Origin of the sequence: Mesorhizobium sp. CA15 (assembly GCF_020165215.1) — a bacterium.
Lineage (GTDB): Bacteria > Pseudomonadota > Alphaproteobacteria > Rhizobiales > Rhizobiaceae > Mesorhizobium.
On record NZ_JAIUHQ010000013.1, the window covers coordinates 52,507 to 156,308 of the forward strand.

Annotated in this window: 118 protein-coding genes, 2 tRNA genes and 1 pseudogene (1 of these 121 running past the window's edge); 53 read left to right on the forward strand and 68 right to left on the reverse strand. The window is 63.5% G+C overall.

The genetic code is table 11. The annotated features are described in order from the left end of the window. A protein-coding gene (locus tag LB515_RS20015) for a hypothetical protein (protein WP_224708729.1) crosses the window boundary here: on the forward strand, positions 1–433 show its 3' portion. The gene continues 8 nt to the left of window position 1, outside the view; only the last 433 of its 441 coding nucleotides appear in the window; its start codon lies beyond the left edge, outside the window; it ends in the stop codon at positions 431–433. 188 nt (positions 434–621) lie between these two features. Continuing rightward, positions 622–1,020, forward strand: a complete 399-nt coding sequence (locus LB515_RS20020; protein ID WP_224708730.1) for a DUF982 domain-containing protein — start codon at positions 622–624, stop codon at positions 1,018–1,020. Positions 1,021–1,223: 203 nt separating this feature from the next. On the opposite strand, the gene LB515_RS20025 is transcribed toward LB515_RS20020, so the two are convergent. The 8 genes from LB515_RS20025 to LB515_RS20060 all read right to left on the reverse strand — a co-directional run bounded on the left by LB515_RS20025 (position 1,224) and on the right by LB515_RS20060 (position 6,354). Beyond that, a complete protein-coding gene (locus LB515_RS20025; protein WP_095770103.1) occupies positions 1,224–1,373 on the reverse strand; it encodes a hypothetical protein in 150 nt (49 codons plus the stop codon). Between the two features lie 118 nt (positions 1,374–1,491). Then, the gene (locus tag LB515_RS20030; RefSeq protein ID WP_224708731.1) at positions 1,492–1,680 is read right to left on the reverse strand and encodes a hypothetical protein; all 189 of its coding nucleotides are present in this window, start codon (positions 1,678–1,680) and stop codon (positions 1,492–1,494) included. Positions 1,681–1,753: 73 nt separating this feature from the next. Next, a complete protein-coding gene (locus LB515_RS20035; protein ID WP_140846928.1) occupies positions 1,754–2,026 on the reverse strand; it encodes a DUF1488 domain-containing protein in 273 nt (90 codons plus the stop codon). Further along, entirely contained in the window at positions 2,023–2,352 is a 330-nt protein-coding gene (locus tag LB515_RS20040; RefSeq protein WP_224708732.1) for a hypothetical protein, read from the reverse strand. The genes LB515_RS20035 and LB515_RS20040 overlap by 4 nt, the downstream gene beginning before the upstream one ends. After that, a complete protein-coding gene (locus tag LB515_RS20045) occupies positions 2,349–2,585 on the reverse strand; it encodes a hypothetical protein (protein WP_224610457.1) in 237 nt (78 codons plus the stop codon). Before LB515_RS20045 ends, LB515_RS20040 begins: the two co-directional genes overlap by 4 nt. Before the next feature lie 63 nt (positions 2,586–2,648). Next, on the reverse strand, positions 2,649–3,005 hold the full coding sequence (locus tag LB515_RS20050) for a hypothetical protein (protein ID WP_224633244.1): 357 nt from the start codon (positions 3,003–3,005) through the stop codon (positions 2,649–2,651). An 813-nt stretch (positions 3,006–3,818) separates the two neighbouring features. Beyond that, a complete protein-coding gene (locus tag LB515_RS20055) occupies positions 3,819–5,390 on the reverse strand; it encodes an FAD-dependent oxidoreductase (protein WP_224607370.1) in 1,572 nt (523 codons plus the stop codon). 91 nt (positions 5,391–5,481) lie between these two features. After that, positions 5,482–6,354, reverse strand: a complete 873-nt coding sequence (locus tag LB515_RS20060; protein ID WP_224513233.1) for a ferritin-like domain-containing protein — start codon at positions 6,352–6,354, stop codon at positions 5,482–5,484. Between the two features lie 199 nt (positions 6,355–6,553). Here LB515_RS20060 and LB515_RS20065 point away from each other — a divergent pair, with 199 nt between their 5' ends. Further along, on the forward strand, positions 6,554–7,933 hold the full coding sequence (locus LB515_RS20065) for an FAD-binding oxidoreductase (RefSeq protein WP_224543970.1): 1,380 nt from the start codon (positions 6,554–6,556) through the stop codon (positions 7,931–7,933). A 92-nt stretch (positions 7,934–8,025) separates the two neighbouring features. Here the strand turns inward: LB515_RS20065 and LB515_RS20070 are convergent, their stop codons facing one another. From LB515_RS20070 to LB515_RS20080, 3 genes are all read right to left on the reverse strand, one after another. Beyond that, positions 8,026–8,883, reverse strand: a complete 858-nt coding sequence (locus LB515_RS20070) for a BA14K family protein (protein WP_224607365.1) — start codon at positions 8,881–8,883, stop codon at positions 8,026–8,028. A gap of 375 nt (positions 8,884–9,258) precedes the next feature. After that, a complete protein-coding gene (locus LB515_RS20075) occupies positions 9,259–10,362 on the reverse strand; it encodes a KamA family radical SAM protein (RefSeq protein ID WP_224708733.1) in 1,104 nt (367 codons plus the stop codon). Positions 10,363–10,604: 242 nt separating this feature from the next. Continuing rightward, positions 10,605–10,994 carry a VOC family protein gene (locus LB515_RS20080; protein ID WP_224708734.1) on the reverse strand — a complete coding sequence of 130 codons (390 nt, stop codon included), beginning with the start codon at positions 10,992–10,994 and terminating at the stop codon, positions 10,605–10,607. Positions 10,995–11,126: 132 nt separating this feature from the next. Here LB515_RS20080 and LB515_RS20085 point away from each other — a divergent pair, with 132 nt between their 5' ends. From LB515_RS20085 to LB515_RS20095, 3 genes are all read left to right on the forward strand, one after another. Further along, complete coding sequence (locus LB515_RS20085; RefSeq protein WP_224708735.1) at positions 11,127–11,933, forward strand: helix-turn-helix transcriptional regulator; 807 nt, start codon at positions 11,127–11,129, stop codon at positions 11,931–11,933. A gap of 116 nt (positions 11,934–12,049) precedes the next feature. Then, positions 12,050–13,711 carry an acyl-CoA synthetase gene (locus LB515_RS20090; protein WP_224708736.1) on the forward strand — a complete coding sequence of 554 codons (1,662 nt, stop codon included), beginning with the start codon at positions 12,050–12,052 and terminating at the stop codon, positions 13,709–13,711. 91 nt (positions 13,712–13,802) lie between these two features. Continuing rightward, positions 13,803–14,696 carry a hypothetical protein gene (locus LB515_RS20095; RefSeq protein ID WP_224708737.1) on the forward strand — a complete coding sequence of 298 codons (894 nt, stop codon included), beginning with the start codon at positions 13,803–13,805 and terminating at the stop codon, positions 14,694–14,696. A 107-nt stretch (positions 14,697–14,803) separates the two neighbouring features. Here the strand turns inward: LB515_RS20095 and LB515_RS20100 are convergent, their stop codons facing one another. The 5 genes from LB515_RS20100 to LB515_RS20120 all read right to left on the reverse strand — a co-directional run bounded on the left by LB515_RS20100 (position 14,804) and on the right by LB515_RS20120 (position 18,620). Continuing rightward, the gene (locus LB515_RS20100; protein WP_224708738.1) at positions 14,804–16,228 is read right to left on the reverse strand and encodes a hypothetical protein; all 1,425 of its coding nucleotides are present in this window, start codon (positions 16,226–16,228) and stop codon (positions 14,804–14,806) included. A gap of 441 nt (positions 16,229–16,669) precedes the next feature. Then, positions 16,670–17,179, reverse strand: coding sequence for an Hsp20/alpha crystallin family protein (locus LB515_RS20105; RefSeq protein WP_140698408.1), 510 nt, complete (start codon positions 17,177–17,179; stop codon positions 16,670–16,672). A gap of 88 nt (positions 17,180–17,267) precedes the next feature. Then, on the reverse strand, positions 17,268–17,744 hold the full coding sequence (locus LB515_RS20110; RefSeq protein WP_140635669.1) for an Hsp20 family protein: 477 nt from the start codon (positions 17,742–17,744) through the stop codon (positions 17,268–17,270). A gap of 242 nt (positions 17,745–17,986) precedes the next feature. After that, positions 17,987–18,259: an usg protein gene (locus LB515_RS20115; protein ID WP_224627704.1), complete on the reverse strand. Its 273-nt coding sequence runs from the start codon at positions 18,257–18,259 to the stop codon at positions 17,987–17,989. A gap of 13 nt (positions 18,260–18,272) precedes the next feature. Then, the gene (locus tag LB515_RS20120; RefSeq protein WP_224524793.1) at positions 18,273–18,620 is read right to left on the reverse strand and encodes a hypothetical protein; all 348 of its coding nucleotides are present in this window, start codon (positions 18,618–18,620) and stop codon (positions 18,273–18,275) included. Positions 18,621–18,950: 330 nt separating this feature from the next. Here LB515_RS20120 and groES point away from each other — a divergent pair, with 330 nt between their 5' ends. The 6 genes from groES to htpG all read left to right on the forward strand — a co-directional run bounded on the left by groES (position 18,951) and on the right by htpG (position 23,987). Next, complete coding sequence (gene groES / locus LB515_RS20125; RefSeq protein WP_224708739.1) at positions 18,951–19,265, forward strand: co-chaperone GroES; 315 nt, start codon at positions 18,951–18,953, stop codon at positions 19,263–19,265. Positions 19,266–19,326: 61 nt separating this feature from the next. Next, positions 19,327–20,955, forward strand: a complete 1,629-nt coding sequence (groL, locus tag LB515_RS20130; RefSeq protein ID WP_224708740.1) for a chaperonin GroEL — start codon at positions 19,327–19,329, stop codon at positions 20,953–20,955. Between the two features lie 73 nt (positions 20,956–21,028). Next, positions 21,029–21,244, forward strand: a complete 216-nt coding sequence (locus tag LB515_RS20135; RefSeq protein WP_224524799.1) for a hypothetical protein — start codon at positions 21,029–21,031, stop codon at positions 21,242–21,244. A gap of 60 nt (positions 21,245–21,304) precedes the next feature. Continuing rightward, positions 21,305–21,703 carry a helix-turn-helix domain-containing protein gene (locus LB515_RS20140; protein WP_140846984.1) on the forward strand — a complete coding sequence of 133 codons (399 nt, stop codon included), beginning with the start codon at positions 21,305–21,307 and terminating at the stop codon, positions 21,701–21,703. Beyond that, positions 21,684–21,986 carry a DUF982 domain-containing protein gene (locus LB515_RS20145; protein ID WP_224708741.1) on the forward strand — a complete coding sequence of 101 codons (303 nt, stop codon included), beginning with the start codon at positions 21,684–21,686 and terminating at the stop codon, positions 21,984–21,986. The genes LB515_RS20140 and LB515_RS20145 overlap by 20 nt, the downstream gene beginning before the upstream one ends. 60 nt (positions 21,987–22,046) lie before the next feature. Further along, positions 22,047–23,987: a molecular chaperone HtpG gene (gene htpG / locus LB515_RS20150; protein ID WP_224708742.1), complete on the forward strand. Its 1,941-nt coding sequence runs from the start codon at positions 22,047–22,049 to the stop codon at positions 23,985–23,987. A 9-nt stretch (positions 23,988–23,996) separates the two neighbouring features. On the opposite strand, the gene LB515_RS20155 is transcribed toward htpG, so the two are convergent. Continuing rightward, entirely contained in the window at positions 23,997–25,619 is a 1,623-nt protein-coding gene (locus tag LB515_RS20155; RefSeq protein WP_224708743.1) for an ABC-F family ATP-binding cassette domain-containing protein, read from the reverse strand. A gap of 219 nt (positions 25,620–25,838) precedes the next feature. On the opposite strand from LB515_RS20155, the gene LB515_RS20160 reads away from it, so the two are divergent. Next, positions 25,839–26,165: a GYD domain-containing protein gene (locus tag LB515_RS20160; protein ID WP_176477003.1), complete on the forward strand. Its 327-nt coding sequence runs from the start codon at positions 25,839–25,841 to the stop codon at positions 26,163–26,165. Positions 26,166–26,188: 23 nt separating this feature from the next. Here LB515_RS20160 and LB515_RS20165 read toward each other — a convergent pair whose 3' ends face one another. From LB515_RS20165 to LB515_RS20180, 4 genes are all read right to left on the reverse strand, one after another. Continuing rightward, on the reverse strand, positions 26,189–26,932 hold the full coding sequence (locus tag LB515_RS20165) for a 2OG-Fe(II) oxygenase (RefSeq protein ID WP_224708744.1): 744 nt from the start codon (positions 26,930–26,932) through the stop codon (positions 26,189–26,191). Positions 26,933–27,193: 261 nt separating this feature from the next. Next, positions 27,194–27,718, reverse strand: coding sequence for a hypothetical protein (locus LB515_RS20170; protein WP_224708745.1), 525 nt, complete (start codon positions 27,716–27,718; stop codon positions 27,194–27,196). A 5-nt stretch (positions 27,719–27,723) separates the two neighbouring features. Further along, positions 27,724–28,146, reverse strand: coding sequence for an OsmC family protein (locus tag LB515_RS20175; protein WP_224708746.1), 423 nt, complete (start codon positions 28,144–28,146; stop codon positions 27,724–27,726). Between the two features lie 231 nt (positions 28,147–28,377). After that, complete coding sequence (locus LB515_RS20180) at positions 28,378–29,910, reverse strand: acid phosphatase (protein ID WP_224708747.1); 1,533 nt, start codon at positions 29,908–29,910, stop codon at positions 28,378–28,380. A 220-nt stretch (positions 29,911–30,130) separates the two neighbouring features. On the opposite strand from LB515_RS20180, the gene LB515_RS20185 reads away from it, so the two are divergent. Both LB515_RS20185 and LB515_RS20190 read left to right on the forward strand, forming a co-directional pair. Continuing rightward, entirely contained in the window at positions 30,131–31,384 is a 1,254-nt protein-coding gene (locus LB515_RS20185; RefSeq protein ID WP_224708748.1) for a cytochrome-c peroxidase, read from the forward strand. A 138-nt stretch (positions 31,385–31,522) separates the two neighbouring features. After that, positions 31,523–31,774, forward strand: a complete 252-nt coding sequence (locus LB515_RS20190) for a hypothetical protein (RefSeq protein ID WP_224708749.1) — start codon at positions 31,523–31,525, stop codon at positions 31,772–31,774. Between the two features lie 54 nt (positions 31,775–31,828). On the opposite strand, the gene LB515_RS20195 is transcribed toward LB515_RS20190, so the two are convergent. Beyond that, complete coding sequence (locus LB515_RS20195; protein WP_224708750.1) at positions 31,829–32,416, reverse strand: dihydrofolate reductase family protein; 588 nt, start codon at positions 32,414–32,416, stop codon at positions 31,829–31,831. Between the two features lie 15 nt (positions 32,417–32,431). Beyond that, positions 32,432–33,319, reverse strand: coding sequence for an NmrA family NAD(P)-binding protein (locus LB515_RS20200; RefSeq protein ID WP_224708751.1), 888 nt, complete (start codon positions 33,317–33,319; stop codon positions 32,432–32,434). 98 nt (positions 33,320–33,417) lie between these two features. Here LB515_RS20200 and LB515_RS20205 point away from each other — a divergent pair, with 98 nt between their 5' ends. Next, entirely contained in the window at positions 33,418–33,834 is a 417-nt protein-coding gene (locus LB515_RS20205) for a winged helix-turn-helix transcriptional regulator (RefSeq protein WP_095767125.1), read from the forward strand. Positions 33,835–33,882: 48 nt separating this feature from the next. On the opposite strand, the gene LB515_RS20210 is transcribed toward LB515_RS20205, so the two are convergent. The 6 genes from LB515_RS20210 to LB515_RS20235 all read right to left on the reverse strand — a co-directional run bounded on the left by LB515_RS20210 (position 33,883) and on the right by LB515_RS20235 (position 38,672). Continuing rightward, on the reverse strand, positions 33,883–34,098 hold the full coding sequence (locus tag LB515_RS20210) for a hypothetical protein (protein ID WP_141245335.1): 216 nt from the start codon (positions 34,096–34,098) through the stop codon (positions 33,883–33,885). 539 nt (positions 34,099–34,637) lie between these two features. Then, the gene (locus tag LB515_RS20215) at positions 34,638–34,784 is read right to left on the reverse strand and encodes a hypothetical protein (protein ID WP_095767122.1); all 147 of its coding nucleotides are present in this window, start codon (positions 34,782–34,784) and stop codon (positions 34,638–34,640) included. A gap of 150 nt (positions 34,785–34,934) precedes the next feature. Further along, complete coding sequence (locus LB515_RS20220; protein WP_224708752.1) at positions 34,935–35,168, reverse strand: hypothetical protein; 234 nt, start codon at positions 35,166–35,168, stop codon at positions 34,935–34,937. A gap of 402 nt (positions 35,169–35,570) precedes the next feature. After that, positions 35,571–35,993, reverse strand: a complete 423-nt coding sequence (locus tag LB515_RS20225) for a hypothetical protein (RefSeq protein ID WP_095767120.1) — start codon at positions 35,991–35,993, stop codon at positions 35,571–35,573. 604 nt (positions 35,994–36,597) lie between these two features. After that, the gene (locus LB515_RS20230; protein ID WP_095767119.1) at positions 36,598–37,161 is read right to left on the reverse strand and encodes a cytochrome c; all 564 of its coding nucleotides are present in this window, start codon (positions 37,159–37,161) and stop codon (positions 36,598–36,600) included. Beyond that, positions 37,158–38,672 (reverse strand): multicopper oxidase family protein, encoded by a 1,515-nt coding sequence (locus LB515_RS20235; RefSeq protein ID WP_224708753.1) that lies wholly within the window; start codon positions 38,670–38,672, stop codon positions 37,158–37,160. Before LB515_RS20235 ends, LB515_RS20230 begins: the two co-directional genes overlap by 4 nt. 188 nt (positions 38,673–38,860) lie before the next feature. On the opposite strand from LB515_RS20235, the gene LB515_RS20240 reads away from it, so the two are divergent. The 4 genes from LB515_RS20240 to LB515_RS20255 all read left to right on the forward strand — a co-directional run bounded on the left by LB515_RS20240 (position 38,861) and on the right by LB515_RS20255 (position 45,037). Further along, positions 38,861–40,717 carry a DUF4396 domain-containing protein gene (locus LB515_RS20240; RefSeq protein WP_224708754.1) on the forward strand — a complete coding sequence of 619 codons (1,857 nt, stop codon included), beginning with the start codon at positions 38,861–38,863 and terminating at the stop codon, positions 40,715–40,717. 232 nt (positions 40,718–40,949) lie between these two features. After that, the gene (locus LB515_RS20245) at positions 40,950–41,414 is read left to right on the forward strand and encodes a DUF2231 domain-containing protein (RefSeq protein WP_224708755.1); all 465 of its coding nucleotides are present in this window, start codon (positions 40,950–40,952) and stop codon (positions 41,412–41,414) included. Positions 41,415–42,025: 611 nt separating this feature from the next. Next, positions 42,026–43,552, forward strand: coding sequence for a tlde1 domain-containing protein (locus LB515_RS20250; RefSeq protein WP_224708756.1), 1,527 nt, complete (start codon positions 42,026–42,028; stop codon positions 43,550–43,552). A gap of 243 nt (positions 43,553–43,795) precedes the next feature. After that, on the forward strand, positions 43,796–45,037 hold the full coding sequence (locus tag LB515_RS20255) for a glycosyltransferase (protein WP_224708757.1): 1,242 nt from the start codon (positions 43,796–43,798) through the stop codon (positions 45,035–45,037). Positions 45,038–45,039: 2 nt separating this feature from the next. On the opposite strand, the gene LB515_RS20260 is transcribed toward LB515_RS20255, so the two are convergent. Beyond that, a complete protein-coding gene (locus tag LB515_RS20260; protein WP_224708758.1) occupies positions 45,040–45,798 on the reverse strand; it encodes a DUF4239 domain-containing protein in 759 nt (252 codons plus the stop codon). A 201-nt stretch (positions 45,799–45,999) separates the two neighbouring features. Between LB515_RS20260 and LB515_RS20265 the strand changes: the two genes are divergently transcribed. Both LB515_RS20265 and LB515_RS20270 read left to right on the forward strand, forming a co-directional pair. Beyond that, positions 46,000–46,785, forward strand: a complete 786-nt coding sequence (locus LB515_RS20265) for a ThuA domain-containing protein (protein ID WP_224708759.1) — start codon at positions 46,000–46,002, stop codon at positions 46,783–46,785. Positions 46,786–46,888: 103 nt separating this feature from the next. After that, positions 46,889–47,947, forward strand: coding sequence for a Gfo/Idh/MocA family protein (locus tag LB515_RS20270; protein WP_224524842.1), 1,059 nt, complete (start codon positions 46,889–46,891; stop codon positions 47,945–47,947). Positions 47,948–48,086: 139 nt separating this feature from the next. Here the strand turns inward: LB515_RS20270 and LB515_RS20275 are convergent, their stop codons facing one another. From LB515_RS20275 to LB515_RS20285, 3 genes are all read right to left on the reverse strand, one after another. After that, positions 48,087–48,809 carry a 3-keto-5-aminohexanoate cleavage protein gene (locus LB515_RS20275; protein ID WP_224708760.1) on the reverse strand — a complete coding sequence of 241 codons (723 nt, stop codon included), beginning with the start codon at positions 48,807–48,809 and terminating at the stop codon, positions 48,087–48,089. Between the two features lie 168 nt (positions 48,810–48,977). After that, positions 48,978–49,910 (reverse strand): dimethylarginine dimethylaminohydrolase family protein, encoded by a 933-nt coding sequence (locus LB515_RS20280; protein WP_224524846.1) that lies wholly within the window; start codon positions 49,908–49,910, stop codon positions 48,978–48,980. A 30-nt stretch (positions 49,911–49,940) separates the two neighbouring features. Beyond that, on the reverse strand, positions 49,941–51,533 hold the full coding sequence (locus LB515_RS20285; protein WP_224708761.1) for an amidohydrolase: 1,593 nt from the start codon (positions 51,531–51,533) through the stop codon (positions 49,941–49,943). Between the two features lie 82 nt (positions 51,534–51,615). On the opposite strand from LB515_RS20285, the gene LB515_RS20290 reads away from it, so the two are divergent. The 5 genes from LB515_RS20290 to LB515_RS20310 all read left to right on the forward strand — a co-directional run bounded on the left by LB515_RS20290 (position 51,616) and on the right by LB515_RS20310 (position 56,590). After that, positions 51,616–52,512, forward strand: a complete 897-nt coding sequence (locus tag LB515_RS20290) for a LysR substrate-binding domain-containing protein (protein WP_095767109.1) — start codon at positions 51,616–51,618, stop codon at positions 52,510–52,512. A 129-nt stretch (positions 52,513–52,641) separates the two neighbouring features. Then, the gene (locus tag LB515_RS20295) at positions 52,642–53,736 is read left to right on the forward strand and encodes an ABC transporter ATP-binding protein (RefSeq protein ID WP_224708762.1); all 1,095 of its coding nucleotides are present in this window, start codon (positions 52,642–52,644) and stop codon (positions 53,734–53,736) included. Positions 53,737–53,807: 71 nt separating this feature from the next. Beyond that, entirely contained in the window at positions 53,808–54,923 is a 1,116-nt protein-coding gene (locus LB515_RS20300; RefSeq protein WP_224524851.1) for an ABC transporter substrate-binding protein, read from the forward strand. Positions 54,924–54,944: 21 nt separating this feature from the next. Next, positions 54,945–55,778 carry an ABC transporter permease gene (locus LB515_RS20305; RefSeq protein ID WP_224708763.1) on the forward strand — a complete coding sequence of 278 codons (834 nt, stop codon included), beginning with the start codon at positions 54,945–54,947 and terminating at the stop codon, positions 55,776–55,778. A gap of 5 nt (positions 55,779–55,783) precedes the next feature. Further along, complete coding sequence (locus LB515_RS20310) at positions 55,784–56,590, forward strand: ABC transporter permease (RefSeq protein WP_224708764.1); 807 nt, start codon at positions 55,784–55,786, stop codon at positions 56,588–56,590. 419 nt (positions 56,591–57,009) lie between these two features. Here the strand turns inward: LB515_RS20310 and LB515_RS20315 are convergent, their stop codons facing one another. Further along, positions 57,010–57,369 (reverse strand): ArsR/SmtB family transcription factor, encoded by a 360-nt coding sequence (locus LB515_RS20315; protein ID WP_095767198.1) that lies wholly within the window; start codon positions 57,367–57,369, stop codon positions 57,010–57,012. 430 nt (positions 57,370–57,799) lie between these two features. Between LB515_RS20315 and LB515_RS20320 the strand changes: the two genes are divergently transcribed. The 3 genes from LB515_RS20320 (at position 57,800) to LB515_RS20330 (ending at position 58,817) form a co-directional block, all read left to right on the forward strand. Beyond that, complete coding sequence (locus LB515_RS20320) at positions 57,800–57,994, forward strand: hypothetical protein (protein WP_095767104.1); 195 nt, start codon at positions 57,800–57,802, stop codon at positions 57,992–57,994. Between the two features lie 107 nt (positions 57,995–58,101). Further along, the gene (locus tag LB515_RS20325) at positions 58,102–58,347 is read left to right on the forward strand and encodes a DUF982 domain-containing protein (RefSeq protein WP_095767103.1); all 246 of its coding nucleotides are present in this window, start codon (positions 58,102–58,104) and stop codon (positions 58,345–58,347) included. 227 nt (positions 58,348–58,574) lie between these two features. Next, on the forward strand, positions 58,575–58,817 hold the full coding sequence (locus LB515_RS20330; RefSeq protein WP_095767102.1) for a DUF982 domain-containing protein: 243 nt from the start codon (positions 58,575–58,577) through the stop codon (positions 58,815–58,817). Between the two features lie 105 nt (positions 58,818–58,922). On the opposite strand, the gene LB515_RS20335 is transcribed toward LB515_RS20330, so the two are convergent. Continuing rightward, a complete protein-coding gene (locus tag LB515_RS20335; protein ID WP_224708765.1) occupies positions 58,923–59,882 on the reverse strand; it encodes a glycosyltransferase family 8 protein in 960 nt (319 codons plus the stop codon). A 20-nt stretch (positions 59,883–59,902) separates the two neighbouring features. Beyond that, positions 59,903–60,484, reverse strand: coding sequence for a CatB-related O-acetyltransferase (locus LB515_RS28340; RefSeq protein ID WP_411969158.1), 582 nt, complete (start codon positions 60,482–60,484; stop codon positions 59,903–59,905). Positions 60,485–60,653: 169 nt separating this feature from the next. Between LB515_RS28340 and LB515_RS20345 the strand changes: the two genes are divergently transcribed. Further along, positions 60,654–61,439 carry a hypothetical protein gene (locus LB515_RS20345; protein ID WP_224708766.1) on the forward strand — a complete coding sequence of 262 codons (786 nt, stop codon included), beginning with the start codon at positions 60,654–60,656 and terminating at the stop codon, positions 61,437–61,439. A gap of 15 nt (positions 61,440–61,454) precedes the next feature. On the opposite strand, the gene LB515_RS20350 is transcribed toward LB515_RS20345, so the two are convergent. Further along, on the reverse strand, positions 61,455–62,297 hold the full coding sequence (locus LB515_RS20350) for an FkbM family methyltransferase (protein ID WP_224708767.1): 843 nt from the start codon (positions 62,295–62,297) through the stop codon (positions 61,455–61,457). A gap of 141 nt (positions 62,298–62,438) precedes the next feature. Here LB515_RS20350 and LB515_RS20355 point away from each other — a divergent pair, with 141 nt between their 5' ends. Together LB515_RS20355 and LB515_RS20360 are read left to right on the forward strand one after the other, a co-directional pair. Continuing rightward, on the forward strand, positions 62,439–63,365 hold the full coding sequence (locus LB515_RS20355; protein WP_224708768.1) for a hypothetical protein: 927 nt from the start codon (positions 62,439–62,441) through the stop codon (positions 63,363–63,365). A 93-nt stretch (positions 63,366–63,458) separates the two neighbouring features. Beyond that, positions 63,459–63,647 (forward strand): hypothetical protein, encoded by a 189-nt coding sequence (locus LB515_RS20360; RefSeq protein WP_224708769.1) that lies wholly within the window; start codon positions 63,459–63,461, stop codon positions 63,645–63,647. A 24-nt stretch (positions 63,648–63,671) separates the two neighbouring features. Here the strand turns inward: LB515_RS20360 and LB515_RS20365 are convergent. Next, a tRNA-Arg gene (locus LB515_RS20365) sits at positions 63,672–63,748 on the reverse strand. A gap of 55 nt (positions 63,749–63,803) precedes the next feature. Continuing rightward, positions 63,804–64,109 carry an ETC complex I subunit gene (locus LB515_RS20370; protein WP_095767098.1) on the reverse strand — a complete coding sequence of 102 codons (306 nt, stop codon included), beginning with the start codon at positions 64,107–64,109 and terminating at the stop codon, positions 63,804–63,806. Positions 64,110–64,357: 248 nt separating this feature from the next. Here LB515_RS20370 and LB515_RS28345 point away from each other — a divergent pair. The 3 genes and pseudogenes from LB515_RS28345 to LB515_RS20385 all read left to right on the forward strand — a co-directional run. Beyond that, positions 64,358–64,918: pseudogene (locus tag LB515_RS28345) on the forward strand (NADPH-dependent FMN reductase); the annotation flags it as partial. A 36-nt stretch (positions 64,919–64,954) separates the two neighbouring features. After that, entirely contained in the window at positions 64,955–65,326 is a 372-nt protein-coding gene (locus LB515_RS28350; protein WP_224525197.1) for a nuclear transport factor 2 family protein, read from the forward strand. A 135-nt stretch (positions 65,327–65,461) separates the two neighbouring features. Next, the gene (locus LB515_RS20385; protein ID WP_224708793.1) at positions 65,462–66,637 is read left to right on the forward strand and encodes a flavin-containing monooxygenase; all 1,176 of its coding nucleotides are present in this window, start codon (positions 65,462–65,464) and stop codon (positions 66,635–66,637) included. A gap of 475 nt (positions 66,638–67,112) precedes the next feature. Here the strand turns inward: LB515_RS20385 and LB515_RS20390 are convergent, their stop codons facing one another. Beyond that, positions 67,113–67,289: a hypothetical protein gene (locus LB515_RS20390; protein ID WP_224708770.1), complete on the reverse strand. Its 177-nt coding sequence runs from the start codon at positions 67,287–67,289 to the stop codon at positions 67,113–67,115. 101 nt (positions 67,290–67,390) lie between these two features. Between LB515_RS20390 and LB515_RS20395 the strand changes: the two genes are divergently transcribed. The 3 genes from LB515_RS20395 to LB515_RS20405 all read left to right on the forward strand — a co-directional run bounded on the left by LB515_RS20395 (position 67,391) and on the right by LB515_RS20405 (position 69,983). Next, complete coding sequence (locus LB515_RS20395; RefSeq protein WP_224708771.1) at positions 67,391–68,683, forward strand: deaminase; 1,293 nt, start codon at positions 67,391–67,393, stop codon at positions 68,681–68,683. Between the two features lie 439 nt (positions 68,684–69,122). Then, a tRNA-Pro gene (locus tag LB515_RS20400) sits at positions 69,123–69,199 on the forward strand. Positions 69,200–69,260: 61 nt separating this feature from the next. Continuing rightward, entirely contained in the window at positions 69,261–69,983 is a 723-nt protein-coding gene (locus LB515_RS20405; RefSeq protein WP_141245331.1) for a hypothetical protein, read from the forward strand. Between the two features lie 16 nt (positions 69,984–69,999). Here LB515_RS20405 and LB515_RS20410 read toward each other — a convergent pair whose 3' ends face one another. Together LB515_RS20410 and LB515_RS20415 are read right to left on the reverse strand one after the other, a co-directional pair. Beyond that, complete coding sequence (locus LB515_RS20410; RefSeq protein WP_140846093.1) at positions 70,000–70,383, reverse strand: type II toxin-antitoxin system VapC family toxin; 384 nt, start codon at positions 70,381–70,383, stop codon at positions 70,000–70,002. Then, positions 70,380–70,637 carry a type II toxin-antitoxin system Phd/YefM family antitoxin gene (locus LB515_RS20415; protein WP_140846092.1) on the reverse strand — a complete coding sequence of 86 codons (258 nt, stop codon included), beginning with the start codon at positions 70,635–70,637 and terminating at the stop codon, positions 70,380–70,382. The genes LB515_RS20410 and LB515_RS20415 overlap by 4 nt, the downstream gene beginning before the upstream one ends. A gap of 334 nt (positions 70,638–70,971) precedes the next feature. On the opposite strand from LB515_RS20415, the gene LB515_RS20420 reads away from it, so the two are divergent. Beyond that, positions 70,972–71,235 carry a hypothetical protein gene (locus LB515_RS20420; RefSeq protein ID WP_224708772.1) on the forward strand — a complete coding sequence of 88 codons (264 nt, stop codon included), beginning with the start codon at positions 70,972–70,974 and terminating at the stop codon, positions 71,233–71,235. 21 nt (positions 71,236–71,256) lie between these two features. Here LB515_RS20420 and hdaA read toward each other — a convergent pair whose 3' ends face one another. The 3 genes from hdaA to LB515_RS20435 are packed head-to-tail and all read right to left on the reverse strand — an operon-like array spanning position 71,257 to position 73,739. Then, positions 71,257–71,961: a DnaA regulatory inactivator HdaA gene (gene hdaA, locus LB515_RS20425; RefSeq protein WP_095767092.1), complete on the reverse strand. Its 705-nt coding sequence runs from the start codon at positions 71,959–71,961 to the stop codon at positions 71,257–71,259. Position 71,962: 1 nt separating this feature from the next. Continuing rightward, positions 71,963–73,210 (reverse strand): AI-2E family transporter, encoded by a 1,248-nt coding sequence (locus LB515_RS20430; protein ID WP_224708773.1) that lies wholly within the window; start codon positions 73,208–73,210, stop codon positions 71,963–71,965. After that, a complete protein-coding gene (locus tag LB515_RS20435; protein WP_224708774.1) occupies positions 73,122–73,739 on the reverse strand; it encodes a CDP-alcohol phosphatidyltransferase family protein in 618 nt (205 codons plus the stop codon). Before LB515_RS20435 ends, LB515_RS20430 begins: the two co-directional genes overlap by 89 nt. Before the next feature lie 381 nt (positions 73,740–74,120). Between LB515_RS20435 and purM the strand changes: the two genes are divergently transcribed. Genes purM through LB515_RS20450 form a run of 3 tightly spaced genes read left to right on the forward strand, consistent with a single transcriptional unit; the run spans position 74,121 to position 76,428 of the window. Further along, complete coding sequence (purM, locus tag LB515_RS20440; RefSeq protein WP_095767195.1) at positions 74,121–75,200, forward strand: phosphoribosylformylglycinamidine cyclo-ligase; 1,080 nt, start codon at positions 74,121–74,123, stop codon at positions 75,198–75,200. Next, on the forward strand, positions 75,197–75,904 hold the full coding sequence (gene purN / locus LB515_RS20445; RefSeq protein ID WP_224708775.1) for a phosphoribosylglycinamide formyltransferase: 708 nt from the start codon (positions 75,197–75,199) through the stop codon (positions 75,902–75,904). Before purM ends, purN begins: the two co-directional genes overlap by 4 nt. Positions 75,905–75,912: 8 nt before the next feature. Then, positions 75,913–76,428, forward strand: a complete 516-nt coding sequence (locus tag LB515_RS20450) for a SixA phosphatase family protein (protein ID WP_140846086.1) — start codon at positions 75,913–75,915, stop codon at positions 76,426–76,428. Between the two features lie 70 nt (positions 76,429–76,498). Here LB515_RS20450 and LB515_RS20455 read toward each other — a convergent pair whose 3' ends face one another. The 3 genes from LB515_RS20455 to LB515_RS20465 all read right to left on the reverse strand — a co-directional run bounded on the left by LB515_RS20455 (position 76,499) and on the right by LB515_RS20465 (position 77,523). Next, a complete protein-coding gene (locus LB515_RS20455) occupies positions 76,499–76,747 on the reverse strand; it encodes a DUF680 domain-containing protein (protein ID WP_140846085.1) in 249 nt (82 codons plus the stop codon). Positions 76,748–77,020: 273 nt separating this feature from the next. Then, positions 77,021–77,227 (reverse strand): DUF680 domain-containing protein, encoded by a 207-nt coding sequence (locus tag LB515_RS20460; protein WP_095767086.1) that lies wholly within the window; start codon positions 77,225–77,227, stop codon positions 77,021–77,023. Between the two features lie 56 nt (positions 77,228–77,283). Further along, on the reverse strand, positions 77,284–77,523 hold the full coding sequence (locus LB515_RS20465) for a DUF680 domain-containing protein (RefSeq protein ID WP_095767085.1): 240 nt from the start codon (positions 77,521–77,523) through the stop codon (positions 77,284–77,286). A gap of 482 nt (positions 77,524–78,005) precedes the next feature. Between LB515_RS20465 and LB515_RS20470 the strand changes: the two genes are divergently transcribed. Next, positions 78,006–78,683, forward strand: coding sequence for a response regulator (locus LB515_RS20470; RefSeq protein ID WP_140635760.1), 678 nt, complete (start codon positions 78,006–78,008; stop codon positions 78,681–78,683). After that, a complete protein-coding gene (locus LB515_RS20475) occupies positions 78,680–80,047 on the forward strand; it encodes a sensor histidine kinase (protein ID WP_224708776.1) in 1,368 nt (455 codons plus the stop codon). The genes LB515_RS20470 and LB515_RS20475 overlap by 4 nt, the downstream gene beginning before the upstream one ends. Before the next feature lie 8 nt (positions 80,048–80,055). Here the strand turns inward: LB515_RS20475 and LB515_RS20480 are convergent, their stop codons facing one another. From LB515_RS20480 to LB515_RS20525, 10 genes are all read right to left on the reverse strand, one after another. Continuing rightward, positions 80,056–80,367 carry a type II toxin-antitoxin system RelE/ParE family toxin gene (locus tag LB515_RS20480; RefSeq protein ID WP_224610530.1) on the reverse strand — a complete coding sequence of 104 codons (312 nt, stop codon included), beginning with the start codon at positions 80,365–80,367 and terminating at the stop codon, positions 80,056–80,058. Beyond that, entirely contained in the window at positions 80,364–80,654 is a 291-nt protein-coding gene (locus LB515_RS20485) for a type II toxin-antitoxin system ParD family antitoxin (RefSeq protein ID WP_140846080.1), read from the reverse strand. The genes LB515_RS20480 and LB515_RS20485 overlap by 4 nt, the downstream gene beginning before the upstream one ends. 100 nt (positions 80,655–80,754) lie before the next feature. Continuing rightward, a complete protein-coding gene (locus tag LB515_RS20490) occupies positions 80,755–81,630 on the reverse strand; it encodes an ABC transporter permease (RefSeq protein WP_224708777.1) in 876 nt (291 codons plus the stop codon). A 13-nt stretch (positions 81,631–81,643) separates the two neighbouring features. After that, positions 81,644–82,498, reverse strand: coding sequence for an ABC transporter ATP-binding protein (locus tag LB515_RS20495; protein WP_224708778.1), 855 nt, complete (start codon positions 82,496–82,498; stop codon positions 81,644–81,646). Positions 82,499–82,657: 159 nt separating this feature from the next. Beyond that, on the reverse strand, positions 82,658–83,617 hold the full coding sequence (locus tag LB515_RS20500) for an ABC transporter substrate-binding protein (protein ID WP_224638422.1): 960 nt from the start codon (positions 83,615–83,617) through the stop codon (positions 82,658–82,660). 218 nt (positions 83,618–83,835) lie between these two features. Next, positions 83,836–84,612: a 4-hydroxy-tetrahydrodipicolinate reductase gene (gene dapB, locus LB515_RS20505; RefSeq protein ID WP_224708779.1), complete on the reverse strand. Its 777-nt coding sequence runs from the start codon at positions 84,610–84,612 to the stop codon at positions 83,836–83,838. A 62-nt stretch (positions 84,613–84,674) separates the two neighbouring features. Next, positions 84,675–85,478: an agmatinase gene (gene speB / locus LB515_RS20510; protein WP_224708780.1), complete on the reverse strand. Its 804-nt coding sequence runs from the start codon at positions 85,476–85,478 to the stop codon at positions 84,675–84,677. 88 nt (positions 85,479–85,566) lie between these two features. After that, positions 85,567–87,687, reverse strand: coding sequence for a molybdopterin-dependent oxidoreductase (locus LB515_RS20515; protein WP_224708781.1), 2,121 nt, complete (start codon positions 87,685–87,687; stop codon positions 85,567–85,569). A gap of 175 nt (positions 87,688–87,862) precedes the next feature. Next, complete coding sequence (locus tag LB515_RS20520; protein ID WP_140846073.1) at positions 87,863–88,057, reverse strand: hypothetical protein; 195 nt, start codon at positions 88,055–88,057, stop codon at positions 87,863–87,865. 119 nt (positions 88,058–88,176) lie between these two features. Next, entirely contained in the window at positions 88,177–90,054 is a 1,878-nt protein-coding gene (locus LB515_RS20525; RefSeq protein ID WP_224708782.1) for an ABC-F family ATP-binding cassette domain-containing protein, read from the reverse strand. A 136-nt stretch (positions 90,055–90,190) separates the two neighbouring features. On the opposite strand from LB515_RS20525, the gene LB515_RS20530 reads away from it, so the two are divergent. From LB515_RS20530 to LB515_RS20540, 3 genes are all read left to right on the forward strand, one after another. Continuing rightward, positions 90,191–90,427: a hypothetical protein gene (locus LB515_RS20530; RefSeq protein WP_224708783.1), complete on the forward strand. Its 237-nt coding sequence runs from the start codon at positions 90,191–90,193 to the stop codon at positions 90,425–90,427. Between the two features lie 201 nt (positions 90,428–90,628). After that, positions 90,629–91,339: a lysozyme inhibitor LprI family protein gene (locus LB515_RS20535; protein WP_224708784.1), complete on the forward strand. Its 711-nt coding sequence runs from the start codon at positions 90,629–90,631 to the stop codon at positions 91,337–91,339. Positions 91,340–91,629: 290 nt separating this feature from the next. Beyond that, positions 91,630–91,830 (forward strand): hypothetical protein, encoded by a 201-nt coding sequence (locus tag LB515_RS20540; RefSeq protein ID WP_095767070.1) that lies wholly within the window; start codon positions 91,630–91,632, stop codon positions 91,828–91,830. Positions 91,831–91,925: 95 nt separating this feature from the next. Here LB515_RS20540 and LB515_RS20545 read toward each other — a convergent pair whose 3' ends face one another. The 5 genes from LB515_RS20545 to LB515_RS20565 form a co-directional block, all read right to left on the reverse strand. Beyond that, positions 91,926–92,243, reverse strand: coding sequence for a hypothetical protein (locus LB515_RS20545; protein ID WP_224708785.1), 318 nt, complete (start codon positions 92,241–92,243; stop codon positions 91,926–91,928). 3 nt (positions 92,244–92,246) lie between these two features. Next, entirely contained in the window at positions 92,247–92,696 is a 450-nt protein-coding gene (locus LB515_RS20550) for a MucR family transcriptional regulator (RefSeq protein ID WP_095767194.1), read from the reverse strand. 356 nt (positions 92,697–93,052) lie between these two features. Beyond that, entirely contained in the window at positions 93,053–93,274 is a 222-nt protein-coding gene (locus tag LB515_RS20555) for a hypothetical protein (RefSeq protein WP_224544029.1), read from the reverse strand. Further along, the gene (locus tag LB515_RS20560; protein ID WP_224708786.1) at positions 93,255–94,364 is read right to left on the reverse strand and encodes a DMT family transporter; all 1,110 of its coding nucleotides are present in this window, start codon (positions 94,362–94,364) and stop codon (positions 93,255–93,257) included. Before LB515_RS20560 ends, LB515_RS20555 begins: the two co-directional genes overlap by 20 nt. Continuing rightward, positions 94,364–95,197, reverse strand: a complete 834-nt coding sequence (locus LB515_RS20565) for a hypothetical protein (protein ID WP_224708787.1) — start codon at positions 95,195–95,197, stop codon at positions 94,364–94,366. Before LB515_RS20565 ends, LB515_RS20560 begins: the two co-directional genes overlap by 1 nt. A gap of 113 nt (positions 95,198–95,310) precedes the next feature. Here LB515_RS20565 and LB515_RS20570 point away from each other — a divergent pair, with 113 nt between their 5' ends. Further along, a complete protein-coding gene (locus LB515_RS20570; RefSeq protein WP_224524912.1) occupies positions 95,311–96,279 on the forward strand; it encodes a LysR substrate-binding domain-containing protein in 969 nt (322 codons plus the stop codon). Between the two features lie 262 nt (positions 96,280–96,541). Here the strand turns inward: LB515_RS20570 and LB515_RS20575 are convergent, their stop codons facing one another. Then, positions 96,542–96,724: a hypothetical protein gene (locus LB515_RS20575; RefSeq protein ID WP_140846066.1), complete on the reverse strand. Its 183-nt coding sequence runs from the start codon at positions 96,722–96,724 to the stop codon at positions 96,542–96,544. A gap of 133 nt (positions 96,725–96,857) precedes the next feature. On the opposite strand from LB515_RS20575, the gene LB515_RS20580 reads away from it, so the two are divergent. From LB515_RS20580 to LB515_RS20590, 3 genes are all read left to right on the forward strand, one after another. Then, positions 96,858–97,025 carry a hypothetical protein gene (locus tag LB515_RS20580; RefSeq protein WP_181165039.1) on the forward strand — a complete coding sequence of 56 codons (168 nt, stop codon included), beginning with the start codon at positions 96,858–96,860 and terminating at the stop codon, positions 97,023–97,025. A gap of 145 nt (positions 97,026–97,170) precedes the next feature. Further along, positions 97,171–99,252: an ATP-dependent helicase gene (locus LB515_RS20585; protein WP_224708788.1), complete on the forward strand. Its 2,082-nt coding sequence runs from the start codon at positions 97,171–97,173 to the stop codon at positions 99,250–99,252. Between the two features lie 183 nt (positions 99,253–99,435). Then, positions 99,436–99,738 (forward strand): DUF982 domain-containing protein, encoded by a 303-nt coding sequence (locus LB515_RS20590; RefSeq protein WP_224544031.1) that lies wholly within the window; start codon positions 99,436–99,438, stop codon positions 99,736–99,738. Positions 99,739–99,801: 63 nt separating this feature from the next. Here LB515_RS20590 and LB515_RS20595 read toward each other — a convergent pair whose 3' ends face one another. Then, a complete protein-coding gene (locus LB515_RS20595) occupies positions 99,802–100,617 on the reverse strand; it encodes a sterol desaturase family protein (RefSeq protein WP_224708789.1) in 816 nt (271 codons plus the stop codon). Positions 100,618–100,857: 240 nt separating this feature from the next. On the opposite strand from LB515_RS20595, the gene LB515_RS20600 reads away from it, so the two are divergent. Further along, complete coding sequence (locus tag LB515_RS20600) at positions 100,858–101,277, forward strand: hypothetical protein (RefSeq protein ID WP_224708790.1); 420 nt, start codon at positions 100,858–100,860, stop codon at positions 101,275–101,277. A gap of 8 nt (positions 101,278–101,285) precedes the next feature. Here LB515_RS20600 and LB515_RS20605 read toward each other — a convergent pair whose 3' ends face one another. The 3 genes from LB515_RS20605 to LB515_RS20615 all read right to left on the reverse strand — a co-directional run. Then, entirely contained in the window at positions 101,286–102,071 is a 786-nt protein-coding gene (locus tag LB515_RS20605; protein WP_224708791.1) for a GGDEF domain-containing protein, read from the reverse strand. A 393-nt stretch (positions 102,072–102,464) separates the two neighbouring features. After that, positions 102,465–103,394 (reverse strand): hypothetical protein, encoded by a 930-nt coding sequence (locus LB515_RS20610; protein WP_224708794.1) that lies wholly within the window; start codon positions 103,392–103,394, stop codon positions 102,465–102,467. Between the two features lie 207 nt (positions 103,395–103,601). After that, positions 103,602–103,802, reverse strand: a 201-nt coding sequence (locus tag LB515_RS20615; protein ID WP_318012638.1) for a DinB family protein, incomplete at its 5' end; no start/stop codon positions are given.

Sequence of the window (103,802 nt, forward strand, 5' to 3'; positions counted from 1 at the left end):
TGACCGGCTAGACAGCAAGCGAGCAGGCAAGACAGGTGCCGCAATGGCAGTCCTGATGGTGCTTGCAGGATGCATGACGCACCAGCCGAGCGGAATAGACGCATACCAGACGAGCAGCACAGACCAATGGCTGACGACCGCCGACGCTGACAAGGTCGTCAGCGCGATGAGCGCCAAGGGAATGATGCCGGCGACCATCGACTGCCGGTTCGACAACACCGCGCCAGGCCAGGTGGCCTACCGCTCGAAATTCACTTGGAAGCAGGCGCCTGCCAACACGCGCTACCACTGGGAAGTCGGCGACCCGACCTACCTCGCAAGCAAGGAGGTCGCATCCAACAGGGCGGGTCTGAGGCGGGTGTTCGCGAAGACCGCGCGGGACCCGGCGACGGGACAGAAAGTCGGCTGCTCGATCTGGGCGAGCAGCAGATAGAGAAGCGAATTGCTGATCGGCGATCGGACCTCTGCACAAGTCGCGGTCGGCAGCTCAACGGCTCTCATTTGCTGCGGTTTTGCTGGCCAGACAGGAAACAAAGGCGCACGATACGATCTCGCTGGTGCGGCGAGGACAGTCCGGCTTGATCTCTTGCTGAGTAGGTCGGGCTGTCCAGGAGCCTCTCCTTGGTCTTGCATGCGAACGAAGCTTTTGCTTGCGGCTGGTTTCCCGCCGACTGCCTAGATCTCGCGTCATTCAAGCTGCTTCCCGTTCGCCCGTCCGATAGTCCCACAAACAGTGCTTGCCATGTTGCGCGCCGCAGCCTAAGCGCAGTGATGGCAAATGAAAAATTCGACCAGTCGGTGACGATCATCGTTGATCCGGCCGGCGGACGGGAGGCAATCGGCGATGCCGCCGCCTGCCTGGACTTCCTGCTTCGAAGATGGCGCGGCAAGCGAAGCGACAAGTACCGCGCAGCCATTCAGGCCTGCACGGATGTAAACAGCGGGCGCCGACCGGCTTCATTCGCGCGCAAGGCGTTCATAGCAGCCGCCCGCGAGGCGGCCATTCTTGTGACGCCTTAAGGCTGCTCGCGCGGTCTGAAATTCTTACTTTCGATGTCGATGATCTCGCCGCAATTTTCACACTCCATCTGGGTGTGAGCGCGTATCCAGCCAACACGCGTTTTCGCCTGGTGATGGCACCGCGGGCACTCCACATCGATTTCGAAGTGATCGGACTCTCGTTGTGTCATTGCGGTTCCAAGGCCGGCCTGCCTAACGCGACATTATCCGTTATCAGTGCTCCCCTCCCGCTCGTCTTCCGGATCCACCACTTTCTCTTTCGCCACCTTGGCCGCGAGCTTCGCCTCTTTCTTTGCCGCCTTCGCCTGATCGCGTTTGCTGCGCTCGTATCGGTAGTTGGGTTTCATCGCCATGGTGTTTTTTCCGGTTTAGGCAATTTGCGCCTTGGGATTTGGACATGCCCAGGAGCGGGAAAGACAGTTCGCGAGACATAAGGCCCAAGCAAGAGGCACTTGTCAGGCGGCCATCATGTCAAATCAGGCGATTGCGTTCTGCGATCTGACGTGCCCGCCGCAAGGTGCCGTCAGTGTCGGCGAGCTTGCGCCTTGCTGCCTCGTCCTTCCTGACCGTCAGCCGCGCGGACATGATGCTTGAGGGACTGACGATCGGCTTGATCGCGGCGGGCGGCGCCTCGGGGGTTTTCATGGAACGCATCGGCATTGTCCTTTCTTGTAGCAGCCAGGGCTAAGGCTATTCGCGGCTGCGGGTTTTCCCTGCGACATCGGCTTCCTGCCTATCGGAAGCCGGAAGCCGTGAGCGTGTAGGAGTTTCGGCGCTCGCGCGCATATGCTTTGCTGGCGGCATCCTGGATGGAACTGCGCAAGGCGTCGAATGCCGAAAGATATGCCATCTCGGCCGTTTCCTTGCCCCCAGCATCGCCAAATGTCCCAAGGACCTCGACCTCGACGAAGAAGCGGACCTGGAACATACCATCATGGCCAATGAAGCAGACGGCGCGGCGCGTTTGATCGAAACTCCGGCTGGGATTTGGAAAGGCGAGCGTCATGAGTTGCCCACCCGTGTTTCAGGGTGTTCAGCTGGTGCCTGCCGGGTTCTATTCCATTCCTTTCGAGCCTCGACGTTGCGACGGTTGAGATTCAGCATGCTCGTCGTCGCATGCGCACGCGTCAGCCCGACCATCGGAGCGCCGTCGACATGCGCCGGAATCCCGGTGAAGACATGGTAGACGGTCCAGGAATGATCCGCTTCGACGCGGCGGCCGTATTGATGATCCCTGAAGGCGTGACCCGACAAGCCTCTGTTGTTTGGGGAACAGCCGGATACGGCCTTGTGGCCCGCCTCGGTCTCGCCCTTGGCAATGGACCTGTTCATACCTGTCTTTCCTCGCCTTCCTGCGCGGCGATAATCTCCGAATAAAGCGCCGCGCCGTCAGCTTCGGAGATCGTGACCGCATCCGGCCACTGCGGCATGTTCAGCGTCCTCGCCAAAAGCCGCGCGATCTCGATTGCATCGTCGAGATCGGTTGCCAGCACCGTCTCGCGGCCGATGACGGCATGCGCGTCATCGCTGACGCGCGTGCGATAGAATTCGATCACGACCTTCATCGAGACCCGCCGCGCGGCATCGATCCCTTCGCGCCGAGGCCGGCGCCTTGATTGAACGGGCTCTCAGGCCTGGTCGGAATTCTTCCCTGCTTCGGCGTCCTCATTTCGCGATTGGAGCGTTGCCGTCCCTTGGCCATGTCCGAACGTCCTTTCGATCAGCATCAGGCCGGGATCCGAGGCCGGGGTTCCGGCCGATTCCAGCCTATCCTCGGTCACCACGCGCTCATGCGGTTCGGTGTCGCTGCGGATGCGGTATTGCGGCGAGTTTTCTTTTGGCGGCAGCGTGCCGGTGACGTGGTAGACTTCCGCGGTCAATGTCCGGAAATCTCCCTTCAGACGCACCGCTTGTCCGATGTCGAACAAGCGCGGCGGGGCGCCGTGCCGTATCGGCCGTGTGTTGCGCTGCATAAGGCTTGTCATGATGGTCTCCGGTCGTCTTCGAGCGCCGCCTCGAGAGAGGCCGGTTGATCGATGCTTTTACCGTGCGAACCCCATTGGGCGGAGGATCGCCGGCAGGTGAATGAAAGAGGCCGCGTTGCGTCGCGGGAAAGACCCTTCCGGGCCTCCTCGTCGAGATCGGTAGATACTCTGCGGTCGCGGCGCGTCTGAAGCGCGGCAGCACCAAGGAGAGCCGAAGCAGACGACGACGATGGACGCGATGCGAATGGCCACGATTGCAGCTTTCCCGTGAAAACATGCTAGGATGGACTTCCGCGTTATTCAGTCGAACCGCTGGAACGATTTGCGGTGCTGCCAGTACATCCGTGGTCAGCGCCCTGCGTCGTTCCAGGGTTCAAACGAGCAAGCTGCCGCGCCGGACCGGCGCAACGCTTCGCTGTCGAAAATTCGGAAAGGATTGGCGCGGCTCCGACGGGGCGAAAGCCAAACTCAACCAAATCAACACTTTTTGTATGCGCCTCAATTGCGCTCAAAGCAAGACTTACACGTCTATTATTTTTTTTCCGGGTAAATAGAAATCTCGGGTCCGAGCCTGAAACAGCGGTAAATCGATTTCTAGGCGCTCGCCTAAAATCTTCGGATTATTTCACCCAAACATTTTTGAGCTTCCCCGGAATTATTTTTTCACTCCTATCGGCCACAACCAAAGCCGTCTACACGACGACAGGCTTGGCCAGAAAAAAGCCACCGAAAATCCGGGCACATAGCGGCTATATGGTCGTCCGGCCACCGCTTCCTCCGAGGCGTTTGCGTTAAAGGGTGAACCGCTACAGGTCACTCTCCGGACGCCACCTTGGGCTCCGCGCGAGATCCGCGACCCTCCGGCCGGGCCAAGCCGCGGATGGCAGGGCCGTTGAGCACCGTACCGTCCGGCGCGAACTGCGAGCCATGGCAGGGGCAATCCCAGCATTGCTCGGTCGAATTCCAGTGCACGAGGCAGCCGAGATGCGTGCAACTGGCCGAATGCCGGTGCAGCTTGCCGTCGCGGTCGCGGCATACGGCGAACTTGCTCAAGCCGTCCTGAAGGATGCCGCCTTCGCCAGGCTTGAGGTCGTCGGCCGACTTGACCTCACCGGGCAGCAAGTAGCCGGCGAGGTTCTTCACTGTTGTAAGGTTCTCATTGACGTAGTGCGCGAGCGCGGCGGGCGGCTTCCGGTCGGGGGCGTAGACGGCTTCCCAGGGGTTTGATCCGTCCACGATCAGATCGCGGATCAGCAGTCCGGCCAATGCACCATGCGTCATGCCCTGGCCGGAATCGCCGGTGGCCATGAAGACGTTGCCGTTGCCGGGGCTTCGGCCGATGAAACCGCAATAATCGATCGTTTCGAGAACCTGACCGGACCACCGCGCTCTTTCTGCGCCAAGATCGGGTACCAATGCCCTGATCCATGCTTCAAGCGCGGCAAAGCGTGCCTCGCCGTCATCCGCTTCGCCCGATTTGTGATCGCGGCCGCCGGCGATGAGACAGTCCGTCTTGCCGGGGCCGGGATTGAGGCGGACGTAATAATAGGGATCGTCCATGTCCCAGTAGAGGGCATCCGGGAGGGTTCCCCTGGCGATCTCGAAAGCCATGGCATAGGTGCGGTAAGGCGCCATCTTGCTATGGATCTTGACCCATGTGTTGATCGGGGAATTGGTGGCAAACACCGCGTTCGAAGCCGTGACGGTGTAGTCGCCGTCGCATTTCAGGCAAATCTGCTCCCCCTCCTCGATCTCGATGACGGCGCTGTCGGCGAATGCCTTGCCGCCTCGCTTCTCGAAATCAGCCAGCAGGGCGCGCAAATATTTCAGCGGGTGGAAGGTGGCCTGTCCGGGGTAGCGCAGGATGGGCGCCGATTCATGACCCTTGAGAGGCACGCCTTTGCCATGTTCAGCCTCGGCGCCGATCTTAGCCGCAGCCGCATACTCCTTATTGCATTCTCTGGCGGCCTGCTTCTCGTCCATCCATGCGGCCGGGAAAAGGAAGCCGTCCAGCCGCCGGAAATCGCAGTCGATCTCCAGGCTGGCAACGTGCCGCTCGATGCGGTTGACGGCGGCTTGCTGGCTCTCCTGAAATCCGCGCGCCAGAGCCTCGCCGCGCATGTCGATCAGCGCGCTCAAGCCATCGTCGCAGATCGGCGCCAGATGGGCGGTCGTGCGCGATGTCATGCCTCCGAGCAACGGGCCGCGATCCACGAGCACCACCTTGCGCCCTGCCAGCGCCAGTTCATAGGCAATCGAAATCCCGGCGATGCCGGCTCCAACGACGGCCACGTCGCAATGCTCGTCTTGCTCGAGGCGGGGAGCGCCGGGCAAGCTGGCGTCGAGCATCCAAAACGATCTGGTCGCTTCGCTGCTGACGTTCATCGCGCGCCCCGTCGAGACGATATCGGATGGCCAGCGACCAATGCTGCGCAGCGCGGGTTGTAGGTCATCGTGACCGGCTCCATCCTCGCGGCTAGGTGCTCTTGAGCGTTCCGTTCATCCCGTTCGGGTAAAAGCCGCCCTTGCTGACACCCGATTGGTCGGTCAGATAAACAATGCGCAGCACCTCCTGCGGCGTCCTTGTGAAGGCAATCGCATCGGGCGTTGAAGGAACGAAGTTGGCCTTGCCGTCGACGCGAATGCCCTGGTCCTTGTCATCGGGCCCGTCGATCTTGTCGCGTGCGTCGGAAATCGCATTCGCCGCCTTCCAGGCCTTCTCGCCCATGCGATAGAGCGACGACCGCGCCATCCCCATGTGGTAGGCCTCGACCGCGAGAATTCCAGCCGCGGCTGCCAGGAATTCCTTGTTCTTCAGGACGGTTGCCGCACCGGCGTAGGCGGTGACGCCGACATCCTCGAACAGCATGCCGCCAAGCACGAAGTTCATCTGGTTGCCGAAGGGGTCGAAGTCGGCACCGAGCCCGGCCGCCTTGGCGACCGCGGCAAAGCCGGCATCAAAATCGATCGCCGGCCGGTCCACCGCATTCGACGCCAGGGTCTTGCGGTAGAACCTGACATGGGCAAGTTCATTTTCCGCGACTTCCCGCAAAAATTCAGCCAGTGCGGGTGTTTCGAAGGGAACCTTCTTGCCGCCGACGACGTCGCCGGGCTTGGAACCGGCATCTGAATCGTCGATGCCTTTTCCTGTGGTGCCCCGGAGGTAGTATTCGGCCTCCATATATTCCAGGTTCAGCGCGAACCGGAAAATGTCTTCGTCCTTTATGTCATCTTGTGCGAAAGCAGGCGAAACGGGGGCGACGCCGGTCGCTGAAGCGAGCGTCGCTCCAAGACCAATTTGCAATGCGCCGCGGCGAGAAACATGAAGTGAAGGGGTGGCATGGATCATAGCTTCCTCCCGAAGCCCGCCATGAACCGGTGTGGCCTCAAACGAGCGGGCCGTCCTGTCAACTCCGCCAAACGCGGAATGTTCCTGAACCGAGCCGGTATGGTTGTGGACCCGGGCGATTCGATGGGCGTGCCGGCGTGACTCCCGGGCTGCGGTTCCTCTATAGGACGAGCTTCACGTCCGACGCCGGATCCATTTCATGGCCCTCCTCCCCTCTCTCCGCGCCGCCCTCCCCAACGCCACCATCTGGGACGCCGCCGAGCTCGCCTCGCGCGATCCTGGCTTCGACACCCGCAATTTCGGCGCCTCGGCTCTGGTGCGTCCGCGCGATGTCGAAGAGGTCGCGGCGCTGGTGAAATTCTGTTCGGAGCGTGGCATCAGTCTTGTCGCGCAGGGCGGGCGCACCGGGCTGGCGGGCGGAGCAGCCACTTCCCAAGGGCAGGTGATCTGCGACCTTGGCGGGCTTAACAGAATAGAGGACATCGATCCGTTCACGCGCGTGGCGATCGTGCAGGCGGGCGTGACGCTGGGCGCGCTGCAGGAGGCGGCAGCCCAGCATGGGCTCGACCCGGGCATCGACCTTGCCGCGCGCGGCAGCGCCACGATCGGCGGCATGGTTTCCACCAACGCCGGCGGCATCATGGCCTTTCGCAACGGCACAATGCGCCACCGCGTGCTTGGCTTGGAGGCCGTGCTGCCGGACGGGCGGTTGTTTTGCGATCTCACCCGGGTGTTGAAAACCAGCGCAGGCTACGATCTGAAGCATCTCTTCATCGGCGCGGAAGGCACGCTCGGCATCGTCACCCGCGTGGCGCTGCGGCTCGATCCGGTGGCCGGGGCGAGTGCCACCGCGCTTGTCGGCGTGCCGAATGCGGCCAGCGCCCAGCACATCGTGCGGCATTTTTTGACCTCGACCAGCGCGAGGCTCACCGCCGCCGAGATCCTGTGGCGTAATTTTGCGTCCCTCATGCAGCGGTCGCTGAACTATGCCTCGGGCAGCCTGCCGCTCGATGCGCCCTGTCTGCTGGTGCTGGGCCTAGGCGCCGACTCGATCGAGGCGGCGAGAAGCGCGCTCGAGGGCGGGCTGGCGGCGATCTGGGAAGAGGTCGGCATCGTCGACGGGCTGGTCGCGAGCTCCGAGGGCCAAGCCGCAGCGATGTGGCGGCTGCGCGAGGAGACTGTTGAGATCGAGCGCGCGCACCCTATGGCGCCCTCGTTCGACGTCTCCGTGCCGGCCGGCGCGCTGGACGCCTATGTAGCGCGCATCGAGGCGGGGCTGAAGAAGCTCGACGCCTCATATGCGCCCTATGTCTACGGCCATCTCGCCGACGGCAATCTGCACATCTCCCTCAATTGCGAAGGGCCGGTTCCACATGAGCGGCATGAGGCGATCGAGGACGTGCTCTATGAGGGGCTGCGCGAGGCCGGCGGTTCGTTCTCAGCTGAGCATGGGGTGGGGCTGGAGAAACGCGAGGCCTATGAGCGGCATGCTAATCCGGTTAAGCGGGATTTGGCGAAGGCGATCAAAGAGTTGATCGATCCGGGCAATGTGATGAATCCGGGGAAGGTCGTGGGCTGAGTTTGGCGGGGGCGCTAGAGCGAACCTGCCTGTGTCGCAGCCCCTCTCCGGTCGCTTCGCGATCACCTCTTCGCTGTCGCGGGCCAGAAACACTACTCGCACTGGCGGCGCGGGCCGCCGTCGAAGGGCTGGTAGGTGTTGTCCTGCGGATCGTAGGAGCGGTAGCGGCTGAAGCAATCGTCGATATGGGCGGCCGAGATCTGCCGGCCCTGTGCCCGCACGGCCCCGGCCTCGGGCGAGATCTCTTCCGGCGGGCCGCCATAGGTGGTGACGTAGCCGTCGCCCGACGGGGCGTAACCTTCCATCTCGGCCTGGTCGTCGCTCGTCTGATCATCGGCCGCGGCGGGTTGCCGATCATCCGCTACCGCTTGACCACCCTGGCCTTGCCGATCGTTTGAGCCGGTCGAGGCGGTGCGGTCGCCCATCGGGTCGTAATAGGGTGAGATGCAAGGGCGCAGCTCGCCGCTGTAGGCGCGGTAGCTGTTTTCCGCCGGACGGTAGCTGCGATAGCGGGCCGAGCACCATTGCAGATGGGCCACGGGCAATTGCTGCTCGGCCTGCCGATCGGCCGGAGCCGGCTGGGAAGGCTGGGTCGCGTCAGGCTCGGCCGCGGGCTGGTTCGGCTGAGCGGTCGTGGGCTGCAACTGCTGCGGCTGCGCGGGTGCGGTCGGCGCCGCGAGCGTCGCCGTCTGCACTGCGCTGTCGGTCTTGGCCGGCTCGCCCCCTGGGGCGGGCGCGACGGCAGCCTGCTGGGCGGGAATGCGCTGAAGATTCTGCTTTTGCGGATCGACCGGCTGAGCGTCCTTGGTCCAGAGCTCGGAAACGCCGATCGCCGGGGTCGCCTGGCGCACTGGCTTGGCGGCGAGCAGCCAGGTGGCGAAGGCGAGCCCGCTGGCGAACACGGCAAGGGTCAGCACGAAGCCGCCGACAATTCCCAACAAAGCCTTCATGCCGAACTCCTTTAGTCCCCGCTGATAGAATGCGAGGCGCGGAATCCGGTTCCCACAGCAAGAGGGCGATGTTGCGACCCGGCGGTAACAAACGAAGGCCCCGCGTGCTCCGGGGAGGAGCACGCGGGGCTTCGAGAGGATCGCTAGGTGAACCCAGCTGGGGACTAGGCAGCTAAGGGACTTTACGATGATCCAAACGGATCGATGACAGTGTCGCGCCTTTGCTACGACGCCGCATCGTGCAAACAGAGGAGTAAAAGCAGGTCGTTCACATGGCAGTCCCACGCCTCGGACTCGCAGCCGGCGGCGGCCGGTCAGGCCCGGCAGAATGCCCCAACGAGGCGGCCGGGCCGCGCCCGAGCGGCATGCGGGCACTCAGCAGTCCGCCACCACCTCGCTGTAGCTCCTCGCCTTCCCGTCCTGGCCGCGAATGCGCCACGTTTCGCCGTCCCGCCCCTCGATATGGCTCGCCGCCAGCGGCACCTTGCCGCCGCCATCCGGCAGATCGATGACATAGGTCGGATTGCAGATTCCGGATAAGCGCCGGCGCAGTTCCGCGACCAGCGCCTGGCCGTGGGCAATCGTCGTGCGGCGATGCGCCATGCCGCGCGCGAGGTCGCCGTGGTGCAGGTAATAGGGTTTTACGCCGAGACGGTACATCAGCTCGCGGCAGAGCTCCTCCAGCACCTCGACCTTGTCGTTGACGCCTTTGAGGAGAACGCTTTGGTTGAGCAGCACGAAACCTGCCTGGCGCATCGTGCGGCAGGCCGCCTCGGCTTCGGCGGTGAGCTCGCGCGGATGGTTGAAGTGCGTGACAACCGTCACCATCAGCCGGCCCTGCAGCGCCTCGACCAAGCCGGAGGTTATGCGCGACGGCAGCGCCACGGGCACGCGGGTGTGGATGCGCAGAAGCCTGAGATGCGGGATCGCCTCCAGCCGGGCGCGGATCTCGGCCAGCGCCTTGTCCGGCAGCGACAGCGGATCGCCACCGGTCAGGATCGCCTCGCGGATTTCCGGGTGCCCGGCGATGTAGGCCAATGCCGGCTCCAGCGCTTCGCTTGTGTAGCCGCGGCCGATCGAGGTCAGCGATTCCTTGCGGAAGCAGAAGCGGCAATAGACCGCGCATTGATAGGTCGGGAACAAAAGCACGCGGTCGGCGTGGCGGTGCGTCAGGCGCGGCACCGGGCTGAAGGCATGATCGCCGATCGGGTCGTCGAGCTCGCCTTCGGTGGCGACGAGCTCGCCCGGCGACGGGATCGCCTGGGCGCGGATCGGATCGTTGGGGTCGCTCCAGTCGATAAGATCGAGATAGGGTTTGGGCACGCGCACCTTGTGCGCGGTCGCGGCTTCTTGCATGACGGCGCGCTCGGCGGCCGAAAGCGGCAGCGACGCGAGGTCGCGGACATGGCGCACGCCGGCGCGGATGTCGGCTTGCCAGGCGGCGTCGGGGGCGGCCGGCTGTTTGAGATTAGTGGTCATTGCGGTTCTCTGGTTCGCCGTCCCTATCGGCCGGATGGTCGATGTGGTCAACCGCATACCGCCTTACGCCGTGTTGGGAACTCGGAACTCTCACCGCTTGAGCTTCGCAATCGCCTCCGCCGTCACCGGCGTGAAGCAAGCAGCTCGGCGAAATCCTCGGTGTAGACCGTGAGCTTGATGCCCGTGACTGTCTCGTAGAAGTCGACGAGCAGCTTGACGCAAGGCATTCAACTGCCGCAAGGCTAGATATCCGCGTAAATCTCCAGCACATTGCCATCGGGATCGCGAAAGAAAAGCGTGCGATGGCCCCAGGGCCGGTCGGTCGGCCCGCTTTCGATCGCCACGCCCTTCTCACGCAACGTCTCGGCACATTGATCAACCTGGCTGGCCGTCACGCGGAAGGCGAGTTGCACGGAGAGCGCGCCCGCAGGCGTCGGCGCGTCATGGAACATCACGCCACGCTCGGTGAGCGCCAGGAGGCACGAGCCGACCTGGTAGGCAATCCAGCCCTCGCCCAGGCTGGAATGGGCGCGAAAGCCCATCACGTCCTCATAGAAACGGCGCATCTCCTTCATGTCGCGAGCGAAGATGACGGTGTAGTCGATATTCCTGATGTTTTTCAGCGCATTCATTTGCGGAATCCTTTGTCTGGCGCCGCGTTCCGACGCGGCGTGATTGTCGATGCGCCTTATTATACTGGTAGCAAGGTGGTACAAGATGAGCGGCGCTGCTAGTAGCGTCGCCACCCCCTTCGAGGCACGAGCATGCTGGAACAGACCACCGAGATGGAAAGGCGTAAGGAACTCGGCCGCTTCCTGCGCGCCATGCGCGAACGCGTCGAGCCGTCAGGGCATGGCATCCGCACCGGCACGCGACGGCGCGCAAGCGGGCTGCTGCGTGAGGAAGTCGCGCTGCTCGCAGGGATCAGCGCCACCTGGTATACGTGGCTCGAACAGGGCCGCGAGGCCAATCCTTCCGCGCAGGTGCTCAATGCGCTCGCCGACGTGCTGGACCTCGTGCCTGTGGAACACCAGCACCTGTTCAAGCTCGCAAAGCCGGAATGGCGGCCTGAGGCGACGCCGCTCGAAGGCCCCTCGCCCGATCCGCGCATTGTCGGATTGCTCGCCACGCTCTCGCCCAACCCGGCCTATGCGCTCAACCGCGCCTGGGACTTCATTGCCTGGAACGACGAGGCGGCGGATTTGTTCGGCGGCTTCGATCAGGAGGATCCCGCAAGGCGCAACCTGCTGGCGCGGTTCTTCCTCGATCCGGCCTGGCGCGGCCTGTTCGCCGACTGGGAAGTGGTAGCTCGCTCGGCGATCGCGCAATTCCGCGCCGCGACCGTCGAATACGCGTCTGCTGCCGACATCCGCGCCGTGCTCGATCCACTCAAGGCGCTGAGCCCCGACTTCGCGCGCCAATGGGCTGAGATGCGGGTCGAGGAAGCGCCGATCTTGTCGAAGCGGATGGTCGGTCCGAGCGGCGAAATCATGGTCTATGATTATTTCATGCTGACGCCCGTGGGCGTGGGCAAGGAGATAACGCTGAGCCTTTATCGGAAGCGTGGATAAGGAGCTCCCGTAAAACGGGGAGAAAGACGCTGCCGCAATCGACCAGCGCCCTCCTTTCATGCAATCTCCTCCGGCGGCGATCATGGGGAGATGATCCGCCGCCGAGGAGGATTGCCATGACCGACACGCCAGCGGCGCTGCCGCGCTATGAGGATGCCGTTGCGCAATTCCGCATCGAGGACGAGATCGCACGCCTCCACGGCGATCCGGCGACCGGCATCAACGCCTATGTCGAATGCTGCGGCCGCTATACCGGCGAAAACCGGCTGGCGCTGCGCGCGATCTCGGCTGCCGGTGAATTGCGTGAATACTCCTTCGACGATCTGGCCGACATGGCGGGCCGCGTCGGCACCCTGCTCAAAGGTCTCGGCGTCGGTCCCGGCGACGTCGTCGCCGGCATGCTGCCGCGCATTCCCGAATTGGTGGCGCTGATCCTCGGTACGTGGCGGGTCGGCGCGGTCTACCAGCCGCTGTTCACCGCTTTCGGGCCGAAGGCCATCGAGCATCGCCTGAACTACAGCAAGGCGAAGCTGGTGGTGACCAACCCCGCAAACCACGCCAAGCTCGACGAGGTGGAAAACCGTCCGCGCATCGCCACCATTCTTGGCCCCGGCGACACGCTGCCCGCCGGCGACGTCGATTTCCGCGCGGCGCTCGCGGCTGCCTCCCCCGATTGCGAGCCGGTCATGCGCAAGGGCACCGACCTGTTCATGATGATGTCGACTTCCGGCACGACAGGACATCCGAAGGGGGTGCCGGTGCCGCTCAACGCGCTGCTTGCCTTCGGCGCCTATATGCGCGACGCGATCGGGCTTCGGCCCGACGACATCTTCTGGAATATCGCCGATCCCGGCTGGGCCTATGGGCTCTACTACGCCATCACCGGGCCTTTGCAGCTCGGCATCGCCACCACCTTCCACGAAGGCGCCTTCAACGCGAAATCGACTTACGACATCATCGAGCGTCTGGGCGTCACCAGCCTGGCCGGCTCGCCGACAGCCTATCGCCTGCTAATGGCGGAAGGGCCCGAGGCCGCGGCCCGCGTCAAGGGCAGGCTGCGCGTGGTGAGCAGCGCCGGCGAGCCGCTCAATCCGGAGGTGATCCGCTGGTTCGACGCGCATCTTGCAGCGCCGATCCACGATCATTACGGCCAGACCGAGAACGGCATGATGGTCAACAACCATCATGGTCTGGCGCATACGGTCCGCGCCGGCTCGGCCGGCTTTGCCATGCCCGGCTACCGCATGGTGGTGCTGGACGAGGCAGGCAACGAACTCGGCCCCAACCAACCCGGCGTGCTGGCGGTCGATATCGCCAACTCGCCGCTGAGCTGGTTCGACGGCTACCACCAGGCGGAAACGCCGGCGATCGCGGGCGGCTACTACCGCACCGGCGACACGGTGGAATATGAGACGGACGGCTCGGTCTTCTTCATCGGGCGGGCCGACGATGTCATCACCTCGTCCGGCTACCGCATCGGACCGTTCGATGTCGAAAGCGCGCTGATCGAGCATCCGGCGGTCAACGAGGCGGCCGTCGTCGGGGTGCCCGATCCGCAGCGCACGGAGATCGTCAAGGCGTTCGTAGTGCTGGCGCCCGCCTTCAAGGGCAGCGAGGCGCTAGCCGAGGAACTCGCCCAGCATGTGAAGAAGCGGCTGTCTGCGCATTCCTATCCGCGCGAAGTCGAGTTCGTCAGCGAACTGCCGAAGACACCGAGCGGCAAGATCCAGCGGTTCTTGCTGAGGAAGGCCGAGGTGGAGAAGCGCAAGGCGGAATAAAGATTTGGCTCTCCATGATTTCCGCCACGCAAAAGCCGCCAAGTCGGGCGATGGCTCGCAAGGGCTATGATCGCTAATTTGGGGTTGCAGCATGCGGTTGGTCTTGACGCTTCTCATTGCGCTGGCGGGCAACGCGGCATATGCCGCTTCGCCGGAAGATGATTATATCGCCGCGCGCGACAAGGCGATCGCCGATATCACCGCGCAGGAAAGCGCCAATACGGCGATCGAAACTATCGATGCCCAGAACGAGAAGGCGCTGGCCGACCTCCAGCAGCGCCTCGCCGCCATCCTCGGTCCGCTCTCCGTCAAAGGCTTTCCGGCGACCGGTACCATCAATGTTCAAAGCCTCAACGCTTCCGATATCGGCTACGGCATGCTGGACGGGCTGCGATATGCGCAGAGCGACGACGGCCCAAGCATCGTCGCCTCGACGCGCGGGTTGACCGAGCGCTGGCTCAAGTCCAAATCGTCCGAAGCGGAAGCGGATTTCAAGCTGCCCGCCGACATCGGAGCGGCGTTGAAGCTCGACAGTTTTTACACCCAGGCCATCGGCAGCGACGCGGCATTTTCGGGCACGCTCGACTTTTCGTTGAAGAAGCCCGACAGCGCCGATGCGGTGGTCGCGCGGCTCGGCGGCTGGACCCAGGATGTCGGACCGATCTACGACCAGCACGTCGTCGTGGCGGTCGTCAAAGGCGACCGCGTGCTGATTGCCGAGGCACCCGCCTCGCCCGCCGTGCCGAAGATCGCGGCCTGCGATTCAATCTGGGCAGCCGCCGACGCCGCCGCGCAGAAAGCCCAGCAGGCCGACCAGGGTTCGGACCAGGACGATCCGCAGGTCTCCGATCCCGCCAACGCCGCCTGGGAAAAGGGCGACGCCGACTACCGCGCCTGCATGGCCCAGCGCCTGCCCGGCGACCCGTCCTTCCCGGCGCTGCTCAAGCAGGCGCAGGACCTTGCCGACGACATGACTGGGAAATAGTCCGCCAGGGCAATTCCAGGAAAGCGCAGCGGCTCTCGAAGTGGAGCGGTTTCAAACCATAGAGATAGAGCGGGCCGGCGCTGTCGAAGCCGAGCCGCTCGAAACCCTCAGCCTCCGTTCGCCCGCATGTTGCGCCGAGAAACGCGCCGCGCGACGGGGCGCGCCGCTTCCGCGATGATCCCGTTGGTTTGAGGCGCGGCATCCATGCGCGACCTTGCGTCGGTCACCCGATGCAGGCGCTCATAAGGCAGCAATTCCCGGATGCGGGCGTTGAGCGCTTCGACTTCGGCGCGCAAATCCTCGCATTCCTGCTTCTGGATATCGAGCTGGATCTGCTCCGACGCCTGCTGCAGCGAAAGCCGTGAGAAATTGGTGCTGACCTCGGACAGGTTCTTCTTGTCGGCTTCGCTCTCGTCCTTGAGAACGGCGAGCCTTTTCTCCGCAATCTGGCGTTCGGTGACGGCGTCGTTCAGCTGCGCCTTTAGGCTGGTGATCTCGGCCGTGGCTTCGCCATTGTCGGTCGAGACCTTGTCCAGACGCGACTGCAGGTCCTGGATCTCGGCACGCAAACCGCGCATTTCCGCGTGGCTGCGCGCCAATTCGGCGGTGCTGTCGCTCTCGGCGATCCGCGCCGCCTCGATTGTTTCGGCAAGCCTGGCCTGCGCTGCCTCGAGGGCTTTCTGCAGCCGGGTTTCTTCCTTTTCGTGGTTGCCGATTTGAGCCATCAGCTCGGCGATGTGGGCGGTCTCGCTGGCGTGGGTTGCCGCGAACTCGTCGAACTTGTGCCGGGCCTCCGCCTCGCGCTTTTGCGCCTGCTCCAGATCGACCGAAAGGCCGACCTGCTTTTCGCGCAGCAGCTTGTTCTCGGCGCCGCGCCTGTCGACTTCGACGGTCTTGGCCGTCAGGGCTTTGACGATCTCGCCGAACTCCGTCTCGCGCCTGGCGGTCTCATTGCCCATCTCCACCAGCTCCAGGCGCACCGCCGCAAGCGCCGAGCGCAGCTGCTCCCGGTCCTGGACGAGGCTCGCCTCGCGCTGCTGCCACGCTTCGGCCGCGCCGTCGCGTTCGCGCTGCCGGCGGGCGGCGTCAAGCAATTGTTCCGACAATGTCTTGTGTTCGGCGGTGAGAGCGAGGTTTGCCAGCTCCAGCTCGTTGGAGCGCAACACGTCGCGATGGAAGACGTTGAGGACTTCGCGCGTCATATGATGCGCAGTGGCGATCTCCGCCAGCTTTGCCTCGATCTCCTGCAGATGACCCTGCCCGTCCCGGAAAAGCCCGGTGACGGCCTCCAGGGCGGCCAGCCGCGTCTGGGTATGCGGTGTCAGCCGCGATGCCGATGCGTCGGACGGCTCTTCGGCCGGCGGATTCTCGTCGCTTGCCACCAGTTCCCGACCGGCGACGGCGTCGTCTTCCGACGGCGGCTGTTCGTCATCTTTGAGAACGTCCTCGAACGCCTCCGCCAGATCCGATTGGAGTTCCTGAAATTCCTTATCGACGTCCTCGGCCCGCTTGATCAGAGACTTGAAATTCATCACGGCACATCCCTTACGCTCGACGACACATCTTTTACGCTCGCCCCCGGGCGTACTTAACGAATTACTAATCTATCGCGTTACCTTCCGTTCGGGAAGCCTGTGCAAAGGAAACCAAAATTAAGGTTATCGCCGGTCCCAATCTGATGCGGATCCGCGCTAGGTGAGCCCCTCTCCCGTTCCTAACATATGTTAGCTTTCTCTCCGGATAGGTGCTGAAAGCATGCGCAGCAGAAGGGAAAGACAGCGAGCTGCTTGTCATCATTCAGATGAGCGATGCGAAGACTTCTGGACGGAAAAAAGAAGCTCCCGCCGAATAAATTTTCTCTTCCTCGGCCGCCATGATCGACCGAGTGGAGTTGCTTGCGCGAGCATCCGGTTGCCGTGGCTCTATGAGAGTCGACGCGGGAGGCGGATCGGCCGACCTCCCGCGTCGGTGCATCAACTCTTGATGTCGATGCGCTTGACCTGCGACTGCGCCTTCTCGCTCTTCGGCAAGGTGACGGTCAGCACGCCGTTCTTGAAGCGGGCATCCACCTCGTCTTCCTTGACCTCGTAGCCGACCGGGATGCGGCGCTCGAAGCGGCCGTAATAGCGCTCGGAGAACTGCCTATCCTTGTCCTCCGTCTCGGAGCGCTTCTCGCCTCTCAGCGTCAGCACGCCGTCGTCGAGCAGGACCTCGATGTCTTTCTGTTCGAGGCCAGGCACCTCGGCCATCACCTTGATCTCCTTCTCGCCGTTGGAGATTTCGACGCTCGGCCAACCGGCGCCGAGGGCGGAGACACCGCCAAAAGACGGCAACCGGCTGTCGAAGCCGCGGAAAACGTCGTCAAACAGGCGGTTCACCTCGCGATGCAGCGACAGGAACGGATCGCGCTCACCGTCGCGGAATATGCTTGGAAGCTGGTTGCCGTTGCTCCGGCCCCAGGGGATCAGATCACGGACACTCATGGTTTGCTCCTTTCTGTTCATCGGCTCGAAAAGCTCCTACGCGCCGGGCAGTGCCCGGCGCGTAGCGCGGATGCGCTCACAGAAGCCCTCAAGCGGCGTGCTTCTCGGCTTCGATCTTCTTTGTCGTGCCTTTGAGCGTTGCCTTGTCGGCTGCGATCTCGATCCGCCGCGGTTTCATCTCTTCTGGAATTTCGCGCTTCAGATCGATCGTCAGCAGCCCATTGACCAAGCTGGCGCCAACGACCTTGACGTGGTCGGCAAGCTCGAAGCGGCGCTGGAATGCACGGCCGGCGATGCCACGATGCAGGTACTCGCCCTTGTCCTCGCCGGCTTTCTGGCCAGAGACCATGAGCATGTTCTGCTCCTGGGTAATGGCCAGTTCGTCCTGCGAGAACCCAGCCACCGCCATACTGATGCGGTAGTCGTCTTCTGCGGTCTTGGCTATGTCATAGGGTGGCCAATTATCGACGGTTTCGATCCGGCTCGCCGTCTCGAGCGCGTTCAGCATTCGATCGAAGCCGATGCTCGACCGGAACAGGGGACTGAAGTCAAACGTGGTTCTCATAGCTACATCCTCCATTGAGCAACATAGATACGAGGGGCGTCAAGGAAGCGGCGCCCCTTGACCTTGCCGGTCTTTCTCAAGCACCGGCGTAATCGATCTGGGAATTCAACACGGGCACGTCAAGGCCCCGCTCCGAAGCCACCTTCAAGGTCGTGAAAGTCAGTCCCTTCGTCTGCATGCAGGCAGGCAAATCATGAGTTGGAGGCGGCCGCACAACCACGACCGCCTCGGGGAGCTGATCTTCAATGGATCGCGATGATCCCGTCGACGGCCCGCCACTCCGACGCCCTGATGAGCCGATGGTGAGCGACACGGACAGAATGCAAGGCGCCAGCCAGCTCGCGCTGCCAAAAGCCCAGAAAGCCCCTCAGCGCCGGGAAATCCGGGGCAAGATCATAGTCCTGCCAGACGTAAAGCTGGAGCAGGCTGGGATGGTCGGGCAGATGATAGTGGATCTCGGCAGTGGTCAAGCCATACCCATTCATCTGCAAGCGGAATTCCCTGCTGACCGCCATCGCCTTCGGGCCTTCACGCGCTCAGCCGGTCGACCACCTGCCGGTGGTCGTCATCGGCAGGGCCGCTGGGCGGCGGAGCCAGCGCATCAAGCCGGCGCAGCGCATCCATGATGTCGTCGAAGGAGACCGGCCGCTCGGTGCCCGGCGGCTGGCGCAGCGCCGGCATCGATTCTACGGCGCAAGCATCGGACGCCCAGGACGAAAGGATCGCCCGCTTTTCCCATATATCGAGCGAGCCGTCCTCCAGCACATCCCGCGGGTGCTGAAAATGCCTGGCCGGCGACAGCAGCCGGTCGAGCGAAAGGTCTGATAGTTCGGGAGCTAGGGAAGGAATGATCGGCGAAAGCGTCTGTCGGTCCATTTCTGTCCTCCGTCTCCAAAAACTCCTTGCTTCGGGTTCCAATTTCTCAGCGGTCCCGGCGCTGCCGGGCACCGATAATCTTGTTCAACTCAATCGCGAATTCAAGCCTCTCCGTTATCGGAGCGGGCCAATTTACCGCATGTTTTCAGTGCGCTAGCACTCAACGGTCGAGAGTGCCAAAAAATTTGCGGTACCCCCTTGAAAGTAGATGAAGGCAAAATTAGCTCGACATGCGCGCGATGCCGAAAGGGTCGCGCGAGCCCCGCTCCGGTCCTGCCGGTCCGGAGCGGAGGAACTGCTCGCAATCTGTTTGTCCTGAAGGAGAACGATATGACGTTCCGTCCATTGCATGACCGCGTGCTCGTGCGCCGCATCGAGGCCGAAGAGAAGACGGCCGGCGGCATCATCATCCCCGACACTGCCAAGGAAAAGCCGCAGGAAGGCGAAGTCATCGCCGTCGGGCCAGGCGCCCGCGACGATAGCGGCAAGCTCGCGCCCCTCGACGTGAAGGTCGGCGACCGCATCCTGTTCGGCAAGTGGTCCGGCACCGAGATCAAGCTCAATGGTGAGGACCTGCTCATCATGAAGGAAAGCGACGTGATGGGTGTGATCGAGCAGGTCGAGACGCTGAAGAAAGCCGCCTGACCGGGGCTTCGATCGAACCGCAACCCAGTCAATGAAAGCTGCCTAAACAAGGAGTGATCCAATGGCTGCCAAGGAAGTCAAATTCCATTCCGACGCCCGCGAGCGCATGCTGCGCGGCGTCAATATCCTCGCCGACGCGGTGAAGGTGACGCTCGGTCCGAAGGGCCGCAACGTCGTCATCGACAAGTCGTTCGGCGCTCCGCGCATCACCAAGGACGGCGTCACCGTCGCCAAGGAGATCGAGCTCGAGGACAAGTTCGAGAACATGGGCGCCCAGATGGTTCGCGAAGTCGCTTCGAAGACCAGCGACCTCGCCGGTGACGGCACCACGACGGCCACCGTGCTTGCCCAGGCGATCGTTCGCGAAGGGGCCAAGGCCGTTGCGTCGGGCATGAACCCGATGGATCTCAAGCGCGGTATCGACAAGGCCGTGGATGCCGTCGTCGCCGAACTCAAGGTCAACGCCCGCAAGATCACCAGCAACGACGAGATCGCCCAGGTCGGCACGATCTCGGCCAATGGCGATGCCGAGATCGGCCGCTTCCTGGCCGAGGCCATGGAAAAAGTCGGCAACGAAGGCGTCATCACCGTCGAGGAGGCCAAGACGGCCGAGACCGAGCTGGAAGTCGTGGAAGGCATGCAGTTCGACCGCGGCTATCTCTCGCCCTATTTCATCACCAACCAGGACAAGATGCGCGTCGAGCTCGAAGAGCCGTATGTGCTGATCCATGAGAAGAAGCTCGGCAATCTGCAGGCGCTGCTTCCGGTGCTGGAGGCCGTGGTGCAGTCCGGCAAGCCGCTGCTGATCATCGCCGAGGATGTCGAGGGCGAGGCTCTGGCCACGCTCGTCGTCAACAAGCTGCGCGGCGGGCTTAAGGTCGCCGCCGTCAAGGCTCCGGGCTTCGGCGACCGCCGCAAGGCCATGCTGGAGGACATCGCCATCCTGACCGGCGGCAGGGCCATTAGCGAGGATCTCGGCATCAAGCTGGAGAACGTCACGCTGGAGATGCTCGGCCGCGCCAAGAAGGTCGCGATCGAGAAGGAAAACACCACCATCGTCGACGGCGCCGGCAAGAAGGAGGAGATCCAGGGCCGCATCACGCAAATCAAGGCGCAGATCGAGGAGACCACCTCCGACTATGATCGCGAGAAGCTGCAGGAGCGGCTGGCCAAGCTCGCCGGCGGCGTTGCCGTGATCCGCGTCGGCGGCGCGACGGAAGTCGAGGTCAAGGAGAAGAAGGATCGCGTCGACGACGCGCTGCACGCCACGCGCGCCGCGGTAGAGGAAGGTATCCTGCCCGGCGGCGGCGTTGCCCTGCTCAGGGCGGCCAAGGCGCTCGACACAGTCGCCGTCGACAACCCGGACCAGAGATACGGCGTCGACATCGTGCGGCGCGCGATCGAGGCTCCGGCGCGCCAGATCGCCGAGAACAGCGGGTCGGAAGGTTCGATCATCGTCGGCAAGCTGCGCGAGAAGACCGAATTCGCCTATGGCTGGAACGCCCAGACCGGCGAATATGGCGACCTCTACAAACAGGGCGTCATCGATCCCGCCAAGGTCGTGCGCACCGCGCTGCAGGATGCGGCCTCGGTTGCCGGACTGCTCGTCACCACCGAGGCCATGGTGGCCGAGAAGCCGAAGAAGGAGGCCGCTCCGGCCATGCCGGCCGGCGCCGGCATGGACTTCTGAGACGCCGACGGGAGCCCGCTTCCGGCAACGGGAGCGGGCGTTTCGAAACGCACGATGGGAGGCCCTTATGGATATGATGAGCGGCAATGGCTCGGTTCCGGCGCCGACGCGCCCGGCAAGCGAATTCCTCGCTTATGAAGCCGAATGCCGAAGCGCATTGAAGCCGCTGCTGGCAGGCTTGCTCGACACGGCCGAATCCGCCGGGTGGAACCGGCGGACCGTCGCCTCAACGCTGATGTTTCTTGCCGCACAGCACGTGTCGGCCACCGAAACATCCGGGGGCGGCTAGCAAAATCGGGCCCCGCCTCCAAGGCGGGGCCCATGTGACTGCGAACGGACGAGGATTGCCATGATTGCAGGACGATTGCGCGAATGCCTGAGAATCTTGCGATGGGAAGCTGCCGATGTCGCCGAGGAACTTGGCTGGCCCAGAAACGACGTGACACGCTGGCTCGAGGGGCGCGCGCCGGTGCCGCTGGCGGTCGCCGCCTGGATCGAGGCCCTCGCCAAGGCACACAAGGCGCTGCCCCCGCCGCGCCTTAACCGGCAGAATTCAGCGACGCACACGCCGGCGGGCCCGGTGGTTGTGCAGGCGTTCAACGGCATAGGCCAGCCGCGGCCGCACGGCATCGTCCTGCAACCGCCCTACCCGCGCCGACATGTGCTGGCCGGGACGACTGGCCTTCGCCCGGGCGCCATGAGCACCCACCCGAATGAGGGTTCTGACCATGAGCCACGACCGCTTTGAAGACCCTGTCACCATCCTTGTCGGAATGGGGTTGCCGGTCCGGCTCGAGACCATGATGGAAGCCTATGCCCTGCTGCAGGATTGGCCGGCTGCGAGCAGGAGCAGCGCATATGCGATCGCGCTCAACGCCTGCAAAGCCGGCATTGCCGGCGAGATCGACGCGGAAATGGTGCGGACAACCCTTGTTGCCTTCGCCCGCCGCCACAATATCCTGGCGCCGGACATAGTTTCGCTGGCGCCCGCAGCGCTGGCAGGGCGCGCATCCACAAGCAACAATGGCTGAAAATTTGAAACCCGGCGCGTGCTGGCGCGGCGGACAACGCAACGAGCGCAGGAATTCTGAATGACGACGGACACCAAGGCGAAGGAAACCAGGACATTCGAGGCGGACGTCTCGCGGCTGCTGCACATGATGGTGCACTCGGTCTATTCGGACCGAGACGTCTTCCTGCGCGAGCTGATCTCCAATGCGGCGGATGCCTGCGAGAGGCTGCGCTTCGAGGCGGTGAGCCGGCCAGAGCTTCTGGGCGACGATGCCAAGCCGCGCATCACGATTGCCGCCAATCCGGACAACAAGGAGCTTTCGGTCGAGGACAACGGCATCGGCATGAGCCGCGACGAGATGGCGGAGGCGCTGGGCACGATCGCGCGCTCCGGCACCCGCGCCTTCATGGAGCGCGTCGAGGCCGGCAAGGCGGCGGAAGACACGCAGCTGATCGGCCAGTTCGGCGTCGGCTTCTATTCCGCCTTCATGGTCGCAGACCGGGTCGACGTCATCAGCCGCCAGGCCGGCAGCAATGAGGCCTTCCGCTGGTCGTCCGACGGCAAGGGCACCTACGAGATCGCGCCGGCGCCGCTCGAGGCAGCACCCAAGCGCGGCACGCGCGTGGTGCTGCATCTGATGGAGGACGCCTCGTCCTACACCACGCCCTATCGGCTCGAGGGGCTGGCGAAGTCGCAGTCGGGCCATGTGCCGGTGCCGATCACGCTCGTCGAGAAACCCGGCGCCGAACCGCGCGAAATCGCCGACGGCACGGCGCTTTGGGTGCGGCAAAAGAGCGAGATCAAGCCGGAGGAATATACCGACTTCTACCGCAGCATCGCCGGCCAGTATGACGAGCCAGCCTCGACCATCCATTTCCGCGCCGAGGGCCGGCAGGAATACAGCGTGCTCGCCTTCCTGCCGGGATCGCGGCCGTTCGACCTGTTTGACCAGGACCGCAAGGGCCGCATGAAGCTCTATGTGCGGCGCGTCTTCATCACCGACGAAGCCGATCTGCTGCCGCGCTACCTGCGCTTCGTGCGCGGCCTGGTCGATTCCGCCGACCTGCCGCTCAATGTCTCGCGCGAGATGATCCAGGAAAGCCCGTTGCTCGCAGCGATCCGCAAGGGCGTGACCAACCGCGTTCTCGGCGACCTCGCCAAGACGGCCGAAAACGATGCCGAAGCCTATGCCAAAATCTGGGAAAATTTCGGCGTCGTCCTCAAGGAAGGTCTCTATGAGGATTACGAGCGACGCGAGCAGCTGCTGAAGCTTGCCCGCTTCCGTTCGACGACCTCAGGCGAAGGCTGGCGCAGCCTTGCCAACTATGTCGCAGCGATGAAGGAAGGACAGAAAGCGATCTTCTTCATGGCCGGTGACGATCGCGCCCGGCTCGAAGCCTCGCCCCAGCTCGAAGGTTTTCGCGCACGCGGCATCGAGGTGCTGCTCCTCACCGATCCCGTCGACAGCTTCTGGGTGACGATGGCGCCGGAATTCGACGGCAAGCCGTTCAAGTCGGTGACGCAGGGCGCGGCCGAGCTCGCCGATATCGCGCTGCCCGAAGATGCGGCGAAGCCCGACGCGGAGACGTCGTCGGATATCGCCGCCTTCCTGGCTTTCGTGAAAACGACGCTTGGCGAGGAGGTTTCGGACGTGAAGTCCTCCGACCGGCTGACCGAAAGCGCCGTCTGCCTCGTCGCGCCGGAGCATGGCCCGGACCGCCAGTTCGAGCGGCTGCTCAACGCCGCCGGCCGGCTCGACAAGGCGGCCAAGCCAATCCTCGAGATCAACCCGCGCCACGAGCGCGTGGCGGCGCTGGCAAAGCTCGGCGACGACGAGAAGGCGTTCAAGGAAGACGCCGCGCATCTGCTTTACGACGAGGCACGTGTGCTCGACGGCGACAAGCCGGCCGACGCCAAGGCGTTCTCGGCGCGGCTTGCGCGGCTGATCGATCGCGGGCTGGCGAGGGGTAAGCGCCGGCGCTCGCCCGACAGGGGGAATGCGCCGCCGCCGATTGCGTAGGGTCTTGCCCTACCCCCTCAGCCCCGGCGCTTCCTGGCCGGTGCGGGCGACATATTCGGTGTAGCCGCCGCCGTAGATGTGGACGCCGTCGGGCGTCAGCTCGAGCACGCGGTTCGACAGCGCCGCCAGGAAATGGCGGTCGTGCGAGACGAACAGCATCGTGCCTTCATATTGCGATAGCGCCTCGATCAGCATCTGCTTGGTGGTTATGTCGAGGTGGTTGGTCGGCTCGTCGAGCACCAGCAGGTTTGGCGGATCGAACAGCATCAGCGCCATCACCAGCCGGGCCTTCTCGCCTCCGGAAAGCACGCGGCACTTCTTTTCGATCTCGTCGCCGGAAAAACCGAAGCAGCCGGCCAAAGCCCTGAGCGGCGCCTGGCCGGCCTGCGGAAACGAGTCCTCCAGCGTCTGGAAAACGGTGCGCTCGCCATCGAGCAGCTCCATGGCGTGCTGGGCGAAATAGCCCATCTTGACGCTCGGGCCGCGCGCGACGGAGCCTTCGTCCGGCTCGGAGGCGCCGGCGACCAGCTTCAGAAGCGTCGACTTGCCGGCGCCGTTGACGCCCATCACACACCAGCGCTCGCGGCGGCGGATCTGGAAGTCGAGGCCCGAATAGATATTGCGGCTGCCATAGGCCTTGTGGATGCCCTTCAGCGTCGCCACGTCCTCGCCGCAGCGCGGCGCCGGCTGGAATTCGAAAGTCACCGTCTGGCGGCGCTTCGGCGGTTCGACACGGTCGATCTTGTCGAGCTTCTTCACCCGGCTCTGCACCTGGGCCGCATGGGAAGCACGCGCCTTGAAACGCTCGATGAAGGCAATCTCCTTGGCCAGCATCGCCTGCTGGCGCTCGAACTGCGCCTGCAGTTGCTTGTCGGCCAGCGCGCGCTGCTCCTGGTAGAATTCGTAATTGCCGGAATAGGAGGTCAGCGCGCCGGCGTCGATCTCGATGATCTTGGTGACGATGCGGTTCATGAACTCGCGGTCGTGCGAGGTCATCAGCAGCGCGCCGTCATAATCCTTGAGGAATTTCTCCAGCCAGATCAGGCTTTCGAGGTCGAGATGGTTCGACGGCTCGTCGAGCAGCATGACGTCGGGCCGCATCAACAGGATGCGGGCGAGTGCCACGCGCATCTTCCAGCCGCCGGAGAGTTTTGAGACGTCGCCGTCCATCATCTCCTGGCTGAAGCCGAGGCCGTCCAGCACCTCGCGCGCCCGACCGTCGAGCGCATAGCCGTCAAGCTCCTCGAAGCGGTGCTGCAATTCGCCGTAGCGCTCGATGATCTGATCCATGTCGTCGGCGCGGTCGGGATCGCCCATGGCATGCTCAAGCTCGCGCATCTCGGCAGCGACCGCGCTGACCGGTCCGGCGCCCTCCATGACCTCGGCGACGGCGCTCAAGCCGCCCATGTCGCCGACATCCTGGCTGAAATAGCCGATGGTGACGCCGCGATCGACCGAGACCTGGCCTTCATCGGGCTGCTCCTGGCCAATGATCATGCGGAACAGGGTCGTCTTGCCGGCGCCGTTCGGGCCGACAAGCCCGATCTTCTCGCCCTTCTGCAAGGCGGCGGAAGCTTCGATGAAGACGATCTGTCGGCCGTTCTGCTTGCCGATATTTTCGAGACGGATCATGGGACGGTCCGGGAAACTGCGCTGACGTGGCGGGGATTTGCCCGGGGCATTACGCGAATGCGGGCACGAGGGGAAGAGGCAGAAGCGCCGCATGCCGCGCTCGGCCTACTCCCTTCGAGGCAGAACCCAGCCGAGGTAAAATTGATTCGCGTCGCCGACAGATCGAGCGCTTAGTGCTGGAGCCAACCACTTGATGGGCTCTGGCAAGGGAGGTCAACCATGGCCATGTACCTGACGCGCTTCAGCTACACGCCCGAGACATGGGCGCGAATGATCGAAAACCCCGAGGATCGCCGCAAGGCAGCCAGCTCATACATAGAATCGGTGGGCGGAAAGCTGCACGGGTTCTGGTACGCGTTCGGCGAGCACGACGGCTGGAACCTGTGGGAGGCGCCGGACAATGTTTCGATGGCGTCCGTCGTGCTCGCCATCGGTGCCGGAGGGGCGCTCAGCTCCTGCGAGACCACCGTCCTCCTCAGCGTCGAGGAGACGATGGACGCGCTGGGCAGGGCGAAATCGATCCGTTATCGGCGGCCGGGAGCGTAGAAAAAAAGCCGCCTCGGGGAGTGTCACCTCGCGTCATGGAAGATGATGCCGAGCGTATGTCGCCTGCCCGAGCGCAAGCGGCTAACGCCGTGGCGCAGGTTGACGCGATAGTAACCTCGCGTGCCCTCCACCGGCCGGTTGTGCACGGCGAAGATTACCGCATCGCCGCGCTTGAGCGGCACCACCTCGGCGCGGCTTTGCATGCGCGGGCGCTGCTCGGTGAGCACGAATTCGCCGCCGGTGAAATCCTCGCCGGGCTCGGACAGCAAGATCGCCACCTGCAACGGAAAGGCAAGCTCGCCGTAGAGATCCTGGTGCAGGCAGTTGAAATCGCCGGGGCCGTATTGCAGCAGAAGCGGCGTCGGCTTTACCTGCCCCTCGTCGTGGCAGCGTTTCAGGAAGGCGGCGTGCTCGGCCGGATAGCGCTGGGCAACGCCCATCTTCTCGTTCCAGTCATTGGCAACGGGGGCGAGGCGCGGGTAGAGCGCGGTGCGAAGGCCCTCGATCAGGTCCGAAAGCGGATACTTGAAATACCGATATTCGCCCTTGCCGAAGCCGTGGCGCGCCATCACGACATGGCTGCGGAAATGCTCTTCATGCGGGTAGAGCGCGGCGATATCGGCGCATTCTTCCGCCGACAGCATGCCGGGCATGACGGCACAGCCATGGGCGTTGAGTTCAGAGACCAGCGCGCGCCAATCTTGTGCTGCGACGCGGGATTCGGCGGAGCGGCTGGCGCGTTTGGTGTTGAGGGAATGGATGGTCATGGGTTGGCTCCTTCGCTTGGTGTCAAAGTGGGGCGAAGGATGAGCATCGGCCACCCGATTCCTGCGGGGGTGGGCGCCGGCTTTCCCTTCTCCCCTTGTGGGAGAAGGTGGCCTGGCGCAGCGAGGTCGGATGAGGGGTGCTGGAAGGAATGAGGCGGCGGCGATTTCAATCTTATCGCCAAGCTGGAACACCCCTCATCCGTCTCGGCGCTAACGCGCCGATCCACCTTCTCCCACAGGGGGAGAAGGAGAAGTCGCGCCTCACTGCCTCCGATACATCTCCAGCTCCGGATCGAGATCCACCTTCACCGCATTGGTGAATACGCAGGTCGCCACCATGATGCCGGCGAAGGCGGTGAGGTTGACGAGCAGCGTCTCGTCGTAGCGCGCCTTGAGTGCGGCCCAGGTTTCTGCCGGGACGGCATTGGCATCGGCGGCGATTGCCATGCCGAAGGAGATCAGCAGCGTCTCGTCGGCGGTCGGTTCGATCGCTTCGGGGTCGAGCCCGTTCTCGATCAATGCGCGGCGAAAGAACGTCACGGGAATCTCGGCGCGCATCGTTTCGGCGACCGCTTTCGACAACAGCCAGATGGCGCGGTCGTCGAGTGTGGGCTTGAGAAGGTCGCGCAGCGTGAACCATTCGGCGTAGATGCGGTGGGCGGCCGGCGAGTGGAGCAGGATGCGCTTCATGTTGGTCATGCGGCCGCGCAGCGCGAGCTCGCGGTCGTGCTCGGCGCGGATGTCGTCCGAGGCGGTCGCGTAGTCGATCGACGAAAGATACGCCATTGCGCTCACCCCAGCGTGGAACGAAGCGCGGGCGCGCCGCGCAGCGTGTTGGAGACGGTGCAGATGTTTTCCGCGTCCGCCAGGATCCGTTCTTTCATTGCGGTATCAAGGTCGCCGGTGATCTCCAGTTTGACGATGAATGCCTCGACCCGCGAGGGCTCGTCCTTCGCCTTCTCGCCGCTGACATCCGCCCTCACCTCGCCGAGCCGGTCGGCGACGCCGAGGCGGGTGGCGGCGATGCGGGCGCTGAGCACCATGCAGGCGGCTAAAGAAGCATGGAGCAGGTCGAGCGGGCTGAAGCCGGGCGCGCTGACCTGCGTGACCACATCGACGGTGCCACCGGTCGGGGTGGTGACCGCTGGCAGGCCGCCCGGCGGCAGGACGGCAAGCGCGCCGACGTTGCGGGTCCTGATTTTCAAGTCTGCCATCGTGTCGCCTCCAGTTTGGAGGCCATTGATAGCGGACGGGAATTCACTGAGGCAATCGCCGAGGCAGGCCTTGGGCGATTGGCGTTTCCTCGCCTCCATGAAATGGGGGAGAGGTGGCTCGGCGAAGCCGAGACGGAGAGGGGGAGCGCCCTGCGAAGCCCCCTCGCCGTCCACTTTGCGGACACCTCTCCCCCGGCTCTGGCGGGGGCGAGGAACCCGGGTTCTGAGAGGCTACTTCGTTAGGTCGAGCGCCGCCGTCAGATCGCCCATCGGCGGCTGGTCGTTGTTGCGCAGCGCCTTGTCGCGGGCGACGATGCCGGGCAGCACAGGCAGGTCGTAGCGGGCGGTGATGAAACGCAGGATCGAGGTCGTGTCATACTGCGTGTGATCGACCATCCCCATCTTCGCATAGGGCGAGATGATGAAGGCCGGGATGCGGTTGCCCGGGCCCCAGCGATCGGCCTTGGGCGGCGCGACATGATCCCAGAAGCCGCCATTCTCGTCATAGGTGACGACCACCAGCATATGCGCCCATTGCGGGCTCTTCTCCAGATGCGCGACGAGGTCGGCCAGGTGCTGGTCGCCGGAGGTCACGTCGGCATAGCCGGCATGCTCGTTGAGGTTGCCCTGCGGCTTGTAGAAAGAGACCGCCGGCAGCTTGCCGTCATCGATCGCCTTGATGAACTCAGTGCCGCCGAGCCCGCCGTCTTTGAGGTGCTCGGCCCGCGCGGCCGTGCCCGGCGCATAAGCCGCGAAATAGTTGAAGGGCTGGTGGTGGAACTGGAAGTTCGGCACGGGCGTCGCGTTCTTGCCGTCGAGCGCCGCCTGCCAGGCGCCCGAATACCACGCCCAGGAAATGCCCTTGAGCGACAGCAGATCGCCGATCGTGATCTCGTGCTGCGGCGGCAGCGTGGTCGGCTGCGCCGGATCGGCCAGCGCCTTGTCGCCACCCTCGGCCGGCTTGTTGGCGCTTGGCTGGTAAGGCGGCTGCATGGTGTTGACGGCGTAGAAGTCGGGCGTGATGGCGCCGTCATTGGCGAATTTCGGCACGCCGCCCAGCGCCGAGGGCGGCGAATTGTCGGCCGGTTTCAGCGTCACGCCATCCGGCTCGACGACGGCAATCTGGGCCTTCACCGGGCTGGTGTCGGCATTTGGATAGTAAGGCACGCAGGCGCAGGCCAGCATGAAATGGTTGAGGAAGGAGCCGCCGAAGGCGCCCTGGAAGAAATTGTCCGCCAGCACGTATTTTTTGGCGATCGCCCACATCGGCAGGATCGAGCCGTCATAATGGCCCATCACCAGCGCGCCGGAATCGGCCCAGGCGACGAACTTGTCGTTCCGGCCGCCGTCGATCTGCATCTGCTCCTGATAGAAACGATGCCACAGATCATGGGTGATGACGCCGGTATTCTCGTTGAAGCCCTTGGGATCGTCGATGGCGAATGTTGCATTGGGCAGATGCGCGCTCTGCGCCTCCGTCACCGCCGGCGTGACGCCCTTGCCGGTCAGTCCGCCCCAGGCCGGCGGCAGTTCGGAAAGCGGCTTGCCGTCGCGGTCGAGCTGGCGCGCCTGGTCGGGCGAAACGTTGGCCAGGCCGTTCGCGCCGGGGAAGCCGCCATAAAGGTTATCGAAGCTGCGGTTCTCGGCGTAGATGACGACGACGGTGTCGATCTTGTCGTAACCGGCAGGCGCCGCTTGGGCAGCAGCAGAGAACGATGCCAGCGCCGTGGAGGCGAGGCAAAGGGAGAGAAAGGACCGGATCATGGAAAATGCCTCGTGGCTTGGGAATGGCTGGAGGACGGCAATGCAGGAACGCAACACTGCATCAATGCCCAGCTACTTCGACGCCTTGTCACCTTTGTGACAGTTCGGCCCCGGCCGAACACGGTTTCGTGAGCGGGAAGACCGGTCATCAATCCGTTGCACTCGATCCTTACGCCGCCAAAGGAACCGGGCGGAGAAATCAGGGATATCGCCGAAGACGATGGGACATCGGAAAAATCACGCGATCGCCATTGCAGCGGCCACGATCGTCGCCTCCACCACGCCCGCCAACACCGAGGAGCCATCCGGTGTCCATCCCGGCCCGATGACGCGGCAGGAAGCCTTCGCCCGCGCCGAGGCGCTGACGGCGCTGGGGCGACAGATGTTCTTTGATCCGTCGCTCTCGGCCTCAGGCAAGCAGGCCTGCTCGTCCTGCCATGATCCCAACCACGCTTTCGGGCCGGCCTCGGCGGCGCCGGTCGAAATGGGCGGAGCCAATCTTGACCAGCCAGGCGTTCGCGCCGTGCCGTCGCTGCGCTACCTGCAGGCGGCGCCCGCCTTCACCGAGCATTTCTACGACTCCGAGGACGAAGGCGACGAAAGCGTCGACAATGGCCCGACAGGGGGGCTGACCTGGGACGGCCGCGCCGACCACGGCAAGGACCAGGCAAGAATCCCGCTGCTGTCGTCCTTCGAGATGGGCAACAAGGACGCGGCCCAGGTGGTCGCCAGCCTGCGCAACGCGCCTTATGCCGGCGCCTTCAAGGCAGCCTTCGGCCCCGATGTCTTCGACGATCAGCAAGACGCCTTCGACGCCGCTGTGGAAGCGCTGGGCACCTTCGAGCAGAGCAGCGCCGATTTCTATCCCTATTCCAGCCGCTACGACGCCTTCCTCGCCGGCAAGGCGCAACTTTCCGCGCAGGAATTGCGCGGCCGCGTGCTGTTCGAGGACGCAGCGAAGGGCAATTGCGCGAGCTGTCATCTCAGCGAACCGGCCAATGACGGCGAGCCGCCGCAATTCACCGATTACGGCCTGATCGCGATTGCCGTGCCGCGCAACCCGGCGATCCCCGCCAATGCCGAGCCCAATTATGTCGACCTCGGCCTGTGCGGTCCGCTGCGCACCGATCTCAAGGACCGCGCCGAATATTGCGGCCTGTTCAAGACGCCGACGCTGCGCAACGTTGCCTTGCGGAAAAGCTTCTTCCACAACGGCTATTTCCACACGCTGCGCGACGCGGTCGCCTTCTACGCCAGCCGCGATACGGATCCCGGGCGCTGGTATCCGAAGAAGACCGACGGCACGGTCGACAAATTCGACGATCTGCCAAAGGCTTACTGGGGAAACCTCAACACGGACCCGCCCTTCAATGGCAAAAAGCCCGGCGACAAGCCGGCGCTGACCGATGCCGAGATCGACGACATCGTCGCCTTCCTCGGCACGCTGACCGACGCCGACCAGGCGGGGCAGTAGGGCAAGCCGCCAAGGAGATTGGTGGCTTGCAGCCGCAGCGGTGCTATCCACCGTAAATGTGTGCCAATGTGAACCACGTCATAGGAACGCCAAGTCGCGCCTGCTATATTGCCCATCTCTTCACAGATGGAGTCTCCGATGAGGTTCGTCCCGGTGCAGGAGCCGCCTGGCAGCAGCTGGACGGTGTTCGATGCGGCCAATGGCGCGCCGGCCGAATATGCCGGCCGGGTGCTTATCGGCCTGACATCGTGCGAAGCCCGCTGGTTTGCCGCCGTGGGCAACGGCCGCGCCGCTTGGCAGCGGTCCATCACGCCAGGCGTGCAGCTGCGGCTGGTCAGCGGGGGCGGTTGCCAAGCCATCCGGGAAAGGCATAGCCAGACAGGTAGTTAGGAAGCCGCGCTGCCAGATTGATTCAGGCAGAGCGATCTCCCATCGATTGCCTTCTCACCTCGCCGGCGCATAGCGGCTCACCACCATGCCGCAGGCATAGGGCTTGGAGCCGAGGAGCCTCAGCCTGCCAAAGCCGCCCTTGTCGAAGATGCGGCGGCCACTGCCCAGAACGGCCGGATTGATGAAGAGCTGGAACTCGTCGACAAGGCCGGCGGCGATCAGCGCCGAGGCGAAGCCGGCGCCGCCGAACACGGCGATGTCGCCGCCCTCGCCTTGCTTCAGCGCGTTGACCTCACGCGGCAAGTCGCCGCTTACGACGCGCGTTCGTTCCCAGCGCGAGGCCCCGAGCTTATCGCTCGCCACCACCTTTTCGGCCTCGACGATGCGCTGGGCGAAGGCAAAGAAGCGGTCCTTCGGATATTTCCTCGCCGCGTTGCCCCAATGGGTCAGATAGCCTTCCTCAGCCATCTTGCGGCTCAACAGGATGGTATCGATGGTCGTGAAAACGGCGTTGAAGTCCCGTTTAAGCTCCTCGTCCCAGGCGCTGTCGTCGCCCCACTCCCAGAGTTGCCAGCGACGGACCTCGTCGGCGCCGACAAAACCGTCGACCGATATCTGCATCTGCAGGATGAGCTTTCTCATGTCCGGTCTCCCTGGTCAGGAATTGCTGCCTGTGACGACTCGCGCCGCGGCGGGCGAGCGGGCGAAAGCCTGCGCCCAGGCTTCGAAGCTGGTCGGGGCGGCATTTTCGGCTGAGGGTGCTTCCAGCGCCCAGCGCTCGCCTCTGTTGAAGCTTGCCGCCGTCTCGCCCAGCGCATCGGCAAAACTCGCCGATATGCCATTGGCGACCATACCGGCCCGCGCATCGGCGAACGGCGCTTCATGGTAGGCGACCTCCTTGCCGATCGCCCTGCCCAGGATCGCGGTAGCCTGTTCGAGCGTATAGGAGCCGCCGCCGTGCAATTCGACAACGCGCTGGATCGGAAAGTGTTCGGCATTCAATAGAGCGGCGGCGCGTTCGCCAACGTCCTTGGCGGCAATCAGCGGCATAGGCAGGTCGCCGCGGAAGGGCGAGGCGAAGACGCCGGACGCCGCCTGCTCGACGAAGCCCATGCCCTTGATGAAATTCGCCATGAAGAAGGAGGCGCGCAGATAGACGAGTTCCTCAAGGCCCAGTGCGGCAAGTCGCTCTTCCATCAGCGCGGCGCCAAGCGACGTACCCATTCTGAGATGGGCATTGAGGCCGCTGAGCAGCACGATCCGGCGCAGGCCCGCCTTGGCGATGGAAGATGCCAGCCGTGCGCCGACCTCGTCCTCAAAACGATGCAGATCGGGCGCGGTGACATCGAAGGGGATCATCACGTAAGCGCTGTCGGCACCCGAGAAGGCGGCGTCGAGCGCCGCCTGATCGTCGAGTGCGACGCCGAGGCTACGGGCGATGCCGCGCACCTTGTGCCCTGCGCCGGTCAGTCTGGCCGAGACCTCGGCGCCCACTTCGCTCGTTGCGCCGACGACCACCATCGTACGCTTGACTTGCCGGCTCACATCGATCTCCTCTGATCAAATGATTTACTTCTGGAACCATTTGACGCAAGGCAAGAACGGTGTCAATAGTAAAGTGATTTAAAAATGGAACCATACTGATGTCGACCAAGGAACGATCCGGCTGCCCGATCAGCCTCTCGCTCGAACTGCTCGGCGACCGCTGGACGCTGCTCATCATTCGCGACCTGGCCTTCGCCGGGAAAAGGCACTTTCGCGAGTTCCTGCAATCCGACGAAGGTATCTCGTCGCGCACGCTGGCCGAGCGGCTGCAGACGCTGGTCGACGAAGGCATCCTCACCCGCAGCGACGACCCGAGCCACGGTCTGAAGGCGATCTACCGGCTGACCGAGGCCGGCATCGACCTTTTGCCGGTTCTGGCAACGCTCGGCGCCTGGGGCAGCAAATACCGCAAGGCCGACGATAAGTTGGCCCGGGTCGCCAACGATCTGGCGGCCGGCGGTCCGCCGGCGCTTGAACGGATGAAAGAGAGGCTCAGAGCCGAGCACCAGGGATAGGTCTGTTCCGACCTCAGCGATTGGCGTGGTCCGGCTACCCCTCGCCCGTCAACGAGCCCGCCCGTGTGGGAGCGGTCCGACCGGCTCTTCGGCAGGCGGCTCGCCCGGCAGCCCCAGTCGCAGCCGCTCCTCCTCGGCGAAGATCTCGGCCTGCGCGTGAATGTCGAACACTTGCTGCTTCAGCCTGCCGCCGTCGACGACGCGCACGATCCATTGGCCATTAACGGTTTTTACGCGGACACTGTCTGGCTCGCTTGTTACCATATACAGCTCCTGCTCTTCATTCGAAGAACTGCCTATCTCCTGTCCACAATACAATCTAGCGCGCCTGGAATTGCCGAAAAGCGTGGCTTATTATTCTTTAGTGCAAGAGCACCCGCCGTTATTCGACATATTTGCGACGTTTCACGAATAAAAGCGAGCATGGCGGGCGAAGGCATGCCCTTGCGCCTAGGTGCAGCCGAGTTCGACTTCGACATGGCGTTCGGTCTGCGAGACGATGCAGTAACGGAATTCGAAGGTGTCCGAGCGGTACTGTAGATTTAGGCAGTGCGGCAGTTGGCCGTGGGCGAGCGCGGAAGAATTCGCCGCAGGCGGCGGCCCGGCAGCCTTTGGGGGGGTGATACTGGGTTCGGCGGCCGGGCCTGACCGGAGTTTGCGAGGCCGCCGGCTGCCACCAGCATGCGCTTGGGCCCGGCCAAGGACAAGAACGACCTAGGCCCTAGGACCAAAGCTGCAAGGAGGATGGTCGAGACGACAATTGCGCTTGGACCGACTGGAATAGTGTGCCGAACGCCGCCGCGTCAAAAGCCGAAGAAATGCCGGCCGATGAGATAGCCAAGCGCCGCGACGAGCAGCGGAAACAATGCCGGCGCGGCCTTGCCGAACAGCGAGGGGTTCATCTCCTTGGCAGGAGCGCTGGGTTTGGCATTGCCGAGGTTCTTGGTCATGGGCTCATTACCGGTTGGGGCTAGGGTAATTCCGGACGGAAAACCGTGACACACTTTTCCTTGAATTGGGCTCCAGCTGCCGGCTGAGCCATTAAATTAGAGATTGCTTATTAAATTTCCGGCAAGCCCAAAACTACAATTCGCGGCAATTTATTCCGATTGCTGGGTACGCTCGGCAAGCGCGAAGGCCTGAAGGTTGCGCGACTTGCCGGGATCATGGTCGGCGTTGGCGATAATGGCGTGGAAGGCCGCGCGGGCAATATCCCTCTTCTTGGCGTCCGGGTGCAGTTTTCGCACCGCCTTGAGCAGGTCTTTCGGTTTCATATCGGGGGTGACGACGCGCATCAGCGTATCGCCTATGGCCTGCAATTCGCTGGCATCCATAATGATGAACCCTGCTTTAGCGCATCCAGCCTAGCATATAGCGGTGAGAGCGCGTCATTTTTGTGATGCCCCTGGCGGACTCGGAGCCGCCTCTCTCAGTATCGCGAGGCGGCGCCAAGCCGCCGGCAGACGCTACGGCGGCCTGGAGGGGATTGTTCACAATGCGTCCATGTCGCCGCGGTCATCGACCGGCTGGCCCTTGGCCCCGCCGGCGCCGCCTTGATGGAGGCGGCGCTCCGCAATGTCTCGCAAGCACTGACCTTGGGCGCACAACTCAGCGGCAAGACGAGGTTGGTCCCTGGTTCGGTTAAGGCGCGCCTCGCGCATCGTCTTCCGCGCGAATTTTCCCAAGCCTCGGCTGGACTGGCGTGGCAACCGATCGTCCGGCCGGATGCCGTCCTGCTAGGCAGGTATCAAGACTGCGATGCGATGCACGCCCACCTCCTTGCTTGTATTCGTCGCCTCGTCGGTCTTGCCCTTGGAACAGGTGTACATGTCGCCTTCCTTGAGCTTGAATTCCTTGTCCTTTTTCTTGATCGTGAAAGCGCCCGACGTAATCGTGCATACCATGTCGTTGTCCATCACCATTGCGGGCGCGTGCGCTCCGGGCTGGAAGACCACGTCGACAATTGAAATGCTCTTGTAGGCGGGAATGTCGGAATTGCCGGTGCCGACCTCAACCACTCTGATGCCGGGCGCTATCTCCTTGCCATCCTTCGGACCGTATTTCTTGGTCTTTGCGGATGCCATCAGGGTGAACAAGGGCGTGACCGCGGCGGCCGTCATGCTGAGAGCAATTGCAGACCTGCGATTCATGGTTTTCATCGCATCCTCCCAATATGTTGGCTACGCACGAAAGTGCGTAATCGTTATATATTAGCACAGACGCAAGTATGATGCTGGGAATTCGGAAGCGCAGGCCCGCACCGTGTTGGTTAGGAACATTCCGCTAAAAGCAGCGTCCTGACGTGGTTCGGCCAGTCCGTTGGTCGGCGCGGCGTTGGGAACCCCGGCATTGTCGCCGAGTTTAGAGTCCAAGGCGAATTGCTATGGAAGACAGACCGCCAGCCGAAAACCCGAGAAGGACCCTCGTCACGGTGCTGGCAATCTGCGTTCTCATCATCGTCCTATTTTTTATCGGCTTCAAATTTTCGGGACCTGACCAGGGCGCTCTGATCGTGCCCGGGGCAGTACAGCAAGGCAGCAAGTGAATGACTGGCGAGCACCAAGGCCCGACCAAGCTAGGGCGAGCGCCTAGCAATCCTCGACGATTTCGCCCGGCTGCGAGGCCAGTGGGGTCGGGCTGACTGCTCTGTGCCGCAAGAGCTCGCCCCGCGTGCGGCGAGGATGACTTCTTTTGGGGCAAGCCGACTGCCATCGAACCCCTCTTCGCCTCGCCCACAGGTCCTGCAACTGAACGCATCCGGCCTCATTCGATTTTCCGCCGGAACTTCGAATGGCAGGTCGTGCAGTCCTGCAGAATGAGGTGCAGGAGATGCTCCGCCGGCATTTTTGCGGGATCGGCCTCGGCGACGCCCGGGCGCTTGCCAAGCAGGCTGCCGCCATCTGCGGGCGGTCCCGTCATTCGCATGTCGGCAGTAATCTCGGCGGGCGCGTTCCCGGCCTTGGCGGCGAGCGCATCGGCAAGCCGGCCGATATGGCGGGCGAGCGCCTCGAACTCCGGCCGGGCCTGGTCGATCTCCCGTTTGGCGGCCGACGGCGCGCCAACTGTGCCCCGCGGGAATCCTGCAATCAGAGCACCGCCGGTGCGGGCGCTGAGTGTGCCCGCCGCTGCCTTGAAGGCCGCCCGCTCATAGGCGCGCTTGCCGTCGAACATCTCGGCAATCGCCTTGGCTGCGGCGGCCATCTCCTTCATCGCGGCCTGGCGCGTCGTAACGATCGCGTTGTCCGGGTCCCGAGCCAGCGACGGTGCGGCTACCGGCAACACGGCGAGGGCCAGCACCGCGGCCGCGCAAACGATGCCAGACCTCATGCCTGCACGTCGACGACGCCCATCATACCCAGCTGCTCATGCTCGAGGATGTGGCAGTGATACATGCGCGTCCCTGGCCGCTCCTGGCGCGTGACGAGCCGCACCGTCTCCCCGCGCGCCACGTTGACCGTGTCCTTCCACGCCAGATAGGGCGGCTTCGAGACTTTGCCGTCGCGCTCGCGCTCGATGAGCTGGAACTGTGTGCCGTGGAGATGGAAAGGATGGTCCATGTCGGCCTGGTTGACGATCTCCCAGAGCTCGGTGTCGCCGGCCCTGGCGACGATATCGACACGCCCCATGTCGAACGCCATGCCGTTGATCAGAAAACCCATCTCCATACCGGTGGGCTTCATCGCCATGATCTCGGTGAAGACGAGACGGCGGCTAACCGTCGGCTGGCCAAATCGCGCGATCGGCCGCAGCCGCTCGGGCAGCGGCGGCATCGGCTCGGCCTGCGTGTCCGAGACGTCGGCCGTCAGCAGGGCGAGCCCCTTGTCCTCCGGCCGGCCCGGCCCCATCCAGCCGCGGTCGTAGTCGAGCGTGGTGAGGATTGCTGTCCCCGGCTTGTCGAAAGCGACGACCAGCTCGACGCGCTCGGCCGGGCTGAGCAGGATCTCGTCGGCCGCCACCGGCGCCTCAATCAGGCCGCCGTCGCTGCCGATCAGCGTCATTGCCGCGTTGACGAAAGCAAGCCTCAGGAAGCGCGCATTGGTGGCATTGTAGAGCCGCAAGCGCCGTTTCGTGCCCATTGCCACGGCGAGCCGCGGGTTCTTCTGGCCGTTGACCAGCACGTGATCGCCGACGCGGCCATTCATCATGTCGGTCATGGTGTTTTCGGGCATTGAACCGTCGGCGGCGAGGCGAAGGTCGGTTAGGAAGAGCGTGGTGTCTCCATAGGCGGCCGGGATCGGATCGGCCTTGGCCTTGGCCTTGACGAGGAACGCACCGGCAAGGCCGCGATAAACCTGCTCGGCCGTCCGACCATGCGGATGCGGATGATACCAGTAGGAGCCGGCCGAGCCTTCGGGCAGTTCGAAGGCGTAGACACGGTCGGCGCCCGCCGCCACCGGGTCCATCGGATTGCCATCTTGGTCCGCCGGCACCGGCATGCCATGCCAGTGGATGGTGCTTGGCTCGCCCTCGATCCGGTTCGAGAAGGTGATCTCGACGCGGTCGCCCTCCTGGGTCTCGATCAGCGGTCCTGGGCTGATCCCGTTATAAGCAAGAATCGGCGTGTCCCGGTCGGCGGCAAAGCGCGCCGTGGCCGACTCTGCTGTCAGCCTCGCCTTGAGCAGGCCGGGCCCGGCTGCTTCATTCGCCAGCAGCGGCAATTCGCGCAAGGGCTGGTTCTGGGGCAGCGCCACGGGGCCTTGACCCATCGCGCCCATGTCATGGCCGGCATGGTCCATACCGGGCATGTTCGACATGTCGTCCATCTTCATCTGCGCCAGCGCGCGCGGGCTCGCCAGAACCGTCGCCAGGCTTGCCGCCAGAAAACCGCGTCGATGCATTTTTCGCTCCTCGATCTCGATTGAGAGCCCGCCGCAGGCCTCGCCGCCGACGCTAAGGGTTCCAGTCGCTGGAAGGTCAAGCTCGATCGAAGGCTGAGCCGCAAATTCCGCAAGATGGATCGTAGTGGCCTCGGCCGCGTTCATCCGCGGGGATGCAACCAGCCGTTTCATCGAGCAGAGGCCACATCATGCTCCTCCAACCGATCGATTATTTCCTCGTTGCCTGGTTCGTGCTCGCGGCCGCTTCGACGCTCTATGTCGGGTTCGACCAATACCGCAACAATCCCGAGCCGGTGGTGATGAAATGGGGCTTCATCCTGGTGACGCTCTATATGGGCCCGCTCGGCCTGCTGCTTTATGTGCTGGCCGACAAGGAACCGCGCCCCGGCGAGCATGAGGCCTTCACAAAGCCTCTTTGGAAGCAGGGCATCGGCTCGACCATTCACTGTGTCGCCGGCGACGCCACCGGGATCATCCTTGCCGCGGTCGTCACCGCCACGCTCGGCCTGCCGATGTGGCTCGACCTCATCGTCGAATATCTCGCCGGCTTCGCCTTCGGCCTGTTCATCTTCCAATCGCTGTTCATGAAATCGATGATGGGCGGCAGCTATTGGGAGAATGTGAAGAAGAGCTTCCTGCCCGAGTTCATCTCCATGAACTTCATGATGGCCGGCATGGCGCCGGTCATGAGCTTCCTGATGATGGGCCGCGACATGCGCGCCATGGAGCCCACCGAACTTCTGTTCTGGGGCGTGATGTCGCTGGGCGTCATCGCCGGCTTCACGCTGGCCTATCCCGCCAATGTCTGGCTGGTCGCGCGCGGCCTCAAGCACGGGCTGATGACCGAGCGCCCGCAACCGGCCGAAGCGAGCGGGCACGGCCATGCCCGGCAGGGCCACGAACCGGCGGGCGAACAGCGCGCCGCCGGCCATCACATGCGCTCTGACGCGACCACACCGCAAATCGCGGCGCTCGGTACGGTTTCCGCTCTGGCCCTGGCGATCGGCATGGCGGCGCCTGCGAACTGGCTGAACCTCAGGCTCTCGGCCCGCGACGTCGGCGGAGTGATCATGCCCCAGGGCATGATCATGGATCGCGACACACCGGCCGATACCATGCGCGACATGGCGGCGGCCGATCCTCGGCTGGTGAGCGCATCTTACGGTCTGGCTGCGAAGGGCGACCAAGACCTGCCGTTCCGCATGGAAAACGGCGTGAAGGTGTTCGAGCTGAGGCCGTCGGTGATCCGCTGGCATATCCTGCCGGACGTGACGGTCGACGCCTATGCCTATAACGGTCAGATTCCGGGCCCGCGCATCCATATCCGTCAGGGCGACCGGGTGCGCATCAACGTCACCAACGCCTTGCCGGAGGAAACAACGGTGCACTGGCATGGCCTGATCCTGCCCAATCAGATGGACGGGCCGGCCGAGATCACCCAGGCGCCGATCGAGCCCGGGCAGACCTATTCCTACGAGTTTACCGCCACCCAGCACGGCACATACTTCTATCATCCGCACGCCAAGCCCGACCGCACCCAGGCACTCGGCCTCTATGGCGCGCTGATCATCGATCCCGCCAATCCCGCCGACGAGGTCGCCGCCGGCCACGATTACGTCATCGAGCTGCAGGAATGGCTGGTCCGGGAAGGCTTGACCTATCCATCGATGCCGATGGACGGCGGCATGCCGAACTTCTTCACCATCAACGGCAAGGCCTATCCGTCGACCGATACGATCCATATGAAGGTCGGCGAGACGCTAAAGGTCCGCTTCATCGGCACCAACAACGGCTTCATACACCCGATGCACATCCATGGCGGCCCGTTCGAAGTGGTCGCCCGCGACGGCGAGACGATTCCCGCCGCCGCACGTTTTCTTGCCGATACGGTCAATGTCGGACCGGGCCAGCGATATGACGTCGTCTGGACAGCGAGGCGTCCGGGCAAGTGGCTGATTCACTGCCACATCCCGCATCACACCACGAATAACAATGCCGAGGAGAAGGGCGGCGGCGGTCTGATGGTCGTCATCGACGTTCGCTGATGAAGACCGAACCGTCGGTCGGCTACATTGGGACCGAACCGAGCACCGAAAAGCTTCTGCCGACAAACAGCCGAGCTTCGCGGTTCATTGGCGCAAAGACGTCGGCGCGGCGCCGCGAGCGGCCGGCGCGCAATGGAACATTCCACCGCCGCCGGGGTTTCATGTTCTCTGTCGCGGCTGGCCAGCTCCGTTGGGCAGGGTCAGTCGGCCCAGCTAGCTTGGAGGCGTCGCCATGACCCACTATCCGCGCAGCACGGCAAGCATCGGCGGCCATCCGATCCACCCGATGCTGATCCCCTTTCCCATCGCGTTTTTCGTCGCCACCTTGGTCTGCGACCTGATCTTCTGGCGAACGGGCAATCCCGGTTGGGTGACAGGCTCCCTGTGGCTTCTCGGGGCCGGTCTGATCATGGCGGCCCTGGCCGCTGTTGCCGGCCTGACTGATGTGCTGGGCGATGACCAGGTCCGCAATCTTCGGGATGCATGGCTTCACGCCGGCGGCAATGTGATTGTCGTCCTGATCGAGCTCTACAACTGGTATTCGCGCTATGTTCATGGCGCGGCTGCGGTCATTCCGGTCGGTCTAATACTGTCCCTGCTCGTGGTCCTCATTCTTCTGTTCACCGGATGGAAGGGCTGGGAGATGGTCTATCGGCACCATGTCGGTGTCGCCGACAGCCCTGACGAACGGCGCTGACGTTCCCGGCTTTGTCGCTGCTCGGTCGGCAACCAACCCCACGGTAACGGCAAGGCCGCGAGAGTCGGTTGGCGTTCAGGTCGCCCGCAGTCAGCGGGTGGCTTTTTAGGGCGATCCTCGCAATAAGGAGACCGCGCCGGCCGCAGGCACTCCCCAAAACCTGGTCCAAAGGTTTTGCGACTGGCTTGTTCCGCAATTCTTCAGATCGTCGCATTTTGACCCCAATCGGCCTCTAGCCGGCTGGAGATGCTGCGGTTCCAGCCTTCACGTTTTCTTGACAGAGGCCGGAAAAACGGGCAGCAAAGCGGGTGAGGAAGAGCATTTTTACCGTGGCATAGATCATGGAGGGCTCTTTTTTCGTATGGACCGTCGCCAAATCGGCGATTGGTGGAGGGATTGGTTAACCAACTTTGTCCATCTTTTGAATCAATCGGCAACAGACGCGTGAAGGTGCAGGGGGCACCAGCGAACTGTGATCGTGACGGGTGCCAGGTCCGCAAACCGGCATGCCGATTGAGAGTGGTCGTATGGCGTTTTTGCGTTTGAAGAACCGGGGTGACGCTCCTCATGGGGGGGTAACTTCGCAAAAGTCTGGTCATCGTTGGGTCGTGGTGCCTGCTGTCGGCGCCGCCCTCGTGCTGTGGTCCGCCGCCACCTTGGCGGGGCTCCATTCGGTGAGCGCCTCGCTGAGCGCCGCTTCCAACGGATTGCCGCAAGGCCTGCTTTCGCCCCGCAACATCGCGCTTGGCGACCAGCGCCGGCAGATCGCCAACGCCTGGGCGCCGCACCTTGCCGTCAATGGCGGCTACAAGGCAGGCTCGCTCACCGGCGGCTGCGACTCCGGCTGCTTCAGCCTCGCGACAAGCTTCAGGCATGACGGCCAAGCTCCTGAAAAATTGAAGAAAGAAGGCCACGCCGGCAAGACGGCGCGCCTCAAGCTGCCGGCGCCGGATAGCGTCGCGCATGAAAACGTCGTGGTGGCTTCGGCCGCCGGGGCCGTCGACCGCTTCGACGGCGTTGTAAAGCGCGCCGCGCTTTCGCCGCAAAAGCTTGCCGATGCCTTTGCCCGCGCCGAGAAGGCGCCGTTCCTGCTGGCCAGCCTGCCTACGGCGAGCCGCTTCGGCGGCGCGCTGCCGGGAGCCCCGGCGGAAGCCCGCTTCGGTTCGCGGCCGGCCGAAATCGCCGGCGCTTCCGACTTGGCGCTGGCGCTTGCCAACATAGCGCCGGAGGACACGGCCGACCTTCCGACCGCCGTCGCGCTCGAAAACGCCGACGCGCCCAATGTCACCGCCAAACCGGACAACGGCAAGGATGGCGCCTACCAGGTCGCCTCGCTGCCGCCGCAGGACGATCTGCCCGACACCATTGCAGTGCCCGGCCTTCGGCCGCGCGCCACGCTCGAACGCGCCACCGAAGCGCCCGAAGAAAACGCCGCCAGGACGCAGAAGCCCGAAGCCGCGAAGCCGCAGGTTGCCAAGGCCAAGCCGCGGCCGGCCGCTGCCGATACCGCGCAAGGCGCACCGACGGCGGTCTCGCCGAGGAACGGCGACCAGGCCCTGCCGGGCGTGACAGACTCGAAACCGCTCGTGACCGACTCCAAGCAAGGCAAGCGCAAGGCGCAGGCGTCCGAGATGCTCGCCTATGCCAAGCCCGACACGCCGGAGCGCGGCGGACTCGGCAGCGCGTTCCGCAACCTTTTCAATGGACCCACGACGGGCAATGGCGTTGCCGTCTACGATATTTCGGCGAGGACCGTTTACATGCCCGACGGCTCGAAGCTGGAAGCGCATTCAGGGCTGGGCTCGATGGTCGACCAGCCGCGCTTCGTCAACCGCAAGAATGTCGGCCCGACGCCGCCCGACACCTACAATCTGTCGATGCGCGAGTCGCGCTTTCACGGGGTCGAGGCAATCAGGCTCACGCCGACCAGCGGCAACAACAAATATGGCCGCAACGGCCTGCTTGCGCACACCTATATGCTGCGCGGCGGCCGTGCGGAATCCAATGGCTGCGTCGTCTTCAAGGACTATCACCGCTTCCTTGCCGCCTACAAAAACGGCAAGATCAAGCGTCTCGTCGTCGTCCCGCGCCTCACAAGCTCCCCCACCCGGGTCGCCCAGGAAGGCCGCCAGGGTTAAACCCTATCCGGCCGGCGAGCTTGTCGCCGGCACTGGCCGATCCCCACTTGCCGATCCGAAAGGCTTCGCGCCGATGCGCGCGGATGCTGGTATGTCGTCGCCGCTTCGAATTGCGATCGCGACCTCAACCGAGGACGCAACAACGACCCTTCCCAGAAGGTAGATATGGCGCAGCCCGGGCTTGCGGCAAGCCCCCGGCCATGGCGTATCAACGCTGCTCCGAAAAACGACACGGAGCATGGAATGCGTATCTTGTTATCGACTTACGGCTCGCGCGGCGACGTCGAGCCTTTGGCGGCGTTGGGCGCAGCGTTGCAGGCGCATGGCGTCGAGGCCAGGGTCAGCGCACCGGGCGACGAGGAGTTTGCCGCCCTTCTGGCCCGCGCCGGCGTGCCGCTGGCACCGGCCTTCGCGCCGGTGCGCGAATGGGCGAAGGAAATGGTCAACCGGTCGCGATCGGCCTCGCCCGAGGACCGGGCCCGGCTCATTTCCGGCCAGGCGGCCGAGATCGTCGCCAGGCAATATGAGGCGCTGAGCGCGGCCGCCGAAGGCTGCGATGCAGTGGTGGCGTTCGGCCTCTTCCCGTCCTGCGCGGCCGCGCGGCTGGTCGCGGAACAACGCGGCATGCGCTACATGTTGGGCACGTTCTGCCCTATCTGGCTGCCGTCGCCGCACAACCGGCCGCATGAATATCCGGGCCATCCGCTGCCGGCCGGCGTGACCGACAACCGGCTGCTGTGGGAGCTGGACATCCGGACCAAGGACGCCCTCTTCGGCGAGGCGATCAACGGCCATCGCGCATCGCTCGGACTGCCCCCGGTGGAAAATGTCCGGGACTATGTCTACGGCAATCCCGTCCTGCTCGCCTGCGACCCGACGCTGGGACCATGGCCGGGCTCGGACCTGATCGACGTCGTGCAGACCGGCGCCTTCATCCTGCCGGACGAGCGGCCCCTGCCCGACGGGCTCAAAGCCTTCCTCGATGCCGGCCCGCGGCCGGTCTATGTCGGCTTCGGTTCCATATCGGTCGCGAGCGAAGCCGGCCCCGCCGCCATCGAGGCGATCCGCGCCAAGGGCCTCCGTACGGTGCTCGCGCATGGCTGGGCAGAGTTGGGCCCCGTCGACGATCGCGACGACTGCTTTGCCGTCGGCGAGGTCAACCAGCAGGCGCTGTTCGGCCGCGTCGCCGCCGTCATCCATCACGGCGGCGCCGGCACGACCGTCGCCGCCGCACGGGCGGGAGCGCCGCAGGTGATCGTGCCGCAGATCGGAGACCAGCCCTATTGGGCAAGACGGGCGGCCGAGCTCGGCATCGGCGCCGCGCATGACGGTCCGGTGCCGACGGCGCAGTCGCTGTCGGCGGCGCTGGAGACGGCGCTGGCGGCCGGCGCTCGCGCGAGCACTATCGCCGGCATGATCCGCACCGACGGCGCCAAGGCAGCGGCGAGACTGCTGGTCGAATTGCTCGGCCAGCCCGGCCGGTAAACTCATTGCGTCGTCAGTTCAGCCAGCGCCCGTTGCAGGGGCGCTGGCGAGACCTGGATCGGGCCTGAGAACGGACTGTCCATGTCGACGATCAGATAGATCGCCGCGGCGACCAGCGCCCCGGAAACGAGGCAGGTGAAGACGATGGTGCCGTTGCGCGGCGCCCGGAAGCCGAAGCTGGCGAAGATCAGCGTCAGCCAGGCGACGAGCAGAACGATCAGTGGAGCGGGTATGGCGCCCTCAGACTGTTCGGCCAGTATCCAGCGCTGCTCGATCAGCTTCTGCAGTTGCTGTGTCGCGGCCTGTTGTGCGGCGGTCTGCCTGGCATCCGCCGGCGTCAATCCCGCCAGAATGTCGCCGACCTGGTTGAGCAGCAGTTCCGCCAACCTGTTCGGGACGACGGTCGTGTCGCTGTCGGCGGCAGAGGTGTCGACTACGCGCTGGACGTATGCGGTCAGCGATTGCCGGGCACTGTCTGCTTCCGGTCCGTAATGTCGAAGCGTTCGATCAAGCAGGATGAGATCGGTGGCGAAGGTGTGGACGTTACCGTTGATGGCCTCGAATGTGTTCTTGGCTGAATTGATCATCAGGCCGAGCATAAGCGACGACATCACCACGAACAGGTTCGCGGCAAGCCGCACCACCGCGCTGGTGTCGTCCTGAAGGTGGTGAGCAGGGAAACGCTCGTGCACCATCAGGCTGACCAGCGAGGCCCCGGCCAGACAAGCAAAGATCGCTGCGCCTACAAGCACTTCGCCCATGGCCAATATTGCGCACGGGAAGGGAAGCTTGCCAATCGGCCTCGCGAACTCATCATCCAGCGCGAAGCAAGGAGCGTGGCGGCGCAGACCACAGGATGATGACTCCACCGGCATTCACCGCATTGCGAAAACCGCTTCCAATACCGGGCTAAGGCGCTATCTATGGCGCGGGGCGGCTCCCAATCACTCACGAGGCAATCCATGACAATTCGCGCTGTCGTCTGGGGCGAGAACATCCACGAGCGGACCAATGAGGTGGTGGCCTCGATCTATCCGGAAGGCATGCACGCGACCATCGCCAAGGCGCTCTCCGCCGACAAGGCAATCTCCGCCTCGACCGCGACGCTGGAGCAGCCGGAGCACGGCCTGCCCCAATCCCGCCTAGCCGAAACCGACGTGCTCGTCTGGTGGGGTCACAAGGACCATGGCGCGGTGGCCGACGAGGTGGTCGAACGCGTAGCGCGCAGGGTCTTCGAAGGCATGGGGCTGATCGTGCTGCATTCCGGCCATTTCTCGAAGATCTTCAAGCGGCTGATGGGCACGCCCTGCACGCTGAAGTGGCGCGAGGCCGGCGAGCGCGAGCGGCTCTGGGTGACGAGCCCAAGCCATCCCATCGCCGAAGGCATCGGCGAGTTCTTCGAGCTCGAGAACGAGGAGATGTATGGCGAGCAGTTCGCCGTGCCGGAGCCGCTGGAAACCGTCTTCATCTCCTGGTTCCAGGGCGGCGAGGTGTTCCGCTCGGGCCTCACCTACCGGCGCGGCGCCGGCAATGTCTTCTACTTTCGCCCCGGACACGAAACCTATCCGACCTATCACGACGCCACCGTGCAGAAGGTGCTGCGCAATGCGGTGAAGTGGGCGCACAACCCGCAAGGGGCGAAGCCCGCCATCCTCGACGCGCCGAACGTGCCGGTGGAAAAGGCGCTGGAGCCGATCGAGGAGCGCGGGCCCAGGCTGCATGCGCATGGCGAGGCCGGTTTTCGCTAAAAAGCGCCTCTCCGCTTCGTTTGGGATTGCGCCAAAACAGCGCCCGGGTCACATTTCCCCCCCCCGTTATTGAATCGAACCAAATCGCTCAAAGGGACAAAAAATGCGGCTTTTGATACTCGGTACCGGCTGGATGGCGCAGGAACATGCCCGCCGCTTCGGCGCGATCGAGGGCGTCGAGATCGTCGGCGCCGTCGATGTCGATGCGGCCCGCGTCGGCGAATATGCCGACGCCTACAAGATCCCGAAGCGCTTCACCTCGCTGGAGGCGGCGCTCGACTGGGGCGATTTCGACGCGGTCGCCAATGTCACGCCCGACCGCATCCATCATCCGACCACCATGGCGCTGGTCGACGCCGGCAAGCCGGTACTGTGCGAGAAGCCGCTGGCGGAAAATTTCCGCAAAGCCAACGAAATGGCCGATGCCGCAGAATCCGCCGGCATCGTCAACATGGTCAACCTCACCTATCGCAACGTCGCCGCGTTGCAGAAGGCGCGCCGGATGGTGCAGGCCGGCGAGATCGGCACGGTGCGCCATGTCGAGGCGTCCTACCTGCAGAGCTGGCTGGTGTCGAAATTCTGGGGCGACTGGCGCACCGATCCGAAATGGCTGTGGCGGCTGTCGCGCGGCCACGGCTCAAACGGCGTGCTCGGCGATGTCGGCATCCACATCCTCGATTTCGCCAGCTATGGCGCGGCGCTCGATATCGACCATGTCTTCTGCAGGCTGCGCGCCTTCGACAAGGCGCCGGGCAACCGCATCGGCGAGTACCAGCTCGACGCCAACGACAGTTTCGCCATGACGCTCGACTTCGCCAACGGCGCCTTCGGCGTGGTGCATGCCAGCCGCTGGGCCACCGGCCACATCAACGAGTTGCGCCTGCGCATCCATGGCGACAAGGGCGGCATCGAGGTGGTGCACAATCTCGACGGCTCGATGCTCAAGGCCTGCGTCGGCGAAAATGTCGAGAACGCCAAATGGGAAGAGCTCGACGCCGGCACCGTCCCGACCAACTACCAGCGCTTCGTCGAGGCGGTGAAGAGCGGCGCGCAGACCGAGCCGACCTTCCGCCACGCGGCGGGTCTGCAGAAGGTGCTGGATCTTGCCGTTGTGTCGGATGAGAAGCGCGCCGAGTTGAGGGCCATCGCGGATACGCAGTAGCGCTTTCCTCGCCCCGCCAAAGGCGGGGGAGAGGTGTCCGCGAAGCGGACGAAGAGGGGGTCTTCGTAGGGCGCTCCCCCTCTCCGTCTCGGCTTCGCCGAGCCACCTCTCCCCCACTTCGTGGAGGCGAGGAACAAGATCACCGAGCGCGGTAAATCGCCACCGCCGCAGCCACCAGCGCGGCGTTGCCGTCCGCCACGCTTCCATCCGGCAATTCCTTGCCGTCCTCCAGCCCGACCCGCGTCGACACCTTCCGCGCGGCCGCCCTTTCCACGAACGGCCAAACCGTGTCGTTCTCGCCGTGCAGCAGAATCGAGCGGTGGATGCCGGCGCGTTCCAGCACAGTCTCGATGCCATCTGCCACGGCAAAGGCTTCATCCAGCGCCTGCTCGGAAATCTCGACCAGCACGCGCAGCACCCGCCCGCCATGGTCGAGACCGACGAGACGCTCGGCGTCGGCAATGGAAGCGAGCCCGGCTTCGATGGCGATGCCGCGCTGGCGCAGGCTTTCCACGACGACGGGCGCCGCCGTCTCGCTGAGATTGACCGAGGCATAATCGGGCAGCTCGCGCCAGCCGGAAATGGCAACCAGCGTGCGCAAATCGTCCTTCTCGATCCAGGCGCCGGTGGAGACGCCGATCAGCGTGCCTGGACAGGCGCGGCGGAGTGCTGCGACCGTGCTGTCCATCGCCTCCGGCGCCAGGCTCTCCCGACCGTCGGCGCCGCGCGTGTGCACGTGCAGCTCGGCCGCGCCCGCCGCGATCGAGGCTGCGGCGTCGCGCGCCATCGCCTCGGGATCGAGCGGCAATGCCGGGTGGAAGTCGGCGGCTCGGGCGCCGTTGATGCAGGCCTGAACGATCATCTTTGCGGCAATCCTGTTTCGGCTGGCCGGAGCCTAGCGCAGGGCCAGAATGATCGGAACGGATATGGCGAAGTCTCCTGACAGGCCGAGCCTGCAAAGAGAAATACCCTGGCCCGACGGCCAGGGGATAAGCTTTCATCGCCGGCAACTGCCGAGGTTCGAAATCGATTATGCCGGCACGCGCTTCAGCGCCTGCGCCATGCAGTGGATGCCGCCGCCGGTCTTGGAGATCTCGCTCATGTCGACGGCCGCGACTTCAAACCCGCGCGCCTTCAGCTGGCCGATGAGGCTCTGGCTGGAAGTCGGCGCGATCACCCTGTCCTTGCCGAGCGACATGAAGTTGCAGCCGAGCGCCATCGTGTCCTGGAAGGGCACGTCGATGATCTCGTGGCCCTTTCCCTTCAGCCAGTCGACAATGCCTGGCTCGGTGCAGGCGAGGCAGACGGCGGTGAGCTTCTCGGCGATCGGCACCACCATCAGATCGATATGGACGTAATATTCGTCGATGAAGGCGAGCCGCGTCTCCCAACCTTCCTTATCGAACCAGGCCTGCACCTGACGCGCGCCTTCTTCCTGCGTGCGGGCACCGCCGCAGCCGATCAGCACCACGCCCTCCTCGATGACGTTGAAATCGCCGCCCTCGAAAGTGCCGGCGGTCACCATGTCGTAGATCGGAATGCCGAGCTTTTCATAGGTACGGATGGCGGCATAATTCTCACCGCGCCGCCACCAATTGGCCATGGCGGTGATGAAGGCGCCATAGGGAGTCATGACGCTGGAATCGCGCGAATAGACCTGCATCGGCAATTCCGGCGTCGGCTCGTGCCAGTGGATGTTGACGCCGAAATGCTCGTAGGCCGCGACAAGGTCCTTGTGCTGCGCCTGCGCGATCTGGATGTTGCAAGGCGCCTCGCGCAGATGCTTGCGCGACAGCGAGCTGGTCGACAGGTGGCGCAGAAAGTTCGGCGAGCCGAGCAGCACGTCGGTCAGCACATCAGTTTCGTTGGCGAAGCCCCAGGCGGTCAGCGGCTTGGTGCCGCCATTGGGGTTGCGGCGCTGCAGCGAGAACGGCTCGGCGATGATGCGGTCATGGACAGTCATAGTGTTCTCCTCGGGATGGTTTGTTTCGTGTCATGAGATCGAAGCGGCCGGGATCCACCAGTCGCGCCCGCGCGGCGTGGTGACATATTCGGGCCAGCGGAAGTTGATCGGCGGTTCGTAGTCGCAGAGCGGCGCGATCCAGTTCGAGCCGCCGACGCCGCCGCCGGTTCGCTTGACGAATTCGTCCATCGCGGCGTCGCGCGCGGTCTTGTCCTCGAGCAAGCGCAGGGCGGTGAGCGCAACCGTCTTCGCGGCGCAGGTGACCATCGGGTCGATGGTCGCCGGAATGCCGCCCAGCGCATTCATCGCCCAGGCCGGATAGGTGTAGCCGGCGGCTGCGCGCAGCGCCGGACGGGCGATGTAGAAACGCGATGTCGGCGCATGCCAGCTCATGTCGGTGTAATCGTCGGAAGTGGAATTAACCTGCGATGGCGGCAGATCGCGGCGCAGGATCGCTTCGGCCTCTTGCGGCGAAATCAGCTGTTCCAGCTCGTCGATGAACGGATTTTCCGTCGCCTCGCCGCCTGCATTGACCTGGACCTCGCGGGCGATCGCCCTCGCCTCCTCGCTCCAGCGCGGCGCGCCGACGATCGAGAGTGACTGATAGGTGATGTCGGCCATGGCGTGGTTGGCGAGACCGGGTCGCGACTTCGACACCCAATGGCGCTCGTAGCGGCAGCCGCTCATCTTCGCCGCGGCTTGCGCGTTGCGGTCGAGAACGGCAGTCACCTGCTCGGCCATGGCAATGGTCGGCACGCGGATCATGTACTGGATCTCGGCAAGGCCGGCCGGAAGGTTGTCGGCGGTCGCCTGCCCCGCGGTCAGGATTGCCTCGCTGATCGACCAGCTGCCTTGATGCGTCAGCATGGAATCGCGCAGCGCCTTGGACGCCATGTACATCATCATCAGCGCGTCGTTGGCGCCGGGCGCCCTGACCGCCGAATGCGCCTGCGGGATGGGTGCTGCGTCGCTGGCGCGAACCCAGTTCTCCGGTTCGTCGCAGATGAAGCGGTAGATCATCGCATAGGCGGCGCCGCAATGCGTGTCCCAGCGCGCGGTGTTGCAGAGCGGCAGCATGTAGAAGGGATGGAAGGAGATCATGCCGGCAAGGCCGTCATAATAGCCCTTGGCAGCATGGATAGGCTTGGAGCCCCGCACCTTCTCGGCCGGCTCGCCGGTGAAGCGCAGCGTGCCTTTGATGCCGTGCTCCAGCATCGCCGCCTTGGTGGCCAAAAGCCCGCCGAGGCTGCCGATGCCGAGGCCCGAATGCGGATCGGTATGGCCACCCGCCTCCTGCCCAAGGCCCGGCCGCGCGCGTTTCACCGTCGCTGCGTCCTGGCAATTGCCGGGCACGGCGTCGTATTCGCCATACATGCCGATCACGGGGCCGTCGCCATTCGTCCAATGGGCGCAGAAGGCAGTGGGTATGCCGCCCGAGCCTTCCTCGATCGAAAAGCCTTCGCGCTTCAGCCGTTCCACATACCAGGCCGCTGACTGGTACTCGCGCCAGGCGGTTTCGCCAAAGTCGAAGATGGTGCGTGTCCAGGCCGAGAGCAGCGGCTGGATGCTGTCGATGCAGGCTAAAGCGGTTTCTTGCGCCGAGGTCGTCACCGGTTTGTCCATGCCTAAAAGAAAGCAGTGAAGCCGCGCATCAAAAAGTGATATGTTTTCCCGGTTCGTGCAAATTCGGTTCACCTGAGGCCTCTTGCGAATACCATCCACGCAGGCGCTGCGCGCCCTCGACAGCTTCGCCCGTCACGGCAGCGTCTGGCGCGCCGCCGACGAACTCCACCTCACCCGCAGCGCCGTCTCGCATCAGTTGCGGCTGCTCGAGCGCGACCTCGGCTTCGATCTCCTGCAGCGCATCGGCAAGGGCGTGGCGCTGACGCCGCGCGGCCAGCGCTACGCGGCCGACGTCCGAAAGGCGCTGACCGTGCTTGGCGATGCGAGGACTCAGAACAGCGGCGCCGGCGTCGGCGGCTCCTTCGCTATCTCCTGCCCGCCGGGCTTCGCCTCAATGTTTTTGTGCACGCATATCGGCGAGTTCCAGCAGATGTACCCGGACGTGACGCTCTCGGTGCTCACGCCGCGGCGGCTCGACGATGTCAGCAATCCGGATGCCGACGCCTTCATCGCCTTCGGCGTCGGCAACTGGCCGAACCGGGCGGTGGAACTGCTGTGCGAGGTCTCCTTCACGCCGCTTTGCAGCCCGAGACTGCTCAACAAGGTCGGCGGTTTTTCCAAACCCGCCGACGTGCTGCGCGCCAACCTCCTGCATCTTTCCGACACCGAGGACTGGGCGCGCTGGCTGGCGCTGTCCAAGGTGGAAAATCCCGATACCGAAGGCGGCATCTTCTTTTCCGATATGAATCTGGTCTTTTCGGCGGCAATCGCCGGCCAGGGGATTGCGCTCGGCGACGAGCTGACCGGCCGCCAGGCGCTGAGCGAAGGCCGGCTGGTCAAGCCGTTCGAGGCGACCGTCCCGTCGCCGCGCTCCTATTTTCTGGTCTTCGAGCACGCCAAGGCGGGGCACCCGGTGCTCAATGCCTTCGGCGACTGGCTGAGGGCGAAGCTGTCGGAGAGCAGTCTGGCTAAGTATTGAGTTTGGCGCTCCCGCGTCGCCGCTCCGCACCACGCGTGAATCAAATTTGCCGATCAGGCGAAAACTATTCGGTTGCGGTGAGCCGCAGCCGTGCCTACGATTTGGCTTGACGGTGAGGATAGAGGCAGGATGCAGCAACCCGGCCGGGCCGCAGAGATCAAGGCGAACGGGATCGGCAAGAGCTTCGGCTCGTTCCGGGCGCTGGATAATCTGACGCTCGATATCGGCCGCGGCGAATTCCTGACGCTGCTTGGGCCCTCCGGCTCCGGCAAGACCACCTTCCTGATGATCCTCGCCGGTTTCGTGCAGCCGAGCGAAGGCAAGCTTTTCAGCGACGGCGTCGACATCACCAACCGGCCGGCCGAGCAGCGCGCCGCCGGCATGGTGTTCCAAGGCTACGCTTTGTTTCCGCATATGAGCGTCGAGCAGAACATCGCCTTCCCGCTCAAGGTGCGCAAGAAATCCACTTCCGAGATCAAAAGCCGTGTCGGCGAGATGATCGAACGCGTCGGGCTGAAGGGTCACGAGAAGAAGCTGCCGGCGCAGCTTTCCGGCGGCCAGCAGCAGCGCGTGGCGCTGGCCCGCGCACTGGTGTTCGAGCCGGGCGTGCTGTTGCTCGACGAGCCGTTCTCGGCGCTGGACAAGAGCCTGCGCGGCCAGATGCAGGCCGAGATGAAGCGGCTGCACCAGGAGACCGGCACCACCTTCGTTTTCGTTACGCACGACCAGAGCGAGGCGCTGGCGCTGTCGTCGCGCGTCGCCATCTTCAATCACGGCAAGCTGTTGCAGGTCGGCAGGCCCGACGAGGTCTATAACCGGCCGACCAACCGCTTCGTCGCCGAGTTCCTGGGCGAGATCAACATGCTGCCGGTGAAGGGCGTGCGCCCCGCCGACAATGGCGCGACCGGACTCTGCGAAGACCGCGCGGTCAACATGCGCTGCAAGGCCGAGGCGATCAAAGGCGACGCCATCCTCGCCATCCGCCCCGAAGACATGTCGATCGCGCCGGAGGCGTTCGCCAACCAAAACGGCATCGCGGCGACCGCTGTCGCCTCGACTTATCTCGGTGCCGCGACCAAGCTCGACCTCACCACGCGCCAGGGCGCCAAGGTCACCGTATCGGTGCCGAACGAGGTCGCGGCCGCTGCGCTGAGCAAAGGCAATTCCGTCTGGCTGACCTGGCCGGCGGAAAAGGGTTTCCTCCTTCCGGACGGAGGACAATAGAGAGCGCCGCCGCGGCCTTAATTCGCCGCCCGGCTTCCGGTTCAAAATCAACGACAACAAGGGGAACTGACATGACGAACGAAACCAAGAAACAGACGATCGAATCCCTCGCCGAGCGGACCAAGCGCGGCGAGATCTCGCGCCGGCAGTTCGCGCAGCTTGCGGGCCTCGTGCTCGCCGGCACGCCGATGCTTTTGCGCTCGACCGGCGCTCAAGCCGAGACCAAAGGGCTGGTGCTGGTGAACTGGGGCGGCGACGCCATAACGGCTTACGATGCCGCTTACGGCCAGGCCTTCACCAAGGAAACAGGCATCCCGGTCAAGATGGACGGCTCCGGCCCGACCGAAGGTGCTATCGCCGCGCAGTACAAGAGCGGCGCGCCGACCTGGGACCTGGTCGACGTCGATCCGTTCTCGGCCATCACACTCGGCGGCCAGGGCATGCTCGAGCCGATCGACTACAAGGTCGTCGACAAGAGCAAGATGCGGCCGGGCTTCGGCTGGGAATATGCGGCTTCCACCTATTTCTTCTCCTATGTGATCGCCTACGACTCGCAGAAATTCGGCTCCAACGCGCCGACCGGCATGGCCGACTTCTTCGACGTCAAGAAATTCCCCGGCAAGCGCTCGCTCTACAAATGGGGCGTATCGAGCTGGGAAGCGGCGCTGCTGGCAGACGGTGTGGCACCCGCCTCGCTCTATCCGCTCGACCTGAAGCGCGCGCATGACAAGATCGCCGCCTTCAAGGAAAACGTCGTCTCCTATTGGGGCGGCGGCGCCGAAAGCCAGAGCGTGCTGCTCAACGGCGAGGCTTCGATGGCGATCGTATGGTCGACCCGCGCCTCGTTGATCGAGCAGGACTCCGGCGGCCAGATCAAGTTCATCTGGGACCAGGGCCTGATCTCGCCCGGCGCGCTGGCGGTGCTGAAGAACAATCCCGGCGGCAAGGACGCGGCGATGAAGTTCATCGCCAGCACCCAGGATCCGCAGAAGGAGCTGGTGATGTTCGACAAGCTCGGACAGGGCCCGGCCAATCCGGCGGCCGATGCGCTGATCCCGGCCGACAAGAAGCGCATCAACCCGGTCGATCCGGACAATATGAAGAAGCAGATCCCGCTCGACATGGAGTGGTACGCCAAGAATTACGGCGCCGCGCTCGACGAATACACCAAGATCATCTCGGCCTGATCAGGCCGAGATTTCTGACCGATGAGAGGCCCCCTCTCCGACAGGATGGGCGCGGCGCTGTTGATGGCGCCGCTGCTCCTGTTTTTGATCCTTGCCTATGCCTGGCCCTTCTTCGGCGTGGTGAAGTGGAGTTTTACCCTCCCAACGCCAGGCCTCGGCCAGTACCACGCTTTGCTCACCGACGACCTGGTGCAGTCGGTGTTCATCCGCACGCTGCGCATCGCGGCGATCGTCACCGTGGTCTCGGTCACCGCCGCCTATGCCATCACCGTGGTCTGGGTGCGCGGCAGTCCGGTGCAGCGTGTGCTGTCCGAGTTCTGCATCCTGGTGCCTTTCTGGATCTCGGTGCTGACGCGCGCCTTCGGCTGGGTCGCGCTGCTCTCCAACCGCGGCCTGATCAACACCTGGCTGCAATCGGTCGGCTTCATCTCGGAGCCGCTGACTTTGGTGCGCAACGAGTTCGGCGTCATCGTCGGCATGTCGCATTTTCTCATCCCTTTCGCGGTGTTCCCGCTGGCATCCGCCATGCGTAGCCTGGACGAGCGCGTGCTGCTTGCGGCGCGTGGCCTTGGCTCCAGCCGCATGCGCACCTTCTGGACGGTGTTCGTGCCGATGACGCGCTCCGGCATCATCGGCTCGGCGCTGATCACCTTCGTCTTCTCGCTGGGCTTCTTCGTCACGCCGGCAATCCTCGGCGGCGGCCGCAGCGTGATGATCGCAGAGCTGATTTATCTGCGCATCTTCCAGAGCCCGGACTGGGGGCTGGGCGCGGCGATCAGCGTCGTTCTGGTGGTGTTCGTCGGCGCGCTGATGGCGCTGCTGTTCCGCTACGTCAAACCGAAGCAATTGGTGTAGCAGAGATGCCGACCTACCGCCCCGGCCCCGTCTCGCTGCTCCTCGCCGTGGTGGTGGCGCTGTTCCTGCTGATGCCGCTGCTTGCCGTCATCCCGGTGTCGCTGACGCCGAGCCGGATGCTGACCATGCCGACGGGTGAATTATCGCTGCGCCACTACCGCTCGCTGATCGAGGATCCGCGCTGGTTGGACTCGATCCTGCTTTCGCTCAGGATCGGCATCGTCAGCAGCATCCTTTCCACCGCGCTTGCCCTCACCTTCAGCCTCGGCGTGTGGATGTTTCAGCCGCGCTTCACCGCCGCCCTTGTCGGCTTCGTGCTGTTGCCGATGGTGGTGCCGCCGGTGGTCTCGGCGGTGACGCTCTATTTCCTGCTCACCTCGGTTTCCGGCATCACCTCCTTCTTCGGGTATGATACCTGGCTGGGCGTCGCCATGGCGCATTCGGTGATGACCGTGCCTTTCGCCACGGTGCTCATGCTGGTGTCGCTCAGCCAGCTCGACCGGCGCATCGACCTTGCCGCGCGCGGGCTCGGGGCCAGCGTGTGGGAGCGCGCGACGCGCGTCATCATGCCTAATATCAAGTTCGGCATCGTCACCGCGGCGCTGCTGTCTTTCGTGCTCTCCTGGGAGGAGATCGGCGTGACGCTGTTCATCACCTCGGTCAACGCCATCACCCTGCCGCGCCTGATGTGGATGGGCCTGCGCGACAACATCGACCCGGCGATCGCCGCGCTCTCGGTGATCCTGATCATCATCACCGTGCTGGTGCTCGCCGTGCGCAGCGTCATCACAAGGCAGCGCGGCGCACGCTAGAGCGAGGCGTCGGCGGGCGGCAAGGCACATCGTCGACCCGCAACGAAAGAGGCCCGCCGGAGCGGCGAGCCTCTTACGGAGCCGAAGTGGAAGCTTGGCGCCGTCATGATCCGGGGGTGTGGATCGACTCGGAATTTAGCCAACAGCGCCCGACCATGCGACTTACAAATCTGTAACCTTCGGCTGAGCCAGACCCGCTCATACACAAAATCGTTTTCTATTAGTGGCTTGCAGCGAAAATCGGACGTCCAAGCGTCGCCTCTCAAACAAACGTGATGAATCCGCCGGCGAGCAGTATGGCAGGAGCGGTTCAAGGAAACGTGGGCGGGTCACGATGCGGCCGCTTGCACGCAGTCTGCGCCATGGAAGTGCCGCGCCGGACGAAGGCCTCCCGGCCTCGTCCGTGCGTGCCAGTATGTTCAGGCGGCTTGCGGCCGCCGCATTCTTTCGACCAAGGCCTGCCTTGCCGGTCCGGCAAGCGGCTTGTCCGTCGTCAGCAGGCCATCGAGCAGTGTCAGAAGCTCGCGCGCTGCCGAAGACTTGCAGGAATAATAGACCATCTGACGATCGCGGCGGGTTTCGACAAGGCCAAACCTGCGCAGTTTGGCCAGGTGTTGCGACAGCGCCGACTGGCTGAGTTCGACCTTGTCGGCGAGCACGCCGACCGAGAGTTCGCCCTCAGCGAGGTAGTTCATGATGAGCAGACGCTTCTCGTTGCCCATCACCGCAAGAAAGGCTGCCGCGCTTTCTGCGTTGGCGGTAAGTTTCTTGGTGACCATCGATTTCCCCATGGTTCATGCTCTTCCGAAGGCCATGGGGGCAATGGCTTCGGAGTTCCAGAGCGTTGACGGGCCTGCCCCGATTTGGGCGGGACCTGCCCTGCTTCTTTTCGACCAGAATCCCTTCGTAACCCGGTTGCCACCACGTCGGGGTTGCTGGTCTCGGACAGAACGCACGGCGCTTTTCTCGACGCAAGTCAATGCAGACTCGGAAAAATTCCGTGCTGCTAATGCGTATCAGCGCAGCGCTCATTCGGCAAGAATATAACGAGGCCGGCAAAAACAGCGCTCAGCCGCAGCCGCGAAAGCAGGCCGGCCGAGGCGCCTGACCAAAGAGGCCTGCGGCGATGTACCGGCGACTCACTCCCGATCTTGAAGCATGCTAATATGTTAGCCGGGGCAGAGAGGGGCCGGGCTATAGGAGGAAGCCATGACCGCTGTGCGCAACACATTCACCCCTGACGAGACGGCCATGCTTGGCCGTGTCTACGCGAACGGCAATGTCGAGGGCGAGACCGCCGAACAGAAGGAAGCGCGCGCTTCGCGCATCATCGCCAATTACATGGCGGGCATCACCGACGAGGCGGAATTGATGGAGCTTTCGCGGCGGCCGCTTGGCAGATGAGCAGCGTGCGCCGCCTTCGTGAGACGGCTTCACGGTAAGTTGACGTTCCGGATCGGAACCACGCGGCAAAATTTCGTGTTCCGACATATTTCGGGAGAGCTTTCGCGATGATCCAGGGATGGTTTTCCAGGCCGGTCGAAGTCGCCGTCGGCGTTTCCGGCTCTATCCGGCATATATCCAACGCGGAGCAAGCCGTCGAACTGCTGACCGGCCAATGGCGCGATGCCGGCAGCGCGCTGCATGGCGCGGCGCTGCGCGCCTGCCGCCGGGCGATCCGCGGCGACATCGCGGCGGACAACGCCAGGGAGGCCTTTATCGTCGCCGCGCGCGAGGCGCATGTGCTGGTGGAATAGAGCGTTCCAAGGCCTTTGGTCGCGCGATTTAACGGCCCGGACCGCGCGCCAACCGGTGCCCATGAGCCGGTCCGAACGCGGCCTGTCGGCCACCTTAAGATTCTTCGGAACCTAATGCGGGATGGTTGGTTAACGCGCGGGTTCCGCATCGCCTCGCGAACCTGCATCGGGCGCCCATCCGGCGCCGATTGCTTGCTCTAAAGACAATCACAAGAACGGAGGAAGTGATGAACGATGTCTGGTTTTCCGAACCAGTCGTGATCGATTTCCAGCCAAACGGCCAGCGCAAGGTATCAAGCTGTTTCGAGGCGATGGAATGCCTCGACCAGCGCTGGCCGGGGCCGGCGCGCGGCGGCGCCTGGCGCTCGGCAAGCCGTGTCTGCCGCGATGCACTCGATGGCCTGCGCAGCCCGGTGGAAGCCCGCAAGACACTGCGCAAGGCAGCCAAGGTCGCCGGCCTGCTGGCGTAGCGCTCGATTTTCCAATGGCGTCCCACCAGGGGCGTCGCCAAGCCCGTCGCGGTTGCCCATTGCCGCGGCGGGCTTTGTTTTCAATGAGGGCGAAGCGACGCCTGATCAGGCGAAATCGCCAAGCACTTCGGGAAACTGGACCGCCATTGCTCCTTCATCCGCCTGCCGGGCGTAGAGCCGATGCATCTTCGTGCCGTCATATCTGGCCCGGCGGCGCTGCACGTCCTTGCCGAAAAGACCGGCAACAGCATCGAAGCGCCGGAAGAAGCGCTTCATCACGCCGCGCTCGAAGGGTATGCGCTGCTCGAACGGCTTGCCCCAAGGCGTGTCCTTTGCCAGGTCGCGCCATATCCTGAGAGCTTCGAGTTCGACGCCGACCTGATTGCCCCACGGCTTACCGCCCGCGAAATGCCTGGCCCAGGCTTGCGAGAAACGAAAATCTCTCGTTCCGAGCGATTGCAAATTCCAGTTGGGGTGCATCGTCTGCCACTTGCCCTCGAAGACGACGTTCAGGGCATTTTGATCATTCATCTGGCCATGAATGGCGGCCTTGCGCGTCTGCTCCAGCAGGGCGCTCTCCCGGACAGCGTTCATGTCGAAGACGACGACACCGGAATTGAAATACGGCGCGCCGGGCGCCAGCTTGAGCTTTTGGCGGTATGAAGGCCTGAAATACATGTAGTCGTCATGCGCGGCGAGCAGCGGTGCGTGCAGCCGCTGGCCGGCCAAGTCATTGATATCTCTGTTGAAGAGAACATCGCAATCCGTGTATGCGATGCGATCGTACGGCTCGAAAACCGGAAACTGATCGGCGAAAAGCCGAACGTAAGCGGCAATGCTATATGTTCCAAAGCGAAAGCCGAAATTCGTCATGAAATCCGTGACATCGACCAGCTCGACCTTGGCTTTCAGCAGATGGCGGGCGACTTCAAGGTCCGTTGCGCTTGCACCGGTGTAGAGCAGAAAGCCGTCGATGGGCGTGGAGACATCAATTATCCGGCTCGCCGCCAGGCAGGCATACGGAAAGTAGTTGGCATCGGTCGCCAGGAAGAAACACGACTTCATTTTCCGCTAACCGCTAACCGTCACCTCGTTGCGGTGACTGACACAAAATGCTTTTCGGTGAAAGTCTCGATCGGGCCGGTAAGCGTGTCCGCCTCGGCTTTTATCTTCTCGTCGTCCCAATGCCACCATTGGATGGTGAGCAGCTTTGCGATGATGTCCTGCGAGAAGCGATACCGGATCAGCGCCGCCGGAGACCCGCCGACAATGGCGTAAGGCGGCACGTTCTTCGTGACCACAGCCCCTGCCCCGACGACAGCGCCATCGCCGATTTCGACGCCCGGCAAAATCATGGCGCCGTGGCCGATCCAGACATCATTGCCGATGGTGATGCCGCCCGGCCGGCCGCCATTAGCGATCGGTTCGCGCTGGTTCAGCAACCGGCTATGGATCGGAAACGAAGTTGCCGTGTCGGTCGGATGCTGGCCAGAGCACATGAAAAGCACCTGGCCGGCGACCGAACAGAAGGCACCGATCTCCAGCGGAGCATCCTTCGAGGGAAAAAGCACCTTCCGCCACGTCACGCCGTAAGTGTGGCGGCCGATCGTCACGTGCTTCGGCAATTTGGAGCGCACATCCCTCAGCCATTTGGAAAGCGCCGACATTCAATATCTCCCCAACGCTCCCGCGACATAGCCTCGGATCGGCCGAACCATCAACAAAGAAACGTGCGAACAGGTGCAAGGAACCGATCCATCGAGGAACTTTTGAGTGGATTGCACAAGCGCGTGTGGTAGTGGGAGGACTTCAGACACTTCTCCCATTTCAGGTCGGATGGACGACGTTTTTGGTTATATCGCGTATGGCGATAACGAGGTTTATCACTTCGGCGCACTGCTCAGCGCACTTAAGCTTTTGTACAATTGCCCTGGCGCCAGGATAATCGTCGCAACCGACAGGCCCGAGCTTTTTCGTCCATACCCCGTAGAGACGATCGCTATAACCGCCGACCAGAAAGAGCTGATGTCTTTCGGCTGGCGCTATCATTTTGGTATCAAGGCGGCGTCCTTGATCGAGATTCTGAAGCACGCGGACCGCCTCATCTTCATGGACTCCGACCATTACCCTTATGTCGATCCATCCAGAGGGTTTCGCCAGATTTCTCCGACCCGTTCTTTCATGCGCAAGTGTGAGGGCGAGCATCGGCTTTACCCGGTTCTCACAGGCAAAGGCGTCGAGATCGGAGACTATACCCTGACTGGGCACGAGCCGATGTGGCAAAGCGGAATCCTTGGCATTCATAGAGCCAATGCCAGTGCATTGACGGAGGCCTATTCCGCGATGTTGGCCGTACGCGAATTGACCAACACAGACGCACCGGAGCAGTTTTGCATCGGCGTCGCGCTCTCTCGAAATGGCTTGGCTCTGAGCCGACACCGTCTTCCGGTCAGCGACTACAACACACGCGGCAAAAAGGCTTTCGCCAGTCCGCGCGTGCTGCAGTTCTTCAAGATGTACAGCGACGCTCCAATTGCCGAGCAAATAAGAAGAGCCGGCTGGTATCGCTTGTGGCGAACTCCCATGGACCTGTGGCGCCAGCGGGACAGGTGGTCGCTCTAAGTTGGCTATGAGAGCTCAGGGCAGAAGAAGAATGTCTCGCTGATCGAACACATCGCGAATATTCATTTCCTTTTCGGTTTTGCCACCGAAGACAATACATCGCCTGTAGTGGCTGGAGAGATATTCGGCCATTTCCTCAGTTTTTGCCGGTCCATACCGCCAAGGGCCGTATTCCATGAGAATGGGCACTCGAAGCCGCACCAGTTCAGCCATGGATTTCAGCGCTTCGGGCTCGGCGCCTTCGATATCCATCCATACCAGGCCAACATCCTCAAGGTTGACCTCGGCATCAGCCAGGATGCCGTCCACGCGACGAAGCTGCACCCGAATCGATCGTGAATGGCCATTTGGCTTAACTACGCTGCTCGCGCCAAAATTGTCATCGCCGAAATAGAGATCGATAGAGCCCTCTCTGTCGCCAGCGGCGCATTCAAAGACAGTCACCAGGCTCGAAAGCTCATTGAGCGATAAATTGTGCTTCAGTAGCTTGAGGTTACGTGGATCCGGCTCCAGCGAGACTGCTCGATCGAACTTGCCGCTGCGCATTAAATAAACGGTGTGCGTGCCTATATTCGCGCCGAGTTCCAGCAACACCCTTCCCTTCGGAACGCCGACAAGGTCAAGAACCCGATTGGCCAAATCGCGTTGGTAGTGCCCCTTCCGGAACAGGTCCTTGCCGATGGTTTCTCGAGGCGAGAATGTTAGAATGTGATCGTCAAACTGTTTCGTAACGAGAATGACGTCGTCCTTGAGAGCCAGCAGGCTGATAGTCTGAAACCAGTCGAAAGATCTGAGTTTTGCGAACAAACTGTCGCGCAGATGACGGATCGCTTCTTCCACTGGCACGAAAATCTTCATGCAGCCGCTTATGGCTGCAATTTCCCCGTTTGCAAGCGTTCAAGCGAAGCGGCTGTGCTTCAAGCCGTCACTAAGGCCGGGGCATGAAGGGATTTGAAGGACGGACTTCCCTTCCACTTGGCGTCAAGTTATGCACGCCAAATGGGCCTGAAGATTGTCGATATCATAACCAGAGCGCCGGCAGTCATCGCGGCGAAGGAAGCCAGAAATGGCTTAGTGTACAAGGCTTTCGAGCACAGGGGCCGAGCTGCCGGACGCAGTTTTGCAGACCGCCTGAAAGCCACTGGTGCATCGCGTGTCTGTTTTACGGTGGCGTTCAATACACCCTGGGTCATAGATGCGCTGGCCAAGGCATGGGAAATGCACCCGCCGAGAATGACCCTGGCCGTTGTCGACAATTCGGCCGATCAGGCGTCGAGACAGGCAATAGAAAGCATCTGCAAACTGAGAGGCGTTCCTTATTTGGCGCTTCCGATGCGGGTGGAAAAACATCTGTCCAGATCGCACGGAACCGCGATAAGCTGGACTTATCACAACATCATACGGCACTTGGAGCCTGAGTTATTCGGCTTCATTGATCATGACTGTTTTCCGGTAATGCCGTTTGACATTCCGGCCAAGATGGAAGGCAAGGCTGTCTACGGCAAGCTGTTCCTTCCAGGTCGAAATCATATCCACGAGCCGAGGCCGACCGATCGACACTGGAATCTATGGGCAGGCTTCTGCTTCTATCGCTTCTCCGCCACGGCGGGACGAAAACTGAATTTCGAACCCCGCTTGAAGATGGGGCTTGATACTGGCGGCGCAAACTGGAACGTCCTTTACTCGCATTTGGACAGGACAAGTGACGTCGCGGTAGCCATCGCTCGGGAAAATCCGATGACGATGGCGGGCGCGGTCGGACACCATGAGATCATCGAGGAAGCATTCTTCCATGTTGCCGGCGTATCCTACCCTGACCGTCCCAGTTATCACCGCAGAACAACCGAGCATCGAAAGCTGATCCGCGACTACGTCTGGAACACATATCTTGGTGGCGCGAGCGGCAGGGTAGCCGAAGACTTTTAAGCGCTGACCAGATCTTCGGGCTTGTCCGCCCGAAAACGCAAGCCAAGCGACACGTCCATGAGTCGGTCCCGCAGAAATACCCCGATCGTCGGCATGACCACAGCCGACAGCGACAAGGCATTCAAGCAAGCCGAGCATCGGCGCGATCGGCGGGCTGTGAAGGTGCGGCTCGAGTTTGACGAGGAACCGTTGCCCACCAAGGCCTTCGGCAATCCGTGGGCCAGTGAGAAAGACGGCAAGCAATGGCTGACCGAGCCCTCTCCTAAGCTGATGCGGAAGTAAGTCCGCGCAAAACGGCGCCAAAAATGGCGATCCCGGCAGGATTCGAACCTGCGACCATCGGCTTAGAAGGCCGGTGCTCTATCCAGCTGAGCTACGGGACCGTCGGCCGGCCGGGCCGGCTGAGGCGGGTTACGCCAGGCGACGCAAGACCGGGAGTCAGTGCGTCCAGGGCGTCCTGCGGTCATAGCGGAAATTGTCCGAATAGGAAATCTGCCGGCGCTTGGCTTCCTTCGGCTCTTCCACGCGATAGGCGATCTTTTGCTTCTCGGCATAAGCCACAGCCTCTTCCTTCGTCTCGAAGGTGAGCTTCACCTGGCTCAGCATGTCGCCCGAGGTGGTGTAGCCCATCAGCGGATCGATCTTCTTGCGCTGGGCGGGGTCGAATTCCAACACCCAATGTCCTGTCTTGGCCTTGCCGGACTGCATCGCGGTTTTGGCTGGACTGAAAATACGCGCGGACATGACCACCTCTTTGCCGCCCGAAGACCGGGCACCTTTGTTCGGCGCAATATCCGAGACCCTGCAGGATGCCTGAAATCTCGCGCCAATCCGTCATTACTGTGCAATGGCCGCGGCGGCAAGGCCGCAAGCGGCCAGGGGCCCGCCATGACGTAGGGAACCTCACTGGGCTGGCGACATTATCGAAAGGTCGGGCGGCCGGCCCGAGCCGGTCCTACCCTGTGAGGCAAATCAGAACCGGACGTTTCGCCATGACCAATGCAACCGAACACGCCGTCCTGCAGCTTGCTGTCCTTGTCGGCAGCCTGCGCGCCCAGTCCTTCAGCCGCAAGATCGCCAAGGCGCTCGCCGCCCGCGCGCCGGATTCGGTGCGCTGCCGCTTCATCGAGATCGGCGACCTGCCGCTTTACAACGAAGATCTGGATGGCGACAGCCCGCCTGCGGCGTGGTCGGCTTTTCGTGCGGCGATACGCGAATGCGACGCGGTGCTGTTCGTCACCCCGGAATATAACCGCTCGATCCCGGGCTGCCTGAAAAACGCGCTCGATGTCGGCTCGCGTCCGCCGGGCAAGAGCGTGTTCAAGGACCTGCCCGCCGGAGTCGTCAGCGTCAGCCCGAGCAAGATCGGCGCCTTCGGCTCCAACCAGGCGCTTCGGCAGACCTTCGTCTTCCTCGACATGCCCGTGATGCAGCAGCCGGAGGCCTATATCGGCAATGTCGCGGAGCTGCTCGACGATAAGGGCGCCGTCACCAATGCCGACACCGCCGCCTTCCTCGAGAATTTCATGGCCGGCCTGGAAAGCTGGATCAGGAGGGTGCACCCCGGCGGCTCGTCCTTCGATGCCTTCATGAAGCAGCGCGAGAAGATCGCCGAGGACTATGTCAATGGCGATGCCACCTCGCTGAAGGCGATCGTCACCCACGCCGGACCGGCGACGTTTTTCTCGCCGCGCGGCGACCATCTCGAAGGCGCCGAAGCGGTCGCCGGCCGCTACGAACGCGACGCTGCAAGCTTCCACAAGGGCGGCAACACCGACCTTGAGGTGCTGCAGGCTTCGGCAAGCGGCGATTTGGCCTTCTGGAGCGGCTTGCAGCACGCCAAGGCGCGCATCGGCAAGAACGGCGAGGCGACCGAGATGACCCTGCGGGTGACGGAAGTGTTCCGGCTGGAGGATGGCGCGTTCAAGCTGGTGCATCGCCACGCCGACCCGGCTCATTAGCCGGCGCTTGTAAAAATCCGCGACACAATGCCGGACGTCTCGCAACATCCGCCTATTCCTTTTGGCACGTGAGCGGCATATGTCAGATACATGGCCGTGCCAGTTGAAGGCATGATGGCGACGATAAAGACACCAATGGACGCGGAAGCGAAAGTCTTGCCGTCGGGGGTCGGCGAACCAGCGATACTGGAAGGCGCGATAGTCATCGGCGCGGGCGCCGCCGGGCTTGCCGCCGCTTATGCGCTGGCCAAGGCCGGTGTGACGGTGCAGGTCCTGGAACGCGAGCAACGGCTGGCCGAGCCCTGGCATCGCCGCCACGACAACCTGCACCTCAACACGCATCGCGACCTTTCCTCGCTGCCGGGCGTATCCTTTCCGGCAGGAACGCCGGCCTTCCCGCACCGCAGCGCCGTCATCGGCCATCTCAACGATTTCGCCGAGAGGCACCGGCTGCCGATAGCCTTAGGCGTCAAGGTCGATGAGATCGAATTTCGGGGCGACCACTGGCTGCTGCGGACAAGCGCGGGCTTGAAGGCGGCGCGCCATGTGGTGATCGCCACCGGGCGCGACCGGCAACCCTTCATCCCGGCCTGGAAAGACATGGAGGATTTTTCAGGATCGATCATCCACTCGGCCGATTTCGGCAGGGCGAGCGATTATGCCGGCAAGACGGTGCTGGTGATCGGCGCCGGCAATTCCGGCTTCGACGCGCTCAACCATCTTTCCCGCGTCGAGACGGGCCAGATGTGGCTTTCGGCGCGCAACGGACCTTCGCTGCTGCCCAAGCGCATCGGCAAGATCGCCGTGCACCGCATATCGCCGCTCATGGCCAGCTTTCCGACAAAGCTCGCGGACGCGGTGATGGCGGCAACGCAGCGCCTGGTGTTCGGCGACCTTACCAAACACGGCCTGCCCCCCGCCCCGGCGGGCGGCGCAAGCCGGCTCGGCTCCGACTATACGGCGATCGCCGCCGACGACGGCGCGGTCGATGCCATCAAGGCCGGACGCATCATCGTGGTGCCGCAATTGCGCGAATTCAGGCGCGACGGCGTCGTGCTGGACAATGGCCAGACGATCGCGCCCGACATCGTCATTGCCGCCACCGGCTACCGCACGGGGCTGGAGACGATGCTGGGCCGGCTCGGCGTGCTCGACGCCAAGGGCGTGCCGTTGTTCAACGGCGCCGCGAACGACCCGAAGCTGCCCGGACTCTGGTTCACCGGCATGCGGCCGAGCATTCGCGGCTGCTTTGCCAATGCAAGGATCCAGGGCGCTGCGATCGCCAAGAAGATCGCCGGCCAGCAACGCTGAGCCGAACGGCCACGGGGCATGAGGGCCGCGAAGGCATCGACGGGAGGCGGCTAGGTCTTCAATCGCTGCTTTGCAGCCACGCCTTGCAGGTCGCCATGGCGATCCGGGCACTGTGTTGAAACCGAGAGCTGGCGCTCTTCAACACTGCGGCATTGATCCGGGTCAGGCCTGCCGTTTTTGTGTTGCCTTCCGGGGGCTGCCTCCTATACGCCACGGGACGTCGGAGTGTAGCGCTGCCTGGTAGCGCACCTGATTTGGGATTGATGACGCTCAGACCGGATTTCCCTTGGTTTCAAATCGCTAGCGGAGGCGTCTTTTGTCTCTGTGGGACTTTTCGCGGGATTCATCGCTTCCACGCCTGCGCACAGGTAAACGCGCGGATTCGATCCCCGCTACCCGCTCCTTGAGCCTGATTTGTCGCTGACCAGATGGTTTTCATAGAGCCCGCCGGCAAGCCGGCGGGCTTTGGGCAGCATCAGCTCGACGCAACGGCGGTTTTGATGTCGTTGTTGTCAATGACGTACGGGCCACGGCGGACGTCGGGCCGCTCCAAGACGCTATTGACCGCGTCTCTCATGATTTCGCTGAGCTGGTCTTTTCTCGCTTGTGCGGAGATTTCCGAACTGTTTCTGCGGTTGTTCGTCTCGGCCATGCTTTACCCTCCAGCGGATTTTGCGACTCGATGATACATCAGCTATCACATGCGTCCTAAGACAATATGAGGGAGCTAGGAAAGTTCCTGATGGGGCGCAAATGGGCAACACTGTCACTGTTGATGATCCGGAGTTGGTGATCGGACTGGTTGGTCCGATCGGCGTTAATTTGGATGCGATCGTTGGTTTCCTGGAGGCCTCTCTCAAAGGCGTCAATTATAGAAGCCAGGTGATTCACATAACGAGGGTAATGCGCGATCTGATACCACATCTGCAGGTCGACGATGAATCCTATAGCGCTCGCTATCGGTCGTTGATCAAGAACTCTGACCTGGTCCGCCGAAGCGTAAATAACCAAGCCGCCTTAGCATGTCTGGCGATCAGTGAGATACGGCGGCTTCGTCAGGAATTACAGCCACAGCTGGATGCGAAAGACGCCCGTGAAGCCCCCCTCCTCAGCACGGCCTTCATTATTCGACAGTTTAAGCGCGAAGAAGAAATCGCGCTTCTGCGCCAGGTTTATGGTCGTAAGTTCGTTCAGATTTCCGTTTTCTCCGATCCGCATGAACGTCGCTCTCAACTCGTTCGCAAGATTAAAGAGTTTGGAACCGGAACCGTAGAAGATGGGGAGGCTGAAAAGCAAGCCATAGACCTCATTTCCATTGATCACAACGAGGTTGATGACGAATTCGGACAAAGAGTGTCGGACGTTTTTCACCGAGGTGATGTTTTTGTCAGAGGTGAAGAAAACCAGGGCGCTGCGGACACGGTTGACAGGTTCATCAAAGCCTTTTTCGGTCACAATAGCCTGTCACCGACGAAAACCGAATATGGCATGTATGCTGCGGCGGGAGCTGCGCTGAGGTCCTTAGACCTTTCTCGTCAGGTAGGCGCAGCTGTATTTTCACCGAATGGTGAGGTGATCACTCTCGGATGCAATGAGGTACCAAAAGCCTTCGGTGGCACATACTGGTGCGACGACGCAGGCGACAAGCATCGCGATTTTGAGGAGGGGACTGATGGAAATCATAGCCGCAAAATCCGCGTGGTAGATGATCTCGTCGAAAGGATGGGCAAGCTCGGGTTCTTGTCCGACAAGCTGCTTTCAACAGGGTCGACACACAAGCAGGTTCGTCGCTTGATGTCGGAGCGAACCATCGCAGATTCGAAAGTGATGGACCTGATCGAATTTGGCAGGATCATCCATGCGGAAATGTCCGCGATCACCGACGCTGCCAGGCTCGGCAAACCTTTAGCGGGCGCCATATTGTTCTGCACTACCTTTCCCTGTCACATGTGCGCCAAGCACATAGTGTCGTCCGGTATCAATCGGCTCGTTTTTTGGAGCCCTACCCCAAGAGCCACGCGAAGGATCTCCATTCCGACTCCATAACGTTCTCCGCGTCTGAGAGAGAGACGAAGGTTCTGTTTGAACCCTTCATCGGCATCTCGCCCCGACGATACCGTGACATCTTTGAGAAAAGGAAGCGGAAAGACTCATCTGGGAAGGCGAGCCCGTGGGCTGATGGTAAGCCGGTTCCAAGGATTGAAGATCGCAGCTCGGCTTACATAGAGAATGAGGAGCCGGCGATATCCCTTGTGACAGCTGAAATATTGAAGTTGGCTGCTCAATGAGGTGAGGCTTGGGCCGCCTGAAAAAATGAAGTGCCGAACCTCACCAGCGACACCAGCGCCGGAGAAGCGATCCGTGAACATCCGCGGACTTCGCGTGGGACTTTTCGCGCCGATCGTTGCATTTGTATGCCGTTCGTTCCGTTTTTGCATTTTTGGGGTTGCCCTGAAACGCCCGGAACCCTATGGAAACGCGGCTTCGGAGTGTAGCGCAGCCTGGTAGCGCACCTGATTTGGGATCAGGGGGTCGCGTGTTCGAATCACGCCACTCCGACCATCATTTCCCGGAAAGAACCAAGCCGGTCCGGCCCCGGCATCTGGCCAGAGGGGGCTCTCATTTGGCAGCCGTGGTCGTGGCGATCCTCGACAGGGACAATTGGGACGCCAACACAGACATCATCGTCGTCGTGGATGGCGCCAGGCGGCGGCTGACATGGGTGCCGCGCGACTTGTGGTCTCCCCTCATAAGCGACCGCATCAACGCGGCTTTCACCATCGGTGGCGGAAGCTTGCTGCTCGATGCGCTTGCTGAACTGGGATTTGCGGCGCAGAGTGCGATCTGCCTCAGGCGTGGCGCAAGCGAAGCCGCGCTTGCCGAAGCCAGCGTCAGGGTGCCGATCCCCGCGCCACTCGATTTCTGGTATCCACTGACACCGACAAGCCGCATCGAAGACGGGCGCCAACAGGTTTCCTTCCGCCCGCCCGCCGAAACGCTAAGGGGCGCCCGTCTTCATCAGTGGATCGGCGCCCGCAGCATGGTCAACGGACAGGGAAGCGACTTCCACCGCATGCGGCGCCAGATCGTGTTCCTGCGCGCGCTCATCGCCCAGGATTTCGATTTCTGCCTTTTGCTGAAGGATCCGGAACTGGTGCGGATCAGCGGCGGCGATCCGCTCTCCCTGCTTGCCCGCGTCTCAACCAGCTGGCGCATGCGGGTGCATGACTGGGTGGACGACGCCGTCATCGACGGCAAGATGGTCCTAGTCCCGCGCAAGCCGAAGCCATGGTGGCGGCGGCAACTGCGCCGGCTACGGGACAGGCTCAAGGGAAAGCCGACCTAGCCCATTTCCGGATCGCTCAAATCGCGCCTTCGACATCCGTCTTGGAGAAATCCTCGCCGACATAGAGCAGCCGGCAAGCGCGGTCCTTCGCCACCTCATAAGCGAAGCAGTCGCCGAAGTTGAGCGCCGCGGGGTGGATGCCTTTGCCCCATCGTGCGTAAGCCTCGGCAACACGCCGAGCCGCGCCTTCCGTGACTGGCGCAATCTCGAAGCCGAGCCCGTCGAGCAGGGATTGCACTTCCTCGGCCACGCCGCGTCGTGCGGCAACAATCAGGAGCTCGGCTACGGTTCCGGCCGATATCAGAAGTTCGTCTTCCGTTTCAAGCGTAGCGATACAGGCGTCCGCCGCCGGCTCGTCGAGGACGATGGCGATCAAGGCCGAGGTATCGACCGCGATCATTCCGGCAGGCCGTCATCGCCATAGAGGAAATCCTGGCTGCGCGCCGCAGGCGGGCCGGCACTGGCTTTCGCAGCGCCGGAGGCCCGGACGGCCTGCAGCAGGCTCCGGCGGTGCTTCCGGTCCGGCGCGGACCGTACCGGGACGAGACGCACGGCCGCGTGACCGTGGCGGGTCAGGATAATCTCATCTCCAGCCTCGGCGCGCCTCACCAGTTCGGTCAGTTGCCCCTTGGCGTCTGTCACGGATATCTGCATGACAACCCTATATGGACCATGATTTGGTCCATTAAATAGACCATTTGATAGTCTAGCTCAAGGCCGCAGTTCGGAGGAACGGTAAACCCGCCGGGCGAGAACCCCAACACCTCGAGCCCGGCGAGCCTACAACCCGATCAGGAACGCGACCGGGACCGGGATCAACCGGCATTGTCTGCCTTGCAAGAGCGATGCCGGAAAGGCTGTTCCGAAATGGGACGGCTAGGCCGCTGGCTCCCACGGGTTGATCACGGAACACACCGGCTGTGGCTTGAATAATCCCTCGCTTCCAACTTTGTCGCCGGTCTAAGCTTTGAACAAAAGGGGATTTCCCATGCCTGTTGTCGAGGCGGTGCTGTCGCTGATCGGCCCGGCCTATTTAGCCTATTACGGCTTTGCCGTTCCGGTCATGGTGGTCTGGGCAATTCTGTGCGCTGCGCTCTGGGTTTGGAACAACCGGCCGAGCAAGAGACCGGGTGGCGTCGCGCGGTCGCGGTCCGCCAGCCTGATGTTTTTCGTCCTTGTCGCCGCCTGTTACATCGCGGCGCACACAGGCGTGTATCTTCTGGCCCAGCATCTGGCCGGGCTATGGGCGTAACCGCCGGGACGCTATCGGTGGCTAAATATCGAACTCGCCCTGCCCTTCGTCCATGGCGCTCACGGTCTCGGCGGCCAAGGCGCGGGTGATCGGCGTCTTGCGTTCGAGTGCGGCGCGGTCGAGGCGCTCGACGACGCGCATGGCGGTCGCGAGCGAGCGCTCGATGCGACGCACCAGATATTGCACCACATGCGGCTCGACCTCGACCTGGCGGTCGGCGAAGAGCTTGGTGATGACGCCGGCAAGCAAAAGGTCGTCGGGCTCGTGGATCTCGACCGTCGACGCCGCCTTCAGCCGCGAGATGAGATCGGGCAGCGCGACGCGCCAGGCGGAGGGGAAACGCCGCGCCGTCAAAAGCAGCGTCGAGCCCGCGCCGCGCACGGCGTTGATCAGGTGGAACAGGCCGTGCTCGTCGACCGCCGCCTTGTCGATGTCGTCGATGAACGCCGGCCTGATGCCGAGCCCGGCAATGTGCTCGCCGATCCGGCCGGGATCGATGGCGACGGCATGCGTCCGATCCTGCCAGATCCGGGCGAGGTGCGTCTTGCCCGAGCCGGGCGGCCCGGCCAGCACGACCACCGGCGACGGCCAGTCCGGCCAGCGGTCGATCAGCGATGCCGCTTGCGCATTGGTGCCCGAGACGACGAGCTCGTCGCGCGAATAGCCGGTGCCGTGGCCGAGATCGAGCGGCAGCTGGCGCGGCGGGTCGGCTGGCTGAGCAGTCATTTCAGCCCCGCGTCGAGCGATGACCGCCGCCGCGGTCGGCCGGCAATTGCGGCGCGGGCTGTGTGCCGTTGCCCCTGTAAAGCGGCGATTCGAGATAGCGGCTGATGGCGAAGCGCACCAGCACGGCAATCGCCGCCGAGGCCGGCACGGCAATCAAAAGGCCGACGAAGCCGAACAGCGCGCCGAAGGCAAACAGCGCGAACATCAGCCATACCGGATGCAGGCCGACGCTCTTTCCGACCAGCCGCGGCTGCAGGATGTTGCCCTCGATGAACTGGCCGACGAAGAACACGCAGGCCACGGCGACCACCATGGTCCAGTCCGGCCAGAACTGGACGAAGGCGACGCCGACGGCGAGCACCAGCCCGGTCAAAGAGCCGACATAGGGGATGAAGGAGATCAGCCCGGCGAAGAAGCCGATGAGGATGGCGAAGTTCAAGCCGGTCAGCGTCAGGCCCGTGGCATACATGGCGCCGAGCACCAGGCAAAGCGTGCCCTGCCCGCGTACGAAGCCGGCAGTGGCGGTGTTGATGTCGCGGGCAAGCGCACGCACCGTCTCGACATGATCGCGCGGCACCCAGCCGTCGACCTCGGCCACCATGCGGTCCCAGTCGAGCAGCATGTAGAAGGCGACGACCGGGGTGACGACGAACAGGCTCACCACCGAGACCAGCGCCACGCCGGAGCTCCAGATCGAGGTGAAGACGGTGGTGAGCAGGCTGAAGCCGGAGGTGAGCAGCGAATTCAGCCCGTCGCGCAGACCGGCGGCGTTGACGCCGAAACGCTGCTCCAGCCATTTCGGGTCGAAACTGGTGATCAGCGATTGCAGGCGGGTGAGATATTCCGGCAGCTTGCGGGCGAAATCGGCCATCTGGGTGGCCAGCACCGGCACCAGGATAACCAAGGCCAGCACCACCACGACGATGAAGGCAATCAGGATCACCACGGTCGCCATCAGGCGCGAGAGGCCGAGCCGCTGCAGCCAGTCGGCGACCGGGTCGAGGAAATAGGCGAGCACCATGCCGGCGACGAAAGGCAGGAGAATGCCCGAGAAAATATAGAGGAACAGCGCCAGCAGGACCGCCGTCGCCAGCCAGAAGAAGACCTGGCGGCGAAGCCCGCCCGAGCTATCGTCGGCCTCAATCACCGCGGCTTCACCGTCAGGCGCCCGTGTCGGAGCCGCCCGATCTGCCGATGCCCGACTTGATGTCGCCGGTTTGGGAGTTGCTCGTCCGGGAGCCTTCGCCATAGCCGCTCATATGCCTTAGCCAGGCCACGAGATAGGCTGCGGCCGAAGCCACGGTCAAGACCCCGGTCAGCAATATGAGCGCGGTCCGCAACGGGTCCAGGTGCACGGCAAAGGCAAGTTCGCCCAGCACAAGCGCCGCCAGCACGATCTGCGCGGCGGTGTTGGCCTTCGACACGAAGAGCGGCTTGACCTCGACCGGATGGCTCATCACGCTGGACAAGAGCACGGCGCAGACAATGAGCCCGTCGCGCGAGACCACGGTCACCACCAGCCAAAGCGGCAGTTCGCCGGCAAAACCCATGACGACGAAGACCGAGACCAGCAGAAGCTTGTCCGCGATCGGATCGAGATAGGCGCCGAGGCTGGACGACTGGTTCCAGCGACGCGCGATAAAGCCATCGACGCCGTCGGAGATGCCGGCAACGAGGAATCCGGCAAAGGCCCAGTCCCAATGCGCCTGCAGCATGGCGAGCACCACCGCGGGCACGAGCAGCAGCCGCATGATCGTGATCATGTTGGGAAGGGTCACATGATGTCCCGTCGCGATTTTTATTGGAGAATAGATGATGGAGATAAGTAAATTGGGCAAGAGAGGAGCGGCGCTGAAGCTGCCGATCTCCCCTCTTGCAGGGGAGATGCCTGGCAAGGCAGAGGGGTGCTGTCCCTCGGCATATCGGAGTTCTTCTTTCGCCGTGTCGTCAGAACCATTATCGACGCTGGTATTCCTTCACACCCCGTGTCCTGCCGGACATCTCCCCCGCAAAGGGGGGAGATTGGCCATCTCGGCCTTCGCCAATCGCCTATGTCGGTGCTCACTTTCCACGCTTTTGTCGGCGGAAACGACGGCCATCCTTGCTCCCCGAAACCATTCATGCGAAGAGCCGGCAATGGAAACGAGGACGAGCCGACGATGAGCAAGGGCGACAAGGCCGAGCGCAAAAACGGGCTCACCTACGCCGAGGCTGGCGTCGACATCGATGCCGGCAATCTGATGGTCGAGAAGATCAAGCCGCTGGTGCGCGCCACGCGCCGGCCGGGCGCCGATGGCGAGATCGGCGGCTTCGGCGGACTGTTCGACCTGAAGGCCGCCGGCTTCACCGATCCGGTGCTGGTCGCGGCCAATGACGGTGTGGGCACCAAGCTCAAGATCGCCATCGATGCCGGCAAGCACGACACGATCGGCATCGATCTCGTCGCCATGTGCGTCAACGACATCGTCGTGCAGGGCGCCGAGCCGCTGTTCTTCCTCGATTATTTCGCCACCGGCAAGCTCGACCCGGACCAGGGCGCTTCAATCGTCGGCGGCATCGCGCAAGGTTGCCGGCAGGCCGGCTGCGCGCTGATCGGCGGCGAGACCGCCGAGATGCCGGGCATGTATCACGACAAGGATTACGACCTTGCGGGCTTCGCCGTGGGCGCCGCCGAGCGCGGCCAGCTGCTGCCGACCGACGACATCGTCGAAGGCGACGTGCTGCTCGGCCTTGCCTCGTCCGGCCTGCACTCCAACGGCTTTTCGCTGGTGCGCCGGATCGTCGCCGCGAGCGGCCTTAGCTGGAGCGATGCGGCGCCATTCAACGAGGAGCTCAGCCTCGCCGAGGCGCTGCTCGAGCCAACGCGCATCTATGTGAAGTCGATCCTGAAAGCGATCCGCAACACGCATGGCATCAAGGCGCTGGCCCATATCACCGGCGGCGGTTTCCCGGAAAACATTCCGCGCGTTTTGCCCAAGGATTTTTCCGCCGAGCTCGACCTCGAAGCGATCGACGTGCCGCCGGTGTTCTCGTGGCTGGCCAAGACCGGCGGCGTCGCGCCGGAAGAGATGATGCGCACCTTCAACTGCGGCATCGGCATGATCCTCGCCGTCGCCTCCGGCCAGGCGGCGCAGGTCGCGGCGGTGCTGCAGGAAGCCGGCGAGACGGTGACGCCGATTGGCCGCATCGTCCCGCGCCGCGACGCCGGCGTCATCTATCGGGGCTCGATCGGCCTATGAGCAGGAAACGAACGGTCGTCCTGATCTCGGGACGGGGCTCCAACATGACGGCGCTGATCGCGGCCGCCGCCGATCCAACCTATCCGGCAGAAATCGTCGGCGTCATTTCCGACCGCGCCAACGCGGCCGGCCTCGGCATCGCCCAGTCGCGCGGCATCGCCACCAAGGTCATCCAGCGCGCCGACCATCCGAGCAAGGATGCCTATGACGCCGCGCTCGACGCCGCGCTTGTCGGCTTCGGCGCCGACATCGTAGCCCTTGCCGGCTATATGCGGATCCTCGGCCGCGGCCTGGTCGAGAAATGGCAGGGGCGCATGGTCAACATCCACCCTGCCCTGCTGCCGGCCTTCAAGGGTCTGGACACGCATGCGCGGGCCATCCGCGCCGGTGTTCGCATCCATGGCTGCTCGGTGCATTTCGTCACGCCCGAGATGGATGACGGCCCGATCATCGCGCAGGCCGCCGTGCCGGTGATGGTCGGCGACAATGAGGACACGCTTGCCGCGCGCGTGCTGAAGGTGGAGCACCGGCTCTATCCGCTGGCGCTGGGTCTGGTCGCCGAAGGCAAGGCGCGCATGGAAAAGGGCCACACCGTGCTTGCCCATTTCGCCGACGACGCCGACAACGCCACCTCGGTGGTGATGGCGCCCGACCCGCTGCGCGAGGAGACCGACCTCGAGCAGCTGGCGCGGATCACGCCGTAGAGGCTGCAATGCCCCTGAGACAACTTCTTATCCTCCGCCACGCCAAGTCGAGTCGGGACGATCCCAAGCTTGAGGATTTCGACCGGCCGCTAGCCGCGCGCGGCTTAAAGACGGCGCCGCTGATGGGGCGGGAGCTTGCCCAGCGCGGTTGGCTGCCGGATCTGGCGCTGGTGTCGCCGGCGCTGCGCACGCGCGATACCTGGCGGCTGGTTGCGGCCGAACTCCCGAAGAACGTGCCGGCGCAATTCGCCGACGAACTCTACGAGGCGGCTGCCGGTGCGATCCTGGCGCGCGTGCGGCAGGCCAAGGCAGCGAGCCTGATAGTGATCGGCCACAATCCCGGCCTGCAGCACTTTGTGTTGCGGCTGGCCGGCCCCGGAACGGATGAGAGCGTTTTCAAGAAGATCGAAGCGAAGTTTCCGACGGCAGCTCTTGTCCGGTTCACGCTGGACAAGGATTGGGCCGATCTCGACTTCCGTGGCGCCCGACTGACGCATTTTGTTCGGCCGAAGGATTTGACGTAGCCCGAAGCCTGGCGGCCCATAAGCAAGGCGGCGGGCAAGCCCGCCGCCTTCAATATTTTCAAAGACGAGCTCAATTGCCCCAGTTGTCCGATGGCGGACCCGGCCAATCCGCAGCGCCGGTCGCGCCAGTCTTCATCTCGGTATCGACCTTCGGGGCCGGCTTGACTGTGTTGTGCTTCGGGATCGAAGCCGTGACGCTGGTGTCGGAGCCAACGGTGGCTGCCTGGTTGACGCCATCGGCGCCGTAGTGGTCGCTGCCGGCGAAGGCGGAGCCCATCGCGAGAAGCATTGCGACAGTGGTGAGAGCGATCCTGGTCATTTCGGTTTTCCTTGTCCGTTTGGTTTCGTCGGGCGATGGCCTTGGGAGGATGGCCCCGCTGCCGAAAAGACCCGCGGCGGCCTGGGTTTATTCCCGGCGCGTTCGCTTTTCAGCTGCCATGGCAGTGTCGGATCGGACTTCGCTCAGAAAAAGACAAACGATTACAAATGCTTGTGATGACAAATACTTGTGACGCGATTCAAACGGCGTTAGCCGGCTGCAGAAAAACAGAGCGGCGGGACAAGCCCGCCGCCTGCTTTTTTCCGGGTCGGATCAGTGGTTGCCGAACAGGTTGTGATCGGTGCCCTGCACCACCGGCCTTCGGACATCCGCGTCCGACTTCGCGATCGAGGTCGTCACAGTCCGGTCGATGGTGACAGCCGGCTGTTTGGCATTGGCCGCTCCGTAATTGTCCGAGCTGGCGAAAGCGGCGCCCGTGGCGACAAGCAGGGCGACGGCGGTAAGAGCGATCTTGGTCATTTGAGTTACTCCAGATTTGAAGGTTATTGGTTGAAGCGGGTTAGGAGGCGCGCCGGTTAGCGGCCCCAGATGCCTTGGCCCGACTGCGGCTGGTTCTGATCAGGTGTGATGTGGAACTCGCGCTGCTCGAACTTGTCGAGCTTGCGGATCGAACCGGTGACGGTGTTGTCGACGTTGCCCGCGGGGGCCGTTACGGCCGGCTGGTTGACGTTGTCGGAACCGTAGTGGTCGCTGCCAGCGAAAGCGCTGCCCGTGGCAATGAGGAAAGCAGCGGCGGCAAAAGCAATCTTGTTCATTTCAGATACTCCAGATTTCAAAATTCGTGTCCGTCTAGTGGCGTGCCGTATTGGAAATTCGCGTCGCTCGGACCACCCCGAAATGGGTCGGCCCTGTTGCCATTTCCAATCACGAAAAGTTGTGAACCGAACCGTTCGGTTCGATCTTGAAATTAACTGAACTACGCAGCGGCCACATTCTTATTGTTTGATATCAGCCAGTTACGGGGATCGTCGCGCGATGCGGCACCTGGATAACGGGAGCCGGTGTTCACCCCGGCTATACGAACCGTCAACATTAATTGAACCGAACGGTTCGGTTTTATCACTTGCACGACCGAACAGGTGGCTCGGCAGGCACCATGACCGGGGTGGCGGTCGCCGAGAAACCACGTTTGCCTTGCGCGCGGATCGATACTATCGGTTGCCTCGGGAACCAATTTGGACGCCGCCTGCCGCCCTTTGGCGAAGGTCGACGCCGTTGGGAGGAACAGCGACGAACGATGCGGCTGCTGCTTGTCGAGGACAATCGCGAACTGGCCGATTGGCTGAGCAAGACGCTGCGCCAGGCGAGCTATGTCGTCGACGTCGTGCATGACGGCGAGGATGTCGAGCATGCTTTAGCCGCCGGGGATCACGCTTTGATCATCCTTGACCTTGCCCTGCCCCGCATGGGCGGCATGGAGGTGCTGAAAAGGCTGCGGGCACGCGGCAACCCGGTGCCGGTTATCGTGCTTACCGCCAATGCCAGCCTCGACGGCCGGGTCAAGGGCCTCAACGAAGGTGCCGACGATTATCTGGCGAAACCATTTCAGATCGAGGAGCTGGAAGCGCGCATCCGCGTGCAGCTGCGCCGTGCCAACGACCGCACCGCGCCGGTCGTTTCCTGCGGCGATCTCACCTTCGACACCAACACCAGGCTGTTCTCGCTTGCCGGGGCGACGCTGTCGCTGACGCCTCGTGAGCACGCGGTGTTGGAACAGCTCGTCGTCAAGGCCGGCCGCACGGTGAGCAAGGCGGCGCTCTCGACCGCGATCTACGACTTCGACACCGACGCCGACCCCAGCGCCATCGAGATCTATGTGCACAGGCTGCGCAAGAAGCTCGAGGGATCGCGCGTCCAGATCGCCACCTTGCGCGGCCTGGGCTATCTGTTGCGCCACGACGATCCGGCGCCATGAAAATCGACAGGCTCCGGTTCGGCAGCCTTCGCCTGCAGTTGCTGGCCTGGGTGGTGCTGCCGCTGGCTGGGCTCGCCGCTATCAATCTGTGGACCAGCCAGCGCAACGCGCTGGCGACGGCGGACCTCGTCACCGATCGCATGCTGGTCGGCTCGGCACGCGCCATCGCCGAGCAGGTGGCGATGGCCGACGGCGCGCTCGACGCCACCGTGCCGCCGGCGGCGATCGAGATGTTCGACACTGGCGACCGCGACAGCGTCTATTATCGCGTCGAGACCGCCGGCGGGCGGCTGCTGAGCGGCTATCCGGACCTGCCCGAGGCGCCGGATCGCGGCAGCGTCGAGGCCGCCTACCGCGATCACCCGCTGCGCCTGGCAACGCTCAGCCATGCCGTGATCGGCGCCGGCAGCGATTCGCCGATCAAGGTCACGGTCGGCGTCACGCTCGCCGGACATGACGCCATGGTCAAGCGCCTGTGGCTCAGCGCCTTCGCCCAGCAGCTTGCCTTGGTGGCCATTGCCGGCGTGTTCGTGCTGCTTGGCCTGCGCCGCGGCCTGGCGCCGCTGATCCGGCTGCGCGATGCCGTGCGCTCGCGAAGCCGCAGCGATCTCGATCCGGTCGAGGTCCCGGGCGCGCAGAGCGAGATCCGGCCGCTGATCGAGGCGCTCAATGCCTATATGGAGCGCGTGCGGGCGCAAATGGCGGCGCAGCGACGCTTCATCGCCAATGCCGCGCACCAGTTGCGCACGCCGCTGGCGCTCTTGTCGACGCAGGCAAGCTATGCCTTGCGGGAAACCGTGTCCGATCGGCGCCAGGAGGCGCTGGTCGCGTTGCAAGCGAGTTCCGGCAGGCTGGCGCGGCTCGCTGAACAATTGCTCACGCTTTCGCGCGCCGAGCCCGGCAGCCGGCGGCCACGCGCCGACCGCATCGACCTCACCGAAGCTGCCCGCCATGTGCTGGAAGCGCAGGCGCCGGTGGCGATCAAGCGCGACATCGACCTCGGCCTCGAGGAGAACGGACCGGTGGCGGTGATCGGCGACGGCACGATGCTGCGCGAGATGATCGTCAATCTGGTCGACAACGCGCTGCGCTACACGCCGGCTGGCGGCGCGGTGACTGTCAGGCTGGCGATGGTCGATCGCGAGGGCGTGCTGACGGTCGCCGACACCGGCCCCGGCATTCCGGCCGAGGAACGGGAGCATGTCTTCGAACGCTTCTACCGCCTCGCCGGCTCGGCAGAGGAAGGCAGCGGGCTCGGCCTGGCGATCGTGCGCGAGGTGGTCGAGAATGCCGGCGGCAGCGTCACTCTGGGCGACGCCGCCGCTGGCGGGCTCAAGGTCGAGGTCCGGCTGCCGCTGGCCTAAGACCTACCTCAATGCTCGGACTCTTCGTCCGGCAATTCGAGCGTACGACCCGAATAAAGAATCCGGAGGATGACCACTTTGTCATCCACGATTTCGAACGCGATCGTTGCGCGTCGGCGCCATCCTACCGTGCGCAAACCCGGTGCGATTTCGTCATGACGCGTGCCCCGCTCCGGAAAAGTTTCAAAGTCGAGACAATAGTCGACAATGCGCCCGACAAAACGCAAAGCGGTTGCCACGCCAGCCTTTGGCGCGAGCTCGCTCAGCAACTCGGCAATATCCCGCTCGGCGGCAGCATGGAACCTGACCTGATATTTCATGCACCGGAGCGCGGTTTGGCGGCGATCGCGTTGATGTGCTCAGAGAGATTGCGGCGCAGCTGTTCGGCCGTCAAAAGCTTCTCAGGATGGGCGCGCGCATCCTGCATCGTCGGCACGACTGCCTCGCGCAGCCAGCGTTCAATCGCCGCGTCACGGGCAGCCAACGTACGCAGGCCATCACGGATGACTTCGCTCTCGGTGGCGTATTCGCCTGAGGCAACTTTATTTTTCACCATCTGCGCCATCTCGAGCGGCAGTGTGATCGTCAGGGGCTGGGAGTTTCGCATGGCTCGTCTCCTCGATACCCCTCAGTATAGCACAAGGCGCGTGACTTTGTCATACACTAGGTGAAGCCGCACACCAGACATGATGATGTGCGGCGATTGCTCAGGTCCCCTGCTCGTTGAACGGCGCCGGGCGCCACTTCACCACATAGTTCTCGAAGTGGGTGATGATGAACTCCACCACCAGCGCCATCACCGCCAGGATGATCATGGCGGCGAAGACGCCATTGGCGTTGAAGGCGCCCTGCGCGGTGGAGATCAAAAGGCCCATGCCCTGCTTGGCGCCGAGAAACTCGCCTACGACCGCGCCGACCAGCGCAAAGCCGAACGAGACATGCAGGCTGGCGAGGATCCAGCTCATCGCCGAAGGGATGATGATCGAGCGGGTGATCTGGAACGGCGAGGCGCCGAGGATCTGGGCGTTGGCGATCATCGCCCTGTCAGCCTCGCGCACGCCCTGGAAGGCGTTGGCGAAGACGACGAAGAACACCATGACGACGGCCAGCGCCACTTTGGAAGCCATGCCCAACCCGAGCGCGATGATGAACACCGAGCCGAGCACCACGCGCGGCACGGAGTTCGCGATCTTGATGTAGATCGAGAACACATCGGCCAGCAGCTTGTTGCGACCAAGGATGATGCCCGCCACGATGCCGCCGACGGCGCCGATAGCGAAGCCGAGGAAGGTTTCCTCCAGCGTCACATAGATCTGCAGCCAGAGCGGCCCCTGCGAGGTGCCCTCGGTGATCCAGGACCAGATCTGTTCCCAGATGCCCGACGGGCTGGAGAAGAAGAATGGGTCGATGATGTTGTAGTCGGCGCAGAGTTCCCAAAGGCCGAGGAAGACGACGAGGATCGCGAGGCGCAGGCCGATGACCAGAGCATGGCGTTTGCGCAGCCGTGCCCTCGCCTGCGCTTCCGCGGCGACGATCGAGGTGGCGCGGGCGGCGGCCTGATCGGTTGGAGAGATGGCGGTCATGGCAAGTCTCCTTTCAATGGCTCGCCTGCAAGCCACGGCTTTGGCCGAGCTGCACTTCCTCACGCAGATCGTTCCAGATCACCTTGGCAATCTCGATGAATTTCGGGTCGTAACGAATGTCGGACATGACGCGCGGGCGCGGCAGGTCGATGCGGTAGACGCTCTTCACAGTGCCCGGACCGGCGGTGAGCACATAGACCTTGTCGGCCAGCGCCACCGCTTCCTCCAGATCGTGCGTGACGAAGACGACGGATGATCTCAGCCCCGACCAGAGGTCCAGCAATTCGTCCTGCATTGCGGTGCGGGTTTGCATGTCGAGTGCGCTGAAGGGCTCGTCCATCAACAGGATCTTGGGCTGGTTGATGAAGGTCTGGGCAAGTGCCGCGCGCTTGCGCATGCCGCCCGAAAGCTGGTGCGGATAATGCTTCTCGAACCGCGAAAGGCCGACCCGGCCGATCCAGTCGCGCGCCTTCTCATAGGCTTCTTTCTTCGGCATGCCGCGGAAGAGTGGACCGGCGGCGACGTTGTCGATGACGCTGCGCCACGGAAACAGTGCGTCGGCCTGGAAGACGAAGCCGATGTCGCGGCTGATGTCGGTGACCGGATTGCCCATGACGCGGACATTGCCGGTGGTCGGACGCAACAGGCCGGTGACGAGGTTGAGCGTCGTCGACTTGCCGCAGCCCGTCGGGCCGACGACGCAGGCGAACTCGCCGCGCGCCACCGTCATGGTGAAATCGCGGATCGCCGTCATCATGTGGCCGTCGGGCGTGACGAAGCGCAGCGTCACATCGTCGATGGCTATCGCGGCGTCAGCCGGCGGCGCGGCGGGAGACATTTTCTCCGCCGCCATGGTCTGCGATTGCATAGCACACTCCTGTTGTGGTGGTGCGGGATGGCGCGATCCGGGCCCGCGGGCCTGCTCGCCGGAATCCGGAAACACGGCCGCCGAATTGATTCAGGCGGCCGACGCAAGCTCTTGCTTTTCAAGGGCGGACGGGGTCCGCCCGCCCTCGCCTGCCGGCGCCTACTTCGCCGCGTCGACGAACTCGGTCGTGTAGGTCTTCGATAGATCGATCTGCTTGCCTTGCAGGCTCTTCGAGAAGGTCGACAGAACCTTCAGCACGGTCTGCGGTCCATCGGCCGGCATGCGGCCATCCGGCGTGAACATCGCCTTGCCGCCTGCCAGGCCCTGAACATAGAGGTCCTTGCTGCCGGCGTAATAGTCCTTCGGCATCTTGTCGGCGATCTCCTCGGCCGAATGGCCGGCGATGAACTTCATCGTCTTGACGAAGGCGTTGGCGAGCTTCTGCGCCTCGTCCTTGTGGCCTTCGAGCCAACTCGACTGAACGTAGAAGGAGGCAGCCGGGTAGTCGCCGCCGAGCGCCGCCTTGGTCTTTTCGGGCGTGCGCATATCGACCAGGACCTTCGCCTCGCCGGTCTGGAGCAGCTTAGCGATGGTCGGCTCGGTGGTCATGCCGGCCTGGATCTGGTCCTGCTTGACGGCGGCGATGAAAGTGTTGCCGGCGCCGACGGGAAGCAGCGTGTAATCGCCCGGCTTCAGGCCGCTGCGAACCGCAAGATACTGCGTCAGGAAATCAGTCGAGGAGCCGAGGCCGGTGACGCCCAGCGTCGCGCCCTTGAAATCGGCCGGCGACTTAATTTCGGGGTGCTTGGCCGAGACCAGCTCTACCTCGCCCGGCGCCTGGCTGAATTGCACGATCGACTGGATGTATTTGCCCTTCGACTGCAGGTCGACGGTGTGATCGTAGAAGCCGACGACGCCTTGCACGGCGCCGGCCAGCAACTCATTCTCGGCCTCGACGCCCGCGCGGGAGTTCACCAACTCCACGTCCAGCCCCTCATCCTTGAAGTAGCCGAGCTGCTGGGTGAGCACGGCCGGCAGATAGATCTGCTTTTCCATGCCGCCGACGATGATGGTGATCTTGTCGGCTGCCGATGCCGTCGATGCGCCAGCGCCAACCATGGCAAGCGTCAGCGCCACTGAACGCAGGGCGCGTTTAGAGATGAAACGGGTCACTAGTCTTCCTCCACTGGGCGGCGCGCCGCGCCGCATTCCTCCTGTCGGCCGCTCCCAGGCCGTTCATGTGGCGACCGCCACAAAACTGTCATGGCATGGCCAAGCTTTCAGCTGGCTTTCAGCCGTTTTAGAGGCCGTGGAATGAAGTCCGGCGGGGTTACCGGTCACAAGGCAGTGAAGCCCAGCACATCGCGCATGTCGTATTCGCCGGGCGGCCGTCCGGCGACCCAGAGCGCAGCCGCGATGGCGCCGCGGGCGAACATCGAGCGGTCGCCGGCGGCATGCGAAAGCGTGAGCCTCTCGCCGTCGCTCAGGAAGCTGACGCTGTGCTCGCCGACGATGCTGCCGCCGCGCATAACGGCAAAGCCGATCTCGCCGGCATTGCGCGGACCAACGAGGCCATCGCGGGCGCGTCTCGCCACATCGTCCAGCACGACGCCACGTCCTCGCACGGCCGCCTCGCCCAGCATCAGCGCCGTGCCCGACGGCGCGTCAACCTTGAAGCGGTGATGTGCTTCGAAGATTTCGATGTCGCAGTCATCAGGCCCAAGCGCCCTCGCCGCCTGTTCGACCAGACCGGTCAGCATATTGAGCCCCAGCGAGTAGCTGCCGGAGCGCACGATAGCGATCTTCTTCGCCGCTTCCGCTATGGCTTTCAGCTCAGCGACATCAAAACCTGTCGAGCCGATCACCAGCGCCGGACCGCCGCGTGCGGCACAGGCCGTTGCCAGTTCGGCAGAAGCCGCGGGCGTGGTGAAGTCGACGGCCACATCGGCAAGCGCCAGAGCTTCGTCGCGCTCGACCAGTCCCTCTCCCGCGCTGCCCGGCCGATGGAAGCCGGCGACGAGTTCCAGCCGGGAATCGGCAGCGATTGTCTCGGCCATCTGCCGGCCCATGCGGCCGAGCGCGCCGGCGATGGCTATCCTGAGCGGCTGCGGCATGGCGATCCCTGTCGAAAGCTGAGTCGGAACAATCCTCTAGCATGCCGCCTTGGCAAATTGATTCAAACCGCGACGTTGGTCTTCAGCATCGTGCCGGCAATCTCCTTCACCAGCTTGGCGGCGACCAGCGCCGTCACGTTGGATAGGTCCTGGCGCGGATTGTATTCGACGACGTCGGCGGCGACTATTCGTTGGTCTATTGCCTGGATCAGACCGATGGCCTGGCGCGTGGTCAAGCCGCCGGGCTCACGGTGAGAGATACCGGGAGCGAAGGCCGGATCGAGAGCGTCGATATCCATCGAGATGTAGACAGGCGTCTGAAGGTCGAGCTGCAAGCCTTCCTTGAAATGCCGCATCTCCACCACCTCGACGCCGAAGCGCTTGAACTGGTCGCGATGGTGATCGTTGACGGTGCGCAGGCCGATCTGGATCAGCCGGTCGGCCAGCTTCTCTTCCATGATCCGGGCGAAGGGCGAAGTGTGCGAACGCGGATTGTCGTCATAGGAATGATAAATGTCCGGATGCGCGTCTATGTGGACGATCGTGAGGCTCCGGCAGCGGCGGCGCACCGCGCGCAGCACCGGCCAGGAGATCGCATGGTCGCCGCCGAGCGAGATCAGCGGATGGCCGGCGTCGAGCGCGCGGCCCACCTCCGCCTCGATCCGCTGCCACGGGTCGCCACCTTGCGTGAAATCGATGTCGCCGTGATCGACGAAGCGGTCCGTCAGGTCGAAGCCGGTTTCGGTCCAGGAACTGTAGGCGTCGCTGGCGAGCTCGCGCCGGATCAGCGGCGGCGCCTCGGCAGGCCCGCGCAGATAGGACGAATTCTCGTCATGCGGAATGCCCAGAAGCGAGACCTTGGCCACGACATCCTCCCTCGTTGCCGAGACAAGCGGCTTCTATAGACGCCGGAGCTGGTGGGTGCGACGAGAGGTGCTTGGGCCAGATGGGAGGCTAGGCGCCGGACTCTTCAGCTTTCCGCAGCCACACCTTGTTGTCGTGGACGGCGGCGCCACCATAGGGTGCCGGCGCATCGGCGCCGGTCAGGACGTTGATGCCTTCGCCGCGCTCATGCGCGCTGTTCGGCCAGATGCCTTCCGCGATAACCACGCCTCGCTTCAGGCCGTCGAAGAATTTTGCGTGCAGCACCACGTCGCCGCGCCGGTTGCCGATCTCGACGCGGCCGCCATCCTCAATGCCGAGCGCCGCGGCGTCCTGCGGATGGACAAGCAGCTCCGGCCTGCCTTCCTTGGCCTTCGATACCGGCGTCTCGGCGAAACTCGAATTGAGGAAATTGCGCGCCGGCGAGGTCGCCAACCGGAACGGATGCTCCTCGTCCGCGATCTCGATCAGCTCGACATGATCGGGGAATTCCGGCAGCCGTCCCACCGGGCCGAACAGGCCCATGCTTTTCGGCGGCCGGTTGGGCGCCGACTGCCCGGTCCAGTTGGGCCGGAAGTGGAATTTCTTGTCGGCATGGCCGAAGCCGTTGATGAAATGCGCGTCGTCGAAGCCGGGCTGCAGGTCGACCCATTTCTCAGCCTTCAGGCTGTCGAAGCTGCCGAGCCCGCGCTTGCCGAGGATGATGTCGATATGCTCGCGCTCGGTCAGGCCGAAGCCGGGACGGTCGCCGACGCCGAGGCGCTTGGCGAGCTCCTCATTGACATAGTGGTTGGTTCGCGGCCCCTCCGGCGGCTCGATCAGCTTGGGACCCAGCGTGATGTGTTGGTTGCCGCCGCCCTTGTAGATGTCGTCATGCTCCAGAAACATCGTCGCCGGCAGCACGACGTCGGCGAGCTTGGCCGTGTCGGTCATGAACTGCTCATGCACGCAGGTGAACAAATCCTCGCGCAGAAAACCCTTTCTCACCAGCCGCTGCTCCGGCGCGACATTGGCCGGATTGGTGTTCTGGATCAGCATCGCCGTCACCGGGGGACCGCCATAGAGCGCGTCGGCCGCGCCCGTCAGCACCGGGCCGATGCGCGAATGGTCGAGATAGCGCACCTTCGGGTCGCGCATCGCGGTGCCTTCCAGCACGTCCTGATTCAGCTGGAAGATGCCGGAGTTGGAGTGGAAGGCGCCGCCGCCCTCATGCTGCCAGGCGCCGGTGACGGCGGCGATGCAGGAGGCGGCATGCATGTTGACGGCGCCGTTGCGCTGGCGTGCGAAGCCGTAGCCAAGCCGGAAATAGGTCTTCTTGGTGTTGCCGACGAGATGGGCGAATGCCTCGATCTCGGCGACGGATAGCCCGGTTATGGCGGCCGCCCATTCGGGCGTGCGCGTCCGCAAATGTTCTTCCAGCCCGCGGGGATCATCGGTGTATTTCTCGAGATAGGCGCGGTCGGCCAGCCCGTCGCGGAACAGCACATGCATGACCGCGCAGGCGAGCGCCCCGTCGGTGCCGGGCTTCAGCACCAGGCCGAGATCGGCCTGCTTCATCGTGGCGTTGTCGTAGATGTCGATGACGACGATCTTGGCCCCACGCTCCTTGCGCGCCCTGGTCGCATGGGTCATCACGTTGACTTGGGTGACCACGGCATTGGTGCCCCAGATCACCACGCAGTCGGATTTCGCCATCTCGCGCGGATCGGGACCGCGCAGCGCGCCCGCTCCCATCATCCAGCCGGTCCAGGCGAGATTGGTGCAGATCGAGCCGAAGAAGCCCGAGTATTTCTTGGCGTGGCGCAGCCGCTGGATGCCGTCGCGCTGCACCAGCCCCATCGTGCCGGCGTAGAAATAAGGCCAGACCGTCTCCGAGCCGTATTTTTCTTCGGCTGCAATGAATTTTTCCGCCACAAGGTCGAGGGCTGCTTCCCAGCTGGCTTCCTTCCAGGCGCCCTCGCCCTTGGCGCCGGCGCGCACCAGCGGTTTCAGCAGCCGGTCGGGATGGTGGACGCGGTCGGCATAGCGCGCGACCTTGGCGCAGACGACACCCGCCGTATAGCTGTTCGCCTTGGCGCCGTGGACGCGGCCGATGCGGTTGTCATCGAGCAGTTCGACTTCGAGGGCGCAGGTGGAGGGGCAATCATGCGGACAGGCCGAATGGCCGATCCGGAGCTTGGCGTGCTGGTTCATGCGAAGTGTGTAGCGGGTTTTGGAGGAGAGGTGTAGGGCCAGATGGGCTCCCCCTTCTCCCCTTGCGGGAGAAGGTGGATCGGCGCGTAGCGCCGAGACGGATGAGGGGTGTTGGAAGAAACGAGGCGGTTGTCTTGCAAGGCAACTGCCAAGCTGGAATCAAACCTAATGTCGGCTACTCAGTGATGTTTTTATACAGCGCGCTATAAGCGCCGCATTTCGGGCAGCGCATGTGCCGCTCGATATGATCTTCGCCTGCCTTGGTGTCGAAAACTTTGAGGTCCGCTTCGCCACATTCCGGGCATTTGACACTTGCGTTCGAGTCGACCGCCAGAAGGCTGCCTGCATTGATCCACAATTTTCTGGACATCGACGTTTCCCGCACCGCTTTACCCAATTCCAGCGTCTCACTCCGCTGGAACACCCCTCATCCGTCTCGGCGCTGCGCGCCGATCCACCTTCTCCCACAAGGGGAGAAGGGAAATAGCGTTACTCCGCGATCCCTTCCTCATACTCCGCCGACATCGTCAGCCACCTGTCCTCGTTTTGCGCCAGCGTCTGCGCCAGTTGCGAGCGCTCCTTCGCAAGCTGCGTCGCGGTCGAGGGGTCCTTTTCGTAGACCGCCGGATTGGCAAGCTCGTCCTCGATCAGGTCGATGCGCTTGCGGATGCGATCCATGAGCGCCTCGGTGGCGCGGATTTCCTTGGCTAAAGGCTCCAGTGCCGCACGGCGCTGGGCCGCCTCGCGGCGGCGATCGGCCTTGGACGCCTTGTCCGCCTCCTTCTGCTCGCGGCGGTTGGCGGAAACGCCGGTGACCAGTGTCTTATAATCCTCGAGGTCGCCGTCATAGGGATTGACCGCGCCGTCCTTGACCAGCCACAGCCGGTCGGCCGTCGCCTCGAGCAGATGCCGATCGTGCGAGATCAGGATCACCGCGCCCGGAAAATCGTTCAGCGCATGAATCAGCGATTCACGGCTGTCGATGTCGAGGTGATTGGTGGGCTCGTCGAGGATGAACAGGTTCGGCCCCTCGAAGGCCGACAACCCCATCAACAGCCGCGCCTTCTCGCCGCCGGACAGATCCTTGGCGGCGGTGTTCATCTTCTCGGTGGTAAGCCCAAACTGGGCGACACGGCCGCGCACCTTCGATTCCGGCGCCTCCGGCATCAGCCTGCGAACATGCTCGTAGGCGTTTTCCTCGGGCCTGAGATCGTCGAGCTGGTGCTGGGCAAAGATCGCCACCTTCAGCCCAGGCGCTACCGTCATCGTGCCGGCCTCCTGCTTCAGCCGGCCGGACAGAAGCTTGGCGAAAGTCGACTTGCCGTTGCCGTTGGCGCCGAGCAGCGCGATACGGTCATCGGCATCGATGCGCAAGGTCATCTTCTTCAGGATCGGCTCACCGGGCGTATAACCGACACTGACGTTGTTGAGCGCAACGATCGGCGATGCCACCGTCTTCACCGGCTCCGGAAACGAGAATGGCCGCACCGTGTCGTTCACGATCGCCGCGATCGGCTTCATCTTTTCCAGCGCCTTGATGCGCGACTGCGCCTGCCTGGCCTTGGAGGCCTTGGCGCGAAAACGCTCGACGAAGGATTCCATATGCTTGCGGGCGGCTTCCTGCTTGATGCGGCCCTTTTCCTGCTGTTCCCTTTGCTCGGTGTACTGGCGCTCGAACTGGTCGTAGCCGCCGCGCCAGAAGGTCAGCTTCTTCTGATCGAGGTGGACGATGGAATTGACGGCGCGATTGAGCAGGTCACGGTCGTGGGAGATCAGCAGAACTGTGTGCGGATATTTCGAGACGTAATTCTCGAGCCAGAGCGTGCCTTCGAGGTCGAGATAGTTGGTCGGCTCGTCGAGCAGCAGAAGGTCGGGCTCGGAAAACAGCACTGCGGCCAAAGCCACGCGCATGCGCCAGCCGCCCGAGAAGGAGGAAGCCGGGCGGCGCTGCGCCGCGTCGTCGAAGCCGAGGCCGGCAAGGATGGTGGCCGCGCGGGACTCGGCCGAGTGGGCGTCGATGTCGGCCAGCCGCATGTGGATGTCGGCAATACGGTGCGCGTCGGTCGCCGTCTTTTCCTCTTCGAGCAGCGCGGTGCGCTCAATATCGGCCTTGAGCACGATGTCGATCAGCGGCTCCTCGGTGCCGGGCGCTTCCTGCGCCACCTGGCCGATGCGGGTGCTTTTCGGCAGGCTGATCGAACCGGTCTCCGAAGGGAAATCACCGGTGATCGCCTTGAACAGCGTGGTCTTGCCGGTGCCGTTGCGGCCGACGAGGCCGGCCTTGGTGCCGGCCGGCAGCGTCAATGAAGCATGATCGAGAAGCAGCCGCCCCGCCATGCGCAGCGTAAGGTCGTTGATGATAAGCATGGCCGGCTTTTGCACGGGAGATCGGCGCTTCGCAAGAGCCAGGGCCCGGGATGAGACCCCCGCTCGCTGTCTTTGGCCGTCCAGCAAAAAACTCGAAGGACTGGAACCAGTTGCCGGCCGAAGCGTTTGGACGCCCGTGATCCGCTATCTCGCCCTGGCTTTCATCTTCTTCCAGGTCGCCACGACAACCGCGCTGGCGACGCAGGTGGTTCTGTTCGAAGACGAGACCGCTCACATTGCTCTCGCCGCTGAACCCGCGAGCGCGCTGCAGGGCCAACCAACCTCGCCCCAAGCGGCCAAGATTGCGAACCGGCTGGAGACGCGGGAGCCGGAACACCTGTTGATCCAAATCGATTCCGGAAAAGCATCCTAGCTTCGCCTTATGATTGACGAAGAGGCTGGCGGACACGCCCCTTTATCCTGCCGGAATGTCTCCCCTCACGGAAGGATTGTTCGTTCCTCTGCTTTCGCCCGGTCGCACTTTGCTTGCCACGTCACAGGTTTGGCGTTGATCGCCGCTGTTGTCTCAACCTATGCTGGCGCGAGCGGCGGGTACAAGCAGAGGACAGATCAGATGTCAGCCAAGACCTCGCTCCTTTCGGCCTCGCTGGCGGTCGCGATTTTCGCAGTCGTCGCCGGGTTGACCATGCTTCCCACCACTCCCGCCGCCCGTGCGGCAACCATCGACTGCGCGGCAGCGAAGACGCAGGCCGACCTTGCGACCTGCACGGCCGCGAATGCCGCTTCGGCGGACGCGGGGCTCAATGCAGTCTACAAGGAGCTGGCGGGACGTCTGGCTCCCACCGACCTGAAGCGCCTGCGCGAGGCGCAGCGCGCCTGGATCCCGTTCCGCGACAAGGAATGCGCCTTCCGCACCGAGCCCTATGCCGATGGCTCCGCGCATTCGAGCCTGATCGAGTCCTGCAAGGCGGAGTTGACCAAGGTGCGGCTGGCGCAGTTGCAGCACCAGTTGCAATGTCCCGAAGGCGACCTCTCCTGCGTGCCGCAAACCGGCGGCAGCGCCGCGCCCGCGACGGCTGGCACGGCGTCTGCGAAACCCGCCGCTGCACAGGCAAGCCGGAACGACACGCGGCCATGCGTGCAATCCGCGGGAAAGGCGAAGTCGGACCAGTATGTCTCGCAATGCGTCCAGGTGTCGCCGGCGACCAATCCGCCCTGCAACGGGCAAAATGCATGCAGCATGATGATCGACGAGATCAAGCGCGGCTGCGCCATGATCGGCAACGACAACCCGCCCGCCTTTTGTTCCGCCTACAAGAACTAAGCCGCACCCGACGTCGCTCGTGACTGCCACGGCGATCAACATTCCCGGAGAAAGATCAACCCGTCGCAAGCAGACAACCGCAAGTTTGCCTCGTGCTCAATATTGATGCAGCAAGAGACGATACCACCAAAAAGGCGGCGAAATCTTCTGACCCAAGCATGATGCTTATCAAAAATTGATTTCAGTTTTTATCGCAAACCTGCGACCTTGCCGATGCGCCGTGAGTCGTGAGTTGGCGCCAACGATAACTTGATCCAAGAAAACTTGGCTCTGGCATTCAGGAGCTCACGATGGGCGCGGCGATCAATGATCCACGCACGTTGCGATATGTCGCGGAAATCACGCGCAAGCTGGCGAAGATGCTCTCGCGCACGCGCTACAACATGCTCGTCTACCTTCTTGAGATGACGGCTGTCGAGGCGGAGAGCCTGGCCAACGAGCAGGACCCCAAGCAGGTCCGGCCGGCGGAGCCGCCTCAGGTCCTCGGCTGAGCGCTCGCCATAAGGCGGTCCAGAGCGTTTCACCGTTTCGAGGAAACGGTAAATCGCTCTATCTCCCTGTTTTGACGCAGTTCCGGGCGGAAAGGCTACGCCGAAGTCGCCGAGCCTAACCGCTCACACTTTTTCTGGAATTGCTCAAGGACGGCGAGACATTCCAGCCTGTGCGCCTCGATCACCGACGGAGCGTCGCATTCGATGATGGCGCGCTCGAACCGGTCGAGCGCGTCCAGCACCGCAAGCAGGTCGCCGGACGGACTGCCCAGCGAAAACAGGATGCGCCGCGCCTTGACGCCGTGAGCCGCATCCACTGAGCACTGCGCGGCGACCCCGCGGCGCAATGCAGCAAGGTCGGCCAGACGGTCGCGCCATAGCCATGGCGCGACATCATCCGTTGCGGGCAACATGCCTCAGGCCTTGGCCTTACGCTTGCCCTTGCTCCTGGCCGCATCGCCGCCGGCCGGCTTGCGGCCGAGGCCGGAGGATTTGGCCAACGCCGAGCGGGTGGCCGAGTAGCTCGGCGCCACCATCGGATAATCGGCGGGCAGGCCCCATTTCGCACGATATTCGTCCGGCGTCAGGTTATGATCGGTCGCGAGGTGACGCTTCAACGACTTGAACTTCTTTCCGTCCTCCAGGCACACGATGTGGTCGGGGAAAACCGAGCGCTTCGGGTTGACCGCGGGCGTCTGCGCCACGGCCTCCTTGACAACGCTGCCGGTGGCGAGCCTGCGCACCGACGCGCTGACGCTGGCGATCAGATCGGGCAGGCCGGAGGCAGGGAGCGGATTGTTGCCGACATAGGCCGAGACAATGTCGGCGGTCAGTTCGATTGCAGTCTTATCGTCGATGTTGGACAATTTTTTCACCTTCTGCTGGCCCTCAAATCGCCAGCTCTTTTTTTAAGACTTTCGTCGGTGTATCGAATTGGACCTGTCCCCCAACGGACCGTCCAGAGTCAGTAAAGCTACGAGACTCAATACCGGGTGATGTTTCTACACGGATTGGAAACGCGCAAGTTAGGAATTCTAATAGCTATAGCGCACGCTTTATAGCACCGGCCGCCCGCCTGGATAGGTAAAAGGGGCTACAGAACTTCAACCTACGGTAGGAGTTGCTGAAAAATCGAAGTTCAGGCCAAGTTCCAGCACGGCAACGGCAATCTACCAGCCGAATGCTCGACCATGCGCGATTCGGCGGCCCCATGGCAAATCGCTCATCCGGCGGCGACACCGCGCCTGAGCTCGGCAGGCGGCCTCTCCGCGAGGATCTCCAGCACGCGCTTCCAGCGCGCGCAGCGGCTAAAGTCCTTCTGCTCGATGGCCTTTTCGGCCTTCATGGCCGCATAGAGCGGCGCCTCCGCGCCAAACTCCCTGACCAGCCAGTGCGCCTCCTGCCTGGCGCGGCGTTCGTCCTCGTCAACGGCCATTTTGGACATTGTGCCTGCTCTCCGTACCTTCGATGCCGACCGCAAGGCAGCTGCCAATGACGAGGACGGCGCCGGCAACAGCCGTCATCGACAAGCTTTCGCCCGAGAGCGTCAGCAGAAACGTGGAAGCTATCGGCGTCAGATAGGCGACGACCGCTATCCTGCCGCCGTGGTCGAGCTTTGCCGCGCGCGACCAGAAATAATAGCCGAGCCCCATCGGGCCGGCGCCGAGATAGAGGCCGAGCAGAAGATGCGCGCCGCTCGGGCGCACGACGCCATCATGCAGGCACCAGGCGAAGGTGAGCGCGACACCGATCAGCGCCGAAGGCAGGAGCAGCCGCTCGGGCGACACGGCGAGGCGGCCGACAGCGAACGAGTAGAAGGCCATGCAGAGAGCGGAGCCGAAAGCGGCGAGATAGCCGACAAGGCTGCCGCCTTCGAACCATGCCCCGTTGGACCAAAAATGCGCGCGGCCGCCGGAGATCACCAGCGCCACGCCGACGAAACCAAGCGCCGCCGCCAGCCCGAGCAACACCGGACGCCGCGGCCTGCCAAGCAGGATGACCGCCGCGGCAGTCATCAGCGGCCAAGTATAGGCGACAAGGTTCGCCTCGATGACCGGCGCCGAGGCGAAGCCGATATATTGCAGGACCATGGTGCCGACCAGGCCGAGGAAGCCGACGAGATAGGCGAGCGCGGCATTTCCCTTCTCCCCTTGTGGGAGAAGGTGGATCGGCGCGAAGCGCCGAGACGGATGAGGGGTGTTGGAAGGAACTCCGGCGTCGGCGATCCGTCCAGCACCCCTCATCCGACCGAGCTTCGCTCGGCCACCTTCCCCCACAAGGGGGGAAGGAAAGAGCCGGATCAGCGCGAAAACAATCGTCGCGCCGCAAAATTGCAGGAACTGCACCTGCGACACCGGATAGACGGCAAGCAAGGTCTTGCCGACCAGGGCGTTGGTCGCCCACAGCGCTACGGCACCGAGGGCGAAGGCAAGCGCCGCGCCGCGGGCGCCGGAACGGCTTTGGCTTTCCGGCCCGACCGGCCCGAGACTCAGCGACACTGAAGGCGGCTGACACTCGACCGGATCGTCGGTCATTACCAAGACTCCCTCGCCCCGCCGGAAACCGCTTCCGCCGTCGGCTGCGGCACGGGATGTTCCTCGGCATGGCGGCGGTAGGCGGGCAGCTGGTTGGTCCAGACATCCTCGGCCAGCTCGTTCACCCAGGCACGGTCATGGTCGTTGTCGGCGGCGAGGTAGAACATGCGGTTGTCGTCGACATAGGGTTTGGCCGTCGAGCGCTGGTTGAGCACCAGGGTGACGCGCTCGCCGAGCTGGATCGGCGCGGTGCGGTGGAGCACACCGAGGAACTGACCGAGCGTGGCGTAATTCATCTTGTGGTCGATGCGCATGATCTTGTTGCGCGGCAGCTCGCGGCCGGATTCCAGGACCGAGCGGCCGGTCTCGGAATCGTCGCAGTAGATTTCCAGATGACCGCCGACGAGAGGATCGCTGATCGACAGCGGAATGAGCTCCGTCACCGGAACGCCGTCGCAATGCCATTCGACCGCGCCATCCCTTGGATTCATGAAGGTGACGGTCGAGCCGACGATCGACAGCGGATAGGGCTCGAGCTTGGTTCCCATCATGTCGGACAATCTTTCCAGGCGCAGCTTGTCGTGCAAGAGCTCCTTGATCTCGGGAATATAGCGGTCGGCACCAGTGATGAAGGTGAGGTCGAGGTGCTTGTGCACGGCATGGCTGGCCTTCAATTTGAGCGCCGCTTCTTCGATGGCGGCAAGCAGAGCCGGGTCGTAACCGTGACGATACTGGGCGACGCCGAAACCCGACACTTTCCAGGAGGTCTCATGACCAATGATGGCCTCGCGGCTCATTGCACAGCGCAGTTCGGGAATTGTATGGGCGTTCATTCTATTTTCTCCAAGATGGGGGCAACACTTGGTTAACAGTCATTTAAACGCCTACCCCTGTAAATTTAGGAATGCTGGTGGTAGCGTAAGCCCAGCTTAAGGTCGAAAACCCCGTGCGACTGCTCAGTCAGGTCAACCTCAACTCGCTGAAAATCGTGGAGAGCGCCGCGAGGCACAGGAATTTCACGCGCGCCGGCGAAGAGCAATTCATCACCGCTTCCGCCGTCAGCCAGCGCGTGAAGAGCCTGGAGGATCAGCTGCGCTTCAAGATCTTCGAGCGCGGCGGCAACGCGGTGTCACTGACGCCGGAGGGCGAGACCTATGTGGCGCGCGTGCGCGAGGCGCTGGAGCGGATCGTGGCGGCCAGCATGGAGGCAACCGGCCAGTCGCAGGCGCATGTGTTGCGGATCTGCGTGCTGCCGACCTTTGCGGCGCGCTGGCTGTTTCCGCGGCTTTCGGCCTTCCAGCATCAATATTCCGATATTGAGATGCGGGTGTCGACCTCTTACGCCACGCATGAATTCTCGACTTCGGAATACGACCTCGAAATCCGTTATGGCGACGGCAATTTCCCCGGTCTCACGTCGGAGCTGCTGTTCAAGGAAGACCTGACGCCGGTGTGCAGCCGCAAACTCTTCCATGAGGTGCTGGGCGACAAACCGCTGTCGAAGGTGGTGCCGGAGGATCTGCGCTACTTCACGCTGCTACACTCTGACACGTGCACGCAGAACTGGCAGTCGTGGCTGGGCTTTGCCGGCGCAAGCTTCGTGCTTGGCGAAACGAGGAGCGTCTATTTCGATAGCTGCATGATGTCCTACGAAGCGGCCAATGCCGGCATGGGCTTTGCCGTCGCCAACCGCGCCTATATGGCAAGCGACATCCGCGCCGAACGGCTGGTGGCCCCCTTCGCGGTCCACCATCCCAACACGGCGGGTTGGTATTTCGTCAGCCCCATCAAGGCGGTCGGCGCCCGCAAGGTCGAGTTGTTCAAGCGGTGGATCATGGCCGAAGCGGCGCTGACGCAGCGCCAGTTGGACATCGAGATCGCCAACGTGCCGGTACGGCGCGTGGCGATGGCGTGAAGGCCAGTCTTCCACGGATGCTCACTTGAGCGAATCCCGCACCATCGGAGGTCTCGCAATGACGGGCCCTGCAGAATTTCGTGATTTTCCGGTGGCTCCCTAGCCGGCTACCGCGATCGCACCATGACGCGAAGCGGAGACTCAGCTATCTTGTGTTGTGCGGCGGGCCTGATTTTCCCGCTTGGCCGGCGCTACCGAGCTTCCTCCCAAGCGGCGCCGGCCTTCTTCGTTTCGGCCCAACGATAATCCGACCTGCCCTGCCCTATTGCTTCGGCGGCGTGCCCGGCTGGTCTCCGCCGGTGGTCGATTTCGGCACAGGGTTCTTGTCGACCTGCGGGTTCTGGTTGACTTCATCGCCCGGCGCCTTGGTGGGCGGCACGCTGTTGTCGCAGGCGGCGAGCACGAGCCCTGCCGCAAGAGCCAGCAGCACAGGAAGCTTCTTCATGACGACCTCCTCTCGTTCGCTCCTTGAGGGGCAAACGGGGCGGTGGCGGTTTGGTTGCGTTGACCGGCGGGAACCAACCGATCCGAGTCCGGTTGGAATCCCGAGCCAATCGAACGCAACGAGGAAACTGATTATGGTCCGCCTTCTGCTTGCCGGGCTTTTTGCCTACACCGCCTATCGCGTTGCCGTGAGGATCATCGACGAGGTGCCTGGAGACGTCGCGCCACTGGATATGCCGGGCGACGAGAGGCGCAATTTGCGGCGCCAGTCGGCGGCGATGGGGGTCGAGCCGAAGCGGTAGCGGCTCTTTCGATTGGGAATAGCCCCTTCCGGTGAAGCGTGGATGCCGGCGCAGCCCCTCTCCGGCCGCTTCCCGGCCACCTCTCCCCCCTCGCGCGGGCCGAGGAAATTATTGCGAACAAAGCGGAAACGATGCTTGATGGGCGATGAACATCGCCGCCCGTGATTCGTCCTTCGAGACGCCCGCCTATCTTGCCCGGCTGAACGACGAGCAGCGGCTGGCGGTGGTGCATGGCGACGGCAAGATGGCGGCACCGCTGCTGGTGATCGCCGGCGCAGGCTCCGGCAAGACCAACACGCTGGCGCATCGCGTCGCCCATCTCATCGTCAAGGGCGCCGATCCGCGCCGCATCCTGTTGATGACCTTCTCCCGCCGCGCGGCGGCCGAGATGGCCAAGCGCGTCGAGCGCATTGCCGGCGAGGTGCTGGGGCGCGACGCGGCAATCATCGCCGACGCGTTGGCCTGGGCCGGCACTTTCCACGGCATCGGCGCGCGACTGCTGCGCGACTATGCCGAGCAGATCGGCCTCGACCCGGCCTTCACCATCCATGACCGCGAGGATTCGGCCGACCTGATGAACCTTGCGCGGCACGAGCTGGGATTCTCGAAGACCGAAAGCCGCTTTCCTACCAAAGGCACCTGCCTGCAGATCTATTCACGGGCGGTGAATGCGCAGGCGCCGCTGGGAGAAGTGCTTGGTTCGGCCTTCCCCTGGTGCTCAGGATGGGCCGAACAGCTGAAGGAGTTGTTCGCGGCTTACGTCGAGGCAAAGCAGGCGCAGAACGTTCTCGATTACGACGACCTGCTGCTCTACTGGGCGCAGATGGCGGCCGAGCCGGAGATCGCGGCGCATCTCGGCGGTCGCTTCGATCATGTGCTGGTCGACGAATACCAGGACACCAATCGGCTGCAGGCCTCGATCCTTCTGGCGCTGAAGCCGGACGGCGCCGGGCTGACCGTGGTGGGCGACGATGCGCAGTCGATCTATTCCTTCCGCGCTGCCGAAGTGCGCAACATCCTCGATTTCCCAAAGCAGTTCGTGCAAGCAGCCGCGGTGATCATGCTGGAGCGTAACTACCGCTCGACCGAGACGATCCTGGCCGCCGCCAACAAGGTCATCGGCGAGGCCAGCGAGCGCTTCACCAAGAATCTATGGACCGAGCGCCGGTCCTCGCACAAGCCGCAACTGGTCAGCGTGCGCGACGAGGCCGAGCAGGCCAATTATGTGTGCCAAGCGATCCTGGCCGAGCGCGAGGCCGGCACGGCGCTGAAGGCGCAGGCGGTGCTGTTCCGCACCTCGAGCCATAGCGGGCCGCTGGAGGTGGAGCTCACGCGCCGCAACATCCCCTTCGTCAAGTTCGGCGGGCTGAAATTCCTCGATGCCGCGCATGTCAAGGACATGTTGGCGATGCTGCGCTTTGCCGAGAACCCGCGCGACCGCGTCGCCGGTTTTCGCGTGCTGCAGCTCATGCCGGGCATCGGCCCGTCCGCCGCCTCGCAGATCGTCGACGCCATGGCGACGTCGCTGGACGAGACGCTGGGCCTGGCACGGTTCCGGCCGCCGCAGCGCGCGGCGCAGGACTGGCCGGTCTTCCTCGACATCTATGCCGGCTTACGCGCCGGCGCGAAATGGCCGGCCGACCTCGAGCGGATCAGGCTGTGGTACGAGCCGCATCTGGAGCGCATCCATGAGGATGCGATCACGCGCCGGGCCGATCTCCTCCAGCTTGAGCAGATCGCATCGACCTATCCGTCGCGCGAGCGGTTCCTGACCGAGCTCACCCTCGACCCGCCCGACGCAACAAGCGACCAGGCCGGGCCGCCGCATCGCGACGAGGATTATCTCATCCTATCGACCATCCATTCGGCCAAGGGCCAGGAATGGAAGAACGTCTTCGTGCTCAACACCGTTGACGGCTGCATCCCGGCCGATCTCGGCGTCGGCACCAAGGAGGACATCGAGGAGGAGCGGCGCCTGCTCTATGTGGCGATGACCCGGGCCAAGGACAGCCTGCATCTCGTCGTGCCGCAGCGCTTTTATCCGCACAACCAGGCGGCGCGCGGCGACCGCCACGTCTATGCCTCGCGCACGCGCTTCATCCCGGCCTCGATGCTTTCGGCCTTCGAGCAGTCGTCCTGGGCGAGCGCCGCGCTCAAGGACGACCCGCGCCAGCGGCCGGGCGTCAAGGTCGATCTCGGCGCCCGCATGCGCGGCATGTGGAAATAGGCTGCCAGGCCGTTCCAGCGACTGCAAGGCAAAGAGCCCGATTTGTCTCCGCGTCAGCGGGGGGCACGCCATCCTTGAGAAAACAGCGGCATGCGTGGAACCTCCCGCCGCAAGCCGCGTTGTGTGGCGTCCTTCCCCAGCCAGGGAGGCTCGCCGCCTCCGCAGCCAACTGACGAGGTCCGAATGCACGACAGGACGTTCTTCACACCGGTCGCCCTCAGCGTCGGCGCCGGCCACAAGCGCATGATCGCCTCGCTGTTCGAGATGCATGATTTCCTGACCGAGTTCCCGCCGTCGCGCCGCCGCCTCAGCTATGGCGCCGCGGTGAAGGCCTGCGAGGCCGCGCGGAATGGAGAAATCCCGGTCGAGGTCGCGCGCGATGCGCTGATCACCTTCGCGGTGACGGCAGGCGTCTTGTGGCCTTCGGAGCAGCCGGTCGTCTCGGTCAAGCCGGTGGCGCGCGGCTATGGCGGCTTCGCCGCCTGAATTTTACAACAGAAGACCGCCCTCCCGGAAAGCCCGCCCTCAGTGGCGGGTTTTTCCGTGACGTCATTCCGGCTTGGCGGCCGCCGGTAACGTTTCTGCGATCGGCGCGACCGGTTCGGCCGCGGTCACGAAGGGATAGACGAGCTGCTGGTGATAGAGCTGCGGCACCGGCTCGTCGATGCCGTATTTTTCCGGCATATGTTGCGGCATGAACAAGGTGCCGCCGATCAGATCGAGGACGGGCAACTGTCCGGCGAAGTTCTTGTCATAGGCCCGGCGTTCGTTGGCATGGTGCCAGTGATGAAACTGCGGCGAGGCAATCAGCCATCTCAGCGGCCCGAACTTGATGCCGGTGTTGGAGTGGATGAACACCGACTGCCAGTGATAGATCAGCACATAGATGAGAACCGCTTCGCCGGAAAAACCCAGGGCGAAGAGCGGCAGGAACGAAGCCGACTTGGTCAGGATCTGGTCCACCGGATGCACGCGGTGGCCGGCCAGCCAGTCCATCTCCTCGATCGAGTGATGGATGGCGTGAAAACGCCACAGGAACGGCACCGCGTGAAAGGCGCGATGGGCAAAGTAGAAGCCTATATCGGCGATGAGTAGGGCCTCGATCGTCTGCAGCCATAAAGGCTGCGACCGGACGGCGGCCGAAAGCGCCTCGGGAACGACGCGCGGGACCACCAGCATCGCAGCGCCGATCACCAGCAACAGGCCGAACTTGATGACGATGCCGTTGAAGAGCAGATAGAAGACGTCGTTCAGCCAATGCCGGCGCGTGGCCGATTGCTCGGCATGCAGCGGCAGGAGCTGCTCGAGCGGAATGAAGATGAGGGCGATGACCAGCACCGCCTTGTAGTCGATGAGATCGAACACGGTCGCTCGCGGATCGGCTGAGGCCAGTCTCCGACACTAGCCGCCAAAGAATGAACGGACCGTTGCTGGCATACGCGGCGCTGCGAAATCGCGTGAAAACTTTCGACGGCTGCGTGAAACACCACACGGACGGTTGCCGTTCACAATGTCAGTTGCGGACGCGCTTTAAGTCTTTGTTTTGATGCATGTCGTTGTCCCGGAACCGTTGCACACTTCCGGCGACATGCATCGGGAGGGCGGATGTTTCTCGATCGCGAGCGTTTCAAGCCGGCGGCCGAAATGCGGCTTGGCCGGGACAAGTCGTCGATCCGAGTGACGATAACCGATCCGAAGGCCTGCGAACTCGGCGAAGCCGTCTATGCCTGGGTCACCGCCGACGGCAAGGCGGTCAGGATCGGCACCTGCGGCGCCTCGGCGGGCAAGCGCCTGCTTTCCTATCCCGGCTACATCAATCGCAGCCTCACGGGCCGCGGCGGCGCGACGCCTAAATGGGAAGCGCTGAAGTGGCTGAACCTGCTCGCCGAACACGGCATGCTGATGGCGGTGGTGCATCAGCCGGGCCCGACCCCGACCGCGGCAGGCCTGATCAGGCCCTATCTCGATGTCGAGCGCCAGTTGATCCGCCAGCACAGGCCGCTGCTCAACCGCAGGCACCGTTGACCTCGGATTCAGTGGACCGTGCCGGCGGCATCGCCCGCCGGCCCGCCGCGCGGGATCTCGAAGCTCACCTGGTCGCGGCCATTGGACTTGGCCTTGTAGAGATGGCGGTCGGCGACCTGGAACATGTCATGGTAGGTGGTCGGGCCGCTGAAGGCGGTACCGCCGATGCTCACGGAAAGCGGCCAGGGCCGGCCGCCCGGCGCAAACTCGGCCTCGCGGATGCGGCGCCTGATGGATTCGGCGACCAGAAAGGAGCGTGCGGCGTCGGCGCCGGGCAGGAAGACCGCGAATTCCTCGCCGCCGATGCGTCCGACAATGTCGGCGCCGTGCAGTTGCCCCTTGATCGTCGCGGCGATCAACCTCAGCGCCTGGTCGCCGCAATCGTGACCGAGGCGGTCGTTGATCGATTTGAAGTGATCGGCATCGACGATCAGAAAGGCGCCGGTGTCGGCGACCGTTTGGCCGCGCGCCCGCTCGAGATAGGCTTCGACCAGCATCGAGAAGGCACCGCGATTGAAGACCGCCGTCAGGCTGTCGGTCGCGGCAATGACGCCGAGTTCCTTCTGCGTGATGGCCAGCTGGCGCATCTTCCACATCAGGAAGAACAGGAAGGAGCCGCCAAGGACAAGCGGCAGGAAAAGGTCCGTGAGTTGCGCCCAAAGCAGCGCCTGCGGCGACAGCGAGGGGAAATTGAAGGAATCGACGAAGAAGGCGGCGGCAATGAAAAAGGCGGTGCCGGCGGCGGTGACCACCACGACCCTGCCCCAACTTGTCGGGGACAAATCGATGCGCATGCCCTTTGCTCCCACTGCAACACGCTTATTGTGGAGCGCGAGCGCAAAAGAAGTCCTAACATATTAGCTTCAATGCAAGTGTGGTTAATACGCCGTCGGCACCGCCTGCCGTGGTAGGCAATCAGAAAGCCCACCACGGAAGGCTCTCCGACTGGCCGGAGGCCTCGTCAGGCACCGCCGGCCGCAGCCGGCAACGCGGCAGGCGTGCCGCAGAGCCTCACGGCCGGTCCGATGCTCCCGGTTGGCCGTTGGCTGCATGGTATTGCCTCGCTGCAACCGGTCGATTGTCCAGCCGGAGAACAATATCGGCTTCAATGCAAGCTCGGTGCGCGCAGCAATAACGCGAAGTAACCGGCAGGCCCGCCTCCACGGAGGCGGGCTCTGCTTTTCCTTTTAGTGGGCTGTCGAGCTGCCCGAACCACCCACGGTGCCACCGATTCCACCGCTCGAGGTATTGCCGGAACCAATGGTGGAGCCGGCGGCCGAGCCGCCGATGCCGGCGTTGAAGCCGCCGGAGCCGCCCACCGTGCCGGTGCCGCCGACGCCGCCCGTCGCACCAAACGAGGTACTAGTATTGGGGATGATTGTGTCTGTGGCACCACCAATCGAGCCGCTGGTGCTGGCGTTCAAGCCGCCAGCGCCGCCACCCACGGAGCCGGTACCGACGACGCCACCGGTCGCACCGAACGAGGTGCCGGTGGTTGTATCCATGGCACCGCCAATCGAGCCGTTGGTGCCGGCGTTCAAGCCACCGCCGCCACCTACTGTGCCGACGCCGCCGATGCCGCCCGTCGCACCGAACGAGGTGCCGGTAGTTGTACCCGCGGCACCACCAGTCCAGCCGCTGGTGCCGGCGTTCAAGCCACCGCCGCCACCTACTGTGCCGATGCCGCCCGTCGCTCCGAACGGGGTGTCGGTGGTCGTGCCCATGGCATCGCCAATCGAGCCGCTGGTGCCGACGTTCAAGCCGCTGGCGCCGCCCACCGTGTCGGTGCCGCCGATGCCGCCGGTCGCACCGAACGAGGTGCCTGTCCCGGTAGTCGTGCCCGCGACGCCGCCGATCGAGCCGGTAGTGCCGGCGTCGAAGCCGCCGGTGCCGCCCACGCCGACGCCGCCGATGCTGCTGCCAAAGCCCGTGCCGAGACCGGTTGAGCCGCCCATCGAGGAGCCCGTGCCGGTGCCCGCGCCGCCCGGGTTACCCGCCGCGACGCCAGTGTTGCCAATACCAAAGCCGATGTCGAGACCAGCGGCATTCGCCGGCACGGCGAGAATGGCGATGCCGCCGATCAATGTGCCGGCGATTTTTTCTACGATACCATTCATGGCATTCTCCTTCGTTGCCACTTTTTTCGCACTGCATCGCCGGACTGCCGGGTCCGTGCGCATGCCTGTGCGAGAGGGAATGAAGGGAATACGAACGGGCTCGGTCAGGGTTCCATTTTTTCAAGGTAAAATTCGCTGATTACGCGTCTTCCTTGATGGTTGAGTTTGATCGAAAATCGGCTCGCGGAAAGCTGGACGGTACAGCGCTCAGGCGTAGGCGCGACCTTCCTCGGAGCGCTGGAACAGTGCCAGGTCGAGCGACACCGAAGGCCGGCCGAGCACCGTGAGCACCATATGCGCCTGGCCGCGATGGTGGGTCTGGTGGTTGAAGAAATGGCCGAGCGCCGGCGAAAGGCGCTGCGAGACGGTGCGCATGTCGACGGTCATGTAGGAGAAACGGCCGGCGAG

Coding starts and splice junctions, on each gene's coding strand:
- LB515_RS20025 (WP_095770103.1), bottom strand. CDS start 1,373: ATGGCGATGAAACCCAACTACCGATACGAGCGCAGCAAACGCGATCAG.
- LB515_RS20030 (WP_224708731.1), bottom strand. CDS start 1,680: ATGCCGATGCGTTCCATGAAAACCCCCGAGGCGCCGCCCGCCGCGATC.
- LB515_RS20035 (WP_140846928.1), bottom strand. CDS start 2,026: ATGACGCTCGCCTTTCCAAATCCCAGCCGGAGTTTCGATCAAACGCGC.
- LB515_RS20040 (WP_224708732.1), bottom strand. CDS start 2,352: ATGAACAGGTCCATTGCCAAGGGCGAGACCGAGGCGGGCCACAAGGCC.
- LB515_RS20045 (WP_224610457.1), bottom strand. CDS start 2,585: ATGAAGGTCGTGATCGAATTCTATCGCACGCGCGTCAGCGATGACGCG.
- LB515_RS20050 (WP_224633244.1), bottom strand. CDS start 3,005: ATGACAAGCCTTATGCAGCGCAACACACGGCCGATACGGCACGGCGCC.
- LB515_RS20055 (WP_224607370.1), bottom strand. CDS start 5,390: ATGAACGTCAGCAGCGAAGCGACCAGATCGTTTTGGATGCTCGACGCC.
- LB515_RS20060 (WP_224513233.1), bottom strand. CDS start 6,354: ATGATCCATGCCACCCCTTCACTTCATGTTTCTCGCCGCGGCGCATTG.
- LB515_RS20065 (WP_224543970.1), top strand. CDS start 6,554: ATGGCCCTCCTCCCCTCTCTCCGCGCCGCCCTCCCCAACGCCACCATC.
- LB515_RS20070 (WP_224607365.1), bottom strand. CDS start 8,883: ATGAAGGCTTTGTTGGGAATTGTCGGCGGCTTCGTGCTGACCCTTGCC.
- LB515_RS20075 (WP_224708733.1), bottom strand. CDS start 10,362: ATGACCACTAATCTCAAACAGCCGGCCGCCCCCGACGCCGCCTGGCAA.
- LB515_RS20080 (WP_224708734.1), bottom strand. CDS start 10,994: ATGAATGCGCTGAAAAACATCAGGAATATCGACTACACCGTCATCTTC.
- LB515_RS20085 (WP_224708735.1), top strand. CDS start 11,127: ATGCTGGAACAGACCACCGAGATGGAAAGGCGTAAGGAACTCGGCCGC.
- LB515_RS20090 (WP_224708736.1), top strand. CDS start 12,050: ATGACCGACACGCCAGCGGCGCTGCCGCGCTATGAGGATGCCGTTGCG.
- LB515_RS20095 (WP_224708737.1), top strand. CDS start 13,803: ATGCGGTTGGTCTTGACGCTTCTCATTGCGCTGGCGGGCAACGCGGCA.
- LB515_RS20100 (WP_224708738.1), bottom strand. CDS start 16,228: ATGAATTTCAAGTCTCTGATCAAGCGGGCCGAGGACGTCGATAAGGAA.
- LB515_RS20105 (WP_140698408.1), bottom strand. CDS start 17,179: ATGAGTGTCCGTGATCTGATCCCCTGGGGCCGGAGCAACGGCAACCAG.
- LB515_RS20110 (WP_140635669.1), bottom strand. CDS start 17,744: ATGAGAACCACGTTTGACTTCAGTCCCCTGTTCCGGTCGAGCATCGGC.
- LB515_RS20115 (WP_224627704.1), bottom strand. CDS start 18,259: ATGGCGGTCAGCAGGGAATTCCGCTTGCAGATGAATGGGTATGGCTTG.
- LB515_RS20120 (WP_224524793.1), bottom strand. CDS start 18,620: ATGGACCGACAGACGCTTTCGCCGATCATTCCTTCCCTAGCTCCCGAA.
- groES (WP_224708739.1), top strand. CDS start 18,951: ATGACGTTCCGTCCATTGCATGACCGCGTGCTCGTGCGCCGCATCGAG.
- groL (WP_224708740.1), top strand. CDS start 19,327: ATGGCTGCCAAGGAAGTCAAATTCCATTCCGACGCCCGCGAGCGCATG.
- LB515_RS20135 (WP_224524799.1), top strand. CDS start 21,029: ATGATGAGCGGCAATGGCTCGGTTCCGGCGCCGACGCGCCCGGCAAGC.
- LB515_RS20140 (WP_140846984.1), top strand. CDS start 21,305: ATGATTGCAGGACGATTGCGCGAATGCCTGAGAATCTTGCGATGGGAA.
- LB515_RS20145 (WP_224708741.1), top strand. CDS start 21,684: ATGAGCCACGACCGCTTTGAAGACCCTGTCACCATCCTTGTCGGAATG.
- htpG (WP_224708742.1), top strand. CDS start 22,047: ATGACGACGGACACCAAGGCGAAGGAAACCAGGACATTCGAGGCGGAC.
- LB515_RS20155 (WP_224708743.1), bottom strand. CDS start 25,619: ATGATCCGTCTCGAAAATATCGGCAAGCAGAACGGCCGACAGATCGTC.
- LB515_RS20160 (WP_176477003.1), top strand. CDS start 25,839: ATGGCCATGTACCTGACGCGCTTCAGCTACACGCCCGAGACATGGGCG.
- LB515_RS20165 (WP_224708744.1), bottom strand. CDS start 26,932: ATGACCATCCATTCCCTCAACACCAAACGCGCCAGCCGCTCCGCCGAA.
- LB515_RS20170 (WP_224708745.1), bottom strand. CDS start 27,718: ATGGCGTATCTTTCGTCGATCGACTACGCGACCGCCTCGGACGACATC.
- LB515_RS20175 (WP_224708746.1), bottom strand. CDS start 28,146: ATGGCAGACTTGAAAATCAGGACCCGCAACGTCGGCGCGCTTGCCGTC.
- LB515_RS20180 (WP_224708747.1), bottom strand. CDS start 29,910: ATGATCCGGTCCTTTCTCTCCCTTTGCCTCGCCTCCACGGCGCTGGCA.
- LB515_RS20185 (WP_224708748.1), top strand. CDS start 30,131: ATGGGACATCGGAAAAATCACGCGATCGCCATTGCAGCGGCCACGATC.
- LB515_RS20190 (WP_224708749.1), top strand. CDS start 31,523: ATGAGGTTCGTCCCGGTGCAGGAGCCGCCTGGCAGCAGCTGGACGGTG.
- LB515_RS20195 (WP_224708750.1), bottom strand. CDS start 32,416: ATGAGAAAGCTCATCCTGCAGATGCAGATATCGGTCGACGGTTTTGTC.
- LB515_RS20205 (WP_095767125.1), top strand. CDS start 33,418: ATGTCGACCAAGGAACGATCCGGCTGCCCGATCAGCCTCTCGCTCGAA.
- LB515_RS20210 (WP_141245335.1), bottom strand. CDS start 34,098: ATGGTAACAAGCGAGCCAGACAGTGTCCGCGTAAAAACCGTTAATGGC.
- LB515_RS20215 (WP_095767122.1), bottom strand. CDS start 34,784: ATGACCAAGAACCTCGGCAATGCCAAACCCAGCGCTCCTGCCAAGGAG.
- LB515_RS20220 (WP_224708752.1), bottom strand. CDS start 35,168: ATGGATGCCAGCGAATTGCAGGCCATAGGCGATACGCTGATGCGCGTC.
- LB515_RS20225 (WP_095767120.1), bottom strand. CDS start 35,993: ATGAAAACCATGAATCGCAGGTCTGCAATTGCTCTCAGCATGACGGCC.
- LB515_RS20230 (WP_095767119.1), bottom strand. CDS start 37,161: ATGAGGTCTGGCATCGTTTGCGCGGCCGCGGTGCTGGCCCTCGCCGTG.
- LB515_RS20235 (WP_224708753.1), bottom strand. CDS start 38,672: ATGCATCGACGCGGTTTTCTGGCGGCAAGCCTGGCGACGGTTCTGGCG.
- LB515_RS20240 (WP_224708754.1), top strand. CDS start 38,861: ATGCTCCTCCAACCGATCGATTATTTCCTCGTTGCCTGGTTCGTGCTC.
- LB515_RS20245 (WP_224708755.1), top strand. CDS start 40,950: ATGACCCACTATCCGCGCAGCACGGCAAGCATCGGCGGCCATCCGATC.
- LB515_RS20255 (WP_224708757.1), top strand. CDS start 43,796: ATGCGTATCTTGTTATCGACTTACGGCTCGCGCGGCGACGTCGAGCCT.
- LB515_RS20260 (WP_224708758.1), bottom strand. CDS start 45,798: ATGGGCGAAGTGCTTGTAGGCGCAGCGATCTTTGCTTGTCTGGCCGGG.
- LB515_RS20265 (WP_224708759.1), top strand. CDS start 46,000: ATGACAATTCGCGCTGTCGTCTGGGGCGAGAACATCCACGAGCGGACC.
- LB515_RS20270 (WP_224524842.1), top strand. CDS start 46,889: ATGCGGCTTTTGATACTCGGTACCGGCTGGATGGCGCAGGAACATGCC.
- LB515_RS20275 (WP_224708760.1), bottom strand. CDS start 48,809: ATGATCGTTCAGGCCTGCATCAACGGCGCCCGAGCCGCCGACTTCCAC.
- LB515_RS20280 (WP_224524846.1), bottom strand. CDS start 49,910: ATGACTGTCCATGACCGCATCATCGCCGAGCCGTTCTCGCTGCAGCGC.
- LB515_RS20285 (WP_224708761.1), bottom strand. CDS start 51,533: ATGGACAAACCGGTGACGACCTCGGCGCAAGAAACCGCTTTAGCCTGC.
- LB515_RS20295 (WP_224708762.1), top strand. CDS start 52,642: ATGCAGCAACCCGGCCGGGCCGCAGAGATCAAGGCGAACGGGATCGGC.
- LB515_RS20300 (WP_224524851.1), top strand. CDS start 53,808: ATGACGAACGAAACCAAGAAACAGACGATCGAATCCCTCGCCGAGCGG.
- LB515_RS20305 (WP_224708763.1), top strand. CDS start 54,945: ATGAGAGGCCCCCTCTCCGACAGGATGGGCGCGGCGCTGTTGATGGCG.
- LB515_RS20310 (WP_224708764.1), top strand. CDS start 55,784: ATGCCGACCTACCGCCCCGGCCCCGTCTCGCTGCTCCTCGCCGTGGTG.
- LB515_RS20315 (WP_095767198.1), bottom strand. CDS start 57,369: ATGGTCACCAAGAAACTTACCGCCAACGCAGAAAGCGCGGCAGCCTTT.
- LB515_RS20320 (WP_095767104.1), top strand. CDS start 57,800: ATGACCGCTGTGCGCAACACATTCACCCCTGACGAGACGGCCATGCTT.
- LB515_RS20325 (WP_095767103.1), top strand. CDS start 58,102: ATGATCCAGGGATGGTTTTCCAGGCCGGTCGAAGTCGCCGTCGGCGTT.
- LB515_RS20330 (WP_095767102.1), top strand. CDS start 58,575: ATGAACGATGTCTGGTTTTCCGAACCAGTCGTGATCGATTTCCAGCCA.
- LB515_RS20335 (WP_224708765.1), bottom strand. CDS start 59,882: ATGAAGTCGTGTTTCTTCCTGGCGACCGATGCCAACTACTTTCCGTAT.
- LB515_RS28340 (WP_411969158.1), bottom strand. CDS start 60,484: ATGTCGGCGCTTTCCAAATGGCTGAGGGATGTGCGCTCCAAATTGCCG.
- LB515_RS20345 (WP_224708766.1), top strand. CDS start 60,654: ATGGACGACGTTTTTGGTTATATCGCGTATGGCGATAACGAGGTTTAT.
- LB515_RS20350 (WP_224708767.1), bottom strand. CDS start 62,297: ATGAAGATTTTCGTGCCAGTGGAAGAAGCGATCCGTCATCTGCGCGAC.
- LB515_RS20355 (WP_224708768.1), top strand. CDS start 62,439: ATGGGCCTGAAGATTGTCGATATCATAACCAGAGCGCCGGCAGTCATC.
- LB515_RS20360 (WP_224708769.1), top strand. CDS start 63,459: ATGACCACAGCCGACAGCGACAAGGCATTCAAGCAAGCCGAGCATCGG.
- LB515_RS20370 (WP_095767098.1), bottom strand. CDS start 64,109: ATGTCCGCGCGTATTTTCAGTCCAGCCAAAACCGCGATGCAGTCCGGC.
- LB515_RS28350 (WP_224525197.1), top strand. CDS start 64,955: ATGAAGCAGCGCGAGAAGATCGCCGAGGACTATGTCAATGGCGATGCC.
- LB515_RS20385 (WP_224708793.1), top strand. CDS start 65,462: ATGGACGCGGAAGCGAAAGTCTTGCCGTCGGGGGTCGGCGAACCAGCG.
- LB515_RS20390 (WP_224708770.1), bottom strand. CDS start 67,289: ATGGCCGAGACGAACAACCGCAGAAACAGTTCGGAAATCTCCGCACAA.
- LB515_RS20395 (WP_224708771.1), top strand. CDS start 67,391: ATGGGCAACACTGTCACTGTTGATGATCCGGAGTTGGTGATCGGACTG.
- LB515_RS20410 (WP_140846093.1), bottom strand. CDS start 70,383: ATGATCGCGGTCGATACCTCGGCCTTGATCGCCATCGTCCTCGACGAG.
- LB515_RS20415 (WP_140846092.1), bottom strand. CDS start 70,637: ATGCAGATATCCGTGACAGACGCCAAGGGGCAACTGACCGAACTGGTG.
- LB515_RS20420 (WP_224708772.1), top strand. CDS start 70,972: ATGCCTGTTGTCGAGGCGGTGCTGTCGCTGATCGGCCCGGCCTATTTA.
- hdaA (WP_095767092.1), bottom strand. CDS start 71,961: ATGACTGCTCAGCCAGCCGACCCGCCGCGCCAGCTGCCGCTCGATCTC.
- LB515_RS20430 (WP_224708773.1), bottom strand. CDS start 73,210: ATGGCGAAGGCTCCCGGACGAGCAACTCCCAAACCGGCGACATCAAGT.
- purM (WP_095767195.1), top strand. CDS start 74,121: ATGAGCAAGGGCGACAAGGCCGAGCGCAAAAACGGGCTCACCTACGCC.
- purN (WP_224708775.1), top strand. CDS start 75,197: ATGAGCAGGAAACGAACGGTCGTCCTGATCTCGGGACGGGGCTCCAAC.
- LB515_RS20450 (WP_140846086.1), top strand. CDS start 75,913: ATGCCCCTGAGACAACTTCTTATCCTCCGCCACGCCAAGTCGAGTCGG.
- LB515_RS20455 (WP_140846085.1), bottom strand. CDS start 76,747: ATGACCAGGATCGCTCTCACCACTGTCGCAATGCTTCTCGCGATGGGC.
- LB515_RS20460 (WP_095767086.1), bottom strand. CDS start 77,227: ATGACCAAGATCGCTCTTACCGCCGTCGCCCTGCTTGTCGCCACGGGC.
- LB515_RS20465 (WP_095767085.1), bottom strand. CDS start 77,523: ATGAACAAGATTGCTTTTGCCGCCGCTGCTTTCCTCATTGCCACGGGC.
- LB515_RS20470 (WP_140635760.1), top strand. CDS start 78,006: ATGCGGCTGCTGCTTGTCGAGGACAATCGCGAACTGGCCGATTGGCTG.
- LB515_RS20475 (WP_224708776.1), top strand. CDS start 78,680: ATGAAAATCGACAGGCTCCGGTTCGGCAGCCTTCGCCTGCAGTTGCTG.
- LB515_RS20480 (WP_224610530.1), bottom strand. CDS start 80,367: ATGAAATATCAGGTCAGGTTCCATGCTGCCGCCGAGCGGGATATTGCC.
- LB515_RS20485 (WP_140846080.1), bottom strand. CDS start 80,654: ATGCGAAACTCCCAGCCCCTGACGATCACACTGCCGCTCGAGATGGCG.
- LB515_RS20490 (WP_224708777.1), bottom strand. CDS start 81,630: ATGACCGCCATCTCTCCAACCGATCAGGCCGCCGCCCGCGCCACCTCG.
- LB515_RS20495 (WP_224708778.1), bottom strand. CDS start 82,498: ATGCAATCGCAGACCATGGCGGCGGAGAAAATGTCTCCCGCCGCGCCG.
- LB515_RS20500 (WP_224638422.1), bottom strand. CDS start 83,617: ATGGTTGGCGCTGGCGCATCGACGGCATCGGCAGCCGACAAGATCACC.
- dapB (WP_224708779.1), bottom strand. CDS start 84,612: ATGCCGCAGCCGCTCAGGATAGCCATCGCCGGCGCGCTCGGCCGCATG.
- LB515_RS20515 (WP_224708781.1), bottom strand. CDS start 87,687: ATGAACCAGCACGCCAAGCTCCGGATCGGCCATTCGGCCTGTCCGCAT.
- LB515_RS20520 (WP_140846073.1), bottom strand. CDS start 88,057: ATGTCCAGAAAATTGTGGATCAATGCAGGCAGCCTTCTGGCGGTCGAC.
- LB515_RS20525 (WP_224708782.1), bottom strand. CDS start 90,054: ATGCTTATCATCAACGACCTTACGCTGCGCATGGCGGGGCGGCTGCTT.
- LB515_RS20535 (WP_224708784.1), top strand. CDS start 90,629: ATGTCAGCCAAGACCTCGCTCCTTTCGGCCTCGCTGGCGGTCGCGATT.
- LB515_RS20540 (WP_095767070.1), top strand. CDS start 91,630: ATGGGCGCGGCGATCAATGATCCACGCACGTTGCGATATGTCGCGGAA.
- LB515_RS20545 (WP_224708785.1), bottom strand. CDS start 92,243: ATGTTGCCCGCAACGGATGATGTCGCGCCATGGCTATGGCGCGACCGT.
- LB515_RS20555 (WP_224544029.1), bottom strand. CDS start 93,274: ATGTCCAAAATGGCCGTTGACGAGGACGAACGCCGCGCCAGGCAGGAG.
- LB515_RS20560 (WP_224708786.1), bottom strand. CDS start 94,364: ATGACCGACGATCCGGTCGAGTGTCAGCCGCCTTCAGTGTCGCTGAGT.
- LB515_RS20565 (WP_224708787.1), bottom strand. CDS start 95,197: ATGAACGCCCATACAATTCCCGAACTGCGCTGTGCAATGAGCCGCGAG.
- LB515_RS20575 (WP_140846066.1), bottom strand. CDS start 96,724: ATGAAGAAGCTTCCTGTGCTGCTGGCTCTTGCGGCAGGGCTCGTGCTC.
- LB515_RS20580 (WP_181165039.1), top strand. CDS start 96,858: ATGGTCCGCCTTCTGCTTGCCGGGCTTTTTGCCTACACCGCCTATCGC.
- LB515_RS20585 (WP_224708788.1), top strand. CDS start 97,171: ATGAACATCGCCGCCCGTGATTCGTCCTTCGAGACGCCCGCCTATCTT.
- LB515_RS20590 (WP_224544031.1), top strand. CDS start 99,436: ATGCACGACAGGACGTTCTTCACACCGGTCGCCCTCAGCGTCGGCGCC.
- LB515_RS20600 (WP_224708790.1), top strand. CDS start 100,858: ATGTTTCTCGATCGCGAGCGTTTCAAGCCGGCGGCCGAAATGCGGCTT.
- LB515_RS20605 (WP_224708791.1), bottom strand. CDS start 102,071: ATGCGCATCGATTTGTCCCCGACAAGTTGGGGCAGGGTCGTGGTGGTC.
- LB515_RS20610 (WP_224708794.1), bottom strand. CDS start 103,394: ATGAATGGTATCGTAGAAAAAATCGCCGGCACATTGATCGGCGGCATC.